Raw genomic sequence first — 115,343 nt, forward strand, 5'->3', positions numbered from 1 at the left:
GAACTTTGGAATCGGCCTCAGCGCCTTCTTCCGTTTGCCCCGACGTTTCCGTCGTTGCGAGCCGCCCATTATAGACCGGCTTATCTGCTTCGTCAACACCTTTTTTCAAGGTCGTTTCACCGAAGTGAACCGTTGTTGCCGATGCCGCTTCGTCGTTCGCCTTAGAGGCTTTCGTCGTTGCGAGCCGCCTATTATGTCAGGCTTTTCGTTTCCGTCAACACCTTCTTTCGAAGCTTGTTGCCGTCGCTGCGGGTGGGTGTTCACCGGGGTGAAGACCGCGTCGCAGCGAGGGAGCGAATACTAAAGGCTTCTGAAAATTCGTCAAGGGTTTTCGTCGATCTTTTTCATCAACGCGTCATCCATCCATGCTGCTCATCAACAAGCGCGGCAGCACGCGCGTTGCGCGTGCTGCCGCTGGCTTGCTAACAATGCATCTCTTGTCATCAGGAATGCATGCGATGTCCGCGGTAGGCAAACGTTCGTTGTGGCGCGATCTCTCCCTGCCTGCGGTGATGGCGGGCTTCATTACGGTATTGGTGGGCTTCGCCAGTTCGGCGGTGATCGTGTTCCAGGCCGCACGCGCGGTAGGCGCCGACCAGGCGCAGATCGCCTCGTGGATGTGGGCGTTGGGCCTTGGCATGGGCGTGACGTGTATTGGTCTGTCACTGCGCTATCGGATGCCGGTCGTCACTGCATGGTCCACGCCGGGTGCGGCCATGCTCGTGGTGGGTGCGGGCGCGGTCGGCTACAGCGATGCGATCGGTGCGTTCGTCCTTGCCGCGGTGCTGGGCATGCTCGCCGGCTTCTCGGGGATCTTCGCGAAGCTGATGAAGCGTGTGCCGATGGCGCTGGCCGCTGGCATGCTTGCTGGCGTACTGCTGCGCTTCGGTCTGGATGTGTTCGTCTCCATGGGCACTCAGCTGGGCATGGCACTGGCGATGTTCGCCACCTGGCTGATCGGGCGACGGCTGTTCCCGCGCTATGCGGTGATCGCCACGCTGGTTGTCGGTGTCCTGGTCGCCGCAGGTGAGGGCCTGCTTCATATGCAGGACGTGCGGCTGGAACTGGCCACGCCGGTATTCACCTGGCCAACGCTGTCGTGGTCGGCGGTGTTCGGCATCGCCCTGCCCCTGTTCGTGGTCACCATGGCCTCGCAGAACATCCCGGGCGTAGCGGTGATCCGTGCCTCCGGCTACGACACCCCGGTATCGCCGGTGATCGGCTGGATCGGGGTGGTCAACACGCTGCTCGCCCCGTTTGGCGCCTATGGGCTCAACCTGGCCGCGATCACCGCCGCGATCTGCATGGGCCGTGAGGCACACGAGGATCCGGCCCGCCGTTATACCGCCGCGGTGGCCGCGGGCGCCTTCTATATCGTGGTGGGCCTGTTCGGGGCGACGGTGGCGGCCGTGTTCGCCGCCTTCCCCAAGGAACTGGTGGCCTGCGTGGCCGGCATCGCACTGTTCGGCACCATCGCCAACAGCCTGGCGACGGCCCTGCGTGAGGAGGCCGATCGCGAAGCGGCGCTGGTGACCTTCCTGGTCACCGCCTCGGGCCTGTCGCTGGCCGGGATCGGCTCGGCGTTCTGGGGGTTGGTCGCCGGCGGCATCTGCCTGGCAGCACTGCGACCGCGTCCGGTCGCCCGCTGACGCCTCACGCGCCTTCGAAGATACGCAGTACGACGAACAGTGCCAGGCCCAGGCCCAGGGCAAGCCGGCTGGTACCCCCGCGGCGTACTAGTTCGGCGTTGATCCGCTCCGGCTGCCCGGTAAAACGGGCCTGCGCCCGCGCCACCATGCGGCGGCAATGCCAGCGGTACAGCGCATTGCCGAAGATGCCCAGCGAGAGCCGCACACCCAGCGATAGCACGACGCCGCCCACGGCCAGGTCCAGCAGGACCATCGCCATGCCAATGGCGAAATCAGCAACCAGCACCGCCAATGCCACCAGGTACATGCGCCGGTACATGAGCCAGTGGAAGCCGAACAGGACGGCCGGCCAGTGCCACGGGCGCGGCCAGCGGCCACCGGCGTCATCCAGATGCCAGCGACGGGCATACAACGCGAAGTTGTCGCCCACCGCCTTCGCCAGCAGCGGATGGCGGTCATGCACCGCCACGGCCGCATCGATCTGGGCGTCGATCATGGCCTCGTGCAGGGCGGTGCTGGGCGCGCGATAAGGATCCTCGGCCGTCTCGTCCGGCCGGGCCGGGGACGGAACCGTACTCATAGCGGGCGAACCGCCAGCGTCTGCTGCAGCACGTGCTGCGCGCCCGGCGCCAGCGTCACCACATCCGGACCGGCGTTGGCCGCTTCCAGGCACACATAGTTGCGCCAGCCGGCCCCGACATCGGCCATCTTGCTGGCGCCGGCCTCACCCGGGTTCCAGGCGACCAGCGAGCGGCTGCCGGTGGTGGTGATCTCGATGCGGCGCTTCAGGCCCGGGTCCTTGAGCACGTAGCGGCCGCCGGCCTGCGTATAGATGCGGTCGCTGCGGCCGGGATCGCGCGGGTCGCGCAGGTTCCAGTCGCCCTGCTGCTGGCGCGGGGTCGCGTAATTCTCGAACTTGTCCAGGTAGGACAGGCCATCCAGGCCCTCCACGCTGACCTGCATCGCATCGCTGACATGGAAGTAGTTGTGCAGGGCCTGGGTGAAGGCGACCGGCTGGCGGCCGGTGTTTTCGGTGATCAGGCGCTGTTCCAGGGTCCGGCCGATGCGCAGCTCCATGCGCAGGCGCAGGTCCAGGTTCTCCAGCACCGGCGGCGCCAGGGTCAGCACCATGGTGCCGTCGGCCTCTCGACGGGCCTGCTGCAGGGTCCATGGCACGTTGCGGACGAAGCCATGCGAGGGCACGTCATTGCCCTGCCCCTGGCGGCCGAAGTACGGCCAGCACACGGGGCTGCCCCCGCGGATCGGGGTCGGCAGCGGCTGGGCGCTCGGCGAGAGCCACATGACGTCCTGCCCGCCCTTGGGCACATAGGACAGGAGCTGGCCGCCGAACACGCTGATCGCGGCGGTGGCGAACGGGGTCTCGACCGTCCACGCGGGGAAGCCCTGGATGTCGGCCAGGCTGAGCCCGGGCACCTGGGGCAGGGCCGCGCGGGGCGCCGCCGGGGATTGGACGTACTGGGCGTGATTGGGCGGCAGGGTGAACACGGTGGATGCGGGCATGGTCGGTGTGGAAGAAGGAGGAGCACCGCGCAGGGCGGTGAGAATGCGCTGGCCGGCACGGCCATCGGCGGGGGTCCAGCCCAGGCGCTGCTGCTCGGCCTGGATGGCGCGGCGGGTCGCGGTACCGATCATGCCGTCGGCCGTACCGATATCGTGGCCGCGGGCCAGCAACAGGGTCTGCAGCTCTCGACGTTCGGTACGGCCGATGCCGGGATCGTCGGTTGGCCAGGCGGCGACGATACCCGGACCACCCCGCAGGCGATCGGCCAGGGTGGCGATCGCCAGGGCGTAGCTCTCGGCGGCGTTGTAGGCGTAGATCGCGTCGTAGTTGCGGAACACCAGCCACGCCGGGCCCTTGGCACCGGTCGGGAGCAGCAGTGCCGCGTTGCTGTCGGCCGGGAGCCCGGCAGGCGCCAGGCCCCCCCCGGCGACCGGGACGATGCCCAGCGCGCGCCAGTCAGCCAGTGGCTTGCGCTGGGTGCGGCCGGCTTGGGCAGCGTTGAAGCCGGCCGGAATCTTCACCTCGATGCCCCACGGCTGCCCGGTACGCCAGCCTGCCTTCTTGAGATAGTTGGCGGTGGAGGCCAGCGCATCGGGAATGGAGGCGACCAGATCGCGGCGACCATCGCCGTCGCCATCCACCGCGATGCGCGCATAGGTGGAGGGCATGAACTGGGTGTGGCCGAAGGCGCCGGCCCACGAGCCGGTCAGGCCCTCGGCGCGCAGGTCGCCGGCATCGATCAGCTTGAGCAGGGCCAGCAGTTCACCGCGGAAGAAGGGCTGGCGGCGGCCTTCGCAGGAGAGCGTGGCCAACGACTGCAGCAGCGGGCGCTTGCCGAACACGCGGCCGTAATCGCTCTCTACGCCCCACACCGCGACAATGGTGGCGGCATCGACACCGTACTCGGCCGAAACACGGGCCAGCAGATCACGGTGCTCGATCAGACGGGCGCGCCCGTCATCAACGCGCTGGGTATCCACCAGCGCGGCCAGGTAATCCCACAACGGAGTGGTGAACTCCGGCTGTGCATCCAGCAGCGGCAACACGCTGGGGTCGGGGGTCAGCCCGGCGGTGAGCACCTCGAAGCGCTCGGCGCTGATGCCCTGCTTGCCGGCCTGCGCCTTCAGCGTGACCAGGCAGGTGGCGAATGCGTCCGGCGCGGCGACCGCGATCGACGGTGCGCCGAGCCACAGCCCGGCCAACAACAGGGGCGACCATCGCATTGGCGGAATCCTTGCAGCCAGTGGACCTGCATCATAGCGGCAATGCCGCGCAGGTCAGGCCGGCTGCAGCAGACGCAGGCCGAAGGCGGGATCGGTGGCGTTCCAGTGGGCGGTCACGCGCAGGCCGGCGGCGGCGGCCATCGCGGCGAACACCGCATCGGTGTACTTGTGACTGTACTCGACGGTCATCGCCTCGCCTTCGGCGAAGTCGAAGCTCTGCCCCCCCACCTGCACGCGCTGGTCGCGCTGGCTGACCAGCTCGGTTTCGATGCGCAGCCGCGGCACGCTGTAGCGGGCACGATGGCGGAAGCCGTCCAGATCGAAATCGCTGCCGATGTCGCGGTTGAGCCGACGCAGCAGATTGAGGGTGAACTCGGCAGTGACCCCGGCGGCATCGTTGTACGCCGCTTCGATCAACGCCGCGTCCTTGTGCAGGTCGATGCCGATCAGGGCCATGCCATCCGGGCCCATGGTCTGGCGCATCGCCTTCAACAGGGCGACGGCGTCGTCGTGGGCGAAGTTGCCCAAGGTCGATCCAGGGAAGAACACCAGGTGGCGGGCCGGCTCGCGCTGCGGCGATGGCAACTGCACCGGCTGGGTGAAATCCGCGCAGACCGGCAGCATTTCGATGTCCGGCAGCGAGGGGGCCAGCCGGGTGATGCTGTCCAGCAGCGCGGCGCGGGAGATTTCGATCGGGGTGTAAGCGACCGGGTCCCGCAGCGCATGCAGCAGCAGTTCGGTCTTGCGCCCGCTGCCACTGCCCAGCTCGACCACATGCAGTCGCGGGCCGACCACCTTGGCGATGTCACGCGCGCAGTCCTGCAGCAGCTCCAGCTCGGTGCGGGTCGGGTAGTACTCCGGCTGCTGGGTGATCTGCTCGAACAGCGCCGAGCCCTGCGCATCGTAGAAGTACTTGGAGGGCAGCTGCCGCGGGGTGGTGGACAGACCACGCAGGATGTCGGCGGTGATCTGGTCCCGATCCGGCTGCAGATCGGTCAACGCTTGGAGTGCATCACGGACCGAACTCATGCGGCATCCCGGGCCAGGCGCAGGCCGGCGAACTGCCACCGGGCCGACGGCGCGAAGAAATTGCGGTAGCTGGCGCGCAGGTGATCGGCCGGGGTGGCGCAGCTGCCTCCGCGCAGCACCCACTGCCCGCACATGAATTTGCCGTTGTACTCACCGAGGTTGCCCGGGAAGGTGCGGAAGCCGGGATACGCCCCGTAGGCGCTGCTGGTCCATTCCCATACATCGCCAAACAGCTGGACGAGATCGCCTTCTTCCGCCGCCCCGCCCGGGTGGAGGTGATCGGTATCGGCGAAGCGACCCCGCAGCGGCCGGCCGGCGGTGGCGGCCTCCCATTCGAATTCGGTGGGCAGCCTGGCGTCCTGCCAGCGTGCGTAGGCGTCGGCTTCGAAGTAACTGAGATGGCAGACCGGTGCGTGGGGGTCGAGCGCACGCCAGCCGCCCAGGGTGAACTCCCGCTCCAGCGCGTCATCCCAATAGAGTGGATGCTCCCAGTGCTGCTCCTGACACAGCGTCCAGCCTTCGCTCATCCACCAACGCGGCTCGCGGTAGCCACCGGCCTGCACGAACTGGCGGTACTCCTCATTGCTGACCGGGCGGTTGGCCAGCGCATGCGCGGGCACCAATACGCGGTGGACCGGCGATTCGTTGTCATAGGCGAACGTGGGGCGGGTGGGCCAGACCGGCGCGCCGATCTCCACGATCTGTTCGGGACTGCTGAGCCACTGCAGCGGCAGCGCACGGGCCGGCGCCACGACAAGATCCTCGCGGTAGGCCGGCTGCAGCGGGTTGGACCAGAACGCGTGCTTGATATCGGTCAGCAGGAGTTCCTGGTGCTGCTGCTCATGGTGCAGGCCGAGCAGCAGCTGCTGCTGGGCCTGCTCACTCAGGCTGCCGGCCTGCAGCGCAGCGATCACGCGCTGGTCGATCTCGGCGCGGAAATGCAGCACTTCATCCAGCGAGGGCCGCGAGAGCAGACCGCGCTGGGGGCGCGCATGGGCCGGGCCGATGCTCTGGTAGTAGCTGTTGAACAGGTAATGCCAGTCCGCATCGACCGGTGCGTAGCCGGGCCGGGTGGCCAGCACGAAGCGCTCGAAGAACCACGTGGTGTGGGCCAGGTGCCATTTGGCCGGACTGGCGTCGGCCATGCTCTGCACCATGGCGTCTTCCGCACTGAGGGGGGCGGCCAGCGCGACCGTGCGGGCGCGCACGCTGGCGTAGCGGGCGGCCAGCGACGTCGGCGGGGCGGCAGTATGCGGAGGTGCGGCAGCAACGGCGGTAGTCATCGCGATCAGGATCGGCCAGCCGGGGTGAGCGCCACGTCATGGCACGGCATGGATCGGGTGACAACGCTCAGAATGCGTCGAGATAGAACCAGCGGCCGTCTTCGCGGACGAAACGGCTGTGTTCGAGCATTTTCACCGCACTGCCGCCGCCGACCTTGTAGCGCGCGGTGAAACGGACCTGGGCGTGGTCGGCATCTGAGCGGGTATGTGCGTGGATCGTCAGCCCCAGCCACTGCGTGCGCTGGCCGGGTGCTTCGTCCAGCGACAGCTCGGCCGGGCGCGTGGACGGGTGCCAGCTGGCCAGCAGGTACCCGGCCAGGTGGCGCACGTAGGCGCTGTAGCGCGAGCGCATCAGCGCTTCGGCATCCGGCGCGGGTGTGCCGGCGTGGTAGCGGCCGCAGCAGGCGGTGTAGGCCGGTGGGCGGCCGCAGGGACAGGGATCGGAGATGGCGGTGGTCATGGGGGTATTGTCGCGCGATGACCGGGCGTATGCTGGCGCGCCTTCTGCCGCGATGTGCTGCCGTGCTTGAGCTGGTTCCCCCTGAGCTGTTGTGGTTGGTGGCGATCGCCTTCATCGCCGGCCTGGTCGATGCCGCCGTCGGCGGCGGTGGGCTGGTGCAGTTGCCCGGGTTGTTCACCGTCTTGCCGCAGCACACGCCGGCGATGCTGTTCGGCACCAACAAGTTCAGCTCGATGTTCGGCACGGCGGCTGCCGCATTCCGCTACGCGCGCAATGTGCGCTTCCCGTGGCGGCCGGTACTGTTCGCGGCGGGCACGGCGTTTGTGTTCTCGTTTGCCGGGGCCACGGCGGTCAGCCTGCTGCCCAAGGACGCGGTACGCCCGCTGGTGCTGGTGCTGCTGGTGGCGATGCTCGGCTACACGCTGTGGAAGAAGGACTTCGGTGCCCTGCACCGCCCGCGCGAGATCGGCCGCAAGGAACTGGTGACCGCGTTGGCGATCGGTGCGGTGATCGGGTTCTACGACGGCTTCTTCGGGCCCGGCACCGGCAGCTTCCTGATCTTCCTGTTCGTGCGCTTCTTCGGGCTGGACTTCCTGCGTGCGTCGGCCGCCTCCAAGGTGGTGAACCTGGCGACCAACGTGGCGGCGATCTCCTTCTTCGTGCCGACCGGCAACATCCTGTGGCTGTTCGCACTGCCGATGGCCGCGGCCAACATCATCGGCTCGGTGGTCGGCACGCGGATGGCGCTGCGCGGTGGCACGCCCTTCATCCGCAAGCTGTTCGTCGGCCTGGTGGTGGTGCTGATCGCCCGGATGGGCTGGGACACCTTCGCCGGTTAGCAGGACGGGCCAGCCCTGGGGCTGACCCGTCGGTTGCTCAGCGCTTGGGCTTGGCGGGCTTCTTTGCGGGCGCCTTGGGCGCGGCCTTGGTGGCCGTCTTCTTTGCCGCTTTCTTTGCCGGCACCTGGGGCACAGCCTTCTTCGGGCGGGATGCCGACGCCGCTGCCGGCGCCGCCACGACCTCGGCCTCGACGTGGGCGTCCTCGTCGATCGAGGCCGCCATCACTTCAGTGGCCATCGCCTCGGGGGCATCCACTACGGCAGGCGGGGCAATCACGGCCGGTGCCGGTGCCGCCGTCGTCTCGCCGGCGCGGGCACGCTCGGGCAGCTTCAGGCGCTTGCCTTCGTCGTCGTACTCGATCAACAGGACGCCGGAGTCGTGGCGACCGCTGATCTCCACGAAGCAGGCACCGCCGATGAACGGCTCCAGCGTCATCACCGACTTCAGCGGGGTGGCCACGACCATCTGGAACCCGAAGTTGTCGAAGATGTTCATCGCCAACGCGGTGAACTCGTTGTCGGCCTTGTCGAAGGCTTCATCGAGCACCACCGCCGCGTAGCTGGGCAGCTGGCCGTCGGCGCCACCGAGCTGGTAGCGCAGCGCGGCCGCCAGGCAGGTGGTGGCCAGCTTCTGGCGCTGACCGCCGGACTTGCCCGCACCGCTGCGGTAGATCTCGACCTGCTGGCGGGTGGCGGCGTCGAGCTCGACGCCGACGAATTCCACATGCAGGCGCACGTCCAGCACCAGCTCGCGCCAGCGCTTGTCCTCGCCTTCCTGCGAGCCGAGCTTGGCGACCAGCTCACGCAGCACCGCGAACTGCGCTTCGGCCAGTTCGCGCTGCTCGGTCTGCTGCTGGGACAGCACGTCACGCAGGCGCTGGTGGAAATCCAGTACCTCGGGCAGGCGGCGGTCGGTGAGTTCGATGGTCAGCAGGGTGCCGCGATTGAACGGTACCTGCTCCAGCGAGGCATTGACCTCGTCCAGGCGCTGGGCGATCGACTTGCGCGCCTCGGCCGTGTGCCGCTGCAGGGCCAACAGGTTGTTCTTGCTCTGGCTCTGCAGCAGATCGAAGAAGCGTGCCTCGTGCTGCGGCAGGCCATCGTTCTCCAGCCGTTGCAGGCGGGCCAGGAAATCTTCGGCGCTGGACAGGCTGACGGTGAAGTCGCCGCTGTCTTCCGGCCAGGCCTGGCAGTAGCGGCGGAAGCAGCCGAGCAGCAGGTTTTCCAGCCGGTTGTGTTCGGCCTGGGCACCGCCGAGCTGTTCGTTGAGGGTGTTGCTGATCTGCCGGAAGTGGGCTTCCAGGTTCTCCAGGCTGAGCACCCCGAGCGCCTTCAGGCGTTCGTCCAGGCCCTGCTGCTGCAGCGGCGTGACCACGCGCTTGGCCAGCGGCGCGCACTGCTCGTGCAGGCGTTCCAGGCGTTCGTGTTCACGGCCGAGCTGGCCGCGCTCCACGCGTACGTCTTCATAGGTGCGCTTGGCCTGGGCCACATCGGCCCGGGTCTTCTCGATCTGTTCGCCCAGCCTGCGCAGATCGGCATTGCCTTCGCGCAGGTCGTGCAGGGCCTGGGCGATGTCGTCCAGGCGCTGCAGCGGTGCGGCCACATCGATCTCGTCCCAGCCCAGCGTGCACAGCTGATGGCAGGCCAGTCGGGCCTTGCCGTCCTGTTCGCGCTGCGCGCGCAGGCCGGCCACGTCGCTGTCGCAGGCAGCGATGCGCTGGGCCAGTTCGATCGCTTCGCGCTCGTACAGGTCCAGTTTGTCGCGGTTGTTGAAGCCGAGCAGCCAGCGGCGGCGGTCGCTGATGTTGTGGCGATCGTCCTTCTCGAAGCGCTCGCCCGGGTGCTTGACCTGGCCTTCCTTGGTGATGCCGCGGTCGGTATCGCGCAGATGGCGTGCATCCACGCACTCGTAGTCAAAGCGCTTGCCCAGCTCGCGGCGCAGCCAGCCGGCATAGCCGTGCTCGCGCAGCACCAGCTTGTGCAGCAGCGAACGTGCGCCCGGCTCGCGGCCATGCAGTGCGTCGTCGTTGCGGCGCACCCGGTAATAGACCAGGCGGGTCCCGAGGTGGGTCTGGTTGATCCACGCCGAGACCTCGGCGTGGTGGCGCTCATCGACCAGCAGCGACTGCGCGAAGCCGTGCAGCACGCGCTCGATGGCGCCCTGCCATGCGGCGTCTTCGTCGCGGACCTGCAGCAGTTCGCCCACGAACGGCAGTGCCGCCTCGGGAATGCCGGTGTCGCTGCTCAGGCGCGCGCGCAGCTGCTGCATCGGCGCGGGAATGCTGGACGGGGTGCGCTTGAGCGCCTCCAGTTCCGAACGCACCTCGGCGAAGCGGCGCTCGTCGTCGCGCTTGCCGCCCATGCGCTCGGCGATGGCTTCGTCCAGCTCGGCCGCGGCGCGCTGGCCGTCGTCCAAGCGGGCCTGGGCGCGGGCGAGCTGCTCGGCAAACCCGTGCGCGGTCTCGGCCAGGGTTTCCCCCAGTTCGCGGCTGGCATGGTTGGCCTGGCTGCGCTTGGCCAGCCGGCGGTCGCGTTCCTGGGCGACACGGCCCTGCTCGCGCTCCAGTTCTTCGATGCGCTCACCGCCCTGCTGGCGACGCTGCGCTTCCAGCTCGGCGAGGTGGCTTTCATGATTCTCCAGCGCGCTGCGGCGCTGGCCTTCTTCCCCGGACAGACCGCGGTCGCGGGTATCCAGTTCCAGCAGGCGTGCCTCAAGCAGGGCCAGGCGACGCTGCTCGCGCACGCCGTCGATGCCCAGCTTCATCTCGTCCAGGTCTTCGCGCTGGCGGCGCAGTGCCTGCAGATCGGCGTAGTGGCCGCGTGCGGGCAGCAGGGTTTCAACCTGGCGGCGCGCGGTGACCACGGCCTGGTGGGCGCCATCGAGTTCAGCGAAATCATCGACCAGCCGCTCGGCCGCATCGAAGGTGCGCGGTGCATCGAGCATGAAGTCGCGCAGGAACACGTTCAGATCGCCGAGGTTCTTCGCCGACTGCGTCTTGTGCAGCAGGCGCAGCGCCATCTCGTTCTCGATCCCGAGCACATGGCGGAACCGTTCGGCATAGCTGGCGAAGCTGTCGAAGTGATGCACATCGCCCAGGCGCTGCTTGAGCTTGCGCAGGTCCAGGTCGAAGCCGCCGAGGTCACGTGCGATGTCGAAACTGCGCTCGGCCACCATGTAGTGCTTGCGCACATCGGCCGCGGCCGCGCCGTTGCCGGCAATCCAGAACAGGCGCACCAGGCTGACGATGCGGCCGTCATTGCTGCGGTATTCCAGCACCAGGGCGGTCCAGGTAGCGCCTTTGCGCAGGTACTGGGTGGCGATTTCACCGGTGCCGCTGTCCTGCTGGTCGGCCCAGGCGCCCCGCACGTAGGAGACCAGGTTGCGGTCGCGGCCACTGCGTTCGGCTTCGCGCGCGGCGGCGTTGAAGTCGACCAGGGCCGGCGGCACCAGCAGCGCGGACATCGCATCGAGCAGGGTCGACTTGCCCGAGCCGGAGCGGCCGACGAACAGGAAGCCGCGCTCGGCGATCGGCACTTCGGTCAGGCCGGAGAAGGTGCCCCAGTTGTGGACCTGCAGGCGGCGCATGCGGAACTGCTGCGCGCGCGGGTCGGGCTGGTCGCCGGGGAACAGGGCGGGTGCGGGAATGTGGACGGTCATGGCAGGGCTAGCAATCCAGGCAGGGCAGCGGCGCGCGGGCGCGCGCTCAGGCGTCGAGGTCGGCCGGCGCTTCGCGCAGGCGGCGGTACACCTGGGCCAGGGCGGCGACATCTTCGGCGGAGAACATCAGTTTCAGTGCCGGCGAGACTTCATGACGCGCATCGTCGCCGCCGAGGCGGGTGAGGATGTGGTTGTCCTTCATCTTCTGCACGGCACTGGCGACGCGGCGGTTGAAGCCGGCGCGGTCGGTGGACAGGTGGCGCTCGTACACGGCCAGTGCTTCGGCCAGCTCGGCATCCTCGACCACCGCGCGCACGCCGCGCGCATCGGCTTCGGCCAACTGCTGGCGCAGGTGCAGCAGCAGCACCGAGTCGATGAAGGTCAGCGGCGAGGTACGCAGCAGCACCGGTGCATCGATATCTTCGGTATCGGCCTGGCGGGTGAACGCCACGCCACTCTCGCGGTCCAGCACCAGTTCCAGGAACAGGTCCGAGAGCGCCGAGCGGATCGCCGCTTCGCTGCGGATCAGCGCCGGCCACAGCTTGGCGTGACGCAGCTGGTCGATGCTCGGGCCGATCAGCAGCTGGCACAGCGCGCGGCGGCCATCGAGCGGCAGCCGGCCGGTGTCGCCCATGTAGAACACGTCATTGTTACGCCGCAGGACGGGCGTCACCACGACCGGTTCGTCGTCGTGCCCGTCTGCGCCGCCGTCGATCGGGGTGTCGGTGGATTGTTCATGCCAGCTCATGGCGTTTCTCCTGGGTGAACCAGATCAGCGGAATGCGGGCGCGACGCCATTGGCCATCGCCGCCGCGCCATTGCGCGATCTCCTGTTGATCGGTGGCGACCTCGCCGTGGCGGGTGCCAAGAGAGAGGTAGCCGATGATGCTGCCCAGCCCCTGCGGGGCCTCACGGTGCTCAAGCACCTGCGCGATCGACAGCCGCGGCTGCTCGCCGAGCAGGTCGTGCAGATCGCGGCGCAGGGTGCGGAAGTCGATTTCAGAGGCGGCCACCAGGTCGCCGACACTCTCCAGCGAGATCGCGGCGGTGTCGTTGCGCTGCACGCTGCCATCCACCTGCGCCTGGCGCGGGTCGTGCAGCTTCCATTGCGACAGCGAGCGCAGCCGGCTGGTGGTGAGCTGCAGGTCGCGGCCGATGCCGCGCTGCGCCGGGATGTGGTCGCGCAGGCCCAGCGCCTCGCCCTGGGCCTGCTTGAGCAGCTGGTTGAGGCGGCGCTGTTCCAGGTAGCCACGGCTCTGCACGAAGCCGCGCAGGCTGCGGGCGAAGTGCTGCAGCACATCGTGGACCTGGCCACCGCGCTCGAGCATGGTGGTGGTGAAGCCGCGCAGGAAGGTGCGCTCGTTGCGATCCAGCTTGCGGGCGAAGCCACGCGCGAGCACGGTCTCCAGCGCGGCATCGAGCTGGGCGCTCTGTTCGGCATCATTGAGCAGGCGCCAGAACGCCTCGAAGCTGCGCCCGGCGTCGCTGTCGCCGATCACGTCCACGCCTTCGAACAGCTTGGACAGCACGTCGCCGCGCTCGCCTTCGTCATCGATGATGCGTTCGCGGAATTCACGGTTGAGGCGTTCGAAGTCATCGCGCACGCGGCGGAAATCTTCGGCCAGTTCGTCGGCCAGGCCGATGATCTGGCGGGTCCGTTCCAGCGCGCGCTTGCCATCCAGCGAGGACACCTTGCCGCCGCTGACGCGGGCGATCTCGGCATCGATGCGGTCGCGCTCGTCGCGCAGCGCGGACAGGCGTGCATCCGGATTGGATTCGGTCAGCGCGGCCAGCTGCGAGAGCTGCTCGATCACCAGGGCCAGGCGGCTCTCGGTGGCGGCAGCGCGCGCCTGCTCCAGGCTGTCGGCGAAGCGGATCGCCTGCGCGGCCTGGGTGGACAGTTCGTACTGTTCCTGATCGGCGCCGTCGGGCAAGCGGCGTTCCAGCCAGCCCTGGGCCAGCCAATGCGCGATGTAGGCCTGTGCGGTGCGCGGCAGATCGCGCGACAGCTCATCGGCCTTCAGATCATCCAGCGCGCGCTGCAGGCGTTCGTGCAGCACCGCGGTGGACAGGGTGCGCTCGTCCTGCATCAGCAGGCTCTGCAGCAGGCCGATGATCTCCGGCGCGTGATCGGCCGCCAGCAGCTTCCACTGCGATTGTTCGCGCAGGTGGCGGTAACGGGTAATGCGCTCGCGATGTTTCATTCGAGACCCGGGACAGGAAGACAGGCCGCGCGGGTCGCGGCGGCCGGGAAGGAAACGGGACGCGCACGCACCCGCAGGGCCGGGCCGAAGCCCAGCGCCTGCCGGCCGCGCGCGACAGCGCGGGGAATCAGCGCTTGCCGCCCACTTCGATGAAACGCAGGAACTCGGCGCGGGTGCGCGCGTCCTCGCGGAAGCTGCCCAGCATCTTGGAGGTGACCATGCTGACGCCGCGCTTGTGGATGCCGCGGGTGGTCATGCACTCATGCGCACCTTCCACCACCACGCCCACGCCGACCGGCTGCAGCACGTCCTGGATGCACTGGGCGATCTGTGCGGTCATCTTTTCCTGGACCTGGAAGCGGCGTGCGTACGCCTCGACCACACGGGCCAGCTTGCTGATGCCCACCACCTTGCCAGCCGGCAGATAGCCGACGTGCACGCGGCCGATGATCGGCGCCATGTGGTGTTCGCAGTGGCTTTCGTACTCGATGTCGCGCAGCACGATCAGTTCGTCGTAGCCGGCCACTTCCTCGAAGGTCCGCTCCATATAGGCGCGCGGGTCGTCGCGGTAGCCGCTGAACCAGTCGCCATAGGCTTCGGCGACGCGGCGCGGGGTATCCAGCAGGCCTTCACGGGTCGGATCTTCACCGGCCCAGCGCAGCAGGGTGCGCACCGCCGATTCGGCCTCGGCCTGGGTGACGGGGTTGGCGTCGTTGTCTTGCTTGCTCATTACATACAGCACCCGAAGGGGGGCGAGCATCGTACCCGACAGACCCCTCGGGCGTCCTGCGCCGGGGCGCCCGGGCCGTGTCCGGACAGGCTGTCATTGGGCCGCGGTTGTGCCACGGGTATTGATAGGAGACGAATTAGTAGTATCCTATCTATTCTGATGAACCGATCCCTCGACGAACGTACCCAGCTGCAGATGCAGCTCAGTTCCGGCCTGCTATACGCAGGGCGGCAGTGGCAGCGCCTGGCCGACCAGGCCCTGGGCAGCTACGGTATTTCCGCTGCCTGCACCATGCCGCTGCTGATGATCGGGCGCGCCGGCGGGGGTATCCGCCAGGTGGCGCTGGCCCACCAGCTGGGCATGGAAGGCCCTTCGCTGGTCCGCCTGCTGGACAAGCTGGCCGCCAGCGACCTGGTCCGCCGCGAATGCGATGCCAGCGACCGCCGCGCCAACCTGCTGTGGCTGACCGACAAGGGCGAGGCCCTGGTCAGCCAGCTGGAGACCCAGTTGATCGGGCTGCGCCAGGACGTGTTTGGCGCGTTGACCCTGGATGAACTGCGCACCGTGCTGAAGCTGTGGCAGCTGCTGGCCGATGCGGCCGACCGCGTGACGTAAGCCTGCTCTCCCGTTGTACGGCCCGGTGTCGTACTGCGACGGCATGACATACGACGACCAACGGTCGTCGCCTACCTTTTTCCAGTGAACCCTCTGCCTCGATGTACGGTGAATTCAGTCTCTATGGTGTGTTCGTCCCGACCCTGCTCGGGCTGATGCTGCTTGCCTACCTGCTCAAGAGCGGGTTGCGCGTGGTCCTGCAGCGCACCGGCGCCTACCGCCACATCTGGCACCCCGCCCTGTTCAACCTGGCCGTGTACGTGATCGTGCTCGGCGGGTTGTTTTCCCTGATGCGTTGGATGCAATCGTGAACAAGATCCTCAAGCAGACATTCCCGGTCGTATTGACCGCCGTGGCCGTAGTGGCCGCCGTGCTGGTGCTGCGCCACCTGTGGGCCTATTACATGGATGAGCCGTGGACGCGCGATGCGCACGTCAGTGCCGACGTGGTCCAGGTCGCGCCGGACGTGTCCGGGCTGGTGGAGGCAGTGAAGGTGGCCGACAACCAGCCGGTCAAGCGCGGTGAGGTGCTGTTCGTGGTCGATCGCGCGCGCTATGAGATCGCGCTGGAGCAGGCCCAGGCCGCTTTGGGCGAGCGCCGCGCCACGCTGGACCAGCTGCGCCGCGAGATCGCCCGCGACCGCAGCCTGCAGGATCTGGTCGCCGCCGAGGACGCCGAAGTGCGCCGGGCCAAGCTGCTCGCCGCGCAGGCTTCGATGGCCACCGCGCAGGCGGCCGTGGATCTGGCCAAGCTCAATCTGGCCCGCACCGAAGTGCGCAGCCCCAGCGATGGCCACGTCAACGACCGCACCGTGCGTGCCGGCGACTACGTGACCGCCGGGCGGCCGGTGATGGCCGTGCTCGATACCGGCTCGTTCCGCGTGGACGGCTACTTCGAGGAAACCCGCCTGCAGGGCGTGCATTCCGGGCAGAAGGTCGACATCCGCCTGATGGGCGAAGCGCAGCCGCTGCAGGGCCACGTGCAGAGCATCGCCGCCGGCATCGAAGACCGTTACCGCAGCGAAGGCAGCAGCCTGCTGCCGAACGTGACCCCGGCCTTCGACTGGGTGCGGCTGGCCCAGCGCATCCCGGTGCGCATCCATATCGACCGCGTGCCGGCCGGCGTCAACCTGATCGCCGGGCGTACCGCCACGGTCACCATCCAGCCGGACACCGCCCCGGCCACGCCGGCGCAACCGGCACGGACGGCGCTGTGAACCGCCCGGCGCTGCACCGCATCGCCCTCGGGTTGGCCCTGACCACGCTGGCCGCGTGCCGCACGGTCGGCCCGGACTATGCGGTGCCGGCCGGGTCCGCCTTCCAGCGGCCGGAGGCGAATGCCGCCTTCCTCGAGACCGGTAACCCGCAGGTCGCCGCTGGGGCCGCGCTGCCCGCGCGCTGGTGGGAGCTGTACCAGGACGACACCCTCAATGCGCTGGTGCAGCAGGCGCTGCGCGACAACGTGGAACTGAAGGTGGCCGATGCCAACCTGCGCCGCGCCGCCGCCGTGTACGAGCAGGCGCTGGATGCCGGTGGCTTCGAGTACGAGGCCGAGGCCGGCGTGAGCCGCGCGCAGCTGTCCGCCGAATCGTTCCTGCTGGAGCACGAACTGCCGCCGATCAACCTGGCCGACGGCAAATTCGCGGTGTCCTATCAGTTCGATCTGTTCGGCAAGCTCAAGCGCGCCTCCGAGGCCGCGCATGCCGACGAGCAGGCCACCGCCGCCGCGATGGACCTGGCGCGCGTGTCGCTGGTGGCGCAGGTGGCCGGCAGCTACGTCGACATCTGCCACGCCAACCACGAGCTGCACGTGGCCGAGCACTCGCTGCAGCTGCAGCAGCGCAGCCGCGAGGTCACCCAGCGCCTGATCACGGCCGGCCGCGGCACCCCGCCGGAGCTGGCCCGCGCCAACGCCCAGGTGGCGATGCTGCAGGCCGCGCTGCCGCCGCTGCGCGCGCACCGCCAAGCCTCCGAATACCAGCTGGCCGCCCTGCTCGGCCGCACCCCGGGGCAACTGCCCGAGGGCGTGAGCGACTGCAGCCAGGCCCCAACGCTGGCGCAGGCGCTGCCGATCGGTGATGGCCGCGCGCTGCTGCAGCGCCGCCCGGACATCCGCCAGGCCGAGCGCAAACTGGCCGCCGCCACCGCGCGGATCGGGGTGGCCACCGCCGAGCTGTACCCGGACATCCGCCTCGGTGCCTCGGTGGGTGCCGCCGGCCTGCTGGAAGACTTCGGTACGCCGCTGACCCAGCAGTGGTCGATCGGCCCACTGATTTCCTGGACGCTGCCCTCTTCCGGCACGCATGCGCGCATCCACGCCACCGAAGCCGGCGCCGACGCCGCGCTGGCCGAGTTCGATCACAGCGTGCTGCAGGCCCTGCGCGAAACCCAGACCGCGCTGAGCCGCTATGCCCAGGATCTGCAGCGCCTGCAGTTCCTGCAGCAGGCCCAGCAGCAGGCCGACCTGGCCGCCAGCCAGAACCGCCGCCTCTATCAGGGCGGGCGCACGCCCTACCTGGCCAGCCTGGATGCCGACCGCAGCCTGGCCAGCGCCGATGCGACCCTGGCCGAGGCCCAGGCGCAGGTCTCGCGCGACCAGATCCAGCTGTTCCTGGTGCTCGGCGGCGGCTGGAATGCCGACGCCGTCGCCACCGGCACGGCCGCGAGGTAAGCCATGCTGCTGCTGGACAGACAGGCCTGGTTGTTCTCGGTCAAGACCTTCCTGGCGGCGATCGCGGCGCTGTACATCGGCCTGGCCGGCAATCTTTCGCGGCCGTACTGGGCGATGGCCACGGTCTACATCGTGACCCAGCCGATGCTGGGCCCGACCCGCGCCAAGGGCGCCTATCGCATCCTCGGCACGCTGATCGCCGGTGCGGCGACGCTGTGGATGCTGCCGCACCTGGTGGAAACCCCCTTGCTGCTCAGCGCGGCGATGTCGCTGTGGCTGTCCGGGTGTCTGTTCATCGCCCTGCTCAACCGCGGCCCGCGCGGCTACGCGTTCCTGCTGGCCGGGTACACCACCGCCTTCATCGGCTTCCCGGCGGTGACCTCGCCGGACACCATCTTCGACACCGTGGTGGCGCGCAGCGAGGAGATCATCCTCGGCACGGTGGTGGCGGTGCTGTTCGCCTCGCTGTTCTTCCCGGCCTCGGTGCGGCCGATGCTGCGCTCGCGGATCGGCAGCTGGATGGGCGATGCGGCCGACTGGTGCCGGCAGATCCTGACGCGCGGCCATGCGCATGGCCCGCGCAACCGGTTGGCCGCCGATCTGGTCCAGTTCGAGGCGCTGATCGAATTCATGCGTCGCGATGATCCGCGCCATGCCGGCGCGGCGGTCTCGATGGAGCGACTGCGCGAGCGCATGCTGCTGATGCTGCCGGTGCTCTCTTCGATCGCCGACCGGCTCGGGGCGTTGCGTGCGGGTGGCCGTGCGCTGCCGCCCGGGCTGGAGACGCTGATCGCCGATCTGGCCCAGTGGCTGGAACAGCCCGGCCGCTCCAGCGCCAGTGCGTACGCCACACTGCGCGCACGCATCGTCGCGCTCAAGCCGGCGGTGGATGGTGAGCTGGACCACCTGCTGCTGGTGACCCTGCTGCTGCGGCTGGAAGAGCTGGTCGACCTCTGGCAGGACTGCACCACCCTGCATGCCGCCATCGATGCCGGCACCGCGCCGAGCGATACCGCGCATTACCGCGTGCGCACCCAGCGCGTGGATCACGTGCGCCATGTGGACTACGGCATGGCGCTGTTCTCCGCCGCCAGTGCCGGCGTCGCCCTGATGACGTACTGCGTGCTGTGGATCGGGCTCGGCTGGGAGGGCGGCGGCAACGGCGCGATGATGGCCGCGGTGGCCGCCGCGTTCTTCGCCGCGCAGGATGATCCGGCGCCGAGCATGCTGTCCTTCCTGCTCTGGGCCATCGTGGCCAGCCTGGTGGCCGGCGTGTACCTGTTCGGGATCTTCCCGGCCGTACACGACTTCGGCAGCCTGGTGCTGGTGCTGGCGGTGATCTTCCTGCCGCTGGGCCTGCTGCTGCATCGGCCCAAGACCGCATTGATCGGCCTGCCGCTCACGGTGAACCTGGTCGCGCTGTTGAACGTGCAGAACACCTACAGCGCCAACATCCAGAGCTTCATCAACTCGGCCGTGGCGATGTTCATCGGCATTGGCTTTGCGGTGGTGATGACGCGGCTGTTCCGCTCGGTGGGTGCCGAGTGGACCGCACGCCGGCTGGTACGCCAAGGCTGGAACACGCTGGCCGATGCGGCCGAGGGCCGTGGCCAGCAGGACCGCCAGCAGTTCGCCGCGCGCATGCTCGATCTGCTCGGCCTGCTGGCGCCGCGCCTGGCGGCGACGCCGGAAGGCAGCGACATCGCCTCGGTGGACATGCTCACCGAAGCGCGGATCGGCCTGAACATCCTGCAGCTGCGCCGCTCACGGCATGGCCTGCCGCCGGCCAGCGTGGCCGCGATCGACGCGATCCTGGACGACATCGCCCGCCATTACCGCGCCCAGGCCGCGCAGCGCCGGCCAGTGCCTGCCCCGGCCGGGCTGCAGACCCGGCTGGAGGCCTCGCTCAAGCGCGTGCAGACCGTGGCGGCCGGCAAGGCCCGCGATGAGGCGCTGATGGGCCTGATCGGGCTGCGCTATGCCCTGTTCCCCGAGGCGCCGGTGGTCGATACCCCTGCCCAGCCCCCCGCAGCGGCCCCTGGCCTGCCCGCGCCGCGCTGAACCGGCCTGGCCGCAGACCGGCCGGCCCACACCGATCAGGGCTATCCTGACGCATGCATTTGCGCATGGATCAAGGTGATTTCCGATGAGTTACGACCTGATGGTGTTCGACCCCGCCGTCGCCCCGCGCGAGGCCGAGGCCTTCCTGCAGTGGTATGACGCGCAGACCGAATGGAACGAGACGCACGACTACGACGACCCGAAGGTGTCGGTGCCGGCGCTGCAGGCATTCTTCGCCGCATTGGCCGAGCATTACCCGCCGATGGACGGCCCGCTGTCCGATGAGGAAGACGACCGCCCGGAAGTGACCGACTACAGCATCGGCCAGCACGTGGTCTACGCCTCGTTCGATGACGAGGTGGCCGAGAACGCGCACGGCCTGGTGCAGGTGCTGGCCAACACCCACCAGCTGGGCTTCTTCGATGTCAGCGGTGACGGCGCCATCGTGTTCCCCGATGGCACCGTGGTGATTCCGGAGTAAGACCGGCGACGGGGCTAGAACAACTGCCCCTGGGCCGGCGCCGTCACCACGGCGTCGGCCACTGCGTCCCCCTGGCCGCCCTGCAGGCGCGCCGCCAGGCCCGACAAACGGCTGGCATGCCGCGCCAACGCGGCCTCCAACACGTCCGCACTGCCGAGCACGTGCAGCGACTGCCGCGCGCGGGTCATACCCGTGTAGATCAGCTCACGCGAGAGCACGCGGTTGTCGCGCCGTGGCAACTGCAGCCAGACCTCATCGAACTCCGAGCCCTGTGCCTTGTGCACAGTCATGGCGAACGCACTCTCATGTGCGGGCAACGCACCCGGATGGAAGCCGCGCGGCTGGTCCGGCGTCTCACCGGGAAACCACGCCGTGACGCTGCCGTGCCGATCAATCAGGCAGATGCCGATGTCGCCGTTGAACAGGCGGTGCCGGTAGCTGTTTTCAGTGATCAGCAGCAGCCGACCGTGGAAATAACCCGGCGCCATGCCCGGCCGCGGCACACCGGCCAGCAGGGCTTCGATGCGCGCGTTGAGCCCGCGTGCACCCTGTGGGCCTTCGCGCACGGCGGTGAGCAGGCGGATGCGGCCGGCATTGGCCAGCGCCTGACCGGGATCGGCGGCTTCGCCGAGGGCCCGCCAATGCCCGAGCAGGTGCTCGCGATGATGCTGCAGCGGGTCGCTCTGGTCCTCGTGGAAGTGCACACCGGCCAGCGTGCCTACGCGTAGCAGCGCCAGTGCGGTGGCACTGTTGCCCTCGCGCACGGCATGCGCCAGCGGCGCCAGATCGAGCGCGTCGGTCTGCCGGTAGCCGCGCTGCAGCTGCACGCGCCGGCCCGCGAACCTGCGTGGCGGTGCCACCGGTTGCAGCGCGTCGGGCGCGAGCAGCACGCGTAATGCCTGCGCGTCGTCGGCCTGGGTGCCCAGGCCATCGCCACTGGCACGCAGGATCGCACTGAGCACATCGCCGGCTTCCACCGAGGGCAGCTGGTCCGGATCGCCGAGCAGCACCAGACGGCTGCCATCGGCGACCGCCTCGACCAGCTTGGTCATCAACGGCAGATCGATCATCGAGGCCTCGTCCACCACCACCACGTCATACGGCAGCGGGTTGTCGGCGTGATGGCGGAAGCGCGGCGAATCCGGGATTACCCCGAGCAGGCGATGCAGGGTGGTACCGGTGCTCGGCATCGCATCGCACAGGGCCGGCGCGATGCCGACCAGCCGCAGCCGCTGCACGGCCAGGCGCAGGCTCTCGGCCATGCGTTCGGCGGCGCGGCCGGTGGGCGCGGCCAGCGCGACCCGTGGCAATGCCTGGTCCGCCTGCACTGCCTGGGCGGCCAGCAGCACCAACAGGCGTGCAATGGTGGTGGTCTTTCCCGTACCGGGACCACCCGTCACCAGCACCAGCGGATGGCGCAGCGCGACGGCGGCGGCGCGGGCCTGGTGATCGATGCCCTCGCGCGCCTGCGGGAACAGCTGGCCAAACAGGGTGGCCAGGCGGCCGGGGTCGGCCTCGGCCACCGAATGGGTGGCGATGCGTTGCAGGCCCTGCGCCAGCCGACGTTCGTATTCGCGATAGCGACGCAGATAGAGCAGCCCGTTCTCCAGCACCAGCGGTGCATCGCCGGCGACCACGTCGTCTGCGCCGGGCACCTCCACCCACGGCGAGGCGCGCAGCTGCGCCAGCCAACCCCCGGGCGCGGGCCACTCGATCTCGGCGTCGATCAGCCGCTGCGGCTGGCCCGGATCCAGGCCGGCATGGCCTTCCGAGACCGCCAGCGACGCCAGTGCAGCACCGAGCAGCACCGCCTCGGGCGTGTCCGGGCGCAACCGGCGCAGGCTCTGCGCCAGTGCATGATCGAGTGTGCGCAGCGCGTTGCCGCGGTACAGCGTGGTGAGCAGGCTCATGCGTCCCCCCGTGCGCGCGCGGCCATGCGGGCCTGGGCGTGTTCGCCACCCGCGAACAGCGCATCCAGCGCGTCCACCAGAGCAGGATCGAAGCGATGCGCGTACAGGCCGGGGCTGTCGTCGCGGCCTGCATCCAGCCCGCGGCAGAACAGATAGCGGATGCCGCCCATGTCGCGCGTGTAGTCGTACTGCGCACCCAGCCGGAAGCGCAGCCAGCGATGCAATGCCACGGTGTAGATCAGCGCCTGCAGGTCGTACTCGCTGTGCTGCATGGCGCTGGCCAGCCGGGCTGCGTCGTAGCCGGACAGGCGATTGGATTTGTAATCAAGCACGTACCAGCGGTCCGCACGCACGTAGGTGAGGTCGATCTTGCCGGTCATCAGGCCTTCCAGCCGCCGCCGTGTGCCGAAGCCATGGCGGTCACGCACCAGTCCGTGCGCGTGCAGCAGGGTCAGCAGGGCGGGCACGGCGGTCGGCTGCATCGCGAAGTGGAACTCGATCTCGGCGCGGCGCGCATCGGCCGGCAGGTCGTGCAGTGCGCCGCCTTCCGGCAAGGGCACGGTCAGGGTCTGGCCGACCAGCGCGGTCAACATGGCCACGCCATCGTCCAGGTCTTGCTCGGCATAGCCTTCCACGCGCAGCGAAGCACGCAGGACCTCGGCCTCCTCGCCGGGTGCCGGCTGCCCGGCATGCCAGCCGCCCCACACCGCGAAATCGGTGTTTTCCAGTGCATCGTGCAGCACATTGCCGAAGCGGCTGCCCATGAACCGCGGGTCGATCTCATCGCTGGCCACGGCCGGTTGCTCGGCGTCCAGGGAGAGGTCCACGCCGGCCGGTTCATCGGCCGCGGGGGCCGGCACTTCGGTCGCGGCGGCGTCGGTATCGTGGCCCGCATCGGCATGTGCCAGCTGGGTGAAGCTGTACACCCACCAGTCGTGCGGCACACGGCGGGTCAGCGCGCGCACCGGCGGCAGTTCGCCCTCGCGTTCGAAGGCGAGCTGTGCCGGCCGCGTCTCCACCGGGCCTTCGATCACGGCGATGTCCGGGTGGTCACGCAGGGCGGCGATGTTCGACAGCATCGGTGCCAGGCGGGTCTTCGCCAGGCCGGCGAGATCGCCGGCGGCGATCCACAGCGCGTGCTCGGCGCGGGTCAACCCGACGTAGAGCAGGCGCGCGTCTTCGGCCTCCTGTTCCTGCGCGCTGCGCGTGCTGGCCACGCTCCAGCTGTCGTCCTTGTCCAGCTTCCAGTGCAGCTCGCGGCGGCCGTTGGCGTATACCGTGCAGTTGGCCTCGGTGTTCGGCGCGCCACCACCGATGCCCACGAACGGCAGGAACACCAGCGGATACTCCAGGCCCTTGCTCTTGTGCAGGGTGATGATCTGCACGCGGCGCGCATCCGATTCCAGGCGCAGCAGCTGCTGTTCGTCGTTCTGGTCTGCATGCGCCATCTGCACCTGCAGCCAGTCGAGCAGGCCGTGCATGCCCAGCGTCTGCCCGGCCGCCTGCTGCAGCAGTTCGCCCAGCTGCAGGTAGTTGGTCAGGCGGCGCTCGCCATCCAGCAGACCGAGCAGGCGCTCGGCATGTTCGGCGCAGAGATCGGTGATCACCGCGAACGGACCGCCGCGCTGCCAGCGCTCGCGCCATTCCAGCAGCCGCACCTGGAACGAGCGCTGCGCATCGCCTTCGCGTTCCAGCGCGTCGATCGCCTCGGCATCTTCGCCGAGCAGCACGGTCGACAGCGCGGCGCGCAGGCGCCCTTCATCGGCCGGCTGCAGCAGGGCCAGCAACAGCAGGCGCAGGTCGTATGCCTCGGGCGTGGCGTACAGGCTCTGCTTGCCCGCGGCGACGGCGGGAATGCCCACCGCACCGAGCGCCTGCTGGATGCGCGTGGCCTCCTTGTGCGAGCGCACCAGGACCGCGATGTCGCCGGGTTGCACCGGCACGTCGCGCAGCAGCGCGCGCCCTTGCCGGGCCTCGCCGAGGATCTGGTGGATCGCGGCGACACAGGCGTCGCTGGCCTGCAGGCGCGAGGGATCGGCCTTGAGATCGCCCGCCTCGGTGTTGTGCAGCACGCGTAGGGTCAGGCCGGGGGCGGGAATCCCGTCGCGCAGGAAATCCGCATCCACGCGGGTGCTGCCGGGGTGCACCGGCTCGAAGGCGATGTCGGCTTCGAGGAAGGCACGTTCGCCGGCATTGGCGTACAGCGCTTCGATCGCGTGCAGCACCGCCGGACGCGAGCGGAAGTTGCGGTCCAGCGCAGGCGCTGCATCGGCCTGGCGCTTGGCCTTGAGGTAGGTGTGGATATCGCCGCCGCGGAAACCGTAGATCGCCTGCTTCGGATCGCCGATCAGGAACAGCGCCGGTGCCAGGCCGGCCTCGCGGGTCTCCTGCGAATCGCCGAACACGCGTTGGAAGATGCCCCATTGGCGGTCGTCGGTATCCTGGAACTCGTCCACCAGCGCGATCGCGTATTGCGCGCGCAGCTGCTGCACCAGGGTGGCGCGATGCGGGCCGTCGAGTGCATCGGCGACACCGTCGATCAGGTCATCGTAGGTCTGCACGCGGCCGATCCGCTTCAGCTCGGCCAGGCGCGCACGCGCTTCGTCGCGCAGGTCATGCAGGAAGGCGGTGGCCTGCTGGCGCAGCCACTGCTCGCGCGCATCGGCGGCATGCCACCAGGCCTGCAACGCATCGAACAGCGGCGACGCCGGGCACTGGCCTTCCATGCCGTCCTTGCAGAAGGCCAGCAGCTGCACCGGCAACAGCTTGCCCAGGTGACTCTTGTCGCCGCGCGGCCAGTGCTGCGCGCTGCGGCCGGCAAACAGCTCGCCGAAGGCCTTGTCGAAACTCGGCCGTTTGGCACGACGGCCGTCGAAGACCTTGCGATCGAAGGCGACGGCGATCTGTGCCTGCGCGTGCTCGGCGTGGGTTTCGATCGCCTCGGCCAGCGCGGCCGCGGCGAGCCGCAGCTGCGGCGCGGGGTCGTCGACGCTGTGGGTGGGTCGCGCCGGCAACAGCGGCAACGGCTTGATCAGCGTGGCGAGATCGCCGGCCAGCGCCTCGGGCGAGGACCACAGCCAGGTCAGCGCATCGACCGTGGCCGGGTCGTTGGCATGCACCCGCCACAGGTCGGCGGCGAGTTCCTCGTGCAGCGCGCGTTCGCTCGGCAGCAGGGTCGGCGGATCGAAGGTATGTCCGCTCTCCAGGGCATGCTCACGCAGCACGCGGGTGCAGAAGCCATGGATGGTGAAGATCGAGGCGAGGTCGATTTCGTCGGCCGCGGTCTGCAGCCGACGCGCCAGCGCGGCCGGCGTTTCTTCACCGAGGGCGAGCTGGCGGTGCAGGATCACCCGGGTCAGGACGACCTCCGGGCTGTCCTGTTCGCTCGGCGCGCGCTCGACCAGCTGTGCGGCCAATGCAAGGCGCTCGCGGATGCGCTTGCGCAGTTCCTGCGTCGCGGCATCGGTGAAGGTGACCGCCAGGATCTGGCCGATGCGCCAGCCCCTCTCCACCACCAGCCGGGTGAACAGCGTGGCCAGGGTGAAGGTCTTGCCGGTACCGGCGCTGGCCTCGATCAGGCGCACGCCCTCCAGCGGCAGCGCCAGATAGGGATCGGTGAGCAGGTCGTGGTCGATCATCGCAGGGCTCCTTTCTCGTCAAAGCCCGGGAACACCCGGCCCTCGCGCACCGCGGTGAACACCACGAAGCTGTTGTGCAGCAATTGTCGGTAGCTGTCCGCGCTGGCGAACGGATCATGGCCACGCAGCGCGAGCGGGTAGCCGGCGCCGGTGGATTCGCCCCAGGTGCGGTCGCTGCCATGCCACTTGGCGCGGCCCTCGGCTTCGCGCTTGGCCTCGGCGGCGGTGTACAGCACCCAGCCGGTGGACGGGCCGTACAACAGCGGCGCGCGCAGCCCTTCGCTGCGCAGCTGCAGCAGGCGTCGCAGCACCTCGTGCGCGCGTTCGACCTCCAGCGGCGGCAGCGTGTGCGGGCCGAGCCCGTCATCGCCCGCGTCGTGGAACTGGACCAGTGGCTGTGGGTCACCGGCGGCGTTGGCGAGCAGCCAGTCCAGGCCCTGGCGGATCGCGGCGCGGCCATTGAGCGGGCCCGGGCGCAGGCGCACCAGGCCATGCGGGTGCAGGCCCTCGACCCGGCCATGCAGGCGCACCCCGTCGATATCCACGTCGTAGCGGCGGCTGCCGGCAGCGGTACCGGCCTGCCACTGCGCCAGCGCCTGTGCGTAGGGTTCGGTCTGCGCCTGCAGCAGCGCGAACTGACGCTCGCCCAGTGCACCGGAGGGCAGCAGCGCACGCGCGCGCAGCCGGGGGTAGAGCGGCGCGGCCTCCTCGTCGAGGGTGGCCTCGATCACCGCCTGCTGCAGCAGTACGGTATCGCCACCGCGCGCCGCCATCACCAGCGGCTCCACATCCTCGGCGTTGTCCACGTCGTCGGGCAGGCGCAGGCCGAGCCGTTGCGAGAGGAACTGGCTGGCCGGATCGGTGAGGAAGCGACGCAGCGCATCCACGCTAAGTTCGGCCTCGCCCGCAACGCTGTCCATCGGCGGCAGGGGCCGTGCGAACCAGGGTGCCAGCGCGCGCCGTGCGCCGCCAAGCGAGCCGGCGGCCGGGTGCCATTGCTGGCGGTAGCTGAAACGTCGCGGTTCCTCACCGCCACCGAATGCCGCCGGGGCGAACGGCTGCAGCGAGTGCCGCACCGTCATCCGCTTGGCCGCCGCGGGCGGATCCAGGTGGTACTCGGCAGCGGCATCGATCAGCTCGCTGACCAGCACCGAGGGTTCGCGCACGCTGCCATCGCGCGGATCGGCGCCCAGGTAGCTCAGGTAGAACACGTCCTGCGCCGAGGCGAACAGCTGCAGGAACAGGAAGCGGTCGTCCTCGCGCAGCGAACGGTCGCCATGCCGGCGCTTGTCGGTGCCCAGTTCGGCGGTGAGCTGGTTGAGCCCGGCAGCCGGGTCGCGGCGCGGGAAATCGCCATCGTTCAGGCCCAGCACGCAGATCACCCGGAACGGCAGCAGGCGCATCGGCACCATCCGCCCGAAGCTGACGCCGCCGGTCAGCAGCGGCGCACGTGTATCGGCCTGGGCAAGCACGCCGGCGAAATGCGCGCGCAGCACCTCCGGCGGCACGTCGCCCTCGAAGCCGGCGATGTCGGCGTCACGGGCGAACTCGTTGATCAGTTTGCGCAGCCGCTCCAGCGCGCGCTGGCTGTTGGCGGCCTGCGGCGGCGCCGGCAGCAGCGCATCGAGCAGCCCCAGCAGACGCTGCCGCCACTGGCCAGGCGACATCGCCTCTCCCAACGCCTTCTGGTAGCGCGCCAGCACCCGCAGCAGGCCGAGCAGGCGGTCCAGCGCATCCAGCGCGCTGCCTTCCAGCTCCGGCCACGGCGCGACCCCGGCGATGTCGCCGTCGCTGCCGCTGGCATGGCCGAGCAGCAGGCGATCGAGTGCGAACTGCCAGGTGAAGGCATCATCGACCGGGGCCTGGTGCTGGCCGCGATGGGTCGCATCCAGCCCCCAGCGTGCGCCGGCGGCCTGCAGCCAATCGTGCAGGCGGTCGAACGCCGCCGCATCCAGACCGGCCGCTTCGGCCAGCGGCGCGCTGGCGAGCAGATCCAGCACTTCGTTCAAGCCGAAGCGCGAGACCGGCAACCCGAGCAGGTGCACGAACACATCGGCCAGGGGTTCACCCGCCAGCGGGCTGGTGTCGGCCAGCGCATAGGGAATGTGGTCATCGCCGCCGCCGCGCCCGCCGAACACCGCTTCCAGGTAGGGCACGTAGGGATCGATGTCCGGCGCCAGCACCGCGATGTCGCGCGCCTGCAGCGGCGGATCGAAGCGCGGGTCCTGGAGCAGGCCGCGCAGCTGGTCGTGCAGCACCTGCAGCTCGCGCAGGCGGGTATGGCAGGCATGCACCTGCAGGCTCGGGTCGTCGTAGCGCAGTGCCTCGCGCAGAGGGCCGGCGGGCTGCCCGCGGCGGTGGAACAGGTCGCGCTGCAGGCGATGCAGCAGGCTGTCGGACAGGCCACCGGCGACCATGTCCGGGCGCGCGTCCTCTTCGGGATCGTCGTAGGCGGCGATCTCACCGGAGGGGTGCACCACCTCGTAGCTGCCCAGCACCGCCATGAAGTCGCGGCCCGCCGCGCCCCAGGCCTGCAGCAGGCGGTTCTCGCCGGCCGCCTCGCCGAACGGATCGGGCGCGCCACTGCGCAGCTTCTCGCCCAGCGTCTGCAGATCGCCCCAGTAGGCCTGGGTCGGCGTGGGCAGATAGAAGTGCATCGTGCCGACCCGCGCCTGGGTGGCCATCACCCGCAGCACGTCCGGGGAGATGTTGAGCGTGGCGAAGGCGAACACCCGCGCCGGCAGGCCCTGCGGCAGCGGCTGGCCGGCGCCCTCGAAACGGGCGAGATACGCATCGATGCGGCGCGCACGGTACTGCTTGCCGCTGGCGATATGCCGCCACAGGATCGCCTGCGGGTCGTTCGGTGCCGCGCCGGCCTCCCACCGCAGCAGCCAATCGCGACGCCAGGCCTGGTACTTCTCGAACACCGCCGCCAGCTCGGCGGCCAGCGCCCACGGCTTGAGCGGATCGGCCGCGGACAGGTAGGCCTGCAGGGCCGCCATCGGCGGCTGCGCCATCAGCACCGGGTCGCGCAGCGCGGCATACAGCCCCCAGCGCAGGCCCTCGGCATTGAGATCGTCATGTTCGCCGGGCACGTTGGCGTTGAGGGCGCGGGCGACCAGCTCGCCGGGGGTGAGGAACTCTAGATTGGCGGCAATGCCATACTGGGCCGCCAGGGTCGATTGCAGCCAGCGGCGCATCGCGACCTGCGGGATCAGGACCACCTCCGGCACCAGGATCGATTGGCCCGGCACGGGCGTGCGCAGCGTCGTGGCCAGCAGGGCGGCCAGCACATCGAGCGAGTTGGAGTGGTACAGGCGGAAGTCTGAAGCGGCGTCGGTCATCGCAGGAGTGTGCCGCAGCCCGCGCACGAACGCAGCGCTGACGGGTGTCAGGACACGGAAGAGGCCATGGCCGATACCGGCCCGACACGCTGTGTTGCAGCCCACGGCGTGGCCGTCGGGGCGCTGCCCTCACCTGCCCGTGCAACAATACTGCACGGTGCAGTTCGGTTATGTTCAGCCGTTCACCACGATCTTACAACGTTGGAATTTTGTTAATGGCGCCCATGACGGTTTCCGAAGAGAGTCTGGTGCAGTTGTCCAACGTCCGCATCGACCGCGGCGGACGTACGATCCTGCGCGACGTTTCGCTGACCGTTCCGCGCGGCAGCATCACCGCCGTGCTCGGCCCGTCGGGCAGTGGCAAGTCCACCCTGCTGGCCGCGCTGACCGGTGAGCTGCGGCCGGTTGCCGGCGAGGTCACCCTGTTCGGCCAGCCCATCCCGACCGGCGCACGCGCGCTGTTGGAGATGCGCAAGAGCGTGGGCGTGCTGCTGCAGGGCAACGGCCTGCTGACCGATCTGACCGTGGCCGAGAACGTGGCCCTGCCGCTGCGCACCCATACCCGCCTGCCCAAACCCGTGTTGCGCCGCCTGGTGCAGATGAAGCTGCACGCGGTCGGCCTGCTGGCCGCTGCCGATGCCTGGCCGCGCGAGCTGTCCGGCGGCATGGCGCGCCGTGTGGCCCTGGCCCGCGCGCTGGCACTGGACCCGCCGCTGATGATCTACGACGAGCCGCTGACCGGGCTGGACCCGATCGCCTCGGGCGTGATCATGAGCCTGATCCAGCGCCTCAACCACAGCCTGGGGCTGACCAGCATCATCGTCAGCCACCACGTGCACGAGACCCTGCCGATCTGCGACCAGGTGATCGCGATCGCCAACGGCGGCATCGTGTTCCAGGGCAGCCCGGCCGCGCTCGAATCCAGCCAGGACCCGCTGCTGCGGCAGTTCCTGCATGGTGAGCCGGACGGCCCGATCCCGTTTGATGCCGCACCGCGTGCGAGGGTTGCCTGATGCCGTTCGTTGACGCCACCCGCTCGCTCGGTCGCGCCGGCCTGTTCTCGCTGACGGTGCTGCGCGGCTCGCTGCCGACCGCCGATTTCCTGGCCGAGCTGACCCGCGAGATCTACAAGATCGGCGCACGTTCGCTGCCGATCATCGCCGTGGGCGGTGCCTTCGTGGGCCTGGTGCTGACCCTGCAGGGTTACCGCACGCTGACCACCTTCGGTGCTGCGGACGCCTTGTCCACCCTGCTTGGCCTGTCGCTGTACCGCGAACTGGCCCCGGTGCTGACCGCGCTGCTGTTCATCGGCCGCGCCGGCAGCTCGATCGCCGCCGAGCTGGGCCTGATGCGGGCCACCGATCAGATCAAGGCCCTGGAGCTGATGGCGATCGACCCGGTCGCCAAGGTCGTTGCCCCGCGCTTCTGGGCGGCGGTACTGACCGTTCCGCTGCTGACCGGCATCTTCTGTTCACTGGCGATCAGTGCCAGCTACTTCGAGGCCGTGCACGTGCTCGGCCTGGACAATGGCGTGTTCTGGTCGGCGCTGAGCAACAGCGTGGACTTCTGGGACGACTTCGGCGTGGCGATGCTGAAGTCGGCGATCTTCGGCGGCACGGCGGCCCTGGTGGCCTCCTATGTCGGTTTCCATGCCGAACCCACCATCGAAGGCACCTCGGTCGCCACCACGCGTGCGGTGGTCAACGCCTCGCTGCTGGTGCTGGTCTTCAACTTCGTGCTGTCCGCCATGATGTTCCAGTAGGTACCGACCGTTGGTCGGTACGCTTCTTCGGTACGCAAAGACTTCCCGCCCGGACACCTGTCCAGGCACCTGACAAAGAACAGTGAGATATCCCATGGCCATCCGCGGTCCCAGACTCGAATTTTCCGTCGGCGCGTTCCTGCTGCTGGCGCTGGCCTCGCTGCTGGTGCTGGCCGTGGCCTCCACCAATCAACGGTGGGGCACCGGTGGCAGCGGCTACGAACTCAAGGCGCGCTTCACCCAGATCGGCCAGCTGCGCAAGCAGGCCCCGGTCAAGATCGGCGGCGTCACCATCGGCCAGGTCTCGGGCATCGAACTGGATCCCCAGAAGTTCGACTCGATCGTGACCCTCAAGCTCGACGGCAAGTTCAAGGATCTGCCCGCCGACACCTCGGCCGGCATCTTCACCAGCGGTTTGCTCGGCGAGAGCTATATCGGACTGCAGCCGGGCGGAGATCCGGACGTGCTCAAGTCCGGCGACGAGATCGTCTTCACCCAGCCGGCGGTGGACCTGCTCCAGCTGGTCGGCAAGTACATGTTCAGCGGTCCGGCCAACACCGGTGGCGCTGACTCCCACGATGGCAACGGCGCGCCCGCGCCTGCAACGGAACCGCAACCATGAAAAAGACCCTGATCCCGGCGCTGCTGGCCTCGGCCCTGCTCGCCGCCACGCCCTCGCTCTCCTTCGCCCAGGCGGCCCCGGCGGCCGCTGCCGCCCAGCAGGGCCAGGCCAGCAAGGCCGTGATGGACGCCAGCACCCGCATCCTGACCTCGCTGCAGCAGCGCCGCACCGAGTTCCGGGCCAACCCGGCCGTGCTGCGTGACTTCATCAACAGCGAGCTCAACAAGACCTTCGACCGCGACTACGCCGCCCGCCTGGTGCTGGGCGTGCACGGCCGCGGCGCGTCCGATGCCGACGTCAAGCTGTTCGCCGATGCGATGGCCGACAACCTGATGCAGCGCTACGGTTCGGCGCTGCTCGAGATCCAGGGCAAGCCGACCTTCCGCCTGAAGAGCGAGTCGCCGCTGCCGGGCAACCGCGGCGTGCGCGTGTCCACCGAGCTGATCCGCGCCGGCAACGAGCCGACCCCGGTCGACTACCTGATGCGCAACGTCAACGGCCAGTGGAAGATCTTCGATGTGATGATCGAAGGCATCTCCTACGTGCAGACCTTCAAGACCCAGTTCGACGCCCCCCTGCGCCAGAAGTCGATCCAGCAGGTGGCCACCGAACTGCGCAACGGCAGCATGCAGGCCGGGCAGGCCCCGCGTGGCAAGTAACAACGCCAGCGTGCAGCGCAACGGCAGCTCGCTGGTGTTCAGCGGGCCGCTCGACCGCGCGGCGGTGACGGCCCTGTGGCCCTCGCTGACCGCGCTGGACGGCGTGCAGCAGGTGGATCTGGCGGCAGTGAGCCGGCTCGACAGCGCCGGTCTGGCGCTGCTGGCCGAGCTGGCCGCACGCCTGCGTGCAAACGGGACAACGCCGACGATCGTCGGCAGCCCGGACGGTTTCACCGACCTCAGTGCCGCCTACCGGCTGGCACCCACCCTGGATTTCCATGCCCTTTCTGCGGCGAGCTGACATGAACGTCATACGCACCCTCCCCCTCCTTGTGCTGGCGCTGGCCCTGAGCGCCTGTGCCGGCAAGCCGGCACGCGACAGCGCACCGGTCAGCGTCGAGGTCGCCCCGGCGGCGGCACCGGCCGCCGATGTGGCCAACACCGATGCGGTACCGGCCGAGGCCGGCGCCGACACGGCCACCGAAGCAACGCAGGCCAGCACCGATCCGGCGGCCGCACCGGTCACCGGCGGCACCGCGCCGACCAACGCCGAGGACGACTTCGCCGCGCTGTACGGCGGCCCGGCCCCGACCGCGGACGGCACCGAGCCCACCGGCGCGCCGTACGATCCGTGGGAACCGTTCAACCGCAAGGTGCACAGCTTCAACAACGTGGTCGACCGTGCGGTCGCACGCCCGCTGGCGGTGGCTTACACCAACGTGGTGCCGCGCTTCGCACGCACCGGCGTGAGCAACTTCTTCAGCAACCTGCGCGCGCCGGTGACGATCACCAACCAGCTGCTGCAGGGCCGTCCGGACGACGCCTGGGACAGCCTGGGCCGTTTCCTGATGAACTCCACGCTGGGTATCGGCGGTCTGTTCGATCCGGCCAGCAAGGCGATGGTGCCGCGTCGCAAGGAAGACTTCGGCCAGACCCTGGGCACGTGGGGCTGGCGCCGTTCGCGCTACGTGGAACTGCCGTTCTTCGGCCCGCGTACCGTGCGTGACGTGTTCGGCCTGGCCGGCGACATGCCGCTCTCGCCGATCCGTACGATCGAAGAGGACAAGATCCGCATCGGCCTGCAGGGCCTGCAGCTGGTGGACATGCGGTCGCAGCTGCTGGCGGTGGACGACATGCGCGACAACGCCGTGGACGAGTACTCGCTGGTCCGTGATGCGTGGCTGCAGCGCCGCAACTACCAGATCGAGAATGACCTGCGTGGCAAGCATGCGCGCGGCAAGGACGATCCGGACGCACCGATTCCGGTCGATGCGATGCCGATGCCGAACTGGGGTAACTGATCGGAGTACCGACCAACGGTCGGTACCTACCGAGTTGGTAGACCACGACCGTTGGTCGTGGTGCGAGCAAAGAAAAAGCCCCGCCGAAGCGGGGCTTTTTTTTGTTTCCGGGTCCGCCGATCAGGCCGCCAGCGCGGCGTCGATCGCGGCCACCAGGCGGGCATCGTCGGCCGGCACGTCCGGGGCGAAGCGGGCAATGACCTGGCCGTCGCGGCCGATCAGGAACTTCTCGAAGTTCCACAGCACGCCCGGGGCGGCGTTGACCACCAGCTCCGGATACTTGGCCACGGCGCCCTGCAGCTTCTCGCGCATCGGGCCTTCGCCGGTGGCGGCCGGCTGCGCGGCGGTCAGCTGCTGGTACAGCGGATGGGTGTCCTCACCGGCCACGCTGATCTTGGCGAACATCGGGAAGCTGACGTTGTATTCCAGCTGGCAGAACTGCTGGATGTCCGCTTCGCTGCCCGGCTCCTGGGCCAGGAAGTTGTTGGCCGGGAACCCCAGCACTTCCAGGCCGGCGGCCTGCTTGTCGGCGTACAGCGCCTGCAGGCCTTCGTACTGCGGGGTCAGGCCACACTTGGAGGCGACGTTGACGACCAGCAGCACCTTGCCGCGGTAGTCGGCCAGCGAGGTCGGCTGACCTTCGATGGTGGTCACGGGGATGTCGTAGACGGTCTGGCTCACTGCAGATTCCTTGCGTTGGATCAGGGGAGGCACAGCATAGCCGTGCCCGGGGGGCGTCAATCGACGCAGATCGTGCCCATCGCCACACCGCCATCGATGCGCTGGCGGCAGCCGAAGTTCTGGCTGACATCGCGCTGGCAGACGCCGCGCGCGGCCGTTCCCGGCGCGACATCACTGGTGGCCAGGCACTGGCCACTGCAGTCGGCCTTGGCGCTGCAGATCTTGCCGGCATCGGCGTAGGGCACCACGCACTGCACGCGCTGCAGGCGGCCCAGCGGCTGCAGGCTGCCACCGGCGGCGGTGCATTCGGCGGCGCTGGGCGTTGTCGGTGTCGCTGCGGTGGTGTCTGCAGGTGGGGCACTGCTGCACCCGGCCAGGGCGAACAGGAGAGACAGCATCAGGGGCAGGCGCATGGACGGTTCCTTGAAGGATGGGAGAAAGCAGGGAAAAGACGTGCCCCGCAGCATGCGCGATCGCGTGCATGCAGGGCGTCGGCGCTTAGTCCTGCGGCGGGCTGGCTTCGTCGCCGGCCACGTCCTCGTCCTCGCCGCTCATGTCGCCGAGCAGGTCCTGGGTCTGTTCACTGCCCAGCGTTTCCACGCTGCGCAGGCGGCGCTCGATGGTGCGCGTCTTGCGGCTGGCTTCGCCGAGGCTGCGGCCGACGGTGGTGATCTGCTTCTCGGCCTTTTCCAGGATGCCGGCGAACTTGCCGAACTCGCTCTTTACCGCACCGAGCAGGCCCCACACTTCACTGGAGCGCTGTTCGATGGCCAGCGTGCGGAAGCCCATCTGCAGGCTGTTGAGCAGCGCGGTCACGGTGGTCGGGCCGGCCACCACCACACGGTGGTCGCGCTGCAGCAGGTCGATCAGGCCGGGGCGGCGGATCACTTCGGCGTACAGGCTTTCAGTGGGCAGGAACATCACCGCGAAATCGGTGGTGTGTGGCGGGGCGATGTACTTGTCGCAGATCGATTTGGCCTGGATGCGGATCGCGCGCTCGAGCTGCGCGCCCTGCACGCGCACGCCCTCGACGTCGCCCTGCTCCTGCGCATCGAGCAGGCGCTCGTAATCCTCGCGCGGGAACTTGGAATCGATCGGCAACCACACCGGGGTGTCTTCATGGCCGCGGCCCGGCAGGCGCACGGCGATATCGACGATCTCGTTGCTGTCCGGGCGCACTTTGACGCCGCGCGCGTACTGCTCCTGGGTGAGCGTCTGCTCGAGGATGTTGTCCAGCTGCACTTCGCCCCAGCTGCCGCGGTTCTTGACGTTGGTCAGCACGCGCTTGAGGTCGCCCACGCCGGTGGCCAGCTGCTGCATCTCACCAAGCCCGCGCTGGACCTGCTCCAGCCGCTCGGAGACCAGCTGGAACGAAGCACCCAGGCGGGTTTCCAGGGTGGTCTGCAGCTTCTCGTCCACGGTCACGCGCATCTGGTCGAGCTTCTCGGCGTTGTCGCTCTGCAGGCTCTTGAGCTGCTGCTCGAGCGTGGCGCGCATCTCGCCGATACGCTGCTCGTTGCGCTGGGTCATTTCCTGCAGGCGCAGGCCCAGCGATTCACCCAGGCGCTGCTGCGACTGCCCGGTTTCCTCGCGGCCCAGGCGCGCGTCTTCGGCCAGGGCCTGGCGCAGCGCGGCCATGTGGCTGTCGGTGCGCGTGGTCAGGTCCACCAGCTGCTGGCCGAACGCTTCAATGCGCGCCTGCTGCTGTTGCCCGAATGCTTCCAGCTGCGCACGCACTTCCTGCATGCGCAGTGCCAGCAGGTCGCCGGTGCGCTGCTGGCTGAGCGTGCTTTCCTCGCGTGCCTTGCGCGCGTCTTCACCGAGCGCATCGCGCAGCAGGTCCAGGCGCTGGTCGGTGCGGGTGGAGAGATCGGTCAGCGCGCGCGCGAAACTCTCCAGCCGGGCGTCCTGCTGGCGGCCCAGGCCTTCGAGCTGCTCACGCAGTTCGCTGCGGCCGACCCGCGCTTCCTCGCGCAGGGTCTGTTCGAGGCCGCCGTTGCCGGAACGCCGCAGCAGCGCGAGCAGCTGCAGCACGAGGACGGCACACACCAGGCCGCCGAGAATGAGGAATTCGGTTTGCATGCGCCAAGTGTAGGCCGCGGCGGTCTCATTGGCTGCGTCAGAACCCTTCAAGCACGAGCTTGCCGCGCGCGCGGTGGCTCTCGATCAGGGCGTGCGCCTGACGCAGGTTGGCGGCGTTGATGCGGCCGTAGTGTTCGCCCAGCGTGGTGCGCAGCACGCCCGCGTCGATCAGCGCGGCGACGCGCTCGAGCAGCTCGTGCTGGCGCTGCACATCGGGGGTGTTGAAGCTGGAGCGGGTGAACATCGATTCCCAGTGCAGGGACAGGCTCTTGCGCTTGAGCGCCATCACATCGAGCTGGCCGGGATCGTCGATCAGCGCCAGCTGGCCCTGCGGCGCGAGCACCGCGACGATCTGGTCGTAGTGCTGGTCGGTATGGGTCAGGCTGGCCACGTGGCTGACCTCGGCGATGCCCAGGCGCTGCAGGCCTTCGCTCAGCGGCTGGGTGTGGTCGATCACGTGGTGCGCGCCCAGCGCGTAGACCCAGTCCTGGGTATCCGGGCGCGAGGCGGTGCCGATCACGGTCAGGCGGGTCAGCTGGCGGGCCAACTGGACCAGGATCGAGCCGACGCCACCGGCGGCACCGATCACCAGCAGGGTCTGCCCTTCGCCGCCGTTTTCCGCGATGCGCAGGCGATCGAACAACAGCTCCCAGGCCGTGATCGCTGTCAGCGGCAGTGCCGCGGCGGCGGCGTCATCCAGGCTGGTCGGCTTGTGGCCGACGATGCGCTCGTCCACCAGCTGGTACTCGGCGTTGCTGCCGGCGCGGCCGATCGCGCCCGCATAGAAGACCGCGTCGCCGGGCTGGAACAGGGTCACCGCGTCGCCCACCGCATCCACGATGCCGACCGCGTCGAAGCCCAGTACGCGCGGCTCGGTGACCGCCACGCCGGTGCGGACCTTGGTATCGACCGGGTTCACCGAGATCGCGCGGACCTCGACCCGCAGATCGCGCGGGCCGGGGGTGGGGATCGGCAGGGTGATGTCCACCAGCGCGGCGGGGTCGCTGATCGGCAGGCCATGCTGGGTATAGGCGACGGCTTTCATCGGGGGAGATCCAGTGGGGAAGGCGGACAGCGTGCGCTTCACGGCGGGGTGGAGAAAGGCGCAAAATCGGGCAGCACTTTCACTGCAGGAATGAAAATGATCCGGTTCGACGACCTCGCCCTGTTCGTCCGCACCGCCGCGCTGGGCAGCTTTTCCAACGCCGCACGCGAGGCGGATCTGCTGCCCGGCCAGGTTGCTGCGGCGGTGGCGCGGCTGGAACGCGAGCTGGACCTGCGCCTGTTCGTGCGCTCCACCCGCAGCCTGCGCCTGACCGCCGAGGGCGCGCTGTACCTGCCCTATGCGCAGGAGGTGCTGGCCGCGCTGCGCGAGGGCGAGGCCCGGGTGCGTGGCGAGGATGCCGAACTGCGCGGCACGCTGCAGGTGGCCGCCCCCTCGGATCTGGGCCGCAACCTGCTGCTGCCATGGCTGACCGAGTTCCGCGCCGCGCACCCGAAGCTGCAGCTGCGCCTGCAGTTGTCCGACCAGGTGGCCGATGTGTTCCGCGATCCGGTCGACATCGCCTTCCGCCTGGGCCGCTTCGACAACGCCAGCTATGTCGCCCTGCCCCTGCTGCCCGGCAATCGCCGGGTGCTGGCCGCATCACCGGACTACCTGGCCCGGCACGGTACGCCGGACAACCTGGAAGCGCTGAAGGAGCACCACTGCCTGCTCTATCAACTCGCTGGGCGTGCCTATGACCGCTGGAGCTTCGAGGCCGATGGTCGGCGCACGGTGATCCCGGTGCGCGGCAACATGGTCTGCGACGATGCCGACGTGGTCCGGCGCTGGGCAGTGGCGGGGGAAGGCATCGTGTTCAAGTCGTGGCTGGATATCTGCGCCGATGTGCAGGCCGGGCGCCTGCAGGTACTGCTGGACGGGGCCGGCGACAGTCTTCCGTTGAACCTGGTGTGCCCGCACCGCAAGCAGTTCTCGCCCGCCATCCGGCAGCTGCATGCAATGTTCGCGCAACGGCTGCAGCCACTGCTCGCCGGGTTGCCGGCCGGCGCGCGCTGACGCTATCGCCCGGCGCGCGGCTGCCGGACAATGCCCCTCCCCCCGTAGTCGAGTCGCCGCCATGCCGTGGATGGGCATCCAGGATCTGTGGACCTTTGTTGCTGCCGTGCTGGTGTTCCTTGCACTGCCGGGCCCAGGCACCTTCACCCTGCTCACCGCCACCGGGCGCGGCGGGGTGCGCGGCGGTTACACGGCGCTGTTCGGCCTGCTGCTGGGCGACCAGATCCTGATGTGGCTGGCGGTAGCCGGTGTGGCGGCGCTGCTCAAGGCCAACCCGCTGGTGTTCCACGCGGTGCAGTACCTCGGCGCGGCGTACCTGGTGTGGATCGGCATCGGCCTGCTGCGCGCACCGCGCGCCCAGGGCGAGGAAGGTGGCATCCGCCTCACGCCGGGCCACTACTTCCGCCAGGCGGTGCTGATCAACCTGCTCAACCCGAAGGCGATCATCTTCTACATGGCCTTCCTGCCGTTGTTCATCGATCCGGCACGGCACCAGGGTGTGGTGACGTTTGCGACCATGGCGCTGATCATCTTCGTCATGGGGCTGGCCTACTGCTCGGTGCTGATCGGGGTGGGCAACCTGCTGCGCCGTCGGATTCTGCAGCACCCGCGTGTCGGGCTTTGGCTGAGGCGGGTCGCAGGGGTGTTCCTGGTCGGGTTCGGTGTGCGGCTGGGCGCGAGCGGCTGAACCCTTGCAGGCCGGCAGGGTGCACGATGACAGCGCGCGTCGTGTTCGGCTGCGGATAGGCAGCATCATCGCGACGCTCGGTTTTCATTCAAACATTGAGATTCCCCTGCGTACCGGCGAGGTGTCCAATCGGCGCCATCGTCCAACGTCGCCTCACCGGCGCGTGCGCAACACTGCGGGGACCCATGCCGCCACCTGTCTACTTCGTGCAGCACCTGAGCGGTCATGACGAGCGCCTGCTCGGCATGCACACCCGGCGCATCGATCTGGCCCATCCCGCCGTGACCCGCATCGTCGCGGGGCTTCAGCCGCTGGACCGGATCGATCTGCGTACGTGCCTGTTCGACTGCCACGCCAGCCTGGTGCTTGGGCTGCGCCATCGCATCGCCGAGGCCGAAGCGGCGGCGCAGGGCTGGCGTCTGTTCGATGCCGACGGCGTGTTGTGCTGCAAGCGCTTCCCCGGGGATGCGCAGGTGATCTATCCACAGGGCCATCCACCGCAGGCAGACTGGGCACGCGCCCTGCTGCCCGGCACCGGCCCAGCCGCGCGCGTCAGCGCCGCATCGCCTCACGCAGGTGGTCGATGAACACCCGCAGCTTGGGCGCCATCTGCTCACGTGCCGGGTAGTAAACGTGGAAACCGGCGAACGGCTGCTGCCAGTCCTGCAGCACGCACTGCAGCCGGCCGGCCGCCACGTCGCCGGCGTACAGCGCCTCGAACCCCTGGGCCAGGCCAATGCCCCGGGTGACGGCGGCATGGATCAGCCCGGCGTCGTTGAACACCAGCCGGCCCGCCACCTCGACCTCGAAATCGCGACCCTCGCCGGTGAACTCCCACGCCATCCGCCGGCCGGTGCTGAGCCGGTGCACGATGCACTCGTGCGCGACCAGGTCGGCCGGGGTCGCGGGCACGCCGTGCATGGCCAGATAGTCCGGCGTGGCCACCACCACCTGGCGTTCCAGCGGCCCGATCGGCACCGCGATCATGCCGCGGGCCAGGCTTTCGCCCAAGCGGATCCCCGCGTCGAAGCCGCCGGCGACCAGATCGGTCAGCGCGGTTTCCACGAACAGCTCCACCTCGATCTGTGGATAACGCGCCAGGAAGCCGGGCAGGTGCGGCAGCACCAGCAGTTCGGCAGCGATCCGCGGCACGTTGATGCGCAGCTTGCCGGCGGGGACATCGCGCACCTGGTCCAGGTCGTCGAACGCGGCGTCGATCCGGGCCAGGCCCTCGCGTACCTGCGCCAGGAAGCGTGCGCCCTGCTCGGTCAGGCCGACCCGGCGCGTGGTCCGGTGCAGCAGCCGCACGCCAAGGTGGGCCTCCAGCGCACGCACCGTCTGCGAGAGCGCCGAGGGCGATACGCCCAGCTCGTCGGCGGCCCGGGTGAAGCTGGCATGGTGCGCGACGCGGGCGAAGGCAACCACGGCGGGCAGGGGATGCTGAGCGCTCATTGTGAAGGCTTGCTTCAAAGACGATGCAGGAGCGGCCAGTTTATCCACATAGTCCGCAGGAGGATGCTGGTCCTGTTCCTTCCCTTCCCCGGAGTACTTCATGCAGACCCGCACCCTTGGCCGTGATGGCCCCACCGTTTCCGCGCTCGGCCTGGGCTGCATGGGCATGAGCGCCTTCTATGGCGGCCGCGGCAGCGATGCCGACGCGATCGCGGTCATCCATCGCGCGCTGGAACGCGGCGTCACCCTGCTCGACACCGCCGACATGTACGGCCCGCACACCAACGAGGTGCTGGTCGGCAAGGCGATCGCCGGCCGCCGCGACCAGGTGTTCCTCGCCACCAAGTTCGGGATCAGGCTGGAGCCGAGCGACACCGCCGCGCGCAGCGTCGATGGCCGCCCCGAGTACGTGATCGCCGCCTGCGAGGCCAGCCTGCAGCGGCTGGGCGTGGACCACATCGACCTGTACTACCAGCACCGCGTGGACGGCACGGTGCCGATCGAGGACACCGTGGGGGCGATGGCGCGGCTGGTCGAACAGGGCAAGGTGCGCTTCCTCGGCCTCTCCGAAGCCTCGGCAAGCACGATCCGCCGCGCCCATGCGGTGCATCCGATCACCGCGGTGCAGACCGAGTACTCGCTGTGGTCGCGCGATCCGGAAGCCAACGGTGTGCTGGCGACGGTGCGCGAGCTCGGCATCGGCTTCGTGCCCTACTCGCCGCTGGGCCGTGGCTTCCTGACCGGCGCGATCCGCAGCCCGGCCGATTTCGACGCCGATGACTACCGCCGCCAATCGCCGCGTTTCCAGGGCGAGAACTTCGACCGCAACCTGGCGCTGGTCGACGCGGTCACCGCGATGGCCAAGACCCAGGGCGTGAGCCCCGGGCAGCTGGCCCTGGCCTGGGTGCTGGCGCAGGGCGAAGACCTGGTGCCGATCCCGGGCACCAAGCGGCTGGCCTATCTGGAAGAGAACCTCGGCGCGCTGCAGGTGCAGCTGAGCGCCGACGCGCTGGCCCGGATCGATGCGATCTTCCCGGCCCATGCCGCCGCCGGCCCGCGTTATGCCCCTGCGGCCATGGCAACGTTGAACCGCTGACCTCCACCGGCCGGATCGGCATGCTCGATCCGGCCGAGGCTGCCGACAGCGTGCGCGGGGGAGGACAATGGCCCTCTTTCTGCCTGGTTGGACCCTGCCCCATGCGCTGGCTCGCCCCGCTGTTGCTGCTGCTGGCCATCGCGCCGGCACACGCCGATGAGATCCGCTGCCTGACCGGCGGCAGCCGCCAACAGATCCACCTTGAATGGAAACTCCCCGAGGGCACTGCCGACGGTGAGCGGGTCAGCCATGTGCGTTACGCCGGCAAGACCGCGTGGCTGCGGCTGACCCTGGCCTCGCAGGAGAGCACCGTACTGGCCGAGGATCGCCCTTGGCAGTTCGATACGGTGTGGGACGAGCACCTGGACGGCAAGGTCATCGGCCACTATGCGATCAGCACCCAGGGCGCGCGCATCTATGGCTTCTCCTACACCAACGCGCGGACGGGCCAGCAGACCGTGTTCGGTGAAGACGTCGGTGCGATGACCGACACGGGCTGCCACTGGGAATGAGCGTCCGGCCTTTGTGCCGGTTTCGTCACCTTCGCCTCAGTCATGCGGGCCGTGCAGCCGCTTACGACGCTTGGCAGTAGTAATGCTGCGCCGCGTTCGGTAAAACTCGCAGACTTGTCGTTCACAGTCATCCACCGCGAGGCCCCATGTCATTGCTCCGGCGCAAGTCCCTAGACACTGTCACCGTCCATGAAGCCGGCAGGCAACTGATCCCGACCCTGAGTTGGCCGCACCTGATCGCGCTGGGCATCGGCGCCATCGTCGGCACCGGCATCTACACCCTGATCGGTGTCGGCGCGAACCTGGCCGGCCCCGCGGTGCTGATTTCCTTCGCCATCGCCGGCGCGGTCTGCGCCTGCGCGGCCCTGTCCTATGCCGAGCTGTCGACGATGATGCCGGCCGCCGGCAGCGCCTACACCTACAGCTACACCGCCCTGGGCGAGGTAGTGGCCTGGGTGGTCGGCTGGAGCCTGATTCTGGAGTACTCGCTGGTGGTGAGCACGGTCGCGGTCGGGTGGTCCGGCTACGCGGTCGGCTTCCTGCACGGCTTCGGGATCGACCTGCCCTTGATGCTGACCGCCGGCCCCCACGTGGAAGGCGGCTTCATCAACCTGCCGGCGGTGCTGATCACCTTCCTGGTGGCCGGCATGCTGATGGCCGGCACCAAGGAAAGCGCGACCCTCAACGCAGTCCTGGTGGTGATCAAGATCATCGCGCTGACCGTGTTCGTGGCGATCGCCCTGCCGCACTTCGATACCGGCCACATGGAGCCGTTCATGCCGTTCGGCTTCGTCAAGTCGCTGGGCGCCGATGGCGTGGAACGCGGGGTGATGGCGGCCGCCGCGATCATCTTCTTCGCGTTCTACGGCTTCGATGCGATCTCCACCGCCGCTGAAGAAACCAAGAAGCCCGAGCGCGACCTGGCGATCGGCATCATCGGCTCGATGGTCGGTTGCACCATCATCTACGTGCTGGTGGCGCTGGCCGCCGTGGGTGCGATGAGCTACACGATCTTCGGCCAGAGCGCCGAGCCGCTGGCGCTGATCCTGCGCGAGCTGGGCAGCCCGGGTGCGGCCAAGTGGATCGGCGCTGCCGCCGTGATCGCGCTGCCGACCGTGCTGCTGGCCTTCCTGTACGGCCAGAGCCGCATCTTCTTCGTCATGTCGCGCGATGGCCTGCTGCCGCGCGGTCTTTCCAAGGTCAGCGCGCGCACCGGCACGCCGGTCGCCACCACGCTGTTCACCGCGGTGCTGGTGGCCGCGCTGGCCGGCGTGGCACGTCTGGACGAGATCGCCGCGCTGGCCAACGCCGGCACGCTGGCCGCGTTCACCGCGGTGGGCCTGTGCCTGGTGGTGCTGCGCAAGCGCGAGCCGAACCGCGTGCGCAAGTTCCGCACGCCGCTGGCCTACGTGGTCGGCCCGCTGGCGGTGATCGGCTGTGTGTACCTGTTCTTCAGCCTGCCGAGCACCACGCAGTTGTACTTCCTGGCGTGGAACGTTCTGGGCCTGATCGCCTACTTCGCCTACGGGCGTCGCAATGCGGTCCTGGGCAAACGCTGAGCTATCGCGCCGGCCACCGGGCCGGCGATGAGCGGGGGTGAAAAAGGCAGGCCCAGGGCCTGCCTTTTTCGTTGTTGGCACCGGTGACACCGCCCTGCCGGGCAGCGCGCGACGCGCCACTGGCCTCAGCGTTTGGCGGCGGCGACCTTGGCCGCGTGATCCTGCGCCTGCTGCATGACGCGCAGCAGGTTGCCGCCCCAGATACCGGCGATCTGTTTCTCGCTGTAGCCCTTGCGCAGCAGCCACGCGGTGATCTTCGGCAGCTGGCTCACGTCGGGCAGATCGGCCAGGCCGCCGCCGCCATCCCAGTCCAGCCCGATGCCCACGTGTTCGGGGCCGACCACCGTGAGGATGTGCTCGAAATGCGCGAAGAAATCGTCGAGCGTGGCCTTGCGCAGCGGAATGCGCTGGTCGATTTCCTCCAATCCCTTCTTCAGCGCGACACCCTGCTGGATGCTCATGCCGTCGTAATCGGTGCCCAGCTGCGCCATCAGCGCCGTCTCGGCCGCCTTGCGCGCCTCACTCTTGGCGGTGTCGATCAGATAACCACCATAGGCGTTGACCTGGATCACGCCGCCGGCCTTGGCCAGCCGCTTCAGACGCGCATCGTCGAGGTTGCGCGGATGGTTGTAGATCGCCTTGGCCGAGCTGTGCGAGAGCACGAACGGCACCGGCATGCGCTCGATCAGATCATCGAACACCGCATCGGCGGCATGCGACTGATCGATCACGATGCCCAGCCGCACCGCTTCATCCACCAGCGCCTTGCCGGCCGGACTCAGGCCCTTCCACTCGGTGCCCTTGGGATCGGTGGCCGAATCGGCGAACTCGTTGTTGGCGAAATGCACCGTGCTGAGCAGGCGCAGGCCGGCCAGGTGGTAGTAGCTGAGCAGTGTGGGATCGTCGACCAGCGGGCTGGCGTTCTCCATGCTGATGTAGACCACGCGCTTGCCGGCGGCCTTGATGCGCGCGGCATCGGCGGCGGTCAGCGCAAGCTGGAAGGTGTCCGGATGCGCGGCGAGCATCTCGCGGATCTCGGTCAGCCGCAGCAGGCCGGCATCGCGGTCATGCTGGTGCGCCTGCGCGCTGCGGTCGCCCTGATCGGTGTAGATCGCCCAGAAGCCGCCGTCGAGCGCGCCTTCGACCATGCGCGGGTAGTCCACCTGCGACAGTGCGTTGTGGTCGTGCCGCTGGGTGATGTCGAAGCCGGCGCGGTGGAAGTTGGCCGGCGTATCCAGATGGCTGTCCAGGGTCAGCAGCCGCTGCTGCAGCGTGGACGCCCTGGCCAGTTCCTGCGGGGTGAAGTCGACCGCGTGGGCGGCCAGTGGCGTGCACAACGCCAGCGAGACCAGCAAAGACAGACTGCGCAACGTCATGACGCCTCACCTTGGGTTGTAGAGCCACGCCATGCGTGGCTGGGCTTGATCTGGCCCGCGAAGCCACGCATGGCGTGGCTCTACGGTCCCGGGTTCAACGGGTCTGGCCCGGTCAGACCTCAATCCACCACGCGGCAGAACACCGCCTTGAGATACCGCGATTCCTGCACGTGGGCCATGAACGGGTGATCCGGACCGGCGCCGGCCACCTTCAGGATCTGGATGGTGCGGCCGGCGTAGAAGGCGGCGCGGCGCAGCATGTCCAGGAACTGATCTTCGGCCACCAGGCCGGTGCACGAGAACGTGGCGAGCAGGCCACCGGGCTTGACCACCCCCAGCGCCAGCTTGTTCATGTCCAGATACTTCTTCAGCGCGGTGATGACCTGATCGCGGTCGCGGGTCATCTTGGCCGGGTCCAGGATCACCACGTCGAACTGCTCGCCGCGGTTGGAAGCATCGCGCAGCCACGGGAAGATGTCGGACTGGATGAACTTCGGGCGCACGTTGTTGAGCTTGGCGTTGCCCTTGGCGATGGCGATAACGTCTTCATCGATGTCGATGCCGACCACCTCGGCCGCGCCGCGCGCGGCGGCGTACACCGCAAAGCCACCGGTGTTGCAGCACAGGTCCAGCACGGTCTTGCCTTCCACCTGCTGGCTCAGCCATTGGCGGTTCTCACGCTGATCGGCGAAGAAGCCGGTCTTGTGCGCACCGGCCGGGTCGGCGCGGAACTTCACGCCGTACTCGGTGATCACCGAGGCTTCGGTGGTGGTGTTGCCGTGGAAGTCGAAGCTTTCCTGCTTCTGCACGTGTTCGTCGGCGAAGCTGTGGAAACGGCAGCCCGGGAATTGTTCGCGCAGGGCTTCATACACCCACTCGCGGTGGCGGAACATGCCGGCGGCGAAGAATTCGACCACGACCAGGTCGCCATAACGATCCACGACCAGGCCGGACAGACCGTCACCTTCGCTGTGGACCACGCGCCAGGCATCGGAGATCTCGTCCAGCTTGAGCACCTCACGGCGCAGCGACACCGCCTGGGCGATCTTGCGCGAGAACCAGCCGGCGTCGACCGGGATGCCCTGATCGGTCTCCAGGATGCGCACGGCAATGCGCGAATGACCGTTGTAGAAGCCACGCCCGATCCACTCGCCGTCCACGCCGACGACGTCGACGATGGCACCGGGTTTGGGACGGACGGCCGGCTTTTCGACCAGTTTCTGGAAGATCCACGGGTGGCTGGAGCGCCAGGCGTTCTTGAGGCGGACAACGGGGGCAGGGGTATTCATGGGCGTATTGTAAACGGGAAGCCTGCAGCCCTCGGCGCTGGGAGCGACGCCGCTGGCGCTCTGGTAGTGACGGCCGCTGGCCGTCAGCGCGCTAAACCCGGCCGCTACGTGGTTGATGGCCAGCGGCCGTCACTACCGGTTGGGGCGTTTCGTTCAGCCGCACCGGGGCATGGAAAGGATTTGACGCCGGCCCCGGCACCCCGCAGAATCGGCCCCAGAAGGGGAGTAGCTCCCAGACGTTGTCGCCGTCAATTCGAGCCCGCAGGCTCCGGTGCAACGGCAGTCCCACCCATCGGGACTGCGAGCGAGACCTTCGCCGTATGGCGAAGCTCTGTCCCTGGATCCCCCCGATCCTCCGTTGCAGATCCTCGCCATCCGGCTTGAGGCAATCTATTTTTCCAACGGATAAACCCAATGCAGACGATCGGTAATGTGTGGTTGTGGGGCGGCTTCGGCGCGGTGGTGATCATCGCGCTGCTGGTCGACCTCGTCTTGATGCGACACGGCGGCCCCCACAAGGTCACCTTCAAGGAGGCCCTGTGGTGGTCCATCGGCTGGGTCGCCCTGGCCCTGGCCTTCAACGGTGGCCTCTGGTATTACCTGAACGAGACTGCCGGCCAGGTGGTGGCCAACAAGGTCGGCCTGGAGTTCCTGACCGGTTACCTGGTCGAGAAAGCCCTGGCGGTGGACAACATCTTCGTGTTCCTGATGATCATGGGCTACTTCGCGGTGCCCGAGGAACAGCGTCAGAAGGTATTGATCATCGGCATCCTGGGCGCGATCGTGCTGCGTACGATCATGATCTTCGCCGGCAGCGTGCTGCTGACCAAGTTCCACTGGCTGCTCTACGTGTTCGGTGCGTTCCTGCTCTTCACCGGTTGGAAGATGTGGTTCTCGGCCGGCAGCGAGCCGGATCTTGAGACCAACCCCGCCCTGCGCTGGATGCGCAAGCACCTGCGCCTGCTGCCCGACTATGCCGGCAACGCCATGAGCGTCATGCGCGATGGCAAGCGCTGGTTCACGCCGCTGTTCGTGGTGCTGATCCTGATCGCGGTCACCGACGTGATCTTCGCGGTGGACAGCATCCCGGCGATCTTTGCCATCACCACCGACCCGTTCATCGTGCTGACCTCCAACGTCTTCGCGGTGCTGGGCCTGCGCGCGATGTTCTTCCTGCTGGCCGGCATGGCCGATCGCTTCCACCTGTTGCCGTACGGCCTGGCCCTGGTGCTGGCCTTCATCGGCATCAAGATGATGCTGATCGACCTCTTCAAGATCCCCACCCCGATCTCGCTGGGCGTGGTGGCGGTGATCATCGCCGCGACCGTGGTGTTGAGCCTGAAGAACCCGCCGAAAGAAGGCGGCCACGCCTGACCGACCGTGCCGCCTGCGGGATTGTCCCGCAGGCGGTACCTCTCTCTCCCACGACGTTGCCCTTGTGTTCATCCGGGGCGACGCCATCCCTAAGGGTATGAACGCCAACCTGCCCCAGCCCACCGGCGCGCCGCCGGTTCCGTCCCGCAACGACCGTGGTGGTGTACTGCGGGCGTTCAACCTGAGCCTGGCCTTCGTGGTGCTGCTGGTCGCGGTGTATACCGCCCAGGGCCACTTCGACTGGCGTCCGTGGGCCGTGGCCCCGCTGGACAAGGCCGGCCTGCTCGGCATTCTCGGTGCACCGCTGCTGCACGGCTCGATCCAGCATCTGGGTGCCAACGCGGCAGCCCTGCTGATCCTCGGCACCCTGGCCGGCAGCGTGTATCCCAAAGCAACGCTGCGCGCGCTGCCCCTGCTGTGGCTCGGCTCGGGCCTGGGTGCCTGGTTGCTCGGCGATCTGGGCAGCCGCCATCTGGGCGCCAGTGGCATCACCCACGGCCTGATGTTCCTGGTGTTCGTGCTCGGCCTGCTGCGCCGCGACCGGCCAGCGATCGCTGCCGGGCTGATCGCCTTCCTGTTCTACGGCAGCATGCTGCTGACCATCCTGCCGCACGAGCCGGGCGTGTCCTGGCAATCGCATATGGGCGGTGCCTTCGCCGGCATCATCAGCGCGCTGCTGTTCCGCCTCTCCGACCCGATGGCGCCGCGCAAACGCTACAGCTGGGAGGATGAGGAAGAGGACGACATCGAGGCAGCGCGCGACGCCGATCTGGAGCCGCCCTCCCCGACCCGCGTGCCGGTGCTGTGGCAACCGCGCGAGGGCCGCGACTTCGTGGTGCTGCCGTTCCGGCGGCGCGATGAAGGGTCATCGCTGGATTGACCGGCGACGCCATCTGATGGCATGCCGGGGTAGAGCCACGCCATGCGTGGCTGCCGTGCGCCGGACATTCCGATATCGCGCCGATCACGATCGTACCGACCAACGGTCGGTACCTACCGGCTCGCCGGTGCGCCATCCCCATCCACCGCACGCCTGCCCAGCGCCGGGTCATCGGTGAAGAAGGCATCGATGCCGGTGGCCAGATAGGCCCGCATCTCGGCGACCGAACCTTCCGCGTTGCGGGTATTCGGCTCGCCGCTGCGGAACTCCGCGGCCTGGAAGTAGTTTTCCGGCCGGAACGTATACGGCACCACCATCAAGCCGGCCGCATGCGCATCACGCACCAGGGAGGTCGGGGTGCCGAGCTTCCCCTGCGCGTCCAGCGGAATGACCATGCGCAGGCTTGGGCCGATGCCGTCGGCATAGGTGGCCACGTCGCGCAGCCCGGCCGGGGTGATCAGGTCGGCATAGCGCTGGCTGCCCTTGGCCGCGAGTACATCACCGGGCTGCTGCTTGGGATCGCCGAGCAGCTGCAGCAGGCGGATATTGCTGTCGCGGCCGAGCTTGCCGCGCAGGTAACGCAGGTTGCCGACCTCGAAGGACTGGATCGTCACCGGCGCCACGCGGGTATAGGCGTTGCCCTGCAGCGTGGCCAGCACCTTGTCTTCCATCGGCAGGCCGATGCCCTTGAAGTAGGTGCCGTGTTTGATCTCGGGCACCAGCCCGATGCCGCGGTTGGCGCGGCCGGCCTGCTGCACCAGGAAGGCGATGATTTCGTCCAGCGTGGCGATGCGGAACTGGCCGTCGAACGCGGTGCTGCGCAGCTGCGGCAGGCGCTCGCGGGCGTACAGCGTCTTCAGTTCGGCCAGGCTGAAGTCTTCGGTGAACCAGCCTTCGATGCGCTCGCCGTCGATGGTCTTGACGGTCTTGCGGCTGGCGAACTCGGGGTGCGCGGCCACATCGGTGGTGCCGCCGATCTCGTTCTCGTGCCGCGATACCAGCACGCCGTCCTTGGTCATCACCAGGTCCGGCTCGATATAGTCGGCGCCATCGGCGATGGCCTGCGCGTACGCGGCGAGCGTGTGCTCGGGCAGCAGCGCACTGGCGCCGCGGTGGCCGTAGACGGCGGCCCTGGCCGGCGTGGAGGAAGACGATTCAGCGCTCATGGCCATCGATGGTGCCACGGCCAGCGACACCAGCAACACACCTCCCCACAACTGCTTGGACACTGCAAACCCCTGTCGATAAAGAACCCGGTCAGTCTGCTGCAAGGCTGTGACAGCGCGAAGAAAGGCCGCGTGCCTACTTCCCGATACAGAAGCTCGAGAAAATCCGCCCCAGCAGGTCATCGGCGCTCATCCGCCCGGTGATCTCGCCCAGCGCCTCATGGGCCAGGCGCAGTTCCTCCGCCGCCAGCTCCAGATGCTCGTGGACCAGCTCCGATTCGGCGCGCTCGGCATGGCCGATGGCCTGGCTGATCGCCTCGACGTGGCGGGCGCGCGCGGAGAACTCACCGTCTACGCTGTCGCCGGCACTGCCGCTGGCCAGCGCGCGCAGGCGTGCGTGCAGCTGATCCAGGCCGAGGCCGGTCGCGGCCGAGACATGCACCACGTCTGCACGAGCGTCGGACGGCATCGCGGCCAGCAGATCGCTCTTGTTGTGGATCCACAGCTGCTGCGGCACATCGTCGATGCTGTCGCCCACCGCGTCGCGGCCGGCCTGCGGATCGCGTGCATCGACCACCACGATGGCCAGGTCGGTGCGCTGCATCTCCACGCGCGCCCGGCGCATGCCTTCGCGCTCGATCGCGTCGCCGCCGTCGCGCAGGCCGGCGGTGTCGACCAGCGTGAGCTCAAGACCGTCGATGCGGATGGTCTCGCGCAGGGTGTCGCGGGTGGTCCCGGCGATGTCGGTGACGATCGCCCGTTCACTGCCGGCCAGCGCATTGAGCAACGAACTCTTGCCGGCGTTCGGCGGCCCGACCAGCACGGCGTGCAGGCCGTCGCGCAGTTTGCGGCCGCGTTCGGCATCCTCGCGGAGCCGGATCAACGCCTGCAGGGCGGTGACCAGGCCACTGCGCACCTGCGCCCCGCCGAGGGTATCGAGCGGTTCGTCGGCGAAATCGATTGCCGCCTCCACGTGGATCCGCAGCAGAACAAGCTGTTCTGCGACCTCGTCCACACGGCGCGAGAACACGCCGTCCAGCGAGCGGCGCGCCGCGCGCGCTGCGCGGGTATCGCTGGCAGCGATCAGGTCGGCGATCGCCTCGGCCTGGGCCAGGTCGAGCTTGCCGTTGAGGAAGGCGCGCTCGCTGAACTCACCGGGTCGTGCCTGGCGTGCGCCCAAGGCAATGCAGCGCGCGACCAGCTGCTGCAGCACCACCGGGCTGCCGTGCCCCTGCAGTTCCACCACCTCTTCGCCGGTGAAGCTGTTCGGCGCCGGGAACCACAGCGCGATGCCGTCGTCGATCACCTCGTCGCCCGCATCGCGGAAGCGCGCGTAGTGCGCATGCCGTGGCTGCATCGCGCGCACGCCGATCGCCTCGGCGATGGGCCGCGCCTGCGGGCCGGACAGCCGCAGCATGCCGACGCCGCCAGCGCCGGGCGCGGTGGCGATGGCCACGATGGTGTCGGGGGCATGGGTCATGTCGGGCTCACTGCAGGGTACGGGGAATCAGGGGGCATTCTACGGACCGCACGGTTGGCCGGGCCGCAGATGCAGGAAACCCGCCTTGCGGCGGGTCTCCTGTGTGGCTTACTTCTTGGCGGTGACGACCGGCAGCGGATCGCTGCCATGACGCTTGGTCATCCACCACTGCTGGAGCAGGCCCAGGCCGCCGTTGACGACCCAGTACAGCACCAGACCGGACGGCATGAAGGCCATCATGACGCCGAACACCAGCGGCATCAGCTGCATCATCTTGGCCTGCATCGGGTCCATGCCCGGTGCCGGGGTCAGCTTCTGGGTGGCCCACATCACCGCCACGTTGATCACCGGCAGGATGAAGTACGGGTCACGTGCGGTCAGATCCTGGATCCAGCCCAGCCACGGGGCCTGGCGCAGTTCCACCGATTCCACCAGCACCCAGTACAGCGCGAAGAAGATCGGCATCTGGATGAGGATCGGCAGACAGCCGCCCATCGGGTTGATCTTCTCTTTCTTGTAAAGCTCCATCATCGCGGTCTGGAACTTCTGGCGGTCATCGCCATAGCGTTCCTTGAGCTGCGCGATGCGCGGCTGGAAGCGACGCATCTTGGCGCCGGACTTGTACTGCACGGCCGAGAGCGGATACAGCACCAGCTTCAGCAGCACCACCAGGCCGACGATCGCCCAGCCCCAGTTGTTGACGACCTTGTGGACCTGGTTGAGGACCCAGAACAGGCCCTGGCCGATGATCGCCATCAGCGAGAAGCGGCTGTAGTCGACCACGCGGTCCAGGCCCTTCACGTCTTCCTTGGCAATCAGGTTGACCAGCTTCGGGCCGACCCACAGGCGGGCTTCGGTGCTGACCTGCTGGCCCGGGGCCACGGTGAAGGCCGGGCCACGCGCTTCGATCTGGTCGCGGCCGTTGTTCTGCGCCAGCGAGTACTGCGCGGCCTGGTCGGCCTGCGGAATCCACGCGGTGAAGAAGTGGTGCTGCAGCATCGCCAGCCAGCCGCCGGTGATGGTGCGGTTGAGGTGGCCGTCGTCCAGGTAATCCTTGAACGCGCGACGCTCGTAACCGTCCTGCGGGCTGAACCAGGTCGCGCCGTTGAAGCTGAACGAGTCCGGGTTGGTCATGCTGCGCGAGAGGATGGTCGGGGTGCGGTCCAGGGTGCGGAACACGTAGCCGCTCCACGGGGCGCTGCCACCGTTGACCACTTCATCCTTGACCGTGATCGCGTACTCGTTGCGACCCAGCGAGTAGGTGCGGCGGATGGTCACGCCGTTCGGGCCGGTCCATTCGAAAGGCACCGTGACCTCGTCCTGGCCCTTGGCCAGCACGAAGTCGTGGTTGTCGCCGACCAGCTTGAAGCCGTTGGCGGCCGGCACCGGCATGGTCTTGTCTTCGCTGATCCAGCCACTCACCGCGCGGTACGGGTGGGTCGCTTCTTCGGTCAGCAGGCGGACCGGCGGGCTGCCTTCTTCCTTGGTCTGCGGGAACTGCAGCAGCTCGGCATCCAGCACCGTGCCACCGTCCAGCACCAGACGCAGGACGTCGGTGGTGATGGTCACGCGGGCCGGACCGGCCTCGGTCTGTGCGGCCGGCTGTGCCGCCGGCAGGGAACCGTCCGCCTGGGGCACGGGCGCACCGGGGATGCTGCCGGCAGCCGCACCGGGCACGCTGGCCTGGGTAGTCTGGGTGGCCACGGCCGGGGTCGGCGGCGCGGCTTTATCGCGGCCCCACTCCATCCACAGCAACACGGCCACCATCAGCCAGGCAAAAATCAGGAAAACGCGGGTCTGGTTCATCAGCGTGCAGGCTCGACGGGGCCGGCACGCAATGCCGGCTCGGACTGGGAAAGGGGTGCAACGCCCAGGGGCGGCGGCATTGTGCCGTCCGCGCCCGGCATGGGCAATGCGCCAAGGCGGCGCAACAGGCGTTCAAAGGCCTGGCGGAGTTCTGAATTGCTGGCGGTACGGGCGGCACTGCGGGCAACGACGACGTAATCGCCGGCACTCATCCACGGCCGTACGTGGCGTGTGGCATCGCGCAACACACGCTTCACTCGGTTGCGACCCACGGCTCGGGGATCGACTTTGCGCGACACCGCAAGACCCAACCTGGCTGGCGTATCGCTCTTCAGCCAGTGCAGGGTCATCAGCGGATCGGACACACGGCGGGCGCCGTTGAAGACCGTTGTATATTCGGCACGCGTACGAACCCGCGCAGAGCGAGGAAATCGCTTGCGCGGGTCGGAACTGCTCACAGTCAGGATTGCGTCTGCCGCGGAAAGCGGCATTGCAATCAAGCGCTCAGGACTTTACGGCCCTTGGCGCGGCGACGCGACAGGATCTTGCGGCCGTCAGCGGTCTTCATACGGGCACGGAAGCCATGGTCGCGCTTACGCTTGAGGTTGCTGGGTTGGAAAGTGCGCTTGGTGGCCATGCGGGCCTCTATATGAAGGGGACGGAAAGAACCGGAAATTCTATAGACCTCATCGAGGTCCCGTCAAGTGTCTGTCACTACGGGAATTCACCGGGCTGTGCAATAGCTGTGGATCGTTTTGTGAATAACTTTGGGACAACCATTCCCGGCCCCCCTCGTCGGTGGTAGTCTGCGCCATCCATTCTTCCCCCCTTCCGGCCTGCGGTGCGGCGCTTTTGTTCGCCTATCCGCTGGCCCCAGACGATTATTGCCGATGGATGCCTGGTCTCGTTCTCTCGAACGCCTCGAAGCGGAGTTTCCGCCCGAGGATGTTCACACCTGGTTGAAGCCGCTGCAGGCAGATCTGCGCGCGGACAGCCTGGTGCTTTATGCGCCAAACGCCTTCATCGTCGACCAGGTGCGCGAGCTGTATCTGCCGCGCATCAAGGAGCTGCTGGCGCACTTCGCCGGTTTCGGCGACGTTTTTCTTGAAATCGGCTCGCGTCCGCGTCCGGTAGAGGCGCAGATCGCGCCGATTCCGGGCCTGTCCGCACCGGCGGCGCCGGCCGAACCGCTGGTGCCGTTCGCCGGCAACATGGATTCGCACTACACCTTCGCCAACTTCGTGGAAGGCCGCAGCAACCAGCTGGGTCTGGCTGCGGCGTTCCAGGCGGCGCAGAAGCCGGGCGACCGCGCCCACAACCCGTTGCTGCTGTACGGCGGGACCGGCCTGGGCAAGACCCACCTGATGTTCGCGGCCGGCAATGCGATGCGTCAGGCCAATCCGGCGGCCAAGGTGCTGTACCTGCGTTCGGAACAGTTCTTCAGCGCGATGATCCGTGCGCTGCAGGAAAAAACCATGGACCAGTTCAAGCGCCAGTTCCAGCAGGTGGACGCGCTGCTGATCGATGACATCCAGTTCTTCGCCGGCAAGGACCGTACCCAGGAAGAGTTCTTCCACACGTTCAACGCCCTGTTCGACGGCAAGCAGCAGATCATCCTGACCTGCGACCGGTACCCGCGCGAAGTCGAGGGCCTGGAAGCACGGCTGAAGTCGCGCCTGGCCTGGGGCCTGTCGGTGGCGATCGAGCCGCCGGACTTCGAGACGCGTGCAGCGATCGTGCTGGCCAAGGCCCGCGAGCGTGGCACCGATATCCCCGACGATGTGGCGTTTCTGATTGCCAAGAAGATGCGCTCCAATGTCCGCGACCTCGAAGGTGCGTTGAATACCCTGGCCGCACGCGCCAACTTCACCGGCCGTGCGATCACCACTGATTTCGCCCAGGAAACCCTGCGCGACCTGCTTCGCGCCCAGCAGCAGGCGATCAGCATTCCCAACATCCAGAAAACCGTGGCCGACTACTACGGGCTGCAGATCAAGGATCTGCTGTCCAAGCGTCGGACCCGGTCGCTGGCCCGTCCCCGTCAGGTTGCCATGGCCCTGACCAAGGAACTGACCGAGCACAGCCTGCCGGAAATCGGCGACGCCTTTGCCGGCCGGGACCACACCACGGTGCTGCATGCCTGCCGGCAGATCCGGACGTTGATGGAAGCGGACGGCAAGTTGCGGGAAGACTGGGACAAGCTGATCCGGAAGTTGAGCGAATGATGCATGTACGCCGCTAAGGCGTCATCGCATAAAACGGTGCAGAATCCGGTAGTAAGCGCGGGATAGGTTGTGGATAAAAAAGCCGCTCGATTCGGCGGTAAAGTTATCCACACCTTTCCCCACCCCTTGGGGGCTAGTAATGCAGAGGGTTTCGAGGTCAAAAACCCTATTGTTTACAAAGGCTTAGTCGTGTTTTCCCGCGATTCTGGCCCTACCAGCACCACCAAGCTTTTGATTTATTCCACATTTTTTTAAAGCATAGGGGCACGGAACCACATGCGTTTCACACTGCAGCGCGAAGCCTTTCTCAAGCCGTTGGCACAAGTCGTCAACGTGGTCGAACGCCGCCAGACCCTGCCGGTTCTGGCTAATTTCCTGGTTCAGGTCCAGAACGGACAGCTCTCGCTGACGGGTACGGACCTGGAAGTGGAAATGGTGTCGCGGATCGCGGTGGAAGATGCCCAGGACGGCGAGACCACCATCCCCGCCCGCAAGTTGTTCGAGATCATCCGCGCCCTGCCCGACGGCAGCCGGATCACCGTCTCGCAGACCGGTGACAAGATCACCGTGCAGGCCGGGCGCAGCCGCTTCACCCTGGCAACGCTGCCGGCCAACGACTTCCCGTCTGTCGACGAAGTCGAAGCGACCGAACGCGTGGCCATCGGCGAAGCGACCCTGAAGGAACTGATCGAACGCACCGCGTTCGCGATGGCCCAGCAGGACGTGCGGTACTACCTCAACGGCCTGCTGTTCGACCTGCGTGGCGATGCCCTGCGTACCGTGGCGACCGACGGTCACCGCCTGGCGCTGTGCGAAACCGAGCTGGAAAAAGCCAGCGGCGCCAAGCGTCAGATCATCGTGCCGCGCAAGGGCGTGACCGAGCTGCAGCGTCTGCTGGAAAGCGGCGATCGTGAGATCGAGCTGGAAGTCGGCCGCAGCCACGTTCGCGTCAAGCGCGACGATGTGACCTTCACCTCCAAGCTGATCGACGGCCGGTTCCCGGATTACGAGGCTGTGATTCCGATCGGTGCCGACCGCGAAGTGAAGGTGGATCGCGAAGCCCTGCGTGCCTCGCTGCAGCGCGCTGCGATTCTGTCCAACGAGAAGTACCGCGGCATCCGCGTGGAAGTCTCGCCGGGCAACCTGAAAATCAGCGCGCACAACCCGGAGCAGGAAGAAGCCCAGGAAGAGATCGAGGCCGATACCACGGTCAGCGATCTGGCCATTGGCTTCAACGTGAACTACCTGCTGGACGCGTTGTCCGCACTGCGCGACGAGCACGTCGTGATCCAGCTACGCGATTCGAACTCCTCTGCCCTGGTCCGTGAGGCCAGCAGCGAGAAGTCACGTCACGTGGTGATGCCGCTGCGTCTGTGACCTGCGAGGTGTAGGTTCCACGTGGAACCGAGTGGTTCTGAGAAGCCCGGCATTGCCGGGTTTCTTTTTGGGCGAGAGAACGATGTTCCACGTGGAGCATTCTTTTTTCGCGGTGCGTTTGTGGCGTGGCCGTACCGTTCGGCTGATCCTGTGGCGCATCCGCAACGCTCGCGAGCCGGAGGACACGCAGCGAGCGGGACTTTGGCAACGAGCCCCACGAGGTGGTGACCACGTTTGCTCCGGCCCTTCGGTTGGTGCGGCACGGGGCCAGAGAGCGAATGGCGGCGGACGGCTGCCGCGCGTGTCGATTCTGCATACGTCAGCCGAGCGAACTGCGCCAACTGCACGTCCGCTCCGAAGCGCTGCGGTACCCGGCTTTTTGGCCGCTGGATCACAGCTCTATGCTTTTAAAAACTGTATATAAATCTAAAGCTTGGTGGTGGTGGTAGGGCCAGATTTGGTTGAAAAGTAGGTTAAGTGGTTGGTTTTAAAGAGGAATATAGGCCTGAAACCCCCGGTAAAACAGGGTCTGAGCCTGGGGGTGATCCTGTGGATATCTTTCGAGGCCGTTCAAGAGGCCCTTTTTATCCACAGATTGCCCATAGGCTGTGCATAAGCCATACAGAGCGGGTGTGGACAGTCTCGTTTGGGTCTGCGCGAGCTGCTCGGGTTCTACGCTTCGGCGATTCGACCTCACGTCCAGATTTCAAAAAAAACAGGGGACCGGCCGCGTCCTGGCTCGCAAGGCGGGCAAAAAACGGTGCGAATTCGTTGAAATCTGCAGTACCTCAGTGCTGCGTACGGCGCAGATTTGAAAAAATTCAGGCCCCTCCAGCTGGCCATGCGGCGGGAAACGGAGGTTTCACGTGGCGGTGCTGGCCGCGGCGCTGACGTCGGCGGCGAACATCGCGCTTGTCTGGCCCGATGATCGTTGGCGCACCCGAAATGCACGCATGGCAGACCGAGCCGCCATCGCGCTGAACACCGGGACGCACCGACCGGCTCCTTCCGCCCTCGGCGAATGGTCAGGTCGACAACCGGCGCGCCGAGCATCCGGCCACGTGGAACCTGGGCAATGCAGTAAGCTGATCGATTCCCCCTACCCGTCTGCCGCCCCGTGCGGCGTTGATCGTCCGCATGCACATCCGCCGCTTGACCCTGCACCAGGTTCGCCGCTTCGATACCGTCGAACTGGCACCGCAACCGGGCATCAACCTGATCACCGGTGACAATGGCGCCGGCAAGACCAGTGTCCTGGAGGCGCTGCACGTCATGGCGTATGGGCGCAGTTTTCGCGGCCGTGTCCGGGATGGCCTGGTACGCCAGGGCCGGGAGGCGCTGGATGTGTTCGTGGAATGGGATGAGCAGCGCGAAGGTGCCGACACCCCGACCCGTCGCAAGGCCGGGCTTCGCCACAGCGGCCAGGAATGGAAAGGCCGACTGGACGGGGAAGACGTCGCTCAGCTCGGGACGCTGTGCGCCGCACTGGCGGTCGTCACCTTCGAGCCCGGTAGCCATGCCTTGGTCAGCGGCGGCGGTGAACCGCGTCGCCGGTTCCTTGATTGGGGTTTGTTCCACGTGGAACCAGACTTCATGGGTCTGTGGCGGCGGTACTCGCGGGCCCTGAAACAGCGCAATGCCCTGCTCAAGCAAGGAGGGCACCCGAACGCGCTCGATGCGTGGGACCGGGAGCTCGCCGAGGCCGGCGAACCGCTGACCACCCGCCGCCAGCATTACCTGGAACGGCTACAGGAACGGACCGTGGAACTGGCCGCCGTACTGGCGCCCAATCTGGGGATCCAGTCGCTGAGTTTGAGCCCAGGGTGGCGCAAGCAGGAGGTTTCGCTCTCCGACGCCCTGCTGCTGGCCCGGGAACGTGACCGCATGGCCGGCTATACGTCGGTCGGTCCGCACCGGGCCGACTGGAGCGTCGGATTTGAGACCATTCCGGGCCGGGATGCACTCTCGCGCGGCCAAGCCAAGCTGACCGCCCTCACCTGCCTGCTGGCGCAGGCCGAGGACTATGCCGAGCAGCGCGGCGAATGGCCGGTGATCGCCCTGGACGATCTGTCGTCCGAGTTGGATCGCCATCACCAGGCGCGGGTGCTGGAACGGCTCAAGGCCGGCCCGGCACAGATCTTCATCACCGCCACCGAGGTGCCGGCGGCGCTGGTGGACGCGACAGATATCACCCGGTTCCACGTGGAACATGGACAGGTCCTGCCTGTGCCATAGTGGTCCCCCAGGGGCCACAGTGCCCGGCTGGTATAATTGCTGTTGCAACCCCTTATTACTCGGCGCCCCGCCTCACGGCGGCGGACCGACCTGCGGAGCCTACGGCAAGCGCAATGACTGAAGAACAGAACATCCCCGCAAACAGCGGCAACTACGACGCCAACAGCATCACCGCCCTGGAAGGCCTCGAGGCTGTCCGCAAGCGTCCTGGTATGTACATCGGCGACGTCCATGACGGCACCGGTCTGCACCACATGGTGTTCGAGGTCGTCGACAACTCCATCGACGAAGCCTTGGCCGGCCACGCCGACCATGTGTCGGTGATGATCCACGCCGATGGCTCGGTCTCGGTGTCGGACAACGGGCGCGGCATCCCGACCGGCAAGCACGAGCAGATGAGCAAGAAGCTCGATCGCGAAGTCTCTGCAGCCGAAGTCGTGATGACGGTGCTGCATGCCGGCGGCAAGTTCGATGACAACAGCTACAAGGTCTCTGGCGGTCTGCACGGCGTGGGTGTCAGCGTGGTCAACGCGCTCTCGCAGAAGCTGCTGCTGGATATCTACCAGGGCGGCTTCCACTACCAGCAGGAATTCGCTGACGGTGCCGCCGTCAATTCGCTGAAGCAGGTCGAAGCCAGCACCAAGCGCGGTACGACCCTGCGCTTCTGGCCGTCGGTGAAGGCGTTCCACGACAACGTGGAGTTCCACTACGACATCCTGGCCCGCCGCCTGCGCGAGCTGTCCTTCCTCAATTCCGGCGTCAAGATCGTGCTGGTCGACGAGCGCGGCGATGGCCGCCGCGACGACTTCCATTACGAAGGCGGCATCCGCAGCTTCGTGGAGCATCTGGCGCAGTTGAAGACGCCGCTGCACCCGAACGTGATCTCGGTGACCGGCGAATCCAACGGCATCGTCGTGGACGTGGCGCTGCAGTGGACCGATTCCTATCAGGAAACGATGTACTGCTTCACCAACAACATTCCGCAGAAGGACGGCGGTACCCATCTGGCCGGCTTCCGCGGCGCGCTGACCCGTGTGCTCAACAACTACATCGAGCAGAACGGCATCGCCAAGCAGGCCAAGATCAACCTGACCGGCGATGACATGCGCGAAGGCATGATCGCGGTGCTGTCGGTGAAGGTTCCTGACCCGAGCTTCTCCAGCCAGACCAAGGAAAAGCTGGTCAGCTCGGACGTGCGCCCCGCCGTGGAAAGTGCCTTCGGCGCGCGGCTGGAAGAATTCCTGCAGGAAAACCCGAACGAAGCCAAGGCGATCGCCGGCAAGATCGTGGACGCGGCGCGTGCACGTGAGGCCGCCCGCAAGGCGCGCGATCTGACCCGTCGCAAGGGCGCGCTGGATATCGCCGGCCTGCCGGGCAAGCTGGCTGACTGCCAGGAAAAGGATCCGGCGCTGTCCGAACTGTTCATCGTCGAGGGTGACTCGGCAGGTGGTTCGGCCAAGCAGGGCCGCAACCGCAAGAACCAGGCGGTGCTGCCACTGCGCGGCAAGATCCTCAACGTGGAACGTGCGCGCTTCGACCGCATGCTCGCCTCGGACCAGGTCGGGACGCTGATCACCGCGCTGGGCACCGGCATCGGCCGGGACGAGTACAACCCGGACAAGCTGCGCTACCACCGCATCATCATCATGACCGATGCCGACGTCGACGGCGCGCATATCCGTACGCTGCTGTTGACCTTCTTCTACCGTCAGATGCCGGAGCTGATCGAGCGCGGCCATATCTACATCGGCCTGCCCCCGCTGTACAAGATCAAGCAGGGCAAGCAGGAGCTGTACCTGAAGGATGATCCGGCGCTGGACGCGTATCTGGCCAGCAGTGCGGTGGAGAGCGCGTCGTTGATCCCGGCCGAAAGCGAGCCGGGTATCGAAGGCGTAGCGCTGGAGAAGCTGTTGCTCTCCTATGCTTCGGCGCAGGAAACCATTGCGCGCAACGGCCATCGCTATGATCGCCAGGTGCTCGAAGCACTGATCGATTTCACGCCGATGGATCTGGAGCACCTGCGCAAGGCCGGCGCCGACGAAGGCCTCGCCGCACTGGCGACCCGCCTCAACCAGGGCAGCCTGGGTTCCCCGCGCTACACGCTGGAACTGCAGGAACCCACCGACGAGCGTCCGGCCGCCGTGCTGGTCACGCGTCGCCACATGGGCGAGCAGATGATCCAGGTGCTGCCGCTGGCCGCGTTCGAGACCGGCGAGCTGCGTGCGTTGCACCAGTCCTCGCTGCTGCTGCATGGCCTGGTCCGCGCCGGTGCCAAGATCAGCCGCGGTGCAAAGTCGGCCGAGGTGGCCAGCTTCGCCGAAGCACGCAACTGGCTGCTGGATGAAGCCAAGAAGGGCCGCCAGATCCAGCGATTCAAGGGTCTGGGTGAAATGAATCCCGAGCAGCTCTGGGACACCACGGTCAATCCCGACACCCGCCGCCTGCTCCAGGTGCGGATCGAGGATGCCGTGGCCGCCGACCAGATCTTCAGCACGCTGATGGGCGACGTGGTCGAGCCGCGCCGCGACTTCATCGAAGACAACGCGCTGAAGGTCGCCAACCTGGATATCTGACACAATCGGGGACGGGCTGGCCGGGTGCGACCTGCACCCTGGCCGGTCATCGCCCCCCGATGCCAGGAATCCGATGTCCGCTACCCCCCCGGCGTCCATGACGCCTCCGCTGCCCCCTGCCGTTCCGTCATTGCCGCGCAAGCCGGGTTCCCCGCTCGCGGGCTTCTTCATCGACCTGGGCATTGGCGTGCTGGTGCTGCTGTCGCTGAGCCTGATCAGCGGCTTGGTCTGGGGGCTGTACCGCGGGGCGATCGTTGGCTACCAGGCCGCTCGCGACGGTGCGGATGCTTCGGCCGTTGCCGGTCTTGCCCAGCAATTGGGCCAACCCGGGGCGCTGGCCCAGATCCTGATGGCGCTCGTTGCCACCGGTGGTGCCGCGCTGGTGCTGTATTTCTTCCGTCGCCGGGCCACGCCCGCCGAACGTACGCTGTCCTTCCAGGCGGCACGCCGCCCCTCGACATGGGGGTGGACGCTGCTGGTCGCCACCGGTGTGATCATCGGCAGCAATCTGATCGCATGGCTGGCCAAGCAGGGCGGCATCGAACCGGTGCCGACCAACCTGGCCCTGATGGAACAGGCGATCACGCGCTTCCCCTGGTTCCTCGCGCTGTTTGCCGTGGTGCTCGCGCCGGCCTATGAAGAGCTGCTGTTCCGCCGTGTCCTGTTCGGTCGCCTGTGGCAGGCCGGTCGCCCGGTGTTGGGCATCGTCCTGAGCAGCCTGGCGTTCGCCCTGGTACATGAAATCCCCGGCACCAGTGCCAACGGCCCGTGGGAAATCGCACAGCTATGGCTCGTCTATGGCGGCATGGGCGCGGCCTTCGCCTGGCTCTACCAACGCACCGGAACCTTGTGGGCGCCGATCGCCGCGCATGCCTTGAACAACGGCATTGCCCTGGTCGCGCTGATGTTTCTGGGCCTCCATTGATCGATCACGCGGCTTGACGAAAATTTACGTGGCCGCGTTCCACACTGCGCACATGAACACGGGGGATCGCACATGAAACCAGTGCTGTTGGGAATTGCCATCGCCATGCTGGTGAGCGCGTGCGCCACCACGACCTCACCCACCGGCCGCCGCCAGATGGTCGGCGGTGTTTCGCAGGCGGAACTGGACCAGCTGGGCGCGCAGGCGTTCACCGAGACCAAGTCCAAGGGAACCCTCAGCAAGGACCCGAAGCAGACCGCGTACGTGCAGTGCGTGGTCAATGCGCTGGTCGCCCAGTTGCCGCCACAGTACCGTGGCGTACGGTGGGAGACGGCGTTGATGGTCGACAAGGAGCCCAACGCGTTCGCCCTGCCCGGCGGCAAAGTCGGGGTCAATACCGGCATCTTCACGGTCGCCAAAAACCAGGATCAGCTGGCCGCGGTGATCGGCCACGAGATCGGGCACGTCATCTCCCGCCACCACGAAGAGCGCATCACCCGCCAGATGGGCGCGCAGACCGGCCTGTCGGTGCTCGGGGCACTTGCCGGTGCGGCCTACGGTGAGGGTGCGGCCAGTACGGTCAACCAGCTCGGCGGCGCCGGCGCCCAAGCCGCGTTCCTGCTGCCCGGCTCGCGGACGCAGGAAAGCGAGGCCGATATCGTGGGTCAGCGGCTGATGGCCGAGGCCGGTTTCAACCCCGCCCAGGCAGTGGATCTGTGGCAGAACATGATGGCCGCCAGTGGGGGTCGCTCGCCCCAATGGCTGTCCACCCACCCCGATCCTGCCAACCGTATCCGTGAACTTCAGCGAGACGCGCCGTCCCTGAGTGGTGTATACCAACAAGCCCAGGCGGCCGGGCGCAGGCCAAAGTGCGGTTGACGCGTCCGGATACGAGTCAAAGATGCTGTATTGCAGCATCGGAAACGATTTCTCACGCCATCAGTTTCTGATACGTTTGGCGGCTCAGATTTTTCTGACAGTCCGTTTTGATGCCGCTGCGGCGGTTCGATCGAGGTGAAAGATGATTTTCAGCAACCACAAGCAAGCCGTCCTTTCCGTCCTCATCGCGACCGCTGTAAGTGGCGCCATGATCACCGATGCCTTCGCCCAGGCCCGCTCGTCGGAGCGTGGCGCGCGTGGCGGGAAGAAGCAGGCCAAGGCCGAAGTGCTCTACCCGCAGGCGACCCGCCAGGAGCCGGAGCAGAAGTCCTCGGCCAAGGTCGGTCCGAAGCTGCAGAAAATGATTGACAGCTACAACGACCAGAAGTTCCCGGAGACGCGCGCGCAGGCCGACGAAATCCTGGCCAATCCCGCTGCCAACGCCTACGACAAGTCGCTCGCCGCGCAGCTCGCCTCGCAGGCGGCCTACCAGCTTGATGACGTCGCCGCTGCCAAGAAGTACCTCGAGCAGGTGCTGCAGCTCGGTGGCCTGGACAACAACGGCCACTACCAGTCGATGCTGATGCTGGGTCAGCTGCAGCTGCAGGACGACCAGATCAACGAAGGCCTGGCGACGCTGGACAAGTACTTCGCCGAGACCAAGTCGAACAAGCCCGAAGAGCTGATCGCCAAGGGCCAGGCGCTGTACCAGGCCGAGCGCTACGCCGAGGCCATCCCGGTGCTGCAGCAGGCTATCGCCGGCTCGCCCGAGCCGAAGGACAACTGGAACCAGTTGCTGATGGCTGCCATGGCCGAAGCCGGCCAGACCGGTGAAGCGGTCAAGCAGGCCGAAGCGCTGGCGGCCAAGAACCCGAACGACAAGAAGGTGCAGTTGAACCTGGCCAGCATGTACATGCAGGCCGACCAGATGGACCAGGCTGGCGCTGTCATGGCCAAGCTGTACGCCGCCGGCCAGCTGACCGACGAGCGCGAGTACAAGCAGCTGTACTCGATCTACGCCAACAGCGAGAACAAAGAAAAGGACGTCATTGCCGTTATCAATGATGGCCTGCAGAAAAACATCCTGAAGCCGGATTATCAGGTATACCTGGCACTGGCCCAGGCGTACTACTACTCCGACCCGCAGCAGACGGACAAGGCGATCGAGGCGTGGCAGAAGGCTGCCCCGCTTTCCAAGGATGGCGAGACCTACCTGAATCTGGCACGCGTGCTGCATTCGGAAGGTCGCATTCCGGAGGCCAAGCAGGCCGCCCAGCAAGCGCTGGCGAAGGGTGTGAAGAACCAGGCGGATGCCAAGAAAATCATCAACCTGAAGTAAGTAGGAATAACGCCTGAACGCCTGCATAAGTGATGCGCAGGCGCTCAGGATTGGTATAAGCTTGGAGGTTCCTGCGGTGTCATGCACCGCTGATCATGGGCTACCTGTCCCCGGGTATCCCGGCCCCACTAATGAGCTCTTGGCGCATGACGGAACAACTAGTCGTTCACAGGTACGAACAACGCGATGACACCGGCCTCTCCTGGCCGCGTATCGTGGGTATCGCTTTTGTAATCGCACTGCATCTCGCCGCCTTCATGATGCTTCTGATCCCGGCTGTGGCTCCCAAGGCCGTGGCGGAGAAAGAACGCAACATCATGGTGACCCTGGTCGACGCTCCGCCGCCGCCACCACCGCCGCCGCCGCCGCCGCCGCCGGATGACACCCCGCCGCCGCCGGTCAAGAACCTGTCGCCGCCGAAGCCGTCCCCGGTTCCGCCGCCGCCGCAGGCTCCTGTGGTCGATATCCCGGACCCGCGTCCGACCGACATCGTCACACCGCCTTCGCCGCCGTCGCCGCCGCAGCCGCCGAGCACCATTGAGGCAAGCGTCGACATCTCGTCGAAGAACATGAACCCCCCGCGTTACCCGCCGGCCGCGTTCCGTGCTGGTATCCAGGGTGAAGTCATCCTGATCATTGACGTCGATGCCAATGGCAACGTCACCAATGTGTCGGTCGAGAAGTCCAGCCGTAACCGTGACCTCGATCGCGCCGCCATGGACGCAGCTCGCAAGTGGAGCTTCCGTTCCGCGGAATCGGGCGGGAAGAAGGTCGCAGGTCGCGTTCGCGTCCCGGTCAACTTTGCGCTGAACTGATAGTGGCCGGTGGCCCGCCGGCCACCGCCCCTAGCGGTTATTTCTAGCAATACCCTTTATCACCACACACAACAAAGGTAAGCGTCATGCTGCAGGAACTTTTCATCGCCGCTGCTGCCGGGGGCAACTCCAACGCCCTGTCGCAGATGGGCTTCGAGCACCTGATCCACGAGATGACCACCCAGCCGGGTGACTTCGCCGTCTCCTGGGTCGTGCTGCTGACCCTGATCATCATGTCGGCCATGTCCTGGTACTGGACCGTCATCAACATCTTCCGCGCCACCCGTCTGAAGGCTGCTGCCGACAAGGTCGTGAGCCTGTTCTGGGATACCCCGAACGCCCAGGACGCCATCCGTGCGATGGAAGAACAGCCGGCTTCGGAGCCCTTCTCCAAGATCGCTCTGGACGCTGCACAGGCTGCTGCGCACCACCAGCGTTCGGAAGGCGGCACCTCGGGTGGCCTGGGTGAGAACCTGAGCCGTTCGGAGTTCGTCGATCGCGCCCTGCGTCAGGCCGTGACCCGCGAAAGCAACAACCTGCAGTCGGGCATGACCCTGCTGGCCACCGTCGGCGCAACCGCTCCGTTCGTGGGTCTGCTGGGTACCGTGTGGGGCATCTACGGCGCGCTGATCAAGATCGGTGCCACCGGTTCCGCCTCGATCGACGCCGTTGCCGGCCCGGTGGGTGAAGCACTGATCATGACCGCCATCGGTCTGTTCGTGGCTATCCCGGCCGTGTTCGCCTTCAACTTCTTCAGCAAGATCAACAGCGCCACGATCAGCAAGTTCGATACGTTCGCTCACGACCTGCACGACTTCTTCGCCACCGGTTCGCGCGTTCGCTAATAGCGACGCGCGTCACCCAGCGAGAACGTAGTCAACACGATCTAGACGGAGCCCGTTATGGCTTTCAGTAGTGGTAACAGCGGCGGCCCCATGGCCGACATCAACGTTACGCCCCTCGTGGACGTGATGCTGGTGCTGCTGATCATCTTCATCATCACGGCGCCCCTGATGTCCCACAAGGTCAAGGTGGATCTGCCTGAGGCCAACCTGGTGCAGAATCCGGAAGACGCTGAAAAGCGGGCGAGCCCGATCACCTTGGCAGTCAAGGAAGACGGCTCGATCTACTGGAACGACGAGGAAATCGACAAGCAGACTCTTGAGTCGCGCTTGGCGACCGCCGCCCAGCAGACCCCGCAGCCGCCCCTCAACCTGCGTGGTGATCGCACCACCAAGATGCGCGTCATCAATGAGATGACGAAGGTCGCGCAGGAACAGGGCATGCTCGACGTGGGCTTCGTCGCCACCAAAGTAAAGGGGCAGTAAGCCATGGCGTTCAGTACTGGTGGTAACAAAGGCCCCATGGCCGACATCAACGTCACGCCCCTGGTGGACGTGATGCTGGTGCTGCTGATCATCTTCATCGTCACCGCGCCGATCATGACGTACCCGATCGCCGTTGACCTGCCGCAGCGCGTGCTCAACCCACCGCCGGTGACGGTCGAACCGCCGCCGCCGATCGAGCTGAAGGTGGACGCCAGCAACCAGGTGTCGTGGAACAACAGCCCCGTGGCTGTGGGCGAACTGCAGCAGCGTATGGAACAGGAAGTGCAGCGCGATCCGACCAACCAGCCGGAACTGCGCATCGATGCCAGCCCGGACTCCGAGTACGACGTGATGGCCAAGGTGTTGGCTGCCGCGAAGAATGCTCAGATGAAGAAGATCGGCTTCGTACAGCAGTAATACGCAAGACGCAGTCATGACGCGACTGGAAAACGCCCCTGGAAACAGGGGCGTTTTTTTTGTGCCGCCGGCCGTGGATACGCGCCAGCGCCACGCTGCCCGCTATCATCCGGCCATGCTCGCAACCTTCGACGTCTTCGGGGACTGGCTCGATGCCATCCCCCACCTGCGCCCCCTGATGGTGGCGGCCTACATTCTCTATCTGCTGTGGCTGACCGGCTGGATCATGCTGCAGAAGCGCGAGCCGGTCGCCACGCTGAGCTGGATCCTGTCGCTGGCCGCCCTGCCCTACCTTGGCCTGTTCATCTACTACCTGCTCGGCCCGCAGAAGGTGAAGCGGCAGCGCCTGCGCCGTGGTCGTTCGCGCTCGGGGATGGAGCATTACAGCAGCGTCTGCCCACCGGATGCGGACTGCACCGAGCTGGCCAAGATCGCCCAGGCCACCACCGGGCTCTCACCGAGCTCGGCCACCGAGGTGGAGTGGCTGGTCGATGGCGCGGCCACCTACAGCGCACTGCTTGCCGCGGTGGCCACGGCCAAGGACCACTTGCACCTTGAGTACTACATCTTCAATCCGGACCACGCCGGCACCGCGCTGCGCGATGCGCTGACCGAGCGTGCGGCCGCCGGCGTGCGCGTGCGCCTGCTGCTCGATGCGGTCGGCTCGTCGTCCATCCGCAAGCGCTTCCTGCAGCCGCTGCTGGATGCAGGCGCCGAAGTCGTCTGGTTCCACCCGCGACAGCTGCTCAAACCGTTCAAGCGGCCCTGGTTGAACCTGCGCACGCACCGCAAGCTCGTCATCATCGACGGCCTGCAGGCCTTTACCGGCGGCATCAACATCACGGATGAGGAAGATGAGAGCGTCCGCCCGGATGCGTATCGCGACCTGCACATGCGGCTGCGGGGCCACGTGGTGCGCAGCCTGCAGCTGGTCTTCATCGAGGATTGGATCTACGCCACCGGCCAGGAGCCGGCGCGCTTCAACATCGCCCAGCTGTGGCCGGAAACCATGCCCAGCCGCAGCGAGGGCAGCATCAATGCGCAGGTGCTGGTTTCCGGTCCGGATTCGTCGTGGGAGACCATCCACCGGCTGCACGTGGCGGCGATCCACGAAGCGAAGGAGCGCGTCTGGCTGGTGACGCCCTACTTCGTGCCCGGCGAGGCCGCGCGCATGGCACTGACCTCGGCCGCACTCGGTGGCCTGGACGTGCGCCTGCTGGTGCCCAAGATGAGCGACTCCTGGTTCGTCACCCAGGCCGCGCGCTCCTATTTCGACGAGCTGCTGCAGGCCGGGGTCAAGATCTACGAGTACGGCCCACGCATGCTGCACACCAAGGCCTTCATCGTCGATGACGACGTGTGCATCGTCGGCAGTGCCAACTTCGATCACCGCAGCTTCCGGCTCAACTTCGAGCTCTCGATGATGATCAGCGACACCGGCCGCGTTGCGGCGCTGGCCGAGATCCTGCGGGCCGAATACAGCAGCGCCGCGCCGGTCTACAACGACCGCCAGCGTTCGCTGTGGCGGCACCGTGTGCCCGAGGCGTTCGCCCGCCTGGCCTCGCCGCTGCTGTAGCCACTGCTCCCCGTGGAACCGCACCCGGCGCCAGCGCTACACTGGCCCGGTCAATCGGGGAGAACGACATGTACTGGCTGTTTCTGCTGTTCGCGCTGGCCTGTTTCGGCATGGCGCTCAAGACCCCCCACATGGGGCTGATGGCGCTGTCGCTGCTGGGCACCCTGGTGTTCCTGCTGGCGTGGGTCCGCGGCCTCTACGTGGCCCGCTTCGGTGACGTGCAACCCACCCGCGCGGCCATCACCGATCCCAACGAACTCCGTCGGCTGCGGGAGCTCGCCCTCCAGGCGCGCACCCCGGCTGCTCAGGGTGAATCCGACCCCTCGTAGTGCCATGACCCAACTCAGCGTCAACGTGAACAAGATCGCCGTACTGCGCAACTCGCGCGGCGGCACCGACCCGGACGTGCTGCAGGCCGCCCGTGCCTGCCTGGATGCCGGCGCGCATGGGATCACCGTGCACCCGCGCCCGGACCGACGCCACATCCGCGCCGAGGACGTGCTGGCGCTGTCCGCGCTGACGGCCGAGCGCGGCGTGGAGTTCAACATCGAGGGCAACCCGTTCGCGCCCCCGCGTGAGGGCTATCCCGGGCTGCTGCCGCTGTGCGCGCAGACCCGCCCCGCCCAGGCCACCCTGGTGCCCGATGGCGACGGCCAACTGACCTCCGACCATGGCGTCGACTTCGCCCGGGATGCCGAGCGGCTGCGCCCGCTGATCGCCGAGTTGAAGTCGTATGGCTGCCGGGTCAGCCTGTTCGTGGACGCGGGCAATGCCGACCTCGCCCAGGCCGCCGAGATCGGGGCCGACCGCGTGGAGCTCTACACCGGCCCCTACGCCGAGGCGCATGCCGCCGGTGACGCCACCGCCATGCTGGCGGTGTTTGCCGATGCAGCGCGCCGCGCCCAGGCGGCCGGCCTGGGCGTCAACGCCGGCCACGACCTGTCGCAGGACAACCTGGCCGATTTCCTGCGGACCGTGCCGGACGTGCTGGAAGTCTCGATCGGCCATGCGCTGATCAGCGAGGCGCTGTATGACGGGCTGGATGCCACGGTGAAGGGCTATCTGCGGCTGCTGTGATGCGGCGCGTAGCCCTGCCGCGTAAGGGGCGCCCGGCATCAGGTAGCGCCGACCGTTGGTCGGCTCGGCCGCCCGTGACGTGACACCGCAGGCACGCGCTCTGGCCCTGTGGATAAATTTGGGGATCAAATCGGTCTCCACCTCCGCCGACCCTTACCCGGCGCGGGTTTCACTTCCCATTACGCCTGTGGTTAGTAATACTACTAACCATGGATATCTCCCATCCCCGCCGTTCCGACGCCACGACGTCTCATTCCTTGAGACCTCCCGGCGATAGCCTTTGACGATGGGTATTGCGATCAAAGGCCGGGGCTCCCGCACGCACCTGGCGGGCCGTTTCGAGGTCACCGTCAGCGAAGCGATGGACGACGGCTGGGCGCCGGATGAGAGTGAAGAGTTCGCCGCGCCGCGGCTGCGTACCGAAGTGCGCGCCGAGACCGCCCGCAGCATCATCAGCCGCAACAAGTCGCCCGACGTCGGCTTCAGCCAGTCGGTCAATCCGTACCGCGGTTGCGAGCATGGGTGCTCGTACTGTTTCGCCCGACCCTCGCACGCCTATCTCAATCTCTCGCCCGGGCTGGACTTCGAGACCAAGCTGTTCGCCAAGACCAATGCGCCGCAGCTGCTGCGCAAGGAGTTCTCGCGCCCCGGCTACGTGCCGCAGCCGATCGCGCTGGGCATCAACACCGACGCCTACCAGCCGATCGAGCGCAAACTCAAGCTCACCCGTCAGCTGATCGAGGTGATGCTGGAAACCCAGCACCCGTTCTCGTTGATCACCAAGAACGCGCTGGTCGAGCGCGACATCGACCTGCTTGCGCCGCTGGCCGAAAAGCACCTGGTCAGCGTGCACTTCTCGGTGACCTCGCTGGACCCGCACCTGTCGGCCAAGCTGGAACCGCGTGCCTCGGCCCCGCATGCACGGCTGCGCGCGATGCGTCGCCTGAGCGATGCCGGCATCCCGGTCGGGGTGATGGTCGCGCCGGTGATCCCGTGGATCAACGATGCCGAACTGGAAGCCGTGCTTGAGGCCGCCCACGATGCCGGTGCCTCCACCGCCGGCTACGTGCTGCTCCGGCTGCCGCTGGAAGTGGCGCCGCTGTTCCGCGATTGGCTCGACACCCACCACCCGGACCGCGCCACGCACGTGATGAGCACCATCAACCAGCTGCGCGGTGGCAAGGATTACAACAGCCAGTTCGGCACGCGCATGCGCGGCGAAGGCGTCTACGCGGATCTGCTGTCCAACCGTTTCAAGCTGGCCCGCAAGCGGCTGGGCTTCGATGCGCAGCACAGCCACTGGCCGAGACTGGACTGCACCCGCTTCCTGCGGCCGCTGCCCCCGCGGGTGGACTCACCCCAGGGCTCGCTGTTCTAACCAGCGCCCCCGATGGACTTTGGGCCGCGCCCGCCCAACAATCGGGCCAAGACGCCGGGTGGTCTGACGTCCATATCGGATATCCAGGGGGAACCACATGTCATCGGCAGCCACCTCGGCCGCGTCGAACGCGGCCAACATCGCGATCAATGCCGCCATCACCGCAGCGGTGCAGCAGCAGCGCGACGCGTTGATCGCACACTTCACCGGCCATCAGGCGCTGTCTCCGCAGAGCGCGATCGCGGCCGACACCATCGACCCGGCACTCCATGCGCCACTGAAGTACTACCGCGACAACGGCGTCATCCGCGACGCAGGCGGTGATCGTCTCTATCTCGATCTGGACGTGCTGGCCGGGTTGAAGGCGAAGGCGAAGCGCACCGGGCGCAATGTGCTGATCACGGTGATGGTGTTGGCGGCGGTAGTGGTGGTCGGTGCTGTGTTGCTGGTGTCGGCGCGCTGATCAATTCCCACCAAACAATTTCTGCGCACTCTGGAAAAGAATCCAGCTCGTCGCAATGAACTTGTCCCCACCCTGCGGCCGGTTGCCCCGGTGCGTGTGGGTAAACGCGGTCGGTGCGATCAACAGGCTGCCGGTGCGTGGCGCAACCTTGCGGCCCTGGAACAGGAACTCGGTTTCGCCGGCGTCGAAATCGTCATTGAGGTAGAGCGTCCACAGCAGGTGGCGGTGCAGCGTTTCGCCAGCCGGATCGCGTGGGTACAGCTCGCAGTGCCAGTACGGATAGCCACCCTCGCCCGCCGCATACCATTGCAGATTGATGGCACCGGGCCGCAGGCAGGTGCGGGCCAGGTCGGACAGCGTGGCGTCGTCCATGTCGGGAAAATCCTCGGCCGCCAACCGGCGCGGTTGGCCCTGGCTGTCCTGGATCTGCAACATCAGTGGCGAGATCAGGGCCTGTGGATAACGGCGTAGATAAGTCAGCAAACCCTTGAAAACCGCCTGCTGCAGCACTGCTTCCGCCTGCCGCCACTCGGGACGCCCGCTGATGCGAAGATCCTTGCTGTGCTTGAGTTCCGGGAACACACCGCTGCCCACTTCGCCCGGCTGCAACTGCGCACTGGATCGCATCTGGGCCTGCAGGGCCGCGCAGACCTCGTTGGGGACGGCGTTGTGGATTACTTCGATGAAATCGAGCGGTGCGTCGGCAGTCATGGGGTCATCCGTGGGCACGAATGGCCGATGGTGACCGCTGCCGTGGCCGATGTCACGCCGTTGCCACGTATCAACAGGGCTGACCGGATGGCCAGCCCTGTGTAGCAAATCAACCCGCCGCGCTGTCGTGTTCGCGGTGGTAACGGGTGGCTTCTTCCACTTCATTGCGCGACCCGAGGAACACCGGCACGCGCTGGTGCAGCTGATCGGGCTGGATGTCGAGAATGCGCTTGCGGCCGGTGGTGGCGGCGCCGCCGGCCTGCTCGACCAGCAGGCCCATCGGGTTGGCTTCGTACATCAGGCGCAGCTTGCCGGCCTTGGACGGATCCTTCGTGTCCCACGGGTAGATGAAGATGCCGCCGCGGGTCAGGATGCGATGCACGTCCGCCACCATGCTGGCGATCCAGCGCATGTTGAAGTTCTTGCCGCGCGCGCCTTCCTTGCCGGCCAGCAGGTCCTGCACGTAGCCCTGCATCGGGGCTTCCCAATGCCGCTGGTTGGACATGTTGATCGCGAATTCCTGGGTGTCCGCCGGGATCTGCATGTCCGGCGTGGTCAGCACGAACTCGCCCTTCTCGCGGTCCAGGGTGAACGCGTGCGTGCCGTGGCCGACGGTGAGCACCATCTGCGTGCTCGGCCCGTAGATGCAGTAGCCGGCCGCGACCTGCGCGGTGCCCGGCTGCAGGAAGCTGGCATCGCTGGGCTGCTCGGTGCCCGGCGGGCAGCGCAGCACCGAGAAGATGGTGCCGACCGACACGTTGACGTCGATGTTGGAGCTGCCATCGAGGGGATCGAACAGCAGCAGGAAGTCACCGCGCGGGTAGGTGTCGGGCACCGGCTGGCAGTGATCCATTTCTTCCGAGGCACAGGCAGCCAGGTGACCGCCCCAGGCGTTGGCTTCCAGCAGGATCTCGTTGCTGATCACGTCCAGCTTCTTCTGCGCCTCGCCCTGCACGTTGCCGGTACCGGCTTCGCCGAGCACACCGCCCAGCGCGCCCTTGCTGACCGCGATGGAGATGCTGGTGCAGGCGCGGGCGACAACAGCGATCAGCTGGCGCAGATCGGCGTTGATGCGGCCGGCATGTTGCTCTTCGATCAGATAGCGGGTCAGCGACGTCTGGGACATGGAATCAGGCGGCCTTCAGAGGAGAAGCGCCTATTGTCGCCCTTCGCCGGAGCCATTACGAGGCGCGGGCTGCCGTAACCGTTCCCACCGCGCGCAACGCGCTGCCGGCGCGGCAAAGAAAAACGGCCGCGCAGGGCGGCCGTTCTGCTTCACAGGAGCACTACTGCTCAGCCCTTGCTGACGGTCGCCACGGCCTTGGCCACGTATGCCAGGTTGCCCTGGTTGAGTGCGGCCACGCAGATGCGGCCGGTGCCGACGGCGTAGATCGCGAACTCGTCGCGCAGGCGGTCCACCTGGGCGCGGCTCAGGCCCGAGTACGAGAACATGCCGGCCTGGTCGTTGATGAAGGCGTACTCCGGTGCGCCGGCGGCGACCAGGTTCTCCACCAGACCGTGGCGCAGGGCGTGGATACGCTCACGCATCTCGGTCAGTTCCGCTTCCCACACCTGGCGCAGCTCAACGCTGTTGAGCACGCCGGCCACCAGTGCCGCACCGTGGTTGGACGGGCTGGAGTAGATCGTGCGGATGATGCGCTTGACCTGCGACTGCACGGCCTTGGCCGCGTTCGCGTCCGGGGCGACCACCGACAGCGCGCCAATGCGCTCGCCATACAGCGAGAACGACTTGGAGTACGAGTTGGCGACCACGAAGCTGTCGATGCTGGCCTCGGCGATGATGCGCACGGCGGCGCCGTCTTCGCTGATGCCCTTGTCGAAGCCCTGGTAGGCCATGTCGATGAACGGGAACAGCTGGCGGTCCTTCAACAGCTCGGCCACCTGCTTCCACTGCGCGACGGTGAGGTCGGCACCGGTCGGGTTGTGGCAGCACGCGTGCAGCAGCACCACGGTGCCCGGCTGCAGCTTGCCGAGGTCGGCCAGCATGCCGTCGAAGTCCACGCCATGGGTGGCGGCATCGAAGTAGGTGTAATCGACCACCTCGAAGCCGGCCGCGCCGAACACCGCGCGATGGTTTTCCCAGCTCGGGTTGCTGATGGCGATGGTGGCGTGTGGCAACAGCTTGTGCAGCAGGTCCGCGCCGATGCGCAGCGCACCGCTGCCGCCGATGGTCTGCGAGGTGGCCACGCGACCTGCGGCCAGCAGCGGCGAATCCTTGCCGAAGACCAGCTCGCGGGTGGCCTGGTTGTAGGCCGGCAGACCGTCGATCGGCAGGTAGCCGCGCGGTTTGGCGTCAGTGGCCAGCTGCTGTTCGATCGTGTTCACGGCGCGGAGCAGCGGGATGCGGCCGCTCTCGTCGTAATAGATGCCCACGCCCAGGTTGACCTTGATCGGGCGGCTGTCGGCGTTGTAAGCCTCGGTCAGGCCCAGGATCGGGTCGCCTGGGACCAGTTCCACATTTGCAAAGAAGGACACGGCGGTACTCATTCGGATGACGGAAGGGGGAGGGTGGCGCGACGCGGAGTTGGCGGCAGAATCAGCCAAAACCGACCCATCGTAACAAAGCCCCGCCGAGGGCGCCGAGGCCGTCGTCACGTCGTCTTCCGTACCATGGCGTGCGGCACGCCCATTTACCGAGGATCCCGCCCCGCATGCTCCGTCTTACCCCGCTGGCCCGCCACTGTGCGCTGGCCTCGGCCGTGTTGCTGCCGTCGCTGGCGCAGGCCCAGAACACCCCCGCTCCCGCTGCCTCGATCGAGCGGCTGCCGACGGTCCAGGTCCAGGCCGCCCGCGTGGCGCAGGTGGCCGATATCGATCTGCCGGCCTCGCTGACCACGGTCTGGGTGGATGAGCACCGTACCGGCCCGCTGGCCCAGCTCTCCGAGGCCCTCAACGGCATCCCCGGGGTGGTCGCCCGCGATCGCCAGAACTACGCGCAGGACACCCAGCTCTCGATCCGTGGCTTCGGCGCGCGCTCGACCTTCGGTGTGCGCGGCGTACGCGTGCTGGTGGACGGTGTGCCGGCCACCATGCCCGACGGCCAGGGCCAGCTCTCCCACGCCAGCCTGCTCTCGGCGCAGCGCGTGGAGGTGTTGCGCGGGCCGTTCTCGGCGCTGTACGGCAACTCGTCCGGTGGCGTGGTCCAGGTCTGGAGCGCGGATGGCGCCGAGGGCGACCCGTGGCGCCTGCGGCTGGATACCGGCAGCGACAACACTGTCAGCGCCGGCGCCCAGCTGCGCGGCGTGCAGGGGCCGATCCGCTACAACGTGGCCGCCAACCACTTCCGCACCGATGGTTGGCGCGATCACAGCCAGGCCCGGCGCGAGTCGGTCAACGCCCGGGTGGGCACCGATGTCGGCGGCGGCCAGCTGGATCTGGTCCTGAACTACTTCGATGCGCCCGACGCACAGGATCCGCTCGGCCTCACCCGCGCCCAGGTGCGCGAGAACCCGCGTCAGGCGACCGCGGTGGCTACCCAGTACAACACCCGCAAATCCGTGCGCCAGGCCCAGGCCGGGCTGGTGTTCACCCGAACGGAGGGCGCGCAGACCTGGCGCGCGATGGGCTATGCCGGCCAGCGCAGCGTGGAGCAGTACCTGGCGATCCCGCCGGGGCCGCAGGCCAACCCGCTGCATGCTGGCGGGGTGATCGATCTGGACGGGGCCTATGGCGGTCTCGACGCGCGCTGGGCGTGGCACGGTGACTGGGCCGGACGCCCTCTGGACATCGTGATTGGCGCCAATGCCGACCGTCAGCAGCAGGATCGTCGTGGTTACGAGAACTTCGTCGGGGATCAGGTCGGCATCAAGGGCCGCCTGCGCCGCGACCAGAGCGACCGGGTCGAGAACGTGGACCAGTTCGCGCAGGCGTGGTGGCAGTGGGCGCCGCGCTGGTCGTTGCTGCTGGGGGTGCGCCACAGCACGGTCCGTTTCCGCTCCAATGACCAGTACATCACCGCCGGTAATCCGGACGACAGCGGTTCGCGTCGCTACGAAGCGACCACCCCGGTGGCCGGGGTGGTGTTCCGCGCCAGCGATGCCTGGCGGCTGTATGCCTCGGCCGGACGTGGCTTCGAAACGCCGACCTTCAACGAGCTGGGCTATCGCGCCGATGGCCAGGCCGGGCTGGCGCTGGATCTCTCGGCCGCCCGCAGCCGCAACCTGGAAGTCGGCAGCAAGTGGCACGGGCAACGTGGCGCGCAGGTCGAGGCGGCGCTGTTCCGCGCCGATACCGATGACGAGCTGGCCGTGGCGAGCAACAGCGGTGGCCGCAGCACCTACCGCAACATCGGCCGCACGCGCCGCCAGGGCGCGGAGGCCAGCTATGTGCAGCCGCTGGGGGCGCAGGCGGATCTTTCGCTGGCCTACACCTGGATCGAAGCCACCGTGCGTGATCCGTATGCGCTGTGCGCGGCCGCTGGATGCAACACGGTGACCTCCGGCTCACGCCTGCCGGGTGTACCCAGGCAGCAGTGGAACGCGCGGGTGCAGTACCGCCCGGGCCCGTGGCAGTGGGCCGCCGAGGTGGTGGCCTCCAGCGACACCGTGGTCAACGATCTGGCCACCGACAGCGCGCCGGGCTATGCCCTGTTGAACCTGGAGGTATCGCGGCGCTGGACTACCGCGCAGGGCACGCTGCGGGCCTTCGCGCGGATCGACAATGCGCTGGACCAGCGCTACATCGGCTCGGTGATCGTCAACGACGGCAACCAGCGCTTCTTCGAACCCGGCCCGGACCGCCGCTACAACGTGGGCCTGCAGTGGCAGTGGGCGCCCTGACCCAAGGGACCTACCTGGGCGGCTTGGCCGGCACGAAGGGTGAGGTCGGGTCGCTGGCCGGGAACGTCTCTTCCAGCGCCTCGTCCTGGTTGTCGCTGGCGTGTTCCTTGCGCTGGCGGCGCTGGTATTCATCTTCGCGGCGATGATGACCGGCCGGGCCTTTCTCGCCGGCCGCCGAATCCTTGCGGTCGCGCGGGACCGGATCCGGCGTGACCGCCACCGGCAGGTGATCGGGTGCGTCGTCGGGCACGGACATGCCGGCGCCGCGGTCTTCGGCGTCCTGGTTGTCATGTTTGGCGCGCTGCTCGCCGGGGACCGGGGCGGTGGCGTCGCGCAGGGGATCGCGGGGCATGGGAGTTCTCCAGTTGCTGTGCGCCCCACTACAGCGCGCGGCGGGTGAAGTCGCTGCGAATCCCGCCGCATCAACGAATCTGTCACGGCTGGATAACGGCGGCGGGACTATTCCTGCCTGCCCCGCCGCTGTCGGAGTCGTGTCATGCCCCGCCTGGACCGCCGTGCCGCACCCGCGTTGTTCAACGCCTACCTGCAGCCGGAACGGAGCGGGCGCCGTGCGCGCCGCGACCGCGCCGAGGACCCGCAGGCGATCGCACAGGACTACCTGCAGTACATGCGCAGCGATTATGAGCAGCGCCGCAGCCACGGCCGCCGCAGCTGGCGCGACCTGTATCCGGCCTACGCCTTCGCGCTGACCACCCACTACGCGGACTGGCCGCGCGGTGCCGATGACACCGATGGTGAGCTGGCCGAGCACTGGGAACAGATGCGCGGGCAGTCGCGGCTGGGCTGGCACCAGGCCCGCGCCGTGGTCGAAGACGCGTGGCTGGCCCTGGACCACATGCCGGCGGCGGCGGTGCACGGCCTGCTGCAGTAGCCGCGGCGTGCAGCCGGCCTGCACAGCCCGGACACAGGCGTTTCACGTGCTGCGCGGTACAGCTGCCCTCCCTGAAGTGTTGGAGTGGCGCCACCATGGCCCGACCGATCTGGACCGGCACGCTGTCATTCGGGCTGCTCAATGTCCCGGTGTCGCTGATGTCCGGCGAACGCAATGTGGATCTGCACTTCCGGATGCTGGATTCGCGCGACCGCAAACCAATCCGCTTCGAGCGCGTCAACGCGGATACCGGCGAAGAAGTGCCGTGGAAGGATATCGTCAAAGCCTACGAGTACGACAAGGGCAGCTACGTCGTATTGGAAGAAGACGACATCCGCTCGGCCGCGCCGGAAAGTCATGAGGCGGTGGAGGTGGAGACCTTCGTCGATGCCGGCACGATCGATCCGCGCTACTACGAGAAGCCCTACCTGCTGGTGCCCGCCAAGAAAGCCGAGAAAGGCTACGTGCTGCTGCGCGAAACGTTGCGCAGCACCGGCAAGGTCGGCATCGCGCGGGTCGTGGTGCGCACCCGCGAGTACCTGTGCGCGGTGATGCCGCACGGCGACGCGCTGGTACTGATGATCCTGCGCTATCCGCAGGAACTGGTGGACCCGGAAGACTACAAGCTGCCCAGCGGCAGCCTGGCCGAGTACCGGATCAACAGCAAGGAAACGGCCATGGCCGAGCAGCTGATCGAGTCGATGTCCGGCGAGTGGAAGCCGGACGAGTACCACGATGAGTTCCGCGAGCGCCTGCACACGCTGCTGAAGAAGCGGATCAAGGCCAAGGGCGGCACCACCAAGGTGGAGGAAGAGCCGGTCCCGCGCGAGGATGATGCGACCAACGTGGTCGACTTCATGTCGCTGCTGCAGAAGAGCCTGGATGCCAAGAAGCGCACGCCGGCTGCCAAAAAGACAGCGGCGAAGAAGGCCACGGCCAAGGTCGCCAAACCCACGGCGGCCAAAAAGGCGACCAAGACAGCAGGCAAGGCGACCAAGAAAACCACCAAGCGTGCACCCGCGCGCAAAGCCGGGTAAGCCCACGTGTCCCTGCAGGAATATCGCCGCAAACGCCGTTTCGACGGCACCCCCGAGCCGGACGCCGAGCGCCGCGGTGCGCTGGCGCGCCGGCCGATCTTCGTCGTGCAGCTGCACCACGCCAGTTCGCGCCATTATGATTTCCGGCTGGAAGCCGATGGCGTGCTCAAGAGCTGGGCGGTACCCAAAGGCCCCTCGCTGCGCGTCGGTGAAAAACGGCTTGCGGTGGAGGTCGAGGATCACCCGCTGTCCTACGCGACCTTTGCCGGCGACATCCCCAGTGGCCACTACGGCGCCGGGCATGTGGACGTCTACGACCACGGCACCTGGGCCTGCGATGGCGATCCGCTGGAGGCGATCGCGGCCGGCAAGGTGGACTTCGTCCTGCACGGTGAGCGGCTCAAGGGCGGCTGGAAACTGGTGCGCACCGCGATGAAGGGAAAGCAGCACCAGTGGCTGCTGATCAAACGCGATGACGAGGAGGCCAGGGATATGGAGGCTGATGATCTGTTGGAGGCACCGCCCAAGGCAGGCAAGCGCGCAAGCGCGACGAAGGTTGCCGCTGCCAACGCCAGCAAAGCTGCCCCGGCAAGGAAGACCGCGCCGGCCAAGGCCGCGACAGGTAGCCCCGCACGCAAGGCCGAACGCAAGGCCGATGCGCGCTGGTCCAAGCGCGCGCTGGCCCTGCAGGGCGCTCGCACAACGCCCTACCCACATGACTTCAAGCCCCAGCTGACCGATCACCGTGCCACCGCACCGGACGGCGAGCAGTGGCTGCACGAGATCAAATGGGACGGCTATCGCCTGCTGGCCGATGTGCGCGATGGCGTGGTGTCGCTGCGCTCACGCGGCGGGTTGAACTGGACCGACGATTTCCCCGAGGTGGTGCAGGCGATCGAGCGGCTGCCGGTGCGCGATCTGCGCCTGGACGGTGAGCTGGTGGTGCTGGATGTGCAGGGCCGCAGCGACTTCACTGCATTGCAGAAGGTCATCGATGGCACCGCCAAACAGCCGCTGCGCTATGTGGTGTTCGACATGCCCGGCATCGCCGGGGTGGATGTCAGCCGGGTGCCGCTGCTGGCGCGCAAGGCGCTGCTCAAGGACCTGCTGGGCAGCAAGCCGGACACCCTGGCCTACAGCGACCATGTGCGCGACCACGGCCCGGCGGTGTTCGCCGCCAGTGGCGAGGCCGGGTTCGAAGGCATCATCAGCAAGCAGATCGATGCGCCCTACGTCAACGCACGCTCACGCGACTGGATCAAGATCAAGCACGAGAACACCGATGAGTTCCTCATCGTCGGCTATACCGAACCGAAGGGATCGCGCAGTGGCTTCGGCTCGCTGCTGATGGCCACCCCGGACAAGCGCGGATTGCGTTATGTCGGCCGCGTCGGCACGGGCTTCGACGATGCCGCGCTGCGCGCGCTGACCAGGCAGCTGACCCCGCTGACGGTGAAGGACGCAGTGGTCGAGCTGCCTGCGCATGTGCCGTTCACCGCACGCAGCGTGCACTGGGTGAAGCCGGTGCTGGTGGCGGAGGTCGCGTTCCGTGGATGGGCCAAGGAAGGGTTGCTGCGCCAGGCCAGCTTCAAGCGGCTGCGCGAGGACAAACACGCCAAGGATCTGGGCGCCACAGCTACTGCCGTCTCCCCTACCGTCTCCACTACCGCGGCCTCCGCCACCCCGGCCGGAACGCGCGGGCGAAAGAAGGCAGCTACGGCCGCGCAGGACGAGATCACCGTGACGATCAGCCATCCCGAGCGCGTGGTGTTCGCCAAGGCGAAGATCACCAAGGGCGAGGTGGCCGACTACTACCGCCGCATGGCGCGCTGGATCCTGCCCGAGGTGGCGCACCGCCCGCTGTCGGTGCTGCGCTGCCCGGACGGGGTGGACAAGCCCTGCTTCTTCCAGAAACACCATGGCACCGGCCTGGGTGGCGCGGTCAAGGCGATCCCGCTGGAGCAGAAGAGCGGGCGCGAAGACTACCTCTACATCGAGGACGTGGAGGGTCTGCTGCAGCTGGTGCAGATGAACACCCTGGAGCTGCATCCCTGGGGCGCCACCGTCGAGGACCCCGAACATCCGGACCGGCTGGTGTTCGATCTGGATCCCGGCGAAGGCGTGAACTGGACGCAGATCAAGGCCGCCGCACGCGACGTGCGCGCGCGCCTGCAGGAAGCCGGGCTGGAGAGCTTCGTCCGGCTCTCCGGCGGCAAGGGCGTGCACGTGGTGGTGCCCTTGCAGCCCAAGGCCGACTGGGCGCAGGCCAAGGACTTCTGCGAGGCGTTTGCGCAGGCCATGTCCACCCAGGCACCGGAGCGCTATGTGGCGACGATGAGCAAGGCCAAGCGCGACGGGGTGATCTTCATCGACTGGCTGCGCAATGCGCGCGGCGCGACCAGCGTGAGCTCGTGGTCGCTGCGGGCGCGGCCCGGAGCCGGCGTGGCGGTGCCGCTGCGCTGGGAAGAGCTGGGCCGCATCGCGGCGCCGGACGCCTTCCCGATGGCGAAAGCACTGCAGCGCGCGGAGCGGCTGAAGCAGGACCCGTGGGAAGGCATGAAGCAGGTGAAGCAGGTACTGCCGGGCAGCTGATCAGGCGCGCGCTGGCCGGAACCGCGTGCCGACCCACAGGCCCACGAATGCCTGCACCGGCAGCGACAACAGCAGGATCACCACGAACCAGAACGGGAAATCGCTGCCGAAATCCCACGCGGTGTAGAGCGATGCGGCCGCGATCACCGCCCACACCACGCCGCCGTGCACACGCGGCCAGGTGGGCGCATAACGGCTGGCAAAGGCGATCGCGGCGATGCCGCTGAGGATCGTCCAGGCCAGGTCCCAGGCCAGCTGCGGCTCGCCGCCCGGCGGAATGCGCAGCAACGGCACCAGCCACGAACCGAGGCTGTTGACCAGCACCATCACCGCGAACGCGAACACGACAGCCAGTACGGACAGCAGTGGATTCTTCAGGGCGGACCACACAGGCATGGCAGGGGTGTCACGGCGGGAGAGCCGCCATTATGGACGGGTTGCCGCGGCGTGTTTCAGACCCGGCCGGCTGCCTTGAGCTGGGCGAACTCGTCATCACTGAACAGCCGTGAGCGGACCAGGAAGCGCACGCCCTCGCCGTTCTCCAGCGAGAACATGCCGCCCCGGCCAGGCACCACGTCGATGATCAGCTGGGTGTGCTTCCAGTACTCGAACTGCGCGGGGCTGATGTAGAACGGCGCCCCGCCGATCTCGCCCATGCGCACGTCACGGTCGCCCACGATGAAATCGCCCTGGGCGAAACACATCGGCGAGGAGCCGTCGCAGCAGCCACCGGACTGGTGGAACAGCAGGTCGCCGTGGCGGGCCTGCAATGTCTCGATCAGCTGGAGGGCCGGGAGCGTGGCCATTACCTGGAGCGGGAGGTCGGGCATGATCGGGGCTCTCCGAGCCGGCCAGCGGCCGGCACTACCGTGAAACAGGCGCTGCCGATGGGTCGGCAGCGCGCCGTGTGCTTACGCGCTCATGTCCAGTACCACGCGGCCTTCGATCTTGCCGGCCTGCATGCGCGCGAAGATGTCGTTGATGTTCTCCAGCGAATCGCTGGTGACCGTCGCGGCGACCTTGCCCTGCTCGGCGAATTCCAGCGATTCCTGCAGGTCCAGGCGGGTGCCGACGATCGAGCCACGCACGGTGATGCCGTTGAGCACCATGCCGAAGATGTCCAGCGGGAAGTTGCCCGGCGGCAGGCCGTTCAACGAGACCGTGCCACCCCGGCGGACCATGCCCAGTGCCTGCTCGAAGGCCTTCGGCGAGACGGCGGTGACCAGTGCGCCATGTGCCCCGCCGATCTCCTTCTTCAGGAACGCGGCCGGATCGGTGTTGCGTGCGTTGACCGTGATCGTCGCGCCCAGCCGCTCGGCCAGGGCGAGCTTGCCGTCGTCGATATCCACTGCGGCCACGTTCAGGCCCATCGCCTTGGCGTACTGCACGGCCATGTGGCCCAGCCCGCCGATGCCGGAAATCACCACCCACTGGCCCGGCTTCGTATCGGTGACCTTCAGGCCCTTGTAGACCGTGACGCCGGCGCACAGGATCGGCGCGACCTCGATGAAGCCCACGCTCTTGGGCAGCAGCCCGACATACGCCGCGTTGGCCAGAGCGTACTCGGCGAACCCGCCGTTCACCGAGTAACCGGTGTTCTGCTGCGCCTCGCACAGCGTTTCCCAACCCCCCAGGCAGTGCTCGCAATAGCCACAGGCCGAGTACAGCCACGGGATGCCGACGCGGTCGCCTTCGCGGATATGGCTGACCCCGGCGCCTACCGCCACCACGTGGCCAACGCCCTCGTGGCCGGGAATGAAGGGCGGATTGGGCTTGACCGGCCAGTCACCGTCCACCGCATGGAGGTCGGTATGGCACACGCCACAGGCTTCGATCTTCACCAGGATGTCGCCGGGCCCCGGACGCGGCACCTCGACTTCCTCGATACGCAACGGCTTTCCGAATTCGCGGACGACAGCGGCCTTCATGGTCTTGTTCATGCGTGGATCTCCGTGGATTGCCAATCACTGCACTGTGGCGCCGGCCGCATGCCGGCGCCTTGATCGGGATCAAGCCCGGGGGCTCAGAAGAAGCCCAGCTTCTTGGGCGAATAGCTGACCAGCAGGTTCTTGGTCTGCTGGTAGTGGTCGAGCATCATCTTGTGGTTCTCGCGGCCGATGCCCGACTGCTTGTAGCCACCGAAGGCGGCATGCGCCGGATAGGCGTGGTAGCAGTTGGTCCACACCCGCCCGGCCTGGATGCCGCGGCCCATGCGGTACAGGCGCGAGGCATCGCGGCTCCACACGCCGGCACCGAGGCCGTACAAGGTGTCGTTGGCCAGCTCCAGTGCTTCTTCCTCGGTCTTGAAGGTGGTCACCGAGACCACCGGCCCGAAGATTTCTTCCTGGAACACGCGCATCTTGTTGTGGCCCTTGAACACGGTCGGCTTCACGTAGAAGCCGCCGGCCAGGTCGCCGTCGAGGGTGGCCTGCTCGCCGCCGATCAGCACCTCCGCGCCTTCCTGCCGGCCGATGTCGAAGTAGGACAGAATCTTCTCCAGCTGCTCGGAGGAGGCCTGCGCACCGACCATCGTGTTGGGGTCCAGCGGGTTGCCCTGCTTGATCGCGGCCACGCGCTTGAGCGCGCGCTCCATGAATCTGTCGTAGATCGATTCCTGGATCAGCGCACGCGACGGGCAGGTGCACACCTCGCCCTGGTTGAAGGCGAACAGCACGAAGCCTTCGATGGCCTTGTCCAGGAAATCATCGTCCTCGGCCATCACATCGGCGAAGAAAATGTTGGGCGACTTGCCGCCCAGTTCCAGCGTCACCGGAATCAGGTTCTGGCTGGCGTACTGCATGATCAGCCGGCCGGTGGTGGTTTCACCGGTGAAGGCGATCTTGGCGATGCGCGGGTTGGACGCCAGCGGCTTGCCCGCCTCCACGCCGAAGCCGTTGACCACGTTGAGCACGCCGGCCGGCAGCAGGTCGCCGATCACCTCCATCAGCACCAGGATCGAGGCCGGGGTCTGCTCGGCCGGCTTGAGCACCACGCAGTTGCCGGCGGCCAGCGCCGGCGCCAGCTTCCAGGCGGCCATCAGCATCGGGAAATTCCACGGGATGATCTGCCCGACCACGCCGAGCGGCTCGTGGAAGTGGTAGGCGATGGTGTCCTTGTCGATCTCCGACAGGCTGCCTTCCTGCGCGCGCACCGCCCCGGCGAAGTAGCGGAAGTGGTCGGCCATCAGCGGAATGTCGGCGTTGAGCGTTTCGCGGATCGGCTTGCCGTTGTCCCAGGTCTCGGCATGGGCGAGCAGCTCGAGATTTTCTTCGATGCGGTCGGCGATCCGGTTGAGGATGTTGGCGCGCTCGGTGGTCGAGGTCTGGCCCCAGGCGGTCTTGGCCGCGTGGGCGGCGTCCAGCGCCGCTTCGATGTCCTCGGCGTTGGAGCGGGCGACCTCGGTGAACACCTTGCCGGTCACCGGCGTGGTGTTGTCGAAATACTGACCGCTGCGCGGCGCCACCCACTCCCCGCCGATGTAATTGCCGTAGCGCGGCTTGAAGATGGACTGCGGGTCGGTGGCGTGCGGCTTGGCGGACGTGACGGCATTCATGGGTGCATCTCCGGATGGCGGTGGACAGGCCCGGTAAGGGTCTGTTCCATGGCGCAAGGACGATGCCAGGTTCGACGTGGTGCGGTGCGACATGGCCTCACCCGGCACACCGATTGGGGAGGCCCGCGGAAACTGGTGCGGTGCACCACCGCCGGTCATTGCACGGTAACGCCGGGTGTGGTGTTTATCGGAACAGGCCCCGCTACAACTGTCGCAGATTGCGACACTGGAGAATCCAGGTGTCCCAGCTCCCGCTCCAGCACCGTGTCGGCAATGCGCGACGCTCCTTTTTCGAGCGCGGCGCGGCGCCGGTCGGCATCGTGCCCGACACCATCCTGCAGTCGTGGCAGCGCTGCCAGCGCGGCGGGCTCTCGGTGGATGCACAGCCGGAGGTCGAACCGCTGCCGGACGCCCGCCTGCGCGAGCTGCGTCAGCGCCAGGAAACACTGTGGCGGTTGGCGCGGCCGGAGCTGGATGGCCTGGCCGCCGACATCGCCGCGACCGGCAGCATCGCGCTGCTCACCGACGAAGACGGCTGGATCCTGGATGCGGAGGGCAACCCGGGTTTCCTCGACAAGGCCGGGCGGGTGGCGTTGATGCCAGGCGTGCGCTGGGATGAAACCACGGTGGGCACCAATGCGATCGGCACCGCCATCGTCGAAGGTCGCTCGGTGGAGGTGCGTGGCGGTGAGCACTACTTCGCCCCGCACGCGATCCTGACCTGTTCGGCGACGCCGATCTTCGACCCGTACGGGCAGCGTGTGGGCGTGCTCGACATCTCCGGCGACGCGCGCCAGCAGCACCTGCACGCCCGTGTGCTGGCACGGCAGGCGGTGGCGCATATCGAGCACCGCTACTTCGAGGCGGGACTGGGCGATTGCGAGGTGGTCCGCCTGCATCACGACGCCGGCCTGCTCGGTACCGCGCGCGAAGGCGTGCTGGGCTTCCGCAATGGCCGTCTGGTGGCCGCCAACCGCGCCGGGCTGGCCCTGTTCGGTCTGGACCACGGCGACATCGGCAGGGCGCCCTACGCGGCGCTGTTCGATGGTCCGCTCTCGCGGCTGCACGATGATGGCGCGCTGGTTGATCGCCAGGGACGCGCGCTCTACGGCCACGTGAGCCCTGCCGGCGGCGCCACGGTCCGCTCGCCGCTGCCCGCGCGTCCGGCCGCCGCCGCACCCGCGCGTGCCGCCGGGGCAGCGGTGCGGGTGGATGCCAGCCCCCTGTTCGACGCCGCCCAGCAGCAGGTGCTCGAGCGCGCCTGCCGCGTGCTGGACGCGCAGTTGCCGGTGCTGCTGCAGGGCGAGACCGGCACCGGCAAGGAGGTGTTCGCACGCGAACTGCATCGGCGCAGCACGCGTGCCGACAAACCGTTCGTGGCGGTCAACTGCGCGGCGCTGCCGGAAGGGCTGATCGAAGCCGAGCTGTTCGGCTACGAGGAAGGGGCCTTCACCGGTGCGCGCAAGAGCGGCAATACCGGCCTGCTGCGCCAGGCCCAGGGCGGCGTGCTGTTCCTCGATGAGATCGGCGACATGCCGCTGGCGCTGCAGCCGCGCCTGCTGCGGGTGTTGCAGGAGCGCACGCTGTCACCGCTGGGCGGCGGCAAGCCGGTGCAACTGGATTTCGCCCTGATCTGCGCCACCCACCGCGATCTCGATGTGGCGATGACATCCGGTGACTTCCGCAGCGATCTCTACTACCGCATCGCCGATCACAGCGTGCGTCTGCCCGCCCTTCGCGAGCATGCCGACCGTGCGGCGCTGGTGCAGGGCCTGTGGCAACGCCTTGGCCAGGGCCGGCAACTGGAGTCCGCCGCGCTGGAGGCGCTGGCCGGGTATGCCTGGCCAGGCAATGTGCGGCAGTTGTGCTCGTGCCTGCGCACGCTGGTGGCGCTGAGCGATCCGGGCGAGGTGATCCTGCATGGGATGCTGCCGGCCTATCTGCACAGGGTGCACGCAGCGGTGATGCCATCCACGGCAGAGGGGCTGGAGGCGATGACCGAAACCGCCATGCGCGACGCGCTGCGCGCGAGCAACGGCAATGTCGCCGAGGCGGCGCGCGCGCTGGGCATCAGCCGCAGCACGCTGTATCGCCGCGTCGGCGCAACGGCCCGCCGCCACTGAGGCGGCAGGCCCTGCAGGCTCAGCCGACCAGCGCGGCCGAATCGCGTGCCAGCTGCTCGATGCCGGTCCAGTCCTTGGCCTGCAGCAGGGCCCGGGTGGTCAGCCAGGACCCGCCCACGCACAGCACGTTGGGCAGGTGGAGGAAATCGCGCGCGGTCTGCGCGCTGATGCCGCCGGTCGGGCAGAAGCGCACATCGCCGAACGGGCCGTTCCATGCCGAGAGCATGGCCGCGCCGCCGGCCTGCACGGCCGGGAAGAACTTGAAGGTATCCAGGCCGTGCTCCAGGCCGAGCATCAGCTCCGACGAGGTCGCCACGCCCGGCAGGAACGGCAGATCGGTATCGCGCGCGGCGGCGTACAGGCGCGGGGTCGCACCCGGCGATACCGCAAAGCGCCCGCCCACCTGCTTGACCTTCTCCATCTGCGCGGCGGTCAGCACGGTGCCGGCGCCGACCACGGCATCAGGCACCGCCTCCACCATGGCCTGGATCGCGTCCATCGCCATCGGCGTGCGCAGCGTCACTTCGATCACCGGCAGGCCGCCGTTGAACAGTGCGCGCGCGACCTCGACGGCATCGTCGACGTTTTCCGGGGTGAACACCGGAATCACCGGGGCCAGTTTCAGGACTGCGCGTACGCGTGGATCAGCGCCGGACATCGAATTGCTCCTCGCCCGTGAGGGCCATGATGTCAGCCTCGCTGACAGGGTTGAAGTCGCCGGGGATCGAGTGCTTCAGGCAGCCTGCGGCGAGGCCGAAACGCACGATCGCGTCTGGCGCGAAGCCGCGCATCATGCCATGCAGGATGCCGGCGGCGAAGGCGTCGCCACCGCCGATGCGGTCCACGATGCCGATCATTTCGCGGGTTGGCGCCACCGCGCGGGTGCCATCACGGCCGATCAGCATCGCCCCGAGTGCATGGTTGTCCACGCTGTGCGGGGTGCGCTGGGTGCAGGCCATCCACTGCAACCGCGGGAACGCGGCGAAGGCCTGCGCCGCGGCCGCATCGACGCGCTCACGCACATCGGCCTGCTCGAACGCACCCCCGAGCACCACGCCGATATCGCGGTAGTCAGCGAAGACGAGATCGGCGCAGGCGAACAATTCGCGCAGGATGCCAGGCGCATCGCCCTGCCAGCGCGCCCACAGCGATGGGCGGAAGTTGCCGTCGAAGGACACCTTCACGCCGCGCGCGCACGCCGCACGGGCTGCGGCCAGCGTGGCCTGGGCCATCGCCGGGTTGAGCGCCGGGCTGACCCCGGACAGGTGCAGCCAGTCGGCGCCGGCCAGCAGCGTGTCCCAGTCATAGTCGGCGGGACTGCTGTTGGCGAAGGCCGAATCGGCGCGGTCGTAGACCACTTCACTGGCACGCTGCACGGCGCCGGTGGTCAGGAAGTACAGGCCCATCCGGCCGTCGGTGCGCCGCACGGCGGTGGTGTCCACGCCGTGGCGGCGCAGCTCGCCCAGCGCGAACTCGCCCAGCGGGTTGGACGGCACCGTGCTGACCGCCGCCACTGCATGCCCAAGATGGGCGAGCGAGACACCAACGTTTGCCTCCGCGCCGCCCGCGTGAACCGCCAACTGGCCGCGCTGCAGCAACAGCTCGCGGCCGGGGGCGCTCATGCGCAGCAACAACTCTCCGAAACAGACAACACGACTCATGGTCCTGGATCCTTGTGAGGGCCGCAGACGCCGCAAGGACGCCCAGCAGCAATGGCTAGCGGTGTCATTCTAGCGATGGACGCCGCCCCGTCCACCTGTCCCGAATGTCGGAACCATTGTCCTGCAAGCGTCTGCGGGACATTAAAAGTCTGCTGCGGTGCAAGATGCCGGATCAGTAACGGGCTGTTAACGTCCGCCCTGACCAGCGGTGTCATTGCACTGACATGTCGTTGGATAGCTGTTTCATGTAGCACCTTGGGAGAGGGAAAACATGCAAGTCCAGAACACGCAGAAAAAGACACCGGTTACCTTGCTCGCATTGTCGATCGGCCTGGCGCTGAGTGGTACCGCGCTGGCCCAGGATGCGGGCACCAACCCCACCGACCTGGATACCGTCACCGTCACCGGCTACCGCGCCAGTGTCGAGAAGGCGCTGGACATCAAGCGCGGCGAAGCCGGCGTGGTCGATGCCATCGTCGCCGAGGATATCGGCAAGTTCCCGGATCTGAACCTGGCCGAATCGCTGCAGCGCATTCCCGGCGTGGTCATCACCCGTGAGGCCGGCGAAGGCCGCAACATCTCGGTGCGCGGCCTGGGCCCGGACTTCACCCGCGTGCGCATCAACGGCATGGAAGCGCTGACCACCGTCGGCGCCGGCGACCAGAGCGGCGGCACCAACCGTGGCCGTGGCTTCGATTTCAACGTGTTCGCCTCGGACCTGTTCTCGCAGTTGATGGTGCGCAAGACCGCCTCGGCGGACGTCGAGGAAGGCTCGCTGGGGGCCACGGTCGACCTGCGCACCGCGCGCCCGTTCGACTATGACGGCTTCACCTTCGCCGCCAGCGGCCAGGCCGGCTACAACGCGATGGCCGAAAAGGCCGACCCGCGCATGGCCGCGCTGATCTCCAACACCTTTGCCGATGGCACCTTCGGTGCCTTGTTGTCGGTGGCCTATTCCGAGCGCCAGGCGCTGGAAGAGGGCTCCAACACCGGCCGCTGGGCCAACGGCCCGAGCAACGGCAACTTCAATGCGGCCTCGCCGTTCGCCGCGGCGCGTTCGGCCAACGTCTACCACCCGCGCTTCCCGCGCTACGTGCAGATGGAGCATGAGCAGAAGCGCCTGGGCGTGACCGGTACCCTGCAGTGGAAGCCGAGCGACGCCACCGAGTTCTCGCTGGATGCGCTGTACTCCAAGATCGACGCCACCCGCGACGAGCATTACATCGAGGCGATCTCCTTCAGCCGTGGCACCAGCACCACGCCGCGCCTGGTCGGCAAGCCGGCGATGATCGTCAAGAACGGCGTGATCGAGAACAACGCGCTGGTCTACGGCGAGTTCGACAATGTCGACATCCGCACCGAAAACCGCCATGACGAGTGGAGCACCGAGTTCAAGCAGCTCAGCCTCAACGGCCAGCACCGCTTCGGCGATGACTTCACCTTGTCCGGCAAGGTCGGCATCTCGCGCTCCAAGCACGAGAATCCGGTGCAGACCACGATCATCATGGACAAGTACGACGTCGACAATTACAGCTACGACTACCGGGGCAACAGCCGGTTCCCGACGCTGAACTACGGCATCGACCCGACCAACCCGGCGGGCTGGGAGCTGGCCGAGATCCGTCTGCGCCCGCAGTACGTGGACAACGACTTCGATACCGGCCAGCTGGATTTCAACTGGAACATCAGCCCCGGCTTCCGCCTGAAGGGCGGCGTGCTCGCCAAGGACTACACCTTCAAGACCACCGAACTGCGCCGTGCCAGCGAACTGGCCGTGCCCAACTTCGCCGATGGCACCAAGATCGTGCCGGTGGACATGACCGCGCAGGCCGGGCTGAAGGGCATCAACGGCAGCCCGTCCAACTGGGTGGTGCCGGATCTGAACGCGATTGCCGATCAGTTCGATATCTACAGCAACAGCGGCATCTTCGCCGTCGCCCCGCGCGCCAACAACGTGCGCAGCGTCGAAGAGAAGGACCGTGGTGCCTACCTGATGGGCGAGTTCTCCACCGAACTGGGCAGCCTGCCGTTGTCGGGTAACGTGGGTGTGCGCTACGTGCGCACCAAGCAGAGCTCCACCGGCCTGTCCACGCTGGCCACCGGTACGGTCTCCACCACGGAGAACCGCACCTACAACGACACCCTGCCCTCGTTCAACCTGGTGGCCGAAGTCACCCCGGACTTCCTGATCCGCCTCGGCGCGGCCAAGGTGATGAGCCGCCCGGGTCTGGGCAGCCTGACGCCGGGCGCAACGGTGGCCGTGGCCGGTGGTGCACGCACCATCTCCAGCGGCAACCCGGACCTGGAGCCGATCCGCGCGACCAACGTCGACCTCGGCTTCGAGTGGTACTTCGCCGAAGGCGCGATGGCCGGTATCGGTCTGTTCTACAAGGACATCGAGAGCTTCGTGCAGACCACCCGCGAAGTGCGTCCGTACTCCGACAGCGGCCTGCCTGCCTCGCTGCTGATCGGTACCGGTGCCTCGCCTGCCGACGACTTCACCTACAGCCGCCCGGTCAACACCCCCGGTGGTGAACTGCACGGCGTGGAAGCGAACTACACCCAGCCGTTCACCTTCCTGCCGGGCAAGTGGTCCAACCTCGGCGTGCAGTTGAACTACACCTGGGTGGAGTCGCAGATCCAGTACCTCAACGCTGCGGGCCAGCCGGTGATGAAGACCGACCTGACCGGTCTGTCCAAGTCGTCCTGGAACGCCACGCTGTTCTACGAAGGCAAGGTCTTCTCCGGCCGCGTCTCGGCGACCAACCGCGATGACTACCTGACCCAGGCACCGGGTACGGAAACCGGCTTCAACCTCGACGGTTACCACGGCATGACCGGCACCACGGTCCTCGATGCCTCGATCCGCTACACCATCAGCGACCAGCTCGAACTGAGCCTGGAAGGCATCAACCTGACCAACGAAGCCTCCGACGAGTGGGTCTACTCGCCCGCCACGGGTCGCCTGCCGCTGCAGTACACCGAAACCGGCCGCCAGTTCCTGCTGGGCGTGCGCTACAAGTTCTGATTCAACGGCAGTACCCACCGGCGGCGTGAGCGATCACGCCGCCGGCTGCGCGCACGCCGCCATCGTTGCCATCCCCGACCCTCGCCAGCACATGCACGCTGCTGCGGCGCAAGATGCCGCCCCGTGAAGGGTTTGTTACGTTTCGGATGACCAGCGGTGTCACGCGGCAAGGCGCGACAGACGCTCCGGGGGAGGCCGGACGTCATGACTCATCAACATCAAAGTCGCATGGCGGCGCACCCTGGGAGGGGGTTACACACGATGGATCGACTCGACACCCGTAAAAAGACACCGGTTACCCTGCTTGCGGTCTCAATCGCGTTCGCGCTGCAGGGCGTGGCCGGCATTGCCGCGGCACAGCAGACGCCCGAAGCGGCCGCCTCGCTCAATGCAGTGGATCTGGACAAGGTGGAGGTCAAGGCGACCTACCGCGAAAGCCTGCAGCAATCCCTGGATGAAAAGCGCTACAGCGTCGAGCAGGTCGATGCGATCTACGCCGAAGACATCGGCAAGTTCCCCGATCTGAACCTGGCCGAGTCGATGCAGCGCATCGCCGGCGTCTCGATCGATCGCGAAGGCGGTGAAGGCCAGCAGATCTCCGTGCGCGGCCTGGGCTCGGATTTCACCCGCGTGCGCATCAACGGTCTGGAAGCGCTGTCCACCGCCGGCAGCGGTACCACCGGCGTCAACCGCAGCCGCGGCTTCGACTTCAATACCTTCGCCTCGGAGCTGTTCAGCCGGGTCAAGATCAACAAGACCCAGTCGGCGCAGACCGATGAGGGCTCGCTCGGCGCCACCGTCGATCTTCGCGGTTCGCGCCCGTTCGATTTCGAGGGCTTCCAGGCCTCGCTCGGCGGCCAGTACGGCTTCAACGAGCTGTCCAGGAACAAGGACCCGCGCATCTCCGGGCTGATCAGCAACACCTGGGCCGACGGCCGGGTCGGCGCGCTGATGTCGGTGGCCTACAGCAAGCGCACCATCTTCGAAGAAGGCTACAACCCGGTCCGCTGGGAGCACGGCAACTACCGCAACTCCAACCAGAGCACCGCGGCCAACAACGGCACCTACGGCTTCTGCAGCCCGGCTGGTTACGACCCGCAGACCCCGCGCAATCCGCTGGCCAATGAAACCGCCGCCGGTGTCGGCAGCGCCGCCAACCAGGCGCGCAGCAACGGCTGGGGCAGCTACGGCATCGATGCGACCCACTGCGGCCCCGGCCTGGATCGCCCGGCCGCGACCGCCGAGAACATCGCCGCGTACGAGACCGCGACCAACGCCTGGATCCCGCGTTACCCGCGTTACATCCGCACCGAACATGAGATCGAGCGCCTGGGTGTCACCGGCGCGCTGCAGTTCAAGGTCAGCGACGACACGCAGTTGAACCTGGACATGCTGTACTCCAAGCTCGACAAGAATGTGCGCGAAGATTCGATCGGTGCCAACCTGCACCGCACCGCGCAGTACGGCGGCAAGACCCAGATCGTGGTCCGCGAGGCGCAGGCCGATGAACAGAACCGCCTGACCTACGGCGTGTTCGACAACGTCGACTTCCGCACCGAATCCACCGCGATCGAAGAGAGCACCGAATTCAAGCAGTTCAGCCTGAACCTGGAACATCGCTTCAACGACGCGGTGCGCCTGGATGCGGTGATCGGCCACTCCGAGTCGAACTATGAGCGGCCGGTCTTCTCGATGGTCAGCTTCGACAACAGCAACCTGGATGGCTTCGTGCTGGACATGCGCAACGGCAAGGTGCCGGCGATGTCCTTCCCGTTCGATCTCAACGCCGTGGACAACTGGAAGTGGCTGGGCTACGGCAGCACGCCGGTCAATGCCAACGGTACCGCGCGCGGCGGCAACATCAGCGAAGTGCGCTTGAACCCGCAGTACGTCGACAATGCCTTCGATACGGCCAAGGTCGACCTCACGTTCAACATCAACCCCACCTTCACCCTGCGCGGCGGTCTGGCCTACAAGGACTACGACATGAGCACGCAGGAGTACCGCAACATCAGCTACGGGCGCCTCTCCCAGGCGCTGCCGGCCGGTGTGGGCGTGGGTGACCTGAGCAACACCCTGAGCGGCTTCGGCAAGGGCATGGACGGCAACCTGCCCAACGCCTGGCTGGTGCCGGACTTCAACCAGATCGCCAAGCTGCTGGACATCTACTGCAACTGCAACACCGGCACGCTCGGCGGTGACTACCGCCTGGCCAGCGTCGGTCACTTCGGCGCATCGAACAACAACTTCGACGTCAACGAAAAAAGCTACGGCAGCTACCTGCAGCTGGACTTCAACACCGACCTGCTGGGCCGCGCGTTCCGCGGCAACCTGGGCGTGCGCTACGTGCAGACCCGCATCACCGCCGATGGCTATGCGCCGTGCACCGCCGCCAACGCCAACGATCTGTCCTCGGCCTGCGAACCGTTCTTCGGGGTGGCCAGCGCCACCGCCGATCCCGGCGAGCGCCTGCAGGTCGGCACCCGGGTCGGCCACAAGTACGACGACTGGCTGCCTTCGTTGAACCTGGCGTGGGACCTGAGCGATACCTTCGTGCTGCGCTTCGGCGCGGCCAAGACCATGGCCCGCCCGACCCTGTCCAACCTGTCGCCGAGCGTCAGTGGTGGCCCCACCGCGTACTTCGATGACGATCGCAGCTACTCGATCAACCTGGGCAACCCCAAGCTGGATCCGTTCCGCTCGACCAACTACGACCTGAGCGCGGAGTGGTACTTCGACGAAGGCGCGCTGCTGTCGGCCGCGGTGTTCTACAAGGACATCGAGAGCTACGTGCAGCGCACCCGCCTGCTCACCACCTGGGCGGACATGGGCTACTCGCTGGATCTGCTGCCGACCGGCTTCAGCCCGGATACCGTGTTCAACGTGCAGAGCTACTTCAACACGCCCGGCGGCCCGCTCAAGGGCTATGAAGTGTCCTACCAGCAGCCCTTCAGCTTCCTGCCCGGCTTCTGGCGCAACTTCGGCGTGCAGCTCAACTACACGCACGTCGAGTCCAAGATCAAATACATGTTCAGCTCGGGCACCGGCAGCACCATCGTCACCACCTACACCGAGAACGACCTGCTGAACCTCTCGCCGAACTCGTACAACGCCACGTTGTACTACGACGATGGCCGCTTCAGCGCCCGCGTCTCCACCAGCTACCGCGACGCGTACATCAGCACCATCCTGTCGCAGGAAAACGTGTGGGACCTGGACGGCAAGCAGCTCGCCACCGCCGATGTGCAGGGCAAGTACAGCGTGGAGAACGTGGACTTCAACATGTCCTACAAGGTCAACAAGAATCTCTCGCTGACCTTCGAAGCGATCAACCTGCTCGACACCGCCGATGAGCGTTATGTCGATTCGGCGCTGTCGCTGCCGGACCGCTACACCCACACTGGCCGCCAGTACTACCTCGGCCTGCGCTACAAGTTCTGACCGTGCTGCGTCTTCCGCCACCGCTATCGCGCCCGTCCCCGTCCTTCTCTCCGGGATGGCGGGCGCGGTGCCGGGGCGGGAGGCCACCGTAAGCGGCTGACCCCCGCTGCTGGTTCCGCTGTACTGTTTCTGCTGTCGAAAGGAAGGTCTCATGCATCGCGTTGTCGCCCCCTCGATCCGCCTCTCCCGCCTGTCCGCCAGCCTGCTGGCGCTGCTGCTTGCGGGCAGTGGCACCGCCTGGGCGCAGACCGCGCCGCAGCTGCTCTTCCACGTCTCGGCCGACCAGGGCCTGCAGGCCGACACCGCCGCTGGCGACCCGGTCCCCAACTTCGTGGACAAGGTGAAGCGGGTGCCGAACGGGGCGCACGGCAGCGCCATTGAGTGGGCGGATGATGGCGTGTTGTCGTGGAACGCGCCGGGCAACATCCAGGCCCAGCGCGGCACGCTGGGCTTCTTCTGGCGCGCGCGCTACGCGGTGGGCGAAGCACCGTTCGTGATCTTCCGGGTCGGCTACGCCGACCACAGCAGCTGGGACATGGCCTGGCTGCGCATCGACTGGAACGGCCACGGCTTCGATGCGTTCGTCACCGATGCCAACCTGGCGCGCACGCGCGTGTCGTTCAAGCTCGACCAGACTCCCTCGCCGCAGCAGTGGCAGCACATCGCCTTCGGCTGGGACGAAAACCACGGCGTGCGCCTGTACGTGGACGGCAAGGAAGTGGCCCGCCAGGAGACCACCGCCGACTACGACGCCGCACTCGATCAGCTCGGCCTGGCCGCGCGCGTGATGGCGCCCTACCAGGTGCAGAGCCGCTACAACTTCCTGCGCGGCAGCGACTTCGACGAGATCCGCGTCTACGACCGCCTGCTCGATCCGGCCGGCATGGCCGCCCTGGCGCGCAATGCCACGCCCGCCACCGCGGTGGCCGTGCCGGAGCCGATGCGCGCCTGGCGCCACCGCCATGGCTGGGACGCTGCGCCACCGCCGGCGCTGACCGCGCCGACCACCACGATCCGCAAGGTCGAGTTCGCCGATACCAAGGACCACAAGCAGTGGATGTGGAAGGCGACCGACGGCATTGCCGAAACCACCTGGCCGGGCGTATACAACCGCTCGCGCCTGCCGGGCCGCAACGACTACTTCCAGCTGCCCGACTGGAACACCTACGTCGAGGGCGGCCAGCAGCTGGACCTGACCCTGCCGGCCGGTGAAAGCGTCAACCGCATCGAAGTGCGTGGCGCCGCGTTCGGCGGGCTCAGCCACAGCACCGACGGCCAGCCGTCGCAGACCCTGTTCCAGCGCCCGCAGGGCGTGGTGCGCAGCGTGAATGCCATTGCCGCACAGACCGGCGGCGTCCTGCACTTCCGCAATACCGAACAGGAAACGCCGATCCAGGAAATCTGGGCCTACCAGGTCAGCGACGCGGCCGAGCCGGAGGGCACGGTCAAGCAGCGCTACCTGGTCGACAGCCAGGCGCTGCCGGACTACACCAACATCGCGGCACTTCGGGAGTACATCGACGGCCGCTACCCGGCGGCCGAACGCAGCACGGTGATGGCGCTGCCCAAGGGCGCCGGCGCACGCAAGCGCACGGCCGACACGCTGCCCGCGCAACCGCTGCCGATCGTGCACGTACTGATTCCCTCCGGCGTCAGTGATGCCCCGGCGGCACAACCGCTGATCCGCAGCTGGGCGCACAGCTGGGAGAACATGCATGACGGCCTGGACGGTGTCGCGATCGATCTGCCCACGCTGGACCTGCCGGCGACCCATGACGGCCTGATCCCGCTCAACATCCGCATCAAGGACCCGCTCTGGCCGGCGCGCGACATGATCGACGTGTCGGTGTCGGTCAAACCGGGCCAGAAGCGCACCCTGTGGCTGGACCTGCGCGACCGCATCCTCACCGCCGACAGCCTGTGGATCTCCATCGCCTCGGCCGCACCGGGGTTCAACGCCACCTCGCTGGACGGTGCGGAAATCCGCATGGTCTACAAGGACCGCGAGGAGGCGAAGAAGGAGCACATCGCCGATCGTTTCAACCAGGTGCGTGACAACTGGGGCTTCCTGGTCGAAGAGCACACTACCTCCAAGCGCCAGCGCCTGTACGCGCGCGTGTATGCCGATCTCAGTGATCTGCTGCGGGTCGACCCGGACCACGAACTCGGCCGCCTGTACTGGAACTACATCAGCTACAACAGCCAGGGCAAGCCGCCATTCACCCAGCCCGAGCCGCCCAAGGGCGTGCCGCTGTGGGCGTTCCGGCAGACCGAAGACCTCACCTACGTGCGCCGCTTCATCGACTGGTGGATCGACAACCGCCAGATCGCCTACGGTGATTTCGGCGGCGGCATCTCCGACGACTCCGACCTGACCCAGCAGTGGCCCGGCCTGGCGCTGATGGGCGTGCAGCCGGACAAGCTCAATGCTTCGCTGACCGCGCTGTCCGATGCGGTGTACCGCAATGCCATGTTCAGCAACGGCTTGAGCACCATCGAGACCGACGAGCTGCATGCCTACGAGGAAGGCATCAACACCAACAGTGCGATGCTCTACCTCAACTGGGGCGATCCGCTCACCGTCGAGCGTCTGATGGAAACGGTGAAGGCGTTCGACGAACGCATCATCCTGCCCAACCCGCAGGGCCATCTGCTGTTCTCCAGCAACTGGTTCGGCGGCAACAAGGTGTACCGCGAACCGAACTGGCAATGGCAGAAGCCGTATTCCTTCCCGGTGCTGCACCCGGCGTTCCTGATCGGCCAGTACAACGCCGATCCGACCGGTCGCAAGCTGGTCACCGGGCTGGCCGATGGCTACCTGGCCCACGCCTACACCGACGACAAGGGACGCTGGGCGCTGCCGAACGAGATCAACTGGGCGACCGGCAAGACCCGCGGCGGTGAGCTCAACAATGGCTCGGGCAGCGGCGACATCATGCACACCTTCTGGGCGGCATGGCGCTGGACCGGCGATGACAAATACCTCAAGGCACTGGACTACCGCGTCGAGCGGGGTGGGCCGGGGGCGCTGTCCAACCTGGGCGAGAACTATGTCGAGGCCCTCGGCCGCGGCGCCGAGTGGAACCCGCGCTTCATCAGCGATGCCGACGGTGGCAGCACCGGCTTCGCCAGCCTGATGGCGTGGCAGGCGACCGGCGACAAGAAGTACCTGGAGGCGCTGCATGCCGACGGCATCCAGGCCAAGGCGCAGCGCGAATACATGAACACCGAAGGCCACTGGTGGTCCGACCGTGTCGAAGCGCCAAGCGAATTCCTGCAGCGTGCACGCCTGGGTGGCATCGCGCTCAAGCGCAACCAGAGCTGGCCGGGCCACACCGTGAGCTGGCGCTTCGCCCAGCCGCAGGCCGCCGAGCAGGTCGCGCTGCTGGTGCATGCACCCTCGCCGGACCGCTTCAAGGTGATCGCCTACAACCTGGGCAAGCACGCAGTGGATGCGGAGATGAGCACCTGGAACGTCACCGCCGGGCAATGGCGGATGACCAGCGGCGTGGACCGCGACGGCGATGACACCATCGATGGCAAGGCCACCACGCGTGATCTCACCCTGGAGCGCAGTGCCTCGACCACGCTGCGGTTCGTGCCGGGCCAGAGCCAGGTGTTCGAGTTCGAGCTGGTGCAGGCCGGCACGCCGGTCGAACAGCGTGCCGACCTCGGCATCGGGCGCGGCGATGTGCGCGTGGACGGGCGTCAGGTGCAGGTGACCGTGCACAGCCTGGGCCACGTCGCCACCGGGATGGGCGTGGCAGTGCTGGAGGATGCGAAGGGCCGCGAGCTGGCCCGGGCCGAGATTCCGAGTCTGGCGGCGCCGAGCGACCTGCTGCCGAAGACCACGACCGTCAGCTTGCCGCTGCCGGCCGGGGAGCGCGCTGGCCTGCGCGTGCGCGTGATGCAGGCCGACGGTGCGGCGGAAGTGACCCAGCGCAACAACGTGGTGGCGCTGGACCCATAACGCCATGCGGTGCATGGCGCTGCCGGCGCCCTGCCCCTGTCTGGCTCACAGCGTGACCTGCCCCTCGATGCAGGTCACGCAGTCGCCGCCGATCCACAGCGCATCGCCCAGCCGCTCCACCCGCAACCGGCCGGCGCGCCCGATCGCCGTGCCCTGGCTGATCACATAGCGATCCGGCGCCTCGCCGGTGGCCAGCAGCCAGCGCGCGATGCCGGCATTGAGGCTGCCGGTGGCCGGGTCTTCCGGGGCGCCGTCGCCGGCAATGAAGGCACGGCTTTCGTACTGGGCCTCGTCGCCATCACTGGGCAGCCAAGGCCCGAACACGCCGACCTTCATGCCCTCCAGCTGCGCGTAGTCCGGCTGGATCGCAAGTACGGCCGCACGATCACGCAGGCGCAGTGCCAGCCAGCCGGTGCCGTTGTCGGCCCAGCGGGCGTCCACCACGTCCTCTGCCGCCACGCCCAGGCCGCGTCGGACGCGCTCACGCAGGTCCGGCGGCAACGCCTCGCCCCGCAGCAGCGGCGGCGCCAGGAACGCCAGGCCGGACGCGCTGCGCCGTATCCGCACCCGCCCGATCCCGCACTCCTGCACGATCTCCGCGCCCTTCGGCACGCCGCCATGGGCCAACCACGCATGGCAGCTGCCCAAGGTGGGATGCCCGGCGAACGGCAGCTCTTCCAGCGTGGTGAAGATGCGCACGCGATAGTCCGCCTGCGGATCGGTCGGCGGCAGCAGGAAGGTGGTCTCGCTCAGGTTGGTCCAGTGGGCGAACGCGGCCATGCGTGCGTCGTCGATGCCTTCTGCATCAAGCACTACGGCCAGCGGATTGCCGCGCAGCGGGTCCTGGCTGAAGACGTTGACCTGCTGGAACGGAAACGTACGCATGGCGGCGCTTCGAAAGGTGGGAACCGGATGATGCGCGCGGCGCAGGCCGCAGGTCGAGCGCGGCCCTAGGCCGCGTCGGTTTCCATCACCTGCACGCGGCGCTGGTACCAGCCGTCGGCCTCGGGTTCGAAGACGGCGCTGCGGGTCATCTCGCCCTGATAGACGTGCACGGAGATCGCCAGGTCGTCATCGCTGGTGTTGCGGAGGGTGTGGTACTCATGCGGCGGGATCAGACTGCCGGCACTGCCGCAGTCGCCCAGCACCGCCGGTTCGGCACGGAAGCGGAAGCGCTCGCCGTCGCGCTCCAGCAGCTGGTACTGGGTGATCTCCAGCTGGCCCAGCCACACCCCTTCCACGCACCACAGCCCGCTGTGGTCGTGCAGCGGCGTGCCCTGTCCCGGGCCCCAGCTCATCGCGACGATGCTGTAGCCGTGCACCGGGCTGCGATACAGCTCGCGGCGGGCGTAGTGATCCTCGATCGGGCGGTGCACGCAGGCGGGCAGCTGGATGCGGCTGTCGGCGATCGCCTCGCGCAACGCCGCGCGCAGCGTTGCCGCGATCTGGTGCGCGTGCTGGTGCTGGACGGCATGGTCGACGGCGGCGATCAATCGATCACGGCCATGGAACGGAGGAAACGGGTTGCATTGGTCTTGCATACCCCGAGTCTAGGCGATCCCGGTGAACAGCGTGTTTGACCTGAATCACATCCAATCGACTCACGATCCCCGACGTAGCGATCCATTCGAAAGAACTCGAAGGGTCTGCCTATCGATCAGGGAATCAGCAGCGGTCGCAACGATGGCACTTGCCGGGCCAGTTCCTCGGTGACCAGCGTGGCGAACAACGCTGCGCCGTCCGGGCCCAGATGGGTGTAATCGAAGGCGACCTTGGCCTGTCCCATGGGCTCGGTGAGGGCGTTGTTCTGCGCGGCCGGTGCGCCGGCAGTGGGCGCGGCGCCCACGGTGGTCCCGCCCAGCGCCGCGCTGACCTGTGCGGGCGTGGCGGCCGCCTGTGCCAGCGGCATGGCCGCCACCGGCCCCAGCGCCTGGACCACCGCGCGGCTGCGCGCGTGCAGATCGACCAGCGGGACCTTCATCTCGCGCGCCACGGTCCGCACCGCCTCGGCCCACGGCGCCAGGTCATCGATCAGCACGCCATCGGCGAACTGGCGGCGGGTCAACGGGGTCAGCAGCACCGGCTGCGCACCGGCGGCACGGATCTCACGCACGTAGCGGCGCAGGTTGTCCGGGAATTCGCGCTGCAGATCGGTGGAGCGGCCCGGCTTGCCGGGCTGGTCGTTATGGCCGAACTGGACCAGCACCCAGGTGGTGGCATAGCCGGGCGTGCGCATCTCCGCGTCGGCCAACGCCCACGAGCCTTCGGCGCGGTAGTTGTACGTGCTGCGACCGCCACGGGCCAGGTTGGTGCAGGTCAGGAACGAGGTCACGTGCCGTGCGCAGAACGCCGGGCCCCAGCCGCCCTGCACGGCCGTGGTGGAATCGCCGACCAGCACGATCTTGCTGGCCCGGATCGGGGTCGGTGCCGGACGATCCAGCACCGCCGGATCCACGGCGGCGTGCGCAACGCTCATCAGGCCGAACAGCACGCTGCCCAGCAGCCAGGTCGACGCGCGCATCAGAACGTACCTCGTTGAATGAAGGGGGCCTGCTGATAGAGGCGGCGCTCGCCACCGCGCGGGTCGTCGGCCTGCTGCGAGGGGGTATCGAACAGCATCGTTTCGCGGCGGGCCAGCGAATAGGTCTGCCAGCGGGGCAGTGCGCCATGATTCGGATCGCCATGGCGCGCAAAGGCGATCAACGCCTCGCTCATGGTCGCTGCGACACGGGTCGCCGCTTCGCCGTCACCGGTGCGTGAGCCGGGGCGATCGGTGGTATCGAACACCAGCGGGATATCCAGCGTGTGGAACGCGCCGAACCTGCCGCCGTCCAGCGGCGAGCCCCAATCGAGTTGATAGGCCCAGGTGGGGGCGCCCTGGCGCGCACGCGCCTCCAGTTCCTCCACTGCACCCCGCCAGGAGCGGCCGGCGGTGGTGGCCGCGAAGAACACCTCCGAGGGCGTGTAGTGCGGGTACAGGCGGCGGTACTCGGCGATCACCACCGAGGGCAGCAGGTCCACGTACTGCTCTTTTTCCAGCTTGGCCGGCAGCGTCTCCCAGGTCAGCGCGAAATTGGCCGGGTCGTTGCCGAGGAAGGCGCGGGTCTCATCGTGGGTGTTGCCGATCACCATTGGAATCCCGGCGGACTGCGCGGGCGCCTCCGGCCAGAACGGATGCACCGACAACGAACGCCCGTCGAGCACCGGCCCGACATACAGGCTGCTGTTCTCCACGCGCGACGGATCGCGCGCACGGGTGGCGGCCAGCAGTGCCTCCATCGGCATCGTGCGCAGCGCCTCGGCGTCGGCCGCGCCTACCGCCTGCATCGCGATCTGCGCGCGCTGGGTGGCCGCCCGCGGGCCGGCCGCGGTGACCTGCTGCCCACTCATGGTCCAGGCGCGCTGGAACAAACCGCGCGCGGCCGGCATGGCCATCAGCGTGGCGATCTTGGCGCCGCCGCCGGACTGCCCGACCACGGTGATGTTGTCGGCATCGCCCCCGAATTCGGCGGCATGCTGGCGCACCCAGTGCAGCGCCTGGACCAGGTCGAGCTGGCCGACATTGCCCGAGTCGGCGAAGCGCGCATCGCCCAGCTGCGCCAGGTACAGATAGCCGAACACGTTGAGCCGATGGTTGACCGTGACCACGACCACGTCGCCGCGCCGGCACAACGCGCTGCCGTCGTACAGCGGGTCGCTGCCGGAGCCGTTGTTGTACGCGCCGCCATGGATGTAGAACACGATCGGCCGCTTGCCGCCGTCGCGCAGCGCCGGGGTCCACACGTTGAGGTAGAGACAGTCTTCGCTGCCCGGCCCTTCCTTGCCGGTCTGCGGGGCGGCGTTGCCATAGTCCAGCGCATCGCGCACGCCACGCCAGGCCATCTCGGGCAGCGCCGGCTGGAACCGCCGGGGCGCGGTGTCGGCCCCATAGGGGATGCCGCGGAACACATTCACCCCCTGCTCCCGTTGTCCGCGCACCCGGCCACTGCGTACCCGGGCCAGCGGTGAGGCGTCATCGCGCGGCCCGGGCGCGCCGGCGAACGCCGGCATCAGCGGCAGGCTGGTGGCACCCAGCATCAGGGCGTAGCGCGCGCTGTCGCGCAGAAAGCGTCGACGCTGCAGGTCGGCGGGGGACTCACTCATGGCGCGCGGGCTCCGTGTGGCGCGAAGGGATCCAGCGCAGGGCCAGCTCGGGCCACTGCGCAACGGTCAGACCGGCCGGGATGCGCACGCCGAAGCCGTGGCCACCGAACGGGAACAGGTGCATTTCGGTGGTGACGCCGGCGCGCAGCAGCGCCTGGTAATACACCAGGCTGTTGTGCACCGAGACCACGTTGTCGTCCTGCGCATGCACCAGGAAGGTCGGCGGGGTATCGGCGCGGACCTGGTCCTGCATCGAGAACTGCTGCTGCAGCGTGCTGTCCGGATGCGGCCCGAGCAGGCGCGAACGCGAGCCGGTATGCGCATGCCTGCCCATGTCGATCACCGGGTAGATCAGCAGTGCGACATCCGGACGTGCGCTGAGCGCATCGATCGCGTCGCGGTGCGGATACACCGGTGCATCGAAGCCGTTGCTCAACCGCGCGGCAACGTGCCCGCCGGCCGAGAAGCCCATCACCCCGATGCGCTGCGGATCAATCTGCCATCGCGCAGCATCGGCGCGGATCACCCGCATCGCACGCTGGGCATCGGCCAGTGCGGCCTGGCGATCACTGCGGCCGGCCGGCAGCCGGTAACGCAGCACGAACAGGGTCACCCCACCCTGCTCGACGAACGCCGGCACCAGCGCGGTGCCTTCCTTGTCGAGCACGATGCGCTGATAGCCGCCGCCCGGCACCACCAGCAGGGCGGTGCCATTCGGGCGCGCCGGTCGGTACACCACCAGGTAAGGCGCACTGACGTTGTCGATGTAACGGTCCGGCAGCGCCGGATCGCGGCTGCGCTCGATCACGTTGGGCACGGTGGCCGGGCCGGATTCACCCGGCACCCGGCCGTCGGGCCAGAGCGCGATGCGGTCCGGGTCGCCGAGGGCCGGTTCGGTCTCCGGTACGGCACGCTCGGCCGCGTGGGCCAGACCGCCGACCAGCAGCAGGAGAGTCAGCATGGGCAACGCGAGGAAGCGGCGCATCCGGGTACGTCCTTCGGGCAAGGGGAACAGGCATCGTGCCTGACCGGCAGCCGTTCTGATGCGCTGCACATTGCCAATGACACCGGTTTACCATATACAGCTCATCCAGCCACTGTCGATTGGCAGTGCAACAATTTTTCCGGGAGACCCGCTTGAGCAACGACCACGGCAAACAGGACCTGCCCGACCAGGGGTTGGGCGAGATCGCCCGGCACTTCGTCAGCGCCCGCCAACACGGCCAATCCCTGCCCGATTTCCCGGGAACCATCCCGGAAGACCTGGTCACGGCCTATCAGGTACAGGACCAGGCCATCGCGCTGTGGGACGACCAGGTGGTCGGCTGGAAGGTCGGCTACATCGCTGCCGAGCGCCGCGATGTCTCCGGCGACGACCGTCTGCTGGGGCCGATTTTCTCGCGTCAGCTCTGGAATGCTACCGGTGGAACAGTCGAGATTCCGGTGTTCGTCGGTGGCTTCGGCGCGGTCGAGGCCGAGTACGTGATCCAGCTGCAGGAAGACGCCCCGGCGGACAAGCTGCACTGGACCCCGGAAGAAGCCGAGGCGCTGGCCGCCAAGCTGTTCATCGGCGTTGAGGTGGCCAGCAGCCCGCTGGCGACGATCAACAAGCTCGGCCCGCGCGTGGTGGTGTCGGACTTCGGCAACAACAACGGCCTGGTGCTCGGCCCGGAAATCCCGGACTGGACCCGCCTGGACGACGCCGACCTGCGTGCGGAAACCCGCATCGAAGGCCAGGTGGTCGGCACCGGTGGCGCGACCCTGCTGCCCGGCGGCCTGCGCACCGCCTATGCGTTCGCCCTGGGCCGCTCGGCGCAGCGTGGCCGCCCGTTGAAGGCCGGCGATCTGATCGCCAGTGGGAACGCGACCGGCATCCACGACATCGCCGTGGGCCAGGAAGCATTGATCCGTTTCGTCGGTTACGGCGACATTACCTGCAAGGCCATCGCCGCCGGTTGACCGCGCGGACATGGCGAGCACGCTTGGGAGGGCGCAGATGTTCACTCGCAGAAGTTTCCTGGCTACCAGTCTGGGCGCGCTTGCCGCGCCCGCGCTGACAGCCTGTTCGCGGTCATCCAACGCCGCACCGGCCGGTGCGCAGCTGTTGACCGCCACCGACGTCCACGTCGCCGACTACCCCACCGTCACCGCGGTGAAATGGATCGGGAAGACGCTGGAAGAAAAAACCGGCGGCCGGCTGCGGCTGCGCCAGTATCACTCCGGCCAGCTGGGCCGTGAGTCCGAGGCGATCGACATGGCCCGCTTCGGCGCCATCGATATCACCCGCGTCTACTCCGGCGCGCTCAACAACGCGTTTCCGCTGACCCAGGGCCTGTGCCTGCCGTATGTGTTCGAGTCGGTGGCGCATATGCGCCGCGCGCTCGACGGCGGCGTCGCCGATACGGTCCTGCAGGGCTTTGAAACGCGCGATCTGGTCGGCCTGGCCATCTACGATTCCGGCGCGCGCTGTTTCTACAACACCAAGCACCCGATCGTGGAGCCCAAGGACCTGCACGGTCTCAAGCTGCGCGTGGCGTCCTCGGACATCTTCATCCAGCTGATGCGCCTGCTCGGTGCCAACCCGACGCCGATGTCGCTGGGCGACACCTTCTCGGGCATGGAAACGCACATGATCGACGGTGCGGAAAACAACATGCGCAGCTTCCATTCCAGCCGTCATTTCGAGGCCGCGCACTACTGGTCGCAGAGCGATCACTCCTATGCACCGGACGTGCTGCTGATGTCGCGCCAGAGCTTCGATGCGCTGAGTCCGGCCGACCGTACCCTGGTGATCGAGACCGCGCGTGAATCGGTGCAGGTGATGCGCGAGCAGTGGGATGCCTCGGAAAACACCGCCCGCCAGGCCGTGGCCGACTTCGGCATCAAGTTCAACGAGGTCGACATGCCGGCCTTCCGCAAGGCCGCCGATCCGCTCCTGCAGCGTTACCTGCAGCAGCCGGAGCTGGCCGCCCTCACCCGTCGCATCCGCGACTTCGCCTGAGGCCCCGACGCGATGTCCGACTCGACTTCCGAAACCGTCATCACCCCCACCGCGCCGCAGCGCCTGCTCAACATCATCGCCGACGTGGCGATCTACATTGCCGTCATCGCCCTGCTGGGCCTGGTGGTGGTGCAGGGCTGGCAGGTGTTCGCCCGCTATGTGATCAATGATTCGCCCAGCTGGACCGAGCCGGTCACGCTGCTGCTGCTGGCCACGGCGATGAGCCTGGGTGCGGCCACCGGTGTGCATACCCGCCGCCACTTCGGTTTCTTCCTGCTGGCCGCGCACATGGGCCCGGGCCTGCGCCGCGCCGTCGATGTGTTCGCCGCGCTGGTGGTGGCCGTGCTCGGCGTGGTCATCGCCTGGTGGGCGGCGGTGCTGCTGATGGACGGCCTGGATATCAAGGCCGCCGGCGCCCACCTGCCGCAGAGCATCAACTACCTGCCCCTGTCGATCGGTGGCGCCTTGATGGCGATCTTCGCCGTGAACCAGATGGCGCTGGCTGTACGGCCGGCCGATGCCGTTGCCGAGGGAGATCGCTGAGTCATGGGTATTACCATTCTTTTCACCGTGTTCGCGGTGCTGTTGCTGCTCGGTGTGCCGGTCGCGTTCGCGCTGGCCGCCGCCGCCCTGGCCACGCTGTGGTACCTGGATCTGCCGACGCTGGTGCTGGTCCAGCAGATCTCCGCCGGTACCGGGTCGGCCTCGCTGATCGCCATTCCCTTGTTCATCTTCGCCGGTGAAATCATGATGCGCGGCGGCATCTCCGAGCGTCTGATCTCGCTGGCCTCGTCGCTGGTCGGTCGCATGCGCGGTGGCCTGGGCCAGGTCTCGATCCTGTCCTCGCTGTTCTTCGGCGGTGTGTCCGGCTCGGCCATCGCCGATGTCTCGGCGGTCGGCGGCACGATGATTCCGCAGATGGTCAAGCGCGGTTACGACCGTGACTTCGCGGTCAACGTCAGCATCACCGCCGCGCTGGTCGCGCTGCTGGTGCCGCCGTCGCACAACCTGATCCTGTTCTCGGCCGCGGCCGGTGGTGGCCTGTCGATCGCCGATCTGTTCGCGGCCGGTATCGTGCCGGCGCTGCTGATGACCGTCGTGCTGATGATCACCGGTTATCTGGTGGCACGCCGCCGCGGTTACGGCGTGGAGATCTTCCCGGGCTGGCGTGCGGTGCTGCTGCGCCTGGTCTCGGCGCTGCCTGGCCTGGGCCTGGTCGCGCTGATCTTCATCGGTATCCGGGCCGGCATCTTCACCGCGGTGGAGAGCGCGGCGATCGCCGTGGTCTACGCGCTGCTGGTGACCACCGTGCTGTACCGCCAGCTCGACTGGCGCGAGTTCCTCGGCACGGTCACCCATGCCGCGCGCAGCACCGGTGTGATCCTGTTCGTGATCGCCACGGCCGCCGTGTTCGGCTGGCTGCTGGCCTATCTCGAAGTGCCCTCGGCCGCGGTCAACTTCCTGCAGTCGTTCGCGCACAGCCAGTTCATGGTGCTGCTGATGATCGTGATCATGCTGTTGCTGCTGGGCACCTTCATGGACCTGGCGCCGATGATCCTGATCTGCACGCCGATCTTCCTGCCGGTGGCCAAGGCCTACGGCATCGATCCGATCCACTTCGGCCTGGTGCTGGTGCTGACCGGTGGCCTGGGCCTGGTGACGCCGCCGGTGGGCTCGGTGCTGTTCATCGGGACCGCGATCGGCAAGATCAGCGTCGGTGAGAGCATGCGCTCGATCTGGCCGTTCTGGTTCGCCGCGCTGGGCGTGCTGTTGATCGTCACCTTCTTCCCGGAAATGTCGCTGTGGCTGCCTGCCCTGCTGCGCGCGTAAGCGTGCGGCGGCTGGCAGCCCTGCTGTGGATCGCCCTGCCCTGCGCCGTCATGGCGCAGGGCCAGGACATCCCGCTGCGCGGCTTCCAGGACGGCATCCACCATTGGCAGAGCGGGCATGGCACGGACTACCCGCGCTACTCCCCTGATCAGTACCGGCAGATCGCCGACAACCTGGTCGTGCTGCAGCGGCGTGGTGGGGGCTGGGCGGTCAACCAGGATCCGCAGCGGATCCTCGATGATGCCGCCAGGGCACAGGTGCTGGCCGACCAGGCCACGCCCGGCGGCAGCTTCGACAACCGCAACATCTACACCCAGGTCAGCTACCTGGCCGACGCCTTCGCGCGCAGCGGCGATGCCCGCTACCGCGACGCGGCGGTGCGCGGGCTGGACTTCATCCTCGCCGAGCAGATCCCCGGCTGTGGTGGCTGGCCGCATTCGGTGCCCTCGCGCACGTCGTACCACGGCCACATCACCTTCGCCGACGATGTCACCAGCGGTGTGTTGACCACGCTGCGGCGCATCCAGCGCGAGCCGGCGTTCGGCTTCATCACTGCCGGTCAGCGTGCCCGCGTGGACGCGGCCGTGACCGCCGGCGATGCCTGCCTGCTGCGCCTGCAGGTGCGCCAGGACGGCGTGCCGACGATCTGGGCCGGGCAGTACGACCGCACCACCTTGCTGCCCGCGCAGGGCCGGAAGTTCGAGCTGCCGGCGCTGGTCACCGACGAGAGTGTCGGCGTGGTCCGCTACCTGATGTCGATCCCCGATCCCGCGCCGGAGGTGGTCGCCTCGGTCCACGCCGCGATGGCGTGGTTCCAGGCGCATGCGTTGACCGGGTGGCGGCTGGAGACCTTCGAAACCACCCCCGCGCAGTTCCAGTTCCATCGCACCACGGTCGACCGCCGCCTGGTCGCCGATCCGGGCGCGCCGCTGCTGTGGGGCCGCTTCCACGACCTGCACGACAGTGGCGTGCTGCTGGCCAACCGCGAGGGCGAACGCGTCGCCACGTTCAACGACATCCCGCGCGAGCGCCGCACCGGCTATCACTGGTACGGCACCTGGCCGCAGGCCCTGATCACCACCGAGTACCCACGCTGGCAACAGCGTCTTGCCGGGCCCGGGGCGCGCTGAGCGCGGCCGGCCCACGATACGTTCAAGGGAGAAAGACGATGCACCTGAGGAAGACCCTGGCGAGCTTCGCCACCGCCTGCCTGCTGCTGGCCGGCGCCGGTCACGCCGCCGAGCCGGCCACCGCCTGGAAGCGCGGGATCGAGAACCAGCGCCAGGCCGATCTGGGCAATGGCACCTTCCTCAACCCGGTGTTCGCCGGTGATCGCCCGGATCCTTCCGTGCTCAAGGATGGGGAGGACTACTACCTCACCTTGTCCTCGTTCGATGCCTACCCCGGCCTGCCGATCTGGCACTCGCGCGATCTGGTCAACTGGCAGCCGCTGGGCCACGCGATCACCAAGAACGTCGGTGCGATCTGGGCGCCGGACATCGTCAAGCACGGCAGCCGCTATTACATCTATTTCCCGGCCCGCACCGGCGAGACCCGCAGCAACTTCGTGGTCTGGGCCGACAGCATCAAGGGCCCGTGGAGCGAGCCCATCGATATCGGCCTGGGCAGCTACATCGATCCCGGCCATGCGGTGGGCGAAGACGGCAAGCGCTATCTGTTCCTCAGCGGTGGCGACTACGTGCAGCTGGCCGATGACGGCCTGAGCGTGGTCGGCACGCCCAAGCACGTCTACGACGGCTGGAAGTACCCGGAAAGCTGGGACGTGGAGGCCTATGCCCAAGAAGGCCCGAAGATCAACTTCCGCGATGGCTGGTACTACATGACCACCGCCGTGGGCGGCACTGCCGGCCCGCCGACCGGGCACATGGTGATCACCGCGCGCTCGCGCTCGATCCACGGCCCGTGGGTGAACGCCCCGAACAACCCGATCATGCGCACCCAGTCGGCGGCCGAGCCGTGGTGGTCGCGCGGCCATGCCACGGTGATTGAAGGCACCGACGGGCGCTGGTGGATGATGTATCACGGCTACGAAAACGGGTACTGGACGCTGGGCCGCCAGGCGCTGCTGGAGCCGATCGAATGGACCGCCGATGGCTGGTTCGTGGCCAAGGGCGGCGACCTCGGCCAGCCGCTCGCCAAGCCGTCGGGTACCTCGGTCGGCCAGCACGGCATGGCGTTGTCCGACGATTTCCGCGGCAGCACGCTCGGTGCGCAGTGGTCGTTCTTCAACCCGGCCCAGGACGAGTACAAGCGCCTGGCCTTCACCGGCAAGGGCATGGTGCTGCAGGGCAAGGGCAGCACCCCGCGCGACAGCTCGCCGCTGACCGCCATCGCCGGCGACAAGGCCTACCAGTTCGAGGTCGAGATGGAGATCGCCCCGGGCGCGGTGGGCGGGGCCCTGCTCTACTACAGCGACCGCCTGTATGTGGGCGTGGGCAGCAACGGCGAGAAGTTCATCATGCACCGCTACGGCGAGGAGCGCCCCACCCGGCTGGCCCCCAGCGCCACCGGCGGCACGCTGTGGCTGCGGGTGACCAACAACCGCCATATCGTCACCATCCACTCCAGCACCGACGGCAAAACCTGGCAGAAGTACCCGGTTCAGATGGAAGTCTCCGGCTACCATCACAATGTGGCGGGCAAGTTCCTGGCCCTGAAGCCGGCGATCTATGCTGCCGGCGACGGCAAGGTCGAGTTCCGGAATTTCCGCTACCGCGCCCTCGATTGAGCTCCCCGCTAGAATCCCTTGACTCATCCCCGGTTTGAACGACATGTCATTGCGCAGCAAAACCGATCCGTCGCCGCACGGATTGACCAAAGGCAAGGCCGCCACGATCAACGACATCGCGCGTCTTTCCGGGGTATCGAAGAAGACCGTCTCGCGCATCATCAACAACTCGCCGCTGGTGCGTAAGGACACGCGCGAGAAGGTTGAGGCACTGATGCGCGAGGTCGGTTACACGCCGGACCCGCTGGCCCGCGGGCTGGCATTCCGCCGCTCGTTCCTGATCGGCATGGTCTACGACAACCCGACCGCCCAGTACATCGTGGACATGCAGTACGGCGCGCTGGATGCGCTGCGCGGCTCCAGTTTCGAACTGGTCGTGCATCCCTGCGATTCGCGTAGCCCCGGCTACATCGACGGCGTGCGCCGCTTCGTCCAGCAGCAGAAGCTGCACGGCGTGATCCTGGTGCCACGTGCCTCCGAAGACCAGGCGCTGGTGGACATGCTCGATGAGATCGGCTGCCGCTTCACCCGGATCGCCTCGCTGCCGCTGGACGAAACCTCGCAGATGGTGGTCACCCACGACCGCGACGGTGCCGCCGAAGCGGCCGATTACCTGCTCTCGCTGGGCCACCGCGATATCGCCCTGGTCACCGGCCCGAGTGCCTACCGCTCGGCGCACGAACGCACCGCCGGCTTCATCGATGCCCTCGCCAAGCGCGGCATCGAGCTGCCCCCGGCGCGCATCGTCGAGGCCGGCTATACCTTCGAATCGGGCGTGGCCGCCGCCGAAAAGCTGCTGCTGGGCAAGCAGCGCCCGACCGCCATCTTCACCGGTAACGATGAAATGGCCGCCGGTATCTACAAGGTCGCGCTGCGCGCGGGCATCAACATCCCACGCCAGCTCTCGATCATCGGCTACGACGACAGCCCGCTGGCCTCGCGCCTGTGGCCGTCGCTGACCTCGGTGCGGCGCCACACCCGCGACACCGGCCGCACAGCGGCCGCGATGCTGATCCAGCCCGACGGCCAGGCGGTGATGCAGCACGCCAGCGTGCGCCCGCACCTGATCGTGCGCGACTCCTGTCAGCCCCCCGAGGATTGACGCCCCGGGCGTCAATCCTCGGCGCCTCCCCCTGTCCTGTCGCCTCCCGTCCCGACCCCGTCTGCGGGCCACCCGACCTATCGTGCGCTGCAAAATGACACCGGTTTACCAACTGGCTACAATCACCTGAAATCGTGCCGGGGCCGACGCATCGCCCCACCCCTGCTCTGGAGACGCCATGTACTGCAAGACCCATTACGCCACCCATCCCGACGCCATCAAGGGCGCCAGCAATGACGACCTGCGCGACCTGTACCTGCTCGACGGTCTGTTCAACGCCGATGCGGTGACCCTGAAGTACACCCACTACGAGCGCTTCGTGCTCGGCGGTGCGGCCCCGGTCAACGGCCCGGTCTCGCTGCCCAAGCAGACCGAACCGGCCTCGGCCGCCGGCCATGCCTTCCTGGAACGCCGCGAGCTGGGCGTGATCAACGTCGGCGCCGGCAGCGGTACCATCACCGTGGACGGCACCGTGTTCACGCTGGGCCCGAAGGATGGCCTGTACGTGGCCATGGGCAGCGAAGACGTGGTGTTCGCCTCCGATGACGCCGCCAACCCGGCGCAGTTCTACCTGGCCTCGACCCCGGCGCACGCGCGCTTCGAGACCAAGGCGCTGTCGATCAAGGACGCCGTGGCCCTGGACCGTGGCGCGCTGGAAACCAGCAACGAGCGCACCATCTACCAGTACATCGTGCCGGCCACCTGCCAGTCCTCGCAGCTGCTGCTGGGCCTGACCGTGCTCAAGCCGGGCAGCGTCTGGAACACCATGCCGCCGCACCTGCATGACCGCCGCAGCGAAGTGTATTTCTACTTCGATCTGGGTCAGAACGACCGCGTGTACCACTTCATGGGCGAGCCGGACGCGCAGCGTCACATCGTCATCCAGAACAACGAAGCCGTCGTGTCGCCGCCGTGGTCCATCCACATGGGCGCCGGCACCAGCAATTACGCCTTCATCTGGGCGATGGGCGGCGAGAACCTGGATTACACCGACATGCACGTGCTGGACATCTGCCAGCTCAAGTGACCCCGACGCGCCGCCGGCATCGCGCCGGCGGCGTCTGTTACGCATTGGACAAGGACTACATACGCAATGGCTAATCCGTTCAGTCTGGAAGGCAAGGTCGCCCTCGTCACCGGTGGCAACACCGGCCTGGGCCAGGGCATCGCGGTCGCATTGGCGCAGGCCGGTGCCGACGTCGCCGTGGCCGGCATCGCGCCGCCCACCGAGACCATCGCCAAGATCACCGCGCTGGGCCGCCGCTGCCTGGCGATCGAAGCAAACCTGATCAGCATCGAGCCGGTCGAGCGCGTCATCCGCGAAACCATCGAAGGCCTGGGCGGCCTGGATATCCTGGTCAACAACGCCGGCCTGATCCGCCGCGCCGATGCCGTGGAGTTCAGCGAGCAGGACTGGGACGACGTGATGAACGTCAACATCAAGTCCGCGTTCTTCATCTCGCAGGCCGCCGGCAAGCATTTCATCGCCCAGGGCCGCGGCAAGATCATCAACATCGCCTCGATGCTGTCCTTCCAGGGCGGTATCCGCGTGCCGTCGTACACGGCCAGCAAGAGCGGCATCGCCGGCATCACCCGTCTGCTCGCCAACGAATGGGCCAGCAAGGGCATCAACGTCAACGCGATCGCCCCGGGCTACATGGCGACCGACAACACCGCCGCGCTGCGCGCCGACGAGGACCGCAACAAATCCATCCTCGATCGCATCCCGGCCGCGCGCTGGGGCACCCCGGAAGACCTCGGCGGCACCGCCGTGTTCCTGGCCTCCAGCGCCTCGGACTACGTCAACGGCGCGGTCCTGCCGGTTGATGGCGGCTGGCTCGCCCGGTAACACCATTGCTATGAGCTGGCGCTCCCACGATCTGCGCTGCAGATCGTGGGCCCCGAGCAATCGTTGCATCCAGACCCCCACCGCTTCGCGGTCGCCCCCTGACTCAGGGGGCTTTCCACCAGATGCACGCCGGTAGTGCCGGCCGCTGGCCGGCAGCTCTCCACCCAGGAGCATGACCATGCTGCGTTTGCTGTTGTCCCTGTCGTTCCTCCTCGCGGCCCCCAGCGCGCTGTGTGCCCCACACCGCATCTTCATTGCCGGGGATTCCACCGCCGCCGCGTACGGCCCGGAGCGCGCGCCACAGGCCGGCTGGGGCCAGGCCCTGCAGAGCTATCTCGATCCCGCTGTGTGGGAGGTCCGCAACCACGCCAAGGGCGGCCGCAGCACGCGCAGCTTCATCGATGAGAAGCGCCTGGATGCGATCGCCGCCGAGCTCCAGCGCGGGGACGTGCTGCTGATCCAGTTCGGCCACAACGATGCCAAGTTCGAAGATCCCACCCGCTATACCGATCCCGCTACGGCGTACCCGCAGTTCCTGATGCGCTACGTGCAGCTGGCCCGCGACAAGGGCGCCACGCCGGTGCTGATCACCCCGGTGGCGCGGCTGCTGTACGACTTCGGTTCGCTGCTGGACACGCACGGTGTGTACACCCAGGCGGTGAAAGCGCTGGCGACCCGCGAGCAGGTCGCGCTGATCGATCTCAACGACAGTTCCACGCGCTGGATCCGCGGGCTGGGCGAACAGGGCGCCAAGCCGTATTTCATGTTCGTGCCCGAGCAGAACAAGGCCGATGGCACGCACTTCAGCGTGGCCGGTGCGACGGCGGTGGCGTGCCTGGTGATGCGCGACTGGGTGGCGTTGCAGCCTGACCTCACGTCGGCGCTGAAGCGCGATATCGACTGCGAGGTGCGCAGTGCGGGGCAGGGCGGTGAGGCCGCCAAACCCTCGCGCGTGGTCCACGAGCGTGACATCGCGGTGACCCAGCCCGGCCCGCATGGTGGAGCGGGGCCGACCACGGCGTATCCGTTTTTCGCCGAAGACACCGACCTGCCGTTCGTGCTTCGCAAGCGCGTGCTGCACAAGGGGGCCGGCAT

Annotated in this window: 94 protein-coding genes and 1 pseudogene (1 of these 95 running past the window's edge); 56 read left to right on the forward strand and 39 right to left on the reverse strand. The window is 67.5% G+C overall.

Annotated features, from left to right (window positions below; translation table 11 throughout):
* Window positions 1–458: 458 nt before the first annotated feature.
* Window positions 459–1,649 (forward strand): benzoate/H(+) symporter BenE family transporter, encoded by a 1,191-nt coding sequence (locus ABE422_RS04190; RefSeq protein ID WP_346482544.1) that lies wholly within the window; start codon window positions 459–461, stop codon window positions 1,647–1,649.
* A 4-nt stretch (window positions 1,650–1,653) separates the two neighbouring features.
* Here the strand turns inward: ABE422_RS04190 and ABE422_RS04195 are convergent, their stop codons facing one another.
* From ABE422_RS04195 to ABE422_RS04215, 5 genes are all read right to left on the reverse strand, one after another.
* Window positions 1,654–2,229: a DUF2628 domain-containing protein gene (locus tag ABE422_RS04195; protein WP_346482545.1), complete on the reverse strand. Its 576-nt coding sequence runs from the start codon at window positions 2,227–2,229 to the stop codon at window positions 1,654–1,656.
* Window positions 2,226–4,394, reverse strand: a complete 2,169-nt coding sequence (locus ABE422_RS04200; RefSeq protein WP_346482546.1) for a lytic murein transglycosylase — start codon at window positions 4,392–4,394, stop codon at window positions 2,226–2,228. Before ABE422_RS04200 ends, ABE422_RS04195 begins: the two co-directional genes overlap by 4 nt.
* A gap of 54 nt (window positions 4,395–4,448) precedes the next feature.
* Window positions 4,449–5,423, reverse strand: coding sequence for an L-histidine N(alpha)-methyltransferase (gene egtD / locus ABE422_RS04205; protein ID WP_346465248.1), 975 nt, complete (start codon window positions 5,421–5,423; stop codon window positions 4,449–4,451).
* Entirely contained in the window at window positions 5,420–6,706 is a 1,287-nt protein-coding gene (gene egtB / locus ABE422_RS04210) for an ergothioneine biosynthesis protein EgtB (RefSeq protein ID WP_313219791.1), read from the reverse strand. Before egtB ends, egtD begins: the two co-directional genes overlap by 4 nt.
* A 67-nt stretch (window positions 6,707–6,773) precedes the next feature.
* Complete coding sequence (locus tag ABE422_RS04215) at window positions 6,774–7,166, reverse strand: YchJ family metal-binding protein (RefSeq protein WP_346482547.1); 393 nt, start codon at window positions 7,164–7,166, stop codon at window positions 6,774–6,776.
* A gap of 62 nt (window positions 7,167–7,228) precedes the next feature.
* Between ABE422_RS04215 and ABE422_RS04220 the strand changes: the two genes are divergently transcribed.
* Window positions 7,229–8,005, forward strand: a complete 777-nt coding sequence (locus ABE422_RS04220) for a TSUP family transporter (protein WP_070474219.1) — start codon at window positions 7,229–7,231, stop codon at window positions 8,003–8,005.
* Window positions 8,006–8,042: 37 nt separating this feature from the next.
* On the opposite strand, the gene ABE422_RS04225 is transcribed toward ABE422_RS04220, so the two are convergent.
* From ABE422_RS04225 to folE, 4 genes and pseudogenes are all read right to left on the reverse strand, one after another.
* Window positions 8,043–11,663, reverse strand: coding sequence for an SbcC/MukB-like Walker B domain-containing protein (locus tag ABE422_RS04225; protein ID WP_346465253.1), 3,621 nt, complete (start codon window positions 11,661–11,663; stop codon window positions 8,043–8,045).
* A gap of 46 nt (window positions 11,664–11,709) precedes the next feature.
* Window positions 11,710–12,309 (reverse strand): annotated as a pseudogene (locus ABE422_RS04230) (DUF4194 domain-containing protein); the annotation flags it as partial.
* Window positions 12,310–12,397: 88 nt separating this feature from the next.
* On the reverse strand, window positions 12,398–13,867 hold the full coding sequence (locus tag ABE422_RS04235; RefSeq protein WP_346482548.1) for a DUF3375 domain-containing protein: 1,470 nt from the start codon (window positions 13,865–13,867) through the stop codon (window positions 12,398–12,400).
* Window positions 13,868–13,994: 127 nt separating this feature from the next.
* Window positions 13,995–14,597, reverse strand: a complete 603-nt coding sequence (gene folE, locus ABE422_RS04240) for a GTP cyclohydrolase I FolE (protein ID WP_019183982.1) — start codon at window positions 14,595–14,597, stop codon at window positions 13,995–13,997.
* Window positions 14,598–14,756: 159 nt separating this feature from the next.
* Here folE and ABE422_RS04245 point away from each other — a divergent pair, with 159 nt between their 5' ends.
* The 6 genes from ABE422_RS04245 (at window position 14,757) to ABE422_RS04270 (ending at window position 20,424) form a co-directional block, all read left to right on the forward strand.
* On the forward strand, window positions 14,757–15,212 hold the full coding sequence (locus ABE422_RS04245; RefSeq protein ID WP_313211297.1) for a MarR family transcriptional regulator: 456 nt from the start codon (window positions 14,757–14,759) through the stop codon (window positions 15,210–15,212).
* A 101-nt stretch (window positions 15,213–15,313) separates the two neighbouring features.
* On the forward strand, window positions 15,314–15,523 hold the full coding sequence (locus ABE422_RS04250; protein WP_019183984.1) for a DUF1656 domain-containing protein: 210 nt from the start codon (window positions 15,314–15,316) through the stop codon (window positions 15,521–15,523).
* Window positions 15,520–16,428: an HlyD family secretion protein gene (locus tag ABE422_RS04255; RefSeq protein WP_346482549.1), complete on the forward strand. Its 909-nt coding sequence runs from the start codon at window positions 15,520–15,522 to the stop codon at window positions 16,426–16,428. The genes ABE422_RS04250 and ABE422_RS04255 overlap by 4 nt, the downstream gene beginning before the upstream one ends.
* The gene (locus ABE422_RS04260) at window positions 16,425–17,882 is read left to right on the forward strand and encodes an efflux transporter outer membrane subunit (protein WP_313219794.1); all 1,458 of its coding nucleotides are present in this window, start codon (window positions 16,425–16,427) and stop codon (window positions 17,880–17,882) included. Before ABE422_RS04255 ends, ABE422_RS04260 begins: the two co-directional genes overlap by 4 nt.
* A gap of 3 nt (window positions 17,883–17,885) precedes the next feature.
* Window positions 17,886–19,943, forward strand: coding sequence for an FUSC family protein (locus ABE422_RS04265; RefSeq protein ID WP_313211294.1), 2,058 nt, complete (start codon window positions 17,886–17,888; stop codon window positions 19,941–19,943).
* Window positions 19,944–20,028: 85 nt separating this feature from the next.
* On the forward strand, window positions 20,029–20,424 hold the full coding sequence (locus ABE422_RS04270; protein WP_088435243.1) for a hypothetical protein: 396 nt from the start codon (window positions 20,029–20,031) through the stop codon (window positions 20,422–20,424).
* Window positions 20,425–20,438: 14 nt separating this feature from the next.
* Here ABE422_RS04270 and recD read toward each other — a convergent pair whose 3' ends face one another.
* From recD to recC, 3 genes are read right to left on the reverse strand one after another with little or no spacing between them, the layout of a single operon-like run.
* Window positions 20,439–22,334, reverse strand: a complete 1,896-nt coding sequence (gene recD / locus ABE422_RS04275) for an exodeoxyribonuclease V subunit alpha (RefSeq protein ID WP_346482550.1) — start codon at window positions 22,332–22,334, stop codon at window positions 20,439–20,441.
* Window positions 22,331–25,972: an exodeoxyribonuclease V subunit beta gene (gene recB, locus ABE422_RS04280; protein WP_346482551.1), complete on the reverse strand. Its 3,642-nt coding sequence runs from the start codon at window positions 25,970–25,972 to the stop codon at window positions 22,331–22,333. Before recB ends, recD begins: the two co-directional genes overlap by 4 nt.
* Window positions 25,969–29,316 carry an exodeoxyribonuclease V subunit gamma gene (recC, locus tag ABE422_RS04285; protein WP_346482552.1) on the reverse strand — a complete coding sequence of 1,116 codons (3,348 nt, stop codon included), beginning with the start codon at window positions 29,314–29,316 and terminating at the stop codon, window positions 25,969–25,971. The genes recB and recC overlap by 4 nt, the downstream gene beginning before the upstream one ends.
* Window positions 29,317–29,540: 224 nt before the next feature.
* Between recC and ABE422_RS04290 the strand changes: the two genes are divergently transcribed.
* From ABE422_RS04290 to ABE422_RS04315, 6 genes are all read left to right on the forward strand, one after another.
* Window positions 29,541–30,329 (forward strand): ATP-binding cassette domain-containing protein, encoded by a 789-nt coding sequence (locus ABE422_RS04290; protein WP_019183992.1) that lies wholly within the window; start codon window positions 29,541–29,543, stop codon window positions 30,327–30,329.
* On the forward strand, window positions 30,329–31,078 hold the full coding sequence (locus tag ABE422_RS04295) for an MlaE family lipid ABC transporter permease subunit (RefSeq protein WP_019183993.1): 750 nt from the start codon (window positions 30,329–30,331) through the stop codon (window positions 31,076–31,078). Before ABE422_RS04290 ends, ABE422_RS04295 begins: the two co-directional genes overlap by 1 nt.
* Window positions 31,079–31,172: 94 nt before the next feature.
* Window positions 31,173–31,700, forward strand: coding sequence for an outer membrane lipid asymmetry maintenance protein MlaD (mlaD, locus tag ABE422_RS04300; protein WP_019183994.1), 528 nt, complete (start codon window positions 31,173–31,175; stop codon window positions 31,698–31,700).
* Window positions 31,697–32,359, forward strand: coding sequence for an ABC transporter substrate-binding protein (locus ABE422_RS04305; RefSeq protein WP_019183995.1), 663 nt, complete (start codon window positions 31,697–31,699; stop codon window positions 32,357–32,359). The genes mlaD and ABE422_RS04305 overlap by 4 nt, the downstream gene beginning before the upstream one ends.
* Complete coding sequence (locus ABE422_RS04310; protein WP_313211289.1) at window positions 32,349–32,660, forward strand: STAS domain-containing protein; 312 nt, start codon at window positions 32,349–32,351, stop codon at window positions 32,658–32,660. The genes ABE422_RS04305 and ABE422_RS04310 overlap by 11 nt, the downstream gene beginning before the upstream one ends.
* Before the next feature lies 1 nt (window position 32,661).
* Window positions 32,662–33,660: a VacJ family lipoprotein gene (locus tag ABE422_RS04315; RefSeq protein ID WP_313211288.1), complete on the forward strand. Its 999-nt coding sequence runs from the start codon at window positions 32,662–32,664 to the stop codon at window positions 33,658–33,660.
* Between the two features lie 120 nt (window positions 33,661–33,780).
* Here the strand turns inward: ABE422_RS04315 and ABE422_RS04320 are convergent, their stop codons facing one another.
* The 4 genes from ABE422_RS04320 to ABE422_RS04335 all read right to left on the reverse strand — a co-directional run bounded on the left by ABE422_RS04320 (window position 33,781) and on the right by ABE422_RS04335 (window position 37,468).
* Complete coding sequence (locus ABE422_RS04320) at window positions 33,781–34,341, reverse strand: glutathione peroxidase (RefSeq protein ID WP_088435249.1); 561 nt, start codon at window positions 34,339–34,341, stop codon at window positions 33,781–33,783.
* 56 nt (window positions 34,342–34,397) lie between these two features.
* Entirely contained in the window at window positions 34,398–34,754 is a 357-nt protein-coding gene (locus ABE422_RS04325) for a hypothetical protein (protein WP_346482553.1), read from the reverse strand.
* 85 nt (window positions 34,755–34,839) lie between these two features.
* Window positions 34,840–36,423, reverse strand: a complete 1,584-nt coding sequence (gene rmuC / locus ABE422_RS04330) for a DNA recombination protein RmuC (protein WP_313211286.1) — start codon at window positions 36,421–36,423, stop codon at window positions 34,840–34,842.
* 37 nt (window positions 36,424–36,460) lie between these two features.
* Complete coding sequence (locus ABE422_RS04335; RefSeq protein ID WP_346482554.1) at window positions 36,461–37,468, reverse strand: zinc-binding alcohol dehydrogenase family protein; 1,008 nt, start codon at window positions 37,466–37,468, stop codon at window positions 36,461–36,463.
* A gap of 90 nt (window positions 37,469–37,558) precedes the next feature.
* Between ABE422_RS04335 and ABE422_RS04340 the strand changes: the two genes are divergently transcribed.
* From ABE422_RS04340 to ABE422_RS04350, 3 genes are all read left to right on the forward strand, one after another.
* Window positions 37,559–38,482 (forward strand): LysR family transcriptional regulator, encoded by a 924-nt coding sequence (locus ABE422_RS04340; RefSeq protein WP_313211285.1) that lies wholly within the window; start codon window positions 37,559–37,561, stop codon window positions 38,480–38,482.
* Window positions 38,483–38,543: 61 nt separating this feature from the next.
* Window positions 38,544–39,170: a leucine efflux protein LeuE gene (leuE, locus tag ABE422_RS04345; RefSeq protein ID WP_346462800.1), complete on the forward strand. Its 627-nt coding sequence runs from the start codon at window positions 38,544–38,546 to the stop codon at window positions 39,168–39,170.
* Between the two features lie 185 nt (window positions 39,171–39,355).
* Window positions 39,356–39,757, forward strand: coding sequence for a hypothetical protein (locus ABE422_RS04350; protein ID WP_070474169.1), 402 nt, complete (start codon window positions 39,356–39,358; stop codon window positions 39,755–39,757).
* Here ABE422_RS04350 and ABE422_RS04355 read toward each other — a convergent pair.
* Window positions 39,723–40,622: a LysR family transcriptional regulator gene (locus ABE422_RS04355; protein WP_346482555.1), complete on the reverse strand. Its 900-nt coding sequence runs from the start codon at window positions 40,620–40,622 to the stop codon at window positions 39,723–39,725. The genes ABE422_RS04350 and ABE422_RS04355 overlap by 35 nt on opposite strands.
* A 100-nt stretch (window positions 40,623–40,722) precedes the next feature.
* On the opposite strand from ABE422_RS04355, the gene ABE422_RS04360 reads away from it, so the two are divergent.
* The 3 genes from ABE422_RS04360 to ABE422_RS04370 all read left to right on the forward strand — a co-directional run bounded on the left by ABE422_RS04360 (window position 40,723) and on the right by ABE422_RS04370 (window position 43,789).
* Window positions 40,723–41,718 (forward strand): aldo/keto reductase, encoded by a 996-nt coding sequence (locus tag ABE422_RS04360; RefSeq protein ID WP_313211282.1) that lies wholly within the window; start codon window positions 40,723–40,725, stop codon window positions 41,716–41,718.
* Window positions 41,719–41,819: 101 nt separating this feature from the next.
* Window positions 41,820–42,230 (forward strand): hypothetical protein, encoded by a 411-nt coding sequence (locus tag ABE422_RS04365; RefSeq protein WP_313211281.1) that lies wholly within the window; start codon window positions 41,820–41,822, stop codon window positions 42,228–42,230.
* A 146-nt stretch (window positions 42,231–42,376) separates the two neighbouring features.
* Window positions 42,377–43,789, forward strand: a complete 1,413-nt coding sequence (locus tag ABE422_RS04370) for an amino acid permease (protein ID WP_313211280.1) — start codon at window positions 42,377–42,379, stop codon at window positions 43,787–43,789.
* 125 nt (window positions 43,790–43,914) lie between these two features.
* On the opposite strand, the gene ABE422_RS04375 is transcribed toward ABE422_RS04370, so the two are convergent.
* Both ABE422_RS04375 and ABE422_RS04380 read right to left on the reverse strand, forming a co-directional pair.
* Window positions 43,915–45,165 (reverse strand): dipeptidase, encoded by a 1,251-nt coding sequence (locus ABE422_RS04375; protein ID WP_346482556.1) that lies wholly within the window; start codon window positions 45,163–45,165, stop codon window positions 43,915–43,917.
* 119 nt (window positions 45,166–45,284) lie between these two features.
* A complete protein-coding gene (locus ABE422_RS04380) occupies window positions 45,285–46,454 on the reverse strand; it encodes a class I SAM-dependent rRNA methyltransferase (protein ID WP_313211278.1) in 1,170 nt (389 codons plus the stop codon).
* Between the two features lie 414 nt (window positions 46,455–46,868).
* Between ABE422_RS04380 and ABE422_RS04385 the strand changes: the two genes are divergently transcribed.
* Both ABE422_RS04385 and ABE422_RS04390 read left to right on the forward strand, forming a co-directional pair.
* Window positions 46,869–47,828, forward strand: coding sequence for a TerC family protein (locus ABE422_RS04385; RefSeq protein ID WP_070474178.1), 960 nt, complete (start codon window positions 46,869–46,871; stop codon window positions 47,826–47,828).
* A gap of 97 nt (window positions 47,829–47,925) precedes the next feature.
* Window positions 47,926–48,708, forward strand: a complete 783-nt coding sequence (locus tag ABE422_RS04390) for a rhomboid family intramembrane serine protease (protein WP_070474180.1) — start codon at window positions 47,926–47,928, stop codon at window positions 48,706–48,708.
* Window positions 48,709–48,821: 113 nt separating this feature from the next.
* On the opposite strand, the gene ABE422_RS04395 is transcribed toward ABE422_RS04390, so the two are convergent.
* The 5 genes from ABE422_RS04395 to rpmH form a co-directional block, all read right to left on the reverse strand.
* Complete coding sequence (locus ABE422_RS04395; RefSeq protein WP_346482641.1) at window positions 48,822–49,880, reverse strand: glycerophosphodiester phosphodiesterase; 1,059 nt, start codon at window positions 49,878–49,880, stop codon at window positions 48,822–48,824.
* A 130-nt stretch (window positions 49,881–50,010) separates the two neighbouring features.
* Window positions 50,011–51,354 (reverse strand): tRNA uridine-5-carboxymethylaminomethyl(34) synthesis GTPase MnmE, encoded by a 1,344-nt coding sequence (mnmE, locus tag ABE422_RS04400; protein ID WP_313219799.1) that lies wholly within the window; start codon window positions 51,352–51,354, stop codon window positions 50,011–50,013.
* A gap of 108 nt (window positions 51,355–51,462) precedes the next feature.
* Window positions 51,463–53,160: a membrane protein insertase YidC gene (gene yidC / locus ABE422_RS04405; RefSeq protein WP_088435262.1), complete on the reverse strand. Its 1,698-nt coding sequence runs from the start codon at window positions 53,158–53,160 to the stop codon at window positions 51,463–51,465.
* Window positions 53,160–53,651 (reverse strand): ribonuclease P protein component, encoded by a 492-nt coding sequence (gene rnpA / locus ABE422_RS04410; RefSeq protein ID WP_313211276.1) that lies wholly within the window; start codon window positions 53,649–53,651, stop codon window positions 53,160–53,162. Before rnpA ends, yidC begins: the two co-directional genes overlap by 1 nt.
* Window positions 53,652–53,656: 5 nt before the next feature.
* Complete coding sequence (rpmH, locus tag ABE422_RS04415) at window positions 53,657–53,797, reverse strand: 50S ribosomal protein L34 (RefSeq protein ID WP_006404565.1); 141 nt, start codon at window positions 53,795–53,797, stop codon at window positions 53,657–53,659.
* 253 nt (window positions 53,798–54,050) lie between these two features.
* Here rpmH and dnaA point away from each other — a divergent pair, with 253 nt between their 5' ends.
* The 16 genes from dnaA (at window position 54,051) to ABE422_RS04495 (ending at window position 71,767) form a co-directional block, all read left to right on the forward strand.
* Window positions 54,051–55,385: a chromosomal replication initiator protein DnaA gene (gene dnaA / locus ABE422_RS04420; protein WP_046272260.1), complete on the forward strand. Its 1,335-nt coding sequence runs from the start codon at window positions 54,051–54,053 to the stop codon at window positions 55,383–55,385.
* Between the two features lie 276 nt (window positions 55,386–55,661).
* Window positions 55,662–56,762, forward strand: coding sequence for a DNA polymerase III subunit beta (gene dnaN, locus ABE422_RS04425; RefSeq protein WP_019184048.1), 1,101 nt, complete (start codon window positions 55,662–55,664; stop codon window positions 56,760–56,762).
* Window positions 56,763–57,899: 1,137 nt separating this feature from the next.
* On the forward strand, window positions 57,900–58,997 hold the full coding sequence (gene recF / locus ABE422_RS04430) for a DNA replication/repair protein RecF (RefSeq protein ID WP_313211275.1): 1,098 nt from the start codon (window positions 57,900–57,902) through the stop codon (window positions 58,995–58,997).
* A gap of 113 nt (window positions 58,998–59,110) precedes the next feature.
* Complete coding sequence (gyrB, locus tag ABE422_RS04435; protein ID WP_313211274.1) at window positions 59,111–61,570, forward strand: DNA topoisomerase (ATP-hydrolyzing) subunit B; 2,460 nt, start codon at window positions 59,111–59,113, stop codon at window positions 61,568–61,570.
* Window positions 61,571–61,643: 73 nt separating this feature from the next.
* Entirely contained in the window at window positions 61,644–62,495 is an 852-nt protein-coding gene (locus ABE422_RS04440; protein WP_313211273.1) for a CPBP family intramembrane glutamic endopeptidase, read from the forward strand.
* A 72-nt stretch (window positions 62,496–62,567) separates the two neighbouring features.
* Window positions 62,568–63,374: a M48 family metallopeptidase gene (locus tag ABE422_RS04445; RefSeq protein ID WP_346482557.1), complete on the forward strand. Its 807-nt coding sequence runs from the start codon at window positions 62,568–62,570 to the stop codon at window positions 63,372–63,374.
* Between the two features lie 142 nt (window positions 63,375–63,516).
* Window positions 63,517–64,713, forward strand: a complete 1,197-nt coding sequence (locus ABE422_RS04450; protein ID WP_313211271.1) for a tetratricopeptide repeat protein — start codon at window positions 63,517–63,519, stop codon at window positions 64,711–64,713.
* A 257-nt stretch (window positions 64,714–64,970) separates the two neighbouring features.
* Window positions 64,971–65,528, forward strand: a complete 558-nt coding sequence (locus ABE422_RS04455; protein WP_172407616.1) for an energy transducer TonB — start codon at window positions 64,971–64,973, stop codon at window positions 65,526–65,528.
* Window positions 65,529–65,614: 86 nt separating this feature from the next.
* A complete protein-coding gene (exbB, locus tag ABE422_RS04460; RefSeq protein ID WP_019184055.1) occupies window positions 65,615–66,373 on the forward strand; it encodes a TonB-system energizer ExbB in 759 nt (252 codons plus the stop codon).
* Window positions 66,374–66,430: 57 nt separating this feature from the next.
* Window positions 66,431–66,856 carry a biopolymer transporter ExbD gene (locus ABE422_RS04465; protein WP_046272259.1) on the forward strand — a complete coding sequence of 142 codons (426 nt, stop codon included), beginning with the start codon at window positions 66,431–66,433 and terminating at the stop codon, window positions 66,854–66,856.
* Window positions 66,857–66,859: 3 nt separating this feature from the next.
* Window positions 66,860–67,273, forward strand: a complete 414-nt coding sequence (locus ABE422_RS04470) for a biopolymer transporter ExbD (protein ID WP_046272258.1) — start codon at window positions 66,860–66,862, stop codon at window positions 67,271–67,273.
* Window positions 67,274–67,388: 115 nt separating this feature from the next.
* The gene (gene cls / locus ABE422_RS04475) at window positions 67,389–68,849 is read left to right on the forward strand and encodes a cardiolipin synthase (RefSeq protein ID WP_346482558.1); all 1,461 of its coding nucleotides are present in this window, start codon (window positions 67,389–67,391) and stop codon (window positions 68,847–68,849) included.
* 68 nt (window positions 68,850–68,917) lie between these two features.
* Window positions 68,918–69,178 carry a hypothetical protein gene (locus ABE422_RS04480; RefSeq protein ID WP_070474188.1) on the forward strand — a complete coding sequence of 87 codons (261 nt, stop codon included), beginning with the start codon at window positions 68,918–68,920 and terminating at the stop codon, window positions 69,176–69,178.
* Window positions 69,179–69,182: 4 nt separating this feature from the next.
* Entirely contained in the window at window positions 69,183–69,926 is a 744-nt protein-coding gene (locus ABE422_RS04485; RefSeq protein WP_346462791.1) for a pyridoxine 5'-phosphate synthase, read from the forward strand.
* 286 nt (window positions 69,927–70,212) lie between these two features.
* Entirely contained in the window at window positions 70,213–71,304 is a 1,092-nt protein-coding gene (locus ABE422_RS04490; RefSeq protein WP_346482559.1) for a PA0069 family radical SAM protein, read from the forward strand.
* Window positions 71,305–71,401: 97 nt separating this feature from the next.
* Window positions 71,402–71,767 carry a hypothetical protein gene (locus ABE422_RS04495; protein ID WP_346465276.1) on the forward strand — a complete coding sequence of 122 codons (366 nt, stop codon included), beginning with the start codon at window positions 71,402–71,404 and terminating at the stop codon, window positions 71,765–71,767.
* On the opposite strand, the gene ABE422_RS04500 is transcribed toward ABE422_RS04495, so the two are convergent.
* The 3 genes from ABE422_RS04500 to ABE422_RS04510 all read right to left on the reverse strand — a co-directional run bounded on the left by ABE422_RS04500 (window position 71,768) and on the right by ABE422_RS04510 (window position 74,974).
* Window positions 71,768–72,478: a 2OG-Fe(II) oxygenase gene (locus ABE422_RS04500; RefSeq protein ID WP_313210641.1), complete on the reverse strand. Its 711-nt coding sequence runs from the start codon at window positions 72,476–72,478 to the stop codon at window positions 71,768–71,770.
* A gap of 109 nt (window positions 72,479–72,587) precedes the next feature.
* Window positions 72,588–73,604 (reverse strand): class 1 fructose-bisphosphatase, encoded by a 1,017-nt coding sequence (locus tag ABE422_RS04505; protein WP_313210537.1) that lies wholly within the window; start codon window positions 73,602–73,604, stop codon window positions 72,588–72,590.
* 167 nt (window positions 73,605–73,771) lie between these two features.
* A complete protein-coding gene (locus ABE422_RS04510; protein ID WP_346482560.1) occupies window positions 73,772–74,974 on the reverse strand; it encodes an amino acid aminotransferase in 1,203 nt (400 codons plus the stop codon).
* 176 nt (window positions 74,975–75,150) lie between these two features.
* Between ABE422_RS04510 and ABE422_RS04515 the strand changes: the two genes are divergently transcribed.
* Window positions 75,151–77,277 carry a TonB-dependent receptor gene (locus ABE422_RS04515; protein ID WP_346482561.1) on the forward strand — a complete coding sequence of 709 codons (2,127 nt, stop codon included), beginning with the start codon at window positions 75,151–75,153 and terminating at the stop codon, window positions 77,275–77,277.
* 10 nt (window positions 77,278–77,287) lie between these two features.
* Here the strand turns inward: ABE422_RS04515 and ABE422_RS04520 are convergent, their stop codons facing one another.
* On the reverse strand, window positions 77,288–77,629 hold the full coding sequence (locus tag ABE422_RS04520) for a hypothetical protein (protein WP_102788774.1): 342 nt from the start codon (window positions 77,627–77,629) through the stop codon (window positions 77,288–77,290).
* A gap of 144 nt (window positions 77,630–77,773) precedes the next feature.
* Here ABE422_RS04520 and ABE422_RS04525 point away from each other — a divergent pair, with 144 nt between their 5' ends.
* The 3 genes from ABE422_RS04525 to ligD all read left to right on the forward strand — a co-directional run bounded on the left by ABE422_RS04525 (window position 77,774) and on the right by ligD (window position 81,798).
* The gene (locus tag ABE422_RS04525; protein WP_313219805.1) at window positions 77,774–78,169 is read left to right on the forward strand and encodes a hypothetical protein; all 396 of its coding nucleotides are present in this window, start codon (window positions 77,774–77,776) and stop codon (window positions 78,167–78,169) included.
* A 95-nt stretch (window positions 78,170–78,264) separates the two neighbouring features.
* On the forward strand, window positions 78,265–79,206 hold the full coding sequence (locus ABE422_RS04530; RefSeq protein ID WP_070474208.1) for a Ku protein: 942 nt from the start codon (window positions 78,265–78,267) through the stop codon (window positions 79,204–79,206).
* A gap of 6 nt (window positions 79,207–79,212) precedes the next feature.
* On the forward strand, window positions 79,213–81,798 hold the full coding sequence (gene ligD / locus ABE422_RS04535; protein ID WP_346482562.1) for a DNA ligase D: 2,586 nt from the start codon (window positions 79,213–79,215) through the stop codon (window positions 81,796–81,798).
* On the opposite strand, the gene ABE422_RS04540 is transcribed toward ligD, so the two are convergent.
* From ABE422_RS04540 to adh, 4 genes are all read right to left on the reverse strand, one after another.
* The gene (locus ABE422_RS04540) at window positions 81,799–82,194 is read right to left on the reverse strand and encodes a hypothetical protein (protein WP_346482563.1); all 396 of its coding nucleotides are present in this window, start codon (window positions 82,192–82,194) and stop codon (window positions 81,799–81,801) included.
* Between the two features lie 56 nt (window positions 82,195–82,250).
* Window positions 82,251–82,628: a DUF779 domain-containing protein gene (locus ABE422_RS04545; RefSeq protein ID WP_070474214.1), complete on the reverse strand. Its 378-nt coding sequence runs from the start codon at window positions 82,626–82,628 to the stop codon at window positions 82,251–82,253.
* An 81-nt stretch (window positions 82,629–82,709) separates the two neighbouring features.
* Window positions 82,710–83,738, reverse strand: coding sequence for an alcohol dehydrogenase AdhP (adhP, locus tag ABE422_RS04550; RefSeq protein WP_176990769.1), 1,029 nt, complete (start codon window positions 83,736–83,738; stop codon window positions 82,710–82,712).
* 83 nt (window positions 83,739–83,821) lie between these two features.
* Complete coding sequence (gene adh, locus ABE422_RS04555; RefSeq protein ID WP_313210554.1) at window positions 83,822–85,351, reverse strand: aldehyde dehydrogenase; 1,530 nt, start codon at window positions 85,349–85,351, stop codon at window positions 83,822–83,824.
* A gap of 239 nt (window positions 85,352–85,590) precedes the next feature.
* On the opposite strand from adh, the gene ABE422_RS04560 reads away from it, so the two are divergent.
* Window positions 85,591–87,474: a sigma-54-dependent Fis family transcriptional regulator gene (locus tag ABE422_RS04560; RefSeq protein WP_346482564.1), complete on the forward strand. Its 1,884-nt coding sequence runs from the start codon at window positions 85,591–85,593 to the stop codon at window positions 87,472–87,474.
* 19 nt (window positions 87,475–87,493) lie between these two features.
* Here ABE422_RS04560 and eda read toward each other — a convergent pair whose 3' ends face one another.
* Together eda and ABE422_RS04570 are read right to left on the reverse strand one after the other, a co-directional pair.
* Window positions 87,494–88,132 (reverse strand): bifunctional 4-hydroxy-2-oxoglutarate aldolase/2-dehydro-3-deoxy-phosphogluconate aldolase, encoded by a 639-nt coding sequence (eda, locus tag ABE422_RS04565; protein WP_346462781.1) that lies wholly within the window; start codon window positions 88,130–88,132, stop codon window positions 87,494–87,496.
* Entirely contained in the window at window positions 88,119–89,135 is a 1,017-nt protein-coding gene (locus ABE422_RS04570; protein WP_346482565.1) for a sugar kinase, read from the reverse strand. The genes eda and ABE422_RS04570 overlap by 14 nt, the downstream gene beginning before the upstream one ends.
* Window positions 89,136–89,406: 271 nt before the next feature.
* Between ABE422_RS04570 and ABE422_RS04575 the strand changes: the two genes are divergently transcribed.
* From ABE422_RS04575 to ABE422_RS04585, 3 genes are all read left to right on the forward strand, one after another.
* On the forward strand, window positions 89,407–92,163 hold the full coding sequence (locus ABE422_RS04575; protein WP_346481156.1) for a TonB-dependent receptor: 2,757 nt from the start codon (window positions 89,407–89,409) through the stop codon (window positions 92,161–92,163).
* 261 nt (window positions 92,164–92,424) lie between these two features.
* On the forward strand, window positions 92,425–95,604 hold the full coding sequence (locus ABE422_RS04580; protein ID WP_346482566.1) for a TonB-dependent receptor: 3,180 nt from the start codon (window positions 92,425–92,427) through the stop codon (window positions 95,602–95,604).
* A gap of 151 nt (window positions 95,605–95,755) precedes the next feature.
* A complete protein-coding gene (locus ABE422_RS04585) occupies window positions 95,756–99,574 on the forward strand; it encodes a LamG-like jellyroll fold domain-containing protein (RefSeq protein WP_346482567.1) in 3,819 nt (1,272 codons plus the stop codon).
* A 45-nt stretch (window positions 99,575–99,619) separates the two neighbouring features.
* On the opposite strand, the gene ABE422_RS04590 is transcribed toward ABE422_RS04585, so the two are convergent.
* From ABE422_RS04590 to ABE422_RS04610, 5 genes are all read right to left on the reverse strand, one after another.
* Complete coding sequence (locus tag ABE422_RS04590) at window positions 99,620–100,459, reverse strand: PhzF family phenazine biosynthesis protein (protein WP_346481153.1); 840 nt, start codon at window positions 100,457–100,459, stop codon at window positions 99,620–99,622.
* Window positions 100,460–100,524: 65 nt separating this feature from the next.
* Complete coding sequence (locus tag ABE422_RS04595; protein WP_346462776.1) at window positions 100,525–101,115, reverse strand: cysteine dioxygenase family protein; 591 nt, start codon at window positions 101,113–101,115, stop codon at window positions 100,525–100,527.
* Window positions 101,116–101,231: 116 nt separating this feature from the next.
* A complete protein-coding gene (locus ABE422_RS04600) occupies window positions 101,232–102,050 on the reverse strand; it encodes a rhamnogalacturonan acetylesterase (protein ID WP_313219944.1) in 819 nt (272 codons plus the stop codon).
* A gap of 44 nt (window positions 102,051–102,094) precedes the next feature.
* The gene (locus ABE422_RS04605; protein WP_346482568.1) at window positions 102,095–103,717 is read right to left on the reverse strand and encodes a carboxylesterase/lipase family protein; all 1,623 of its coding nucleotides are present in this window, start codon (window positions 103,715–103,717) and stop codon (window positions 102,095–102,097) included.
* Window positions 103,710–104,678 carry an alpha/beta hydrolase gene (locus ABE422_RS04610; protein ID WP_346482569.1) on the reverse strand — a complete coding sequence of 323 codons (969 nt, stop codon included), beginning with the start codon at window positions 104,676–104,678 and terminating at the stop codon, window positions 103,710–103,712. The genes ABE422_RS04605 and ABE422_RS04610 overlap by 8 nt, the downstream gene beginning before the upstream one ends.
* Before the next feature lie 176 nt (window positions 104,679–104,854).
* On the opposite strand from ABE422_RS04610, the gene ABE422_RS04615 reads away from it, so the two are divergent.
* From ABE422_RS04615 to ABE422_RS04660, 10 genes are all read left to right on the forward strand, one after another.
* Entirely contained in the window at window positions 104,855–105,676 is an 822-nt protein-coding gene (locus ABE422_RS04615) for a 2-keto-4-pentenoate hydratase (RefSeq protein WP_313210576.1), read from the forward strand.
* Window positions 105,677–105,713: 37 nt separating this feature from the next.
* Window positions 105,714–106,718: a TRAP transporter substrate-binding protein gene (locus tag ABE422_RS04620; protein ID WP_026069922.1), complete on the forward strand. Its 1,005-nt coding sequence runs from the start codon at window positions 105,714–105,716 to the stop codon at window positions 106,716–106,718.
* 12 nt (window positions 106,719–106,730) lie between these two features.
* Complete coding sequence (locus ABE422_RS04625) at window positions 106,731–107,261, forward strand: TRAP transporter small permease (RefSeq protein WP_313210579.1); 531 nt, start codon at window positions 106,731–106,733, stop codon at window positions 107,259–107,261.
* Between the two features lie 3 nt (window positions 107,262–107,264).
* Window positions 107,265–108,548, forward strand: coding sequence for a TRAP transporter large permease (locus ABE422_RS04630; RefSeq protein ID WP_123730975.1), 1,284 nt, complete (start codon window positions 107,265–107,267; stop codon window positions 108,546–108,548).
* Window positions 108,521–109,678 (forward strand): pectate lyase, encoded by a 1,158-nt coding sequence (gene pelA, locus ABE422_RS04635; RefSeq protein ID WP_346482570.1) that lies wholly within the window; start codon window positions 108,521–108,523, stop codon window positions 109,676–109,678. The genes ABE422_RS04630 and pelA overlap by 28 nt, the downstream gene beginning before the upstream one ends.
* A 38-nt stretch (window positions 109,679–109,716) precedes the next feature.
* Window positions 109,717–111,297 carry a family 43 glycosylhydrolase gene (locus ABE422_RS04640; protein WP_346482571.1) on the forward strand — a complete coding sequence of 527 codons (1,581 nt, stop codon included), beginning with the start codon at window positions 109,717–109,719 and terminating at the stop codon, window positions 111,295–111,297.
* 43 nt (window positions 111,298–111,340) lie between these two features.
* Entirely contained in the window at window positions 111,341–112,399 is a 1,059-nt protein-coding gene (locus ABE422_RS04645; protein WP_123731196.1) for a LacI family DNA-binding transcriptional regulator, read from the forward strand.
* 178 nt (window positions 112,400–112,577) lie between these two features.
* Entirely contained in the window at window positions 112,578–113,426 is an 849-nt protein-coding gene (kduI, locus tag ABE422_RS04650) for a 5-dehydro-4-deoxy-D-glucuronate isomerase (protein WP_313210589.1), read from the forward strand.
* A 66-nt stretch (window positions 113,427–113,492) separates the two neighbouring features.
* The gene (gene kduD / locus ABE422_RS04655; RefSeq protein ID WP_019184096.1) at window positions 113,493–114,248 is read left to right on the forward strand and encodes a 2-dehydro-3-deoxy-D-gluconate 5-dehydrogenase KduD; all 756 of its coding nucleotides are present in this window, start codon (window positions 113,493–113,495) and stop codon (window positions 114,246–114,248) included.
* Window positions 114,249–114,426: 178 nt separating this feature from the next.
* Window positions 114,427–115,343, forward strand: partial view of a GDSL-type esterase/lipase family protein gene (locus tag ABE422_RS04660; protein WP_346482572.1) — the 5' portion only. The gene runs 187 nt beyond the window's last position; only the first 917 of its 1,104 coding nucleotides appear in the window; the start codon lies at window positions 114,427–114,429; its stop codon lies beyond the right edge, outside the window.

Source organism: Stenotrophomonas sp. TWI1151 (assembly GCF_039673135.1).
Classification (GTDB): domain Bacteria; phylum Pseudomonadota; class Gammaproteobacteria; order Xanthomonadales; family Xanthomonadaceae; genus Stenotrophomonas.

What these genes read in the sequence shown, in the direction of transcription:
- ABE422_RS04190 (WP_346482544.1), top strand. Translation starts at nt 459, where the DNA reads ATGTCCGCGGTAGGCAAACGTTCGTTGTGGCGCGATCTCTCCCTGCCT.
- yidC (WP_088435262.1), bottom strand. Translation starts at nt 53,160, where the DNA reads ATGAACCAGACCCGCGTTTTCCTGATTTTTGCCTGGCTGATGGTGGCC.
- ABE422_RS04480 (WP_070474188.1), top strand. Translation starts at nt 68,918, where the DNA reads ATGTACTGGCTGTTTCTGCTGTTCGCGCTGGCCTGTTTCGGCATGGCG.
- ABE422_RS04585 (WP_346482567.1), top strand. Translation starts at nt 95,756, where the DNA reads ATGCATCGCGTTGTCGCCCCCTCGATCCGCCTCTCCCGCCTGTCCGCC.
- recB (WP_346482551.1), bottom strand. Translation starts at nt 25,972, where the DNA reads ATGATCGACCACGACCTGCTCACCGATCCCTATCTGGCGCTGCCGCTG.
- recC (WP_346482552.1), bottom strand. Translation starts at nt 29,316, where the DNA reads ATGACCGACGCCGCTTCAGACTTCCGCCTGTACCACTCCAACTCGCTC.
- ABE422_RS04335 (WP_346482554.1), bottom strand. Translation starts at nt 37,468, where the DNA reads ATGAAAGCCGTCGCCTATACCCAGCATGGCCTGCCGATCAGCGACCCC.
- leuE (WP_346462800.1), top strand. Translation starts at nt 38,544, where the DNA reads ATGCCGTGGATGGGCATCCAGGATCTGTGGACCTTTGTTGCTGCCGTG.
- ABE422_RS04545 (WP_070474214.1), bottom strand. Translation starts at nt 82,628, where the DNA reads ATGCCCGACCTCCCGCTCCAGGTAATGGCCACGCTCCCGGCCCTCCAG.
- ABE422_RS04455 (WP_172407616.1), top strand. Translation starts at nt 64,971, where the DNA reads ATGATGCTTCTGATCCCGGCTGTGGCTCCCAAGGCCGTGGCGGAGAAA.
- egtB (WP_313219791.1), bottom strand. Translation starts at nt 6,706, where the DNA reads ATGACTACCGCCGTTGCTGCCGCACCTCCGCATACTGCCGCCCCGCCG.
- egtD (WP_346465248.1), bottom strand. Translation starts at nt 5,423, where the DNA reads ATGAGTTCGGTCCGTGATGCACTCCAAGCGTTGACCGATCTGCAGCCG.
- ABE422_RS04245 (WP_313211297.1), top strand. Translation starts at nt 14,757, where the DNA reads ATGAACCGATCCCTCGACGAACGTACCCAGCTGCAGATGCAGCTCAGT.
- ABE422_RS04295 (WP_019183993.1), top strand. Translation starts at nt 30,329, where the DNA reads ATGCCGTTCGTTGACGCCACCCGCTCGCTCGGTCGCGCCGGCCTGTTC.
- ABE422_RS04250 (WP_019183984.1), top strand. Translation starts at nt 15,314, where the DNA reads ATGTACGGTGAATTCAGTCTCTATGGTGTGTTCGTCCCGACCCTGCTC.
- dnaA (WP_046272260.1), top strand. Translation starts at nt 54,051, where the DNA reads ATGGATGCCTGGTCTCGTTCTCTCGAACGCCTCGAAGCGGAGTTTCCG.
- ABE422_RS04375 (WP_346482556.1), bottom strand. Translation starts at nt 45,165, where the DNA reads ATGACGTTGCGCAGTCTGTCTTTGCTGGTCTCGCTGGCGTTGTGCACG.
- ABE422_RS04625 (WP_313210579.1), top strand. Translation starts at nt 106,731, where the DNA reads ATGTCCGACTCGACTTCCGAAACCGTCATCACCCCCACCGCGCCGCAG.
- ABE422_RS04540 (WP_346482563.1), bottom strand. Translation starts at nt 82,194, where the DNA reads ATGCCTGTGTGGTCCGCCCTGAAGAATCCACTGCTGTCCGTACTGGCT.
- ABE422_RS04385 (WP_070474178.1), top strand. Translation starts at nt 46,869, where the DNA reads ATGCAGACGATCGGTAATGTGTGGTTGTGGGGCGGCTTCGGCGCGGTG.
- ABE422_RS04265 (WP_313211294.1), top strand. Translation starts at nt 17,886, where the DNA reads ATGCTGCTGCTGGACAGACAGGCCTGGTTGTTCTCGGTCAAGACCTTC.
- ABE422_RS04490 (WP_346482559.1), top strand. Translation starts at nt 70,213, where the DNA reads ATGGGTATTGCGATCAAAGGCCGGGGCTCCCGCACGCACCTGGCGGGC.
- rnpA (WP_313211276.1), bottom strand. Translation starts at nt 53,651, where the DNA reads ATGCCGCTTTCCGCGGCAGACGCAATCCTGACTGTGAGCAGTTCCGAC.
- ABE422_RS04380 (WP_313211278.1), bottom strand. Translation starts at nt 46,454, where the DNA reads ATGAATACCCCTGCCCCCGTTGTCCGCCTCAAGAACGCCTGGCGCTCC.
- kduD (WP_019184096.1), top strand. Translation starts at nt 113,493, where the DNA reads ATGGCTAATCCGTTCAGTCTGGAAGGCAAGGTCGCCCTCGTCACCGGT.
- ABE422_RS04515 (WP_346482561.1), top strand. Translation starts at nt 75,151, where the DNA reads ATGCTCCGTCTTACCCCGCTGGCCCGCCACTGTGCGCTGGCCTCGGCC.
- adhP (WP_176990769.1), bottom strand. Translation starts at nt 83,738, where the DNA reads ATGAACAAGACCATGAAGGCCGCTGTCGTCCGCGAATTCGGAAAGCCG.
- ABE422_RS04195 (WP_346482545.1), bottom strand. Translation starts at nt 2,229, where the DNA reads ATGAGTACGGTTCCGTCCCCGGCCCGGCCGGACGAGACGGCCGAGGAT.
- rpmH (WP_006404565.1), bottom strand. Translation starts at nt 53,797, where the DNA reads ATGGCCACCAAGCGCACTTTCCAACCCAGCAACCTCAAGCGTAAGCGC.
- dnaN (WP_019184048.1), top strand. Translation starts at nt 55,662, where the DNA reads ATGCGTTTCACACTGCAGCGCGAAGCCTTTCTCAAGCCGTTGGCACAA.
- folE (WP_019183982.1), bottom strand. Translation starts at nt 14,597, where the DNA reads ATGAGCAAGCAAGACAACGACGCCAACCCCGTCACCCAGGCCGAGGCC.
- ABE422_RS04605 (WP_346482568.1), bottom strand. Translation starts at nt 103,717, where the DNA reads ATGAGTGAGTCCCCCGCCGACCTGCAGCGTCGACGCTTTCTGCGCGAC.
- ABE422_RS04440 (WP_313211273.1), top strand. Translation starts at nt 61,644, where the DNA reads ATGTCCGCTACCCCCCCGGCGTCCATGACGCCTCCGCTGCCCCCTGCC.
- ABE422_RS04640 (WP_346482571.1), top strand. Translation starts at nt 109,717, where the DNA reads ATGCACCTGAGGAAGACCCTGGCGAGCTTCGCCACCGCCTGCCTGCTG.
- kduI (WP_313210589.1), top strand. Translation starts at nt 112,578, where the DNA reads ATGTACTGCAAGACCCATTACGCCACCCATCCCGACGCCATCAAGGGC.
- ABE422_RS04290 (WP_019183992.1), top strand. Translation starts at nt 29,541, where the DNA reads ATGACGGTTTCCGAAGAGAGTCTGGTGCAGTTGTCCAACGTCCGCATC.
- ABE422_RS04305 (WP_019183995.1), top strand. Translation starts at nt 31,697, where the DNA reads ATGAAAAAGACCCTGATCCCGGCGCTGCTGGCCTCGGCCCTGCTCGCC.
- ABE422_RS04235 (WP_346482548.1), bottom strand. Translation starts at nt 13,867, where the DNA reads ATGAAACATCGCGAGCGCATTACCCGTTACCGCCACCTGCGCGAACAA.
- ABE422_RS04630 (WP_123730975.1), top strand. Translation starts at nt 107,265, where the DNA reads ATGGGTATTACCATTCTTTTCACCGTGTTCGCGGTGCTGTTGCTGCTC.
- eda (WP_346462781.1), bottom strand. Translation starts at nt 88,132, where the DNA reads ATGTCCGGCGCTGATCCACGCGTACGCGCAGTCCTGAAACTGGCCCCG.
- ABE422_RS04595 (WP_346462776.1), bottom strand. Translation starts at nt 101,115, where the DNA reads ATGCAAGACCAATGCAACCCGTTTCCTCCGTTCCATGGCCGTGATCGA.
- ABE422_RS04350 (WP_070474169.1), top strand. Translation starts at nt 39,356, where the DNA reads ATGCCGCCACCTGTCTACTTCGTGCAGCACCTGAGCGGTCATGACGAG.
- ABE422_RS04225 (WP_346465253.1), bottom strand. Translation starts at nt 11,663, where the DNA reads ATGACCGTCCACATTCCCGCACCCGCCCTGTTCCCCGGCGACCAGCCC.
- ABE422_RS04485 (WP_346462791.1), top strand. Translation starts at nt 69,183, where the DNA reads ATGACCCAACTCAGCGTCAACGTGAACAAGATCGCCGTACTGCGCAAC.
- mnmE (WP_313219799.1), bottom strand. Translation starts at nt 51,354, where the DNA reads ATGACCCATGCCCCCGACACCATCGTGGCCATCGCCACCGCGCCCGGC.
- ABE422_RS04355 (WP_346482555.1), bottom strand. Translation starts at nt 40,622, where the DNA reads ATGAGCGCTCAGCATCCCCTGCCCGCCGTGGTTGCCTTCGCCCGCGTC.
- ABE422_RS04215 (WP_346482547.1), bottom strand. Translation starts at nt 7,166, where the DNA reads ATGACCACCGCCATCTCCGATCCCTGTCCCTGCGGCCGCCCACCGGCC.
- ABE422_RS04465 (WP_046272259.1), top strand. Translation starts at nt 66,431, where the DNA reads ATGGCTTTCAGTAGTGGTAACAGCGGCGGCCCCATGGCCGACATCAAC.
- ABE422_RS04495 (WP_346465276.1), top strand. Translation starts at nt 71,402, where the DNA reads ATGTCATCGGCAGCCACCTCGGCCGCGTCGAACGCGGCCAACATCGCG.
- ABE422_RS04570 (WP_346482565.1), bottom strand. Translation starts at nt 89,135, where the DNA reads ATGAGTCGTGTTGTCTGTTTCGGAGAGTTGTTGCTGCGCATGAGCGCC.
- ABE422_RS04445 (WP_346482557.1), top strand. Translation starts at nt 62,568, where the DNA reads ATGAAACCAGTGCTGTTGGGAATTGCCATCGCCATGCTGGTGAGCGCG.
- ABE422_RS04590 (WP_346481153.1), bottom strand. Translation starts at nt 100,459, where the DNA reads ATGCGTACGTTTCCGTTCCAGCAGGTCAACGTCTTCAGCCAGGACCCG.
- ABE422_RS04390 (WP_070474180.1), top strand. Translation starts at nt 47,926, where the DNA reads ATGAACGCCAACCTGCCCCAGCCCACCGGCGCGCCGCCGGTTCCGTCC.
- ABE422_RS04520 (WP_102788774.1), bottom strand. Translation starts at nt 77,629, where the DNA reads ATGCCCCGCGATCCCCTGCGCGACGCCACCGCCCCGGTCCCCGGCGAG.
- ABE422_RS04395 (WP_346482641.1), bottom strand. Translation starts at nt 49,880, where the DNA reads ATGGCCATGAGCGCTGAATCGTCTTCCTCCACGCCGGCCAGGGCCGCC.
- ABE422_RS04325 (WP_346482553.1), bottom strand. Translation starts at nt 34,754, where the DNA reads ATGCGCCTGCCCCTGATGCTGTCTCTCCTGTTCGCCCTGGCCGGGTGC.
- ABE422_RS04610 (WP_346482569.1), bottom strand. Translation starts at nt 104,678, where the DNA reads ATGCTGACTCTCCTGCTGCTGGTCGGCGGTCTGGCCCACGCGGCCGAG.
- ABE422_RS04575 (WP_346481156.1), top strand. Translation starts at nt 89,407, where the DNA reads ATGCAAGTCCAGAACACGCAGAAAAAGACACCGGTTACCTTGCTCGCA.
- ABE422_RS04500 (WP_313210641.1), bottom strand. Translation starts at nt 72,478, where the DNA reads ATGACTGCCGACGCACCGCTCGATTTCATCGAAGTAATCCACAACGCC.
- cls (WP_346482558.1), top strand. Translation starts at nt 67,389, where the DNA reads ATGCTCGCAACCTTCGACGTCTTCGGGGACTGGCTCGATGCCATCCCC.
- ABE422_RS04360 (WP_313211282.1), top strand. Translation starts at nt 40,723, where the DNA reads ATGCAGACCCGCACCCTTGGCCGTGATGGCCCCACCGTTTCCGCGCTC.
- recD (WP_346482550.1), bottom strand. Translation starts at nt 22,334, where the DNA reads ATGAGCCTGCTCACCACGCTGTACCGCGGCAACGCGCTGCGCACACTC.
- ABE422_RS04620 (WP_026069922.1), top strand. Translation starts at nt 105,714, where the DNA reads ATGTTCACTCGCAGAAGTTTCCTGGCTACCAGTCTGGGCGCGCTTGCC.
- ABE422_RS04450 (WP_313211271.1), top strand. Translation starts at nt 63,517, where the DNA reads ATGATTTTCAGCAACCACAAGCAAGCCGTCCTTTCCGTCCTCATCGCG.
- mlaD (WP_019183994.1), top strand. Translation starts at nt 31,173, where the DNA reads ATGGCCATCCGCGGTCCCAGACTCGAATTTTCCGTCGGCGCGTTCCTG.
- ABE422_RS04200 (WP_346482546.1), bottom strand. Translation starts at nt 4,394, where the DNA reads ATGCGATGGTCGCCCCTGTTGTTGGCCGGGCTGTGGCTCGGCGCACCG.
- ABE422_RS04470 (WP_046272258.1), top strand. Translation starts at nt 66,860, where the DNA reads ATGGCGTTCAGTACTGGTGGTAACAAAGGCCCCATGGCCGACATCAAC.
- gyrB (WP_313211274.1), top strand. Translation starts at nt 59,111, where the DNA reads ATGACTGAAGAACAGAACATCCCCGCAAACAGCGGCAACTACGACGCC.
- ABE422_RS04525 (WP_313219805.1), top strand. Translation starts at nt 77,774, where the DNA reads ATGCCCCGCCTGGACCGCCGTGCCGCACCCGCGTTGTTCAACGCCTAC.
- ABE422_RS04600 (WP_313219944.1), bottom strand. Translation starts at nt 102,050, where the DNA reads ATGAGCGTTGCGCACGCCGCCGTGGATCCGGCGGTGCTGGATCGTCCG.
- adh (WP_313210554.1), bottom strand. Translation starts at nt 85,351, where the DNA reads ATGAATGCCGTCACGTCCGCCAAGCCGCACGCCACCGACCCGCAGTCC.
- ABE422_RS04315 (WP_313211288.1), top strand. Translation starts at nt 32,662, where the DNA reads ATGAACGTCATACGCACCCTCCCCCTCCTTGTGCTGGCGCTGGCCCTG.
- ABE422_RS04645 (WP_123731196.1), top strand. Translation starts at nt 111,341, where the DNA reads ATGTCATTGCGCAGCAAAACCGATCCGTCGCCGCACGGATTGACCAAA.
- ABE422_RS04370 (WP_313211280.1), top strand. Translation starts at nt 42,377, where the DNA reads ATGTCATTGCTCCGGCGCAAGTCCCTAGACACTGTCACCGTCCATGAA.
- ABE422_RS04505 (WP_313210537.1), bottom strand. Translation starts at nt 73,604, where the DNA reads ATGTCCCAGACGTCGCTGACCCGCTATCTGATCGAAGAGCAACATGCC.
- rmuC (WP_313211286.1), bottom strand. Translation starts at nt 36,423, where the DNA reads ATGCAAACCGAATTCCTCATTCTCGGCGGCCTGGTGTGTGCCGTCCTC.
- exbB (WP_019184055.1), top strand. Translation starts at nt 65,615, where the DNA reads ATGCTGCAGGAACTTTTCATCGCCGCTGCTGCCGGGGGCAACTCCAAC.
- ABE422_RS04530 (WP_070474208.1), top strand. Translation starts at nt 78,265, where the DNA reads ATGGCCCGACCGATCTGGACCGGCACGCTGTCATTCGGGCTGCTCAAT.
- ABE422_RS04580 (WP_346482566.1), top strand. Translation starts at nt 92,425, where the DNA reads ATGGATCGACTCGACACCCGTAAAAAGACACCGGTTACCCTGCTTGCG.
- ABE422_RS04340 (WP_313211285.1), top strand. Translation starts at nt 37,559, where the DNA reads ATGAAAATGATCCGGTTCGACGACCTCGCCCTGTTCGTCCGCACCGCC.
- ABE422_RS04365 (WP_313211281.1), top strand. Translation starts at nt 41,820, where the DNA reads ATGCGCTGGCTCGCCCCGCTGTTGCTGCTGCTGGCCATCGCGCCGGCA.
- ABE422_RS04270 (WP_088435243.1), top strand. Translation starts at nt 20,029, where the DNA reads ATGAGTTACGACCTGATGGTGTTCGACCCCGCCGTCGCCCCGCGCGAG.
- recF (WP_313211275.1), top strand. Translation starts at nt 57,900, where the DNA reads ATGCACATCCGCCGCTTGACCCTGCACCAGGTTCGCCGCTTCGATACC.